At 60.4% G+C, this 114,442-nt stretch carries 103 protein-coding genes (2 of these 103 running past the window's edge); 55 read left to right on the top strand and 48 right to left on the bottom strand.

The annotated features are described in order from the left end of the window. Together lipA and ACP7EW_RS26615 are read left to right on the top strand one after the other, a co-directional pair. A protein-coding gene (gene lipA, locus ACP7EW_RS26610) for a lipoyl synthase (RefSeq protein WP_017735632.1) crosses the window boundary here: on the top strand, positions 1-349 show its 3' end. 653 nt of this gene lie to the left of the window's left edge; only the last 349 of its 1,002 coding nucleotides appear in the window; its start codon lies off the left edge, out of view; its stop codon occupies positions 347-349. Between the two features lie 155 nt (positions 350-504). Next, positions 505-1,422 (top strand): S66 peptidase family protein, encoded by a 918-nt coding sequence (locus ACP7EW_RS26615; protein ID WP_426220993.1) that lies wholly within the window; start codon positions 505-507, stop codon positions 1,420-1,422. Positions 1,423-1,547: 125 nt separating this feature from the next. Here the strand turns inward: ACP7EW_RS26615 and ACP7EW_RS26620 are convergent, their stop codons facing one another. From ACP7EW_RS26620 to leuS, 5 genes are all read right to left on the bottom strand, one after another. Next, positions 1,548-2,873 (bottom strand): lytic murein transglycosylase, encoded by a 1,326-nt coding sequence (locus ACP7EW_RS26620; protein WP_426220995.1) that lies wholly within the window; start codon positions 2,871-2,873, stop codon positions 1,548-1,550. A 61-nt stretch (positions 2,874-2,934) separates the two neighbouring features. Beyond that, entirely contained in the window at positions 2,935-3,099 is a 165-nt protein-coding gene (arfA, locus tag ACP7EW_RS26625) for an alternative ribosome rescue factor ArfA (protein ID WP_003176285.1), read from the bottom strand. 84 nt (positions 3,100-3,183) lie between these two features. Next, on the bottom strand, positions 3,184-4,221 hold the full coding sequence (gene holA / locus ACP7EW_RS26630) for a DNA polymerase III subunit delta (RefSeq protein ID WP_033896443.1): 1,038 nt from the start codon (positions 4,219-4,221) through the stop codon (positions 3,184-3,186). Positions 4,222-4,260: 39 nt separating this feature from the next. After that, positions 4,261-4,866 carry an LPS assembly lipoprotein LptE gene (gene lptE / locus ACP7EW_RS26635; protein ID WP_426220998.1) on the bottom strand — a complete coding sequence of 202 codons (606 nt, stop codon included), beginning with the start codon at positions 4,864-4,866 and terminating at the stop codon, positions 4,261-4,263. A gap of 88 nt (positions 4,867-4,954) precedes the next feature. Then, positions 4,955-7,561, bottom strand: a complete 2,607-nt coding sequence (gene leuS, locus ACP7EW_RS26640; protein WP_426220999.1) for a leucine--tRNA ligase — start codon at positions 7,559-7,561, stop codon at positions 4,955-4,957. A 261-nt stretch (positions 7,562-7,822) separates the two neighbouring features. Between leuS and ACP7EW_RS26645 the strand changes: the two genes are divergently transcribed. Together ACP7EW_RS26645 and ACP7EW_RS26650 are read left to right on the top strand one after the other, a co-directional pair. Further along, complete coding sequence (locus ACP7EW_RS26645; RefSeq protein WP_038847513.1) at positions 7,823-8,140, top strand: hypothetical protein; 318 nt, start codon at positions 7,823-7,825, stop codon at positions 8,138-8,140. 113 nt (positions 8,141-8,253) lie between these two features. Beyond that, positions 8,254-9,015: a YdcF family protein gene (locus tag ACP7EW_RS26650; protein WP_426221002.1), complete on the top strand. Its 762-nt coding sequence runs from the start codon at positions 8,254-8,256 to the stop codon at positions 9,013-9,015. 14 nt (positions 9,016-9,029) lie between these two features. Here the strand turns inward: ACP7EW_RS26650 and lnt are convergent, their stop codons facing one another. The 5 genes from lnt to miaB form a co-directional block, all read right to left on the bottom strand. Further along, the gene (gene lnt / locus ACP7EW_RS26655) at positions 9,030-10,553 is read right to left on the bottom strand and encodes an apolipoprotein N-acyltransferase (RefSeq protein ID WP_033896448.1); all 1,524 of its coding nucleotides are present in this window, start codon (positions 10,551-10,553) and stop codon (positions 9,030-9,032) included. A gap of 8 nt (positions 10,554-10,561) precedes the next feature. After that, positions 10,562-11,401, bottom strand: coding sequence for an HlyC/CorC family transporter (locus ACP7EW_RS26660; RefSeq protein ID WP_010206772.1), 840 nt, complete (start codon positions 11,399-11,401; stop codon positions 10,562-10,564). Between the two features lie 41 nt (positions 11,402-11,442). Further along, on the bottom strand, positions 11,443-11,901 hold the full coding sequence (gene ybeY, locus ACP7EW_RS26665) for an rRNA maturation RNase YbeY (protein WP_426221005.1): 459 nt from the start codon (positions 11,899-11,901) through the stop codon (positions 11,443-11,445). Beyond that, a complete protein-coding gene (locus tag ACP7EW_RS26670) occupies positions 11,894-12,898 on the bottom strand; it encodes a PhoH family protein (RefSeq protein WP_426221007.1) in 1,005 nt (334 codons plus the stop codon). Before ACP7EW_RS26670 ends, ybeY begins: the two co-directional genes overlap by 8 nt. A gap of 113 nt (positions 12,899-13,011) precedes the next feature. Then, a complete protein-coding gene (gene miaB / locus ACP7EW_RS26675; protein WP_426221009.1) occupies positions 13,012-14,340 on the bottom strand; it encodes a tRNA (N6-isopentenyl adenosine(37)-C2)-methylthiotransferase MiaB in 1,329 nt (442 codons plus the stop codon). Between the two features lie 131 nt (positions 14,341-14,471). Here miaB and ACP7EW_RS26680 point away from each other — a divergent pair, with 131 nt between their 5' ends. Then, positions 14,472-14,798, top strand: a complete 327-nt coding sequence (locus tag ACP7EW_RS26680) for a DUF1820 family protein (RefSeq protein ID WP_003194436.1) — start codon at positions 14,472-14,474, stop codon at positions 14,796-14,798. A gap of 8 nt (positions 14,799-14,806) precedes the next feature. On the opposite strand, the gene ACP7EW_RS26685 is transcribed toward ACP7EW_RS26680, so the two are convergent. The 4 genes from ACP7EW_RS26685 to ACP7EW_RS26700 form a co-directional block, all read right to left on the bottom strand. Then, complete coding sequence (locus ACP7EW_RS26685; protein ID WP_426221011.1) at positions 14,807-15,361, bottom strand: tetratricopeptide repeat protein; 555 nt, start codon at positions 15,359-15,361, stop codon at positions 14,807-14,809. 225 nt (positions 15,362-15,586) lie between these two features. Beyond that, positions 15,587-16,870 carry a glutamate-1-semialdehyde 2,1-aminomutase gene (hemL, locus tag ACP7EW_RS26690; protein WP_016973898.1) on the bottom strand — a complete coding sequence of 428 codons (1,284 nt, stop codon included), beginning with the start codon at positions 16,868-16,870 and terminating at the stop codon, positions 15,587-15,589. A 17-nt stretch (positions 16,871-16,887) separates the two neighbouring features. After that, positions 16,888-17,511 carry a thiamine phosphate synthase gene (thiE, locus tag ACP7EW_RS26695; RefSeq protein ID WP_426221013.1) on the bottom strand — a complete coding sequence of 208 codons (624 nt, stop codon included), beginning with the start codon at positions 17,509-17,511 and terminating at the stop codon, positions 16,888-16,890. Between the two features lie 18 nt (positions 17,512-17,529). Next, the gene (locus ACP7EW_RS26700) at positions 17,530-18,327 is read right to left on the bottom strand and encodes a hydroxymethylpyrimidine/phosphomethylpyrimidine kinase (RefSeq protein WP_426221015.1); all 798 of its coding nucleotides are present in this window, start codon (positions 18,325-18,327) and stop codon (positions 17,530-17,532) included. A gap of 276 nt (positions 18,328-18,603) precedes the next feature. Here ACP7EW_RS26700 and ACP7EW_RS26705 point away from each other — a divergent pair, with 276 nt between their 5' ends. The 4 genes from ACP7EW_RS26705 (at position 18,604) to ACP7EW_RS26720 (ending at position 24,955) form a co-directional block, all read left to right on the top strand. After that, positions 18,604-20,994 carry a hybrid sensor histidine kinase/response regulator gene (locus ACP7EW_RS26705; RefSeq protein ID WP_426221017.1) on the top strand — a complete coding sequence of 797 codons (2,391 nt, stop codon included), beginning with the start codon at positions 18,604-18,606 and terminating at the stop codon, positions 20,992-20,994. Positions 20,995-21,062: 68 nt separating this feature from the next. Next, positions 21,063-22,709, top strand: a complete 1,647-nt coding sequence (locus ACP7EW_RS26710; RefSeq protein ID WP_061434292.1) for an acyl-CoA dehydrogenase family protein — start codon at positions 21,063-21,065, stop codon at positions 22,707-22,709. 66 nt (positions 22,710-22,775) lie between these two features. Then, positions 22,776-24,248, top strand: coding sequence for an AMP nucleosidase (gene amn / locus ACP7EW_RS26715; RefSeq protein WP_426221020.1), 1,473 nt, complete (start codon positions 22,776-22,778; stop codon positions 24,246-24,248). 71 nt (positions 24,249-24,319) lie between these two features. Next, entirely contained in the window at positions 24,320-24,955 is a 636-nt protein-coding gene (locus ACP7EW_RS26720) for a pseudouridine synthase (protein ID WP_033896458.1), read from the top strand. On the opposite strand, the gene ACP7EW_RS26725 is transcribed toward ACP7EW_RS26720, so the two are convergent. Together ACP7EW_RS26725 and ACP7EW_RS26730 are read right to left on the bottom strand one after the other, a co-directional pair. After that, on the bottom strand, positions 24,950-25,159 hold the full coding sequence (locus tag ACP7EW_RS26725) for a DUF2788 domain-containing protein (protein WP_025999909.1): 210 nt from the start codon (positions 25,157-25,159) through the stop codon (positions 24,950-24,952). The two genes, ACP7EW_RS26720 and ACP7EW_RS26725, sit on opposite strands and share 6 nt — an antisense overlap. A 90-nt stretch (positions 25,160-25,249) precedes the next feature. Further along, entirely contained in the window at positions 25,250-25,729 is a 480-nt protein-coding gene (locus ACP7EW_RS26730; RefSeq protein ID WP_003194418.1) for an Lrp/AsnC family transcriptional regulator, read from the bottom strand. Positions 25,730-26,126: 397 nt separating this feature from the next. Here ACP7EW_RS26730 and ACP7EW_RS26735 point away from each other — a divergent pair, with 397 nt between their 5' ends. Further along, the gene (locus tag ACP7EW_RS26735; protein ID WP_426221022.1) at positions 26,127-27,203 is read left to right on the top strand and encodes a DUF6515 family protein; all 1,077 of its coding nucleotides are present in this window, start codon (positions 26,127-26,129) and stop codon (positions 27,201-27,203) included. Here the strand turns inward: ACP7EW_RS26735 and ACP7EW_RS26740 are convergent. Together ACP7EW_RS26740 and ACP7EW_RS26745 are read right to left on the bottom strand one after the other, a co-directional pair. Continuing rightward, positions 27,200-28,093: a cation diffusion facilitator family transporter gene (locus tag ACP7EW_RS26740; RefSeq protein ID WP_426221024.1), complete on the bottom strand. Its 894-nt coding sequence runs from the start codon at positions 28,091-28,093 to the stop codon at positions 27,200-27,202. The genes ACP7EW_RS26735 and ACP7EW_RS26740 overlap by 4 nt on opposite strands. Before the next feature lie 15 nt (positions 28,094-28,108). Continuing rightward, the gene (locus ACP7EW_RS26745) at positions 28,109-28,528 is read right to left on the bottom strand and encodes a hypothetical protein (RefSeq protein WP_010206751.1); all 420 of its coding nucleotides are present in this window, start codon (positions 28,526-28,528) and stop codon (positions 28,109-28,111) included. 110 nt (positions 28,529-28,638) lie between these two features. Between ACP7EW_RS26745 and hrpB the strand changes: the two genes are divergently transcribed. After that, positions 28,639-31,146, top strand: coding sequence for an ATP-dependent helicase HrpB (gene hrpB / locus ACP7EW_RS26750; protein ID WP_426221026.1), 2,508 nt, complete (start codon positions 28,639-28,641; stop codon positions 31,144-31,146). On the opposite strand, the gene ACP7EW_RS26755 is transcribed toward hrpB, so the two are convergent. Together ACP7EW_RS26755 and ACP7EW_RS26760 are read right to left on the bottom strand one after the other, a co-directional pair. Continuing rightward, positions 31,147-32,235 carry an endonuclease/exonuclease/phosphatase family protein gene (locus ACP7EW_RS26755; RefSeq protein WP_426221028.1) on the bottom strand — a complete coding sequence of 363 codons (1,089 nt, stop codon included), beginning with the start codon at positions 32,233-32,235 and terminating at the stop codon, positions 31,147-31,149. It lies immediately after the preceding gene. A 40-nt stretch (positions 32,236-32,275) separates the two neighbouring features. Beyond that, entirely contained in the window at positions 32,276-32,935 is a 660-nt protein-coding gene (locus tag ACP7EW_RS26760) for a YciC family protein (protein WP_061449402.1), read from the bottom strand. 176 nt (positions 32,936-33,111) lie between these two features. On the opposite strand from ACP7EW_RS26760, the gene ACP7EW_RS26765 reads away from it, so the two are divergent. The 3 genes from ACP7EW_RS26765 to ACP7EW_RS26775 all read left to right on the top strand — a co-directional run bounded on the left by ACP7EW_RS26765 (position 33,112) and on the right by ACP7EW_RS26775 (position 35,080). Beyond that, on the top strand, positions 33,112-33,849 hold the full coding sequence (locus ACP7EW_RS26765) for a DUF2076 domain-containing protein (protein WP_426221030.1): 738 nt from the start codon (positions 33,112-33,114) through the stop codon (positions 33,847-33,849). A gap of 117 nt (positions 33,850-33,966) precedes the next feature. Continuing rightward, entirely contained in the window at positions 33,967-34,443 is a 477-nt protein-coding gene (locus ACP7EW_RS26770) for an NYN domain-containing protein (protein WP_010206743.1), read from the top strand. Between the two features lie 25 nt (positions 34,444-34,468). Further along, positions 34,469-35,080: a 3'-5' exonuclease gene (locus tag ACP7EW_RS26775; protein WP_426221032.1), complete on the top strand. Its 612-nt coding sequence runs from the start codon at positions 34,469-34,471 to the stop codon at positions 35,078-35,080. 235 nt (positions 35,081-35,315) lie between these two features. On the opposite strand, the gene ACP7EW_RS26780 is transcribed toward ACP7EW_RS26775, so the two are convergent. Next, positions 35,316-35,615, bottom strand: a complete 300-nt coding sequence (locus tag ACP7EW_RS26780; protein WP_426221035.1) for a DUF6124 family protein — start codon at positions 35,613-35,615, stop codon at positions 35,316-35,318. Positions 35,616-35,848: 233 nt separating this feature from the next. On the opposite strand from ACP7EW_RS26780, the gene ACP7EW_RS26785 reads away from it, so the two are divergent. Then, positions 35,849-36,097, top strand: coding sequence for an acyl carrier protein (locus ACP7EW_RS26785; protein WP_426221037.1), 249 nt, complete (start codon positions 35,849-35,851; stop codon positions 36,095-36,097). Positions 36,098-36,186: 89 nt separating this feature from the next. On the opposite strand, the gene ACP7EW_RS26790 is transcribed toward ACP7EW_RS26785, so the two are convergent. Continuing rightward, a complete protein-coding gene (locus tag ACP7EW_RS26790) occupies positions 36,187-36,648 on the bottom strand; it encodes an Lrp/AsnC family transcriptional regulator (RefSeq protein WP_426221039.1) in 462 nt (153 codons plus the stop codon). Positions 36,649-36,808: 160 nt separating this feature from the next. Here ACP7EW_RS26790 and yedA point away from each other — a divergent pair, with 160 nt between their 5' ends. Further along, positions 36,809-37,705: a drug/metabolite exporter YedA gene (gene yedA, locus ACP7EW_RS26795; protein ID WP_426221041.1), complete on the top strand. Its 897-nt coding sequence runs from the start codon at positions 36,809-36,811 to the stop codon at positions 37,703-37,705. A gap of 48 nt (positions 37,706-37,753) precedes the next feature. Further along, positions 37,754-39,088, top strand: coding sequence for a DEAD/DEAH box helicase (locus ACP7EW_RS26800; RefSeq protein WP_426221043.1), 1,335 nt, complete (start codon positions 37,754-37,756; stop codon positions 39,086-39,088). 131 nt (positions 39,089-39,219) lie between these two features. Here the strand turns inward: ACP7EW_RS26800 and ACP7EW_RS26805 are convergent, their stop codons facing one another. Both ACP7EW_RS26805 and ACP7EW_RS26810 read right to left on the bottom strand, forming a co-directional pair. Then, the gene (locus ACP7EW_RS26805) at positions 39,220-40,446 is read right to left on the bottom strand and encodes a TIGR03862 family flavoprotein (RefSeq protein WP_426221045.1); all 1,227 of its coding nucleotides are present in this window, start codon (positions 40,444-40,446) and stop codon (positions 39,220-39,222) included. Positions 40,447-40,617: 171 nt separating this feature from the next. Then, positions 40,618-41,538 (bottom strand): histone deacetylase family protein, encoded by a 921-nt coding sequence (locus ACP7EW_RS26810; RefSeq protein WP_426221047.1) that lies wholly within the window; start codon positions 41,536-41,538, stop codon positions 40,618-40,620. Positions 41,539-41,613: 75 nt separating this feature from the next. Here ACP7EW_RS26810 and ACP7EW_RS26815 point away from each other — a divergent pair, with 75 nt between their 5' ends. The 3 genes from ACP7EW_RS26815 to ACP7EW_RS26825 are packed head-to-tail and all read left to right on the top strand — an operon-like array spanning position 41,614 to position 43,675. Continuing rightward, entirely contained in the window at positions 41,614-42,183 is a 570-nt protein-coding gene (locus tag ACP7EW_RS26815; RefSeq protein ID WP_061434271.1) for a GNAT family N-acetyltransferase, read from the top strand. Between the two features lie 38 nt (positions 42,184-42,221). After that, positions 42,222-43,091, top strand: coding sequence for an acyl-CoA thioesterase II (gene tesB / locus ACP7EW_RS26820; protein WP_016976734.1), 870 nt, complete (start codon positions 42,222-42,224; stop codon positions 43,089-43,091). Beyond that, positions 43,088-43,675 carry an HAD family hydrolase gene (locus ACP7EW_RS26825; RefSeq protein ID WP_426221050.1) on the top strand — a complete coding sequence of 196 codons (588 nt, stop codon included), beginning with the start codon at positions 43,088-43,090 and terminating at the stop codon, positions 43,673-43,675. Before tesB ends, ACP7EW_RS26825 begins: the two co-directional genes overlap by 4 nt. 79 nt (positions 43,676-43,754) lie before the next feature. Here the strand turns inward: ACP7EW_RS26825 and ACP7EW_RS26830 are convergent, their stop codons facing one another. The 3 genes from ACP7EW_RS26830 to ACP7EW_RS26840 form a co-directional block, all read right to left on the bottom strand. Next, complete coding sequence (locus ACP7EW_RS26830) at positions 43,755-44,732, bottom strand: alpha/beta hydrolase (protein ID WP_426221052.1); 978 nt, start codon at positions 44,730-44,732, stop codon at positions 43,755-43,757. Then, complete coding sequence (gene ypfJ, locus ACP7EW_RS26835) at positions 44,733-45,620, bottom strand: KPN_02809 family neutral zinc metallopeptidase (RefSeq protein ID WP_038847567.1); 888 nt, start codon at positions 45,618-45,620, stop codon at positions 44,733-44,735. Between the two features lie 155 nt (positions 45,621-45,775). Next, entirely contained in the window at positions 45,776-46,192 is a 417-nt protein-coding gene (locus tag ACP7EW_RS26840) for a lipoprotein (RefSeq protein ID WP_061434269.1), read from the bottom strand. Positions 46,193-46,370: 178 nt separating this feature from the next. Here ACP7EW_RS26840 and ACP7EW_RS26845 point away from each other — a divergent pair, with 178 nt between their 5' ends. Next, positions 46,371-47,249, top strand: coding sequence for a DMT family transporter (locus tag ACP7EW_RS26845; RefSeq protein WP_033897907.1), 879 nt, complete (start codon positions 46,371-46,373; stop codon positions 47,247-47,249). A gap of 2 nt (positions 47,250-47,251) precedes the next feature. Here the strand turns inward: ACP7EW_RS26845 and ACP7EW_RS26850 are convergent, their stop codons facing one another. Further along, positions 47,252-48,586: an MFS transporter gene (locus ACP7EW_RS26850; RefSeq protein WP_016976741.1), complete on the bottom strand. Its 1,335-nt coding sequence runs from the start codon at positions 48,584-48,586 to the stop codon at positions 47,252-47,254. Between the two features lie 210 nt (positions 48,587-48,796). On the opposite strand from ACP7EW_RS26850, the gene quiC reads away from it, so the two are divergent. Together quiC and ACP7EW_RS26860 are read left to right on the top strand one after the other, a co-directional pair. After that, positions 48,797-50,698, top strand: coding sequence for a 3-dehydroshikimate dehydratase QuiC (gene quiC, locus ACP7EW_RS26855; protein ID WP_426221056.1), 1,902 nt, complete (start codon positions 48,797-48,799; stop codon positions 50,696-50,698). Between the two features lie 78 nt (positions 50,699-50,776). Continuing rightward, on the top strand, positions 50,777-51,418 hold the full coding sequence (locus ACP7EW_RS26860) for a TetR/AcrR family transcriptional regulator (RefSeq protein WP_033897904.1): 642 nt from the start codon (positions 50,777-50,779) through the stop codon (positions 51,416-51,418). On the opposite strand, the gene ACP7EW_RS26865 is transcribed toward ACP7EW_RS26860, so the two are convergent. Together ACP7EW_RS26865 and aroQ are read right to left on the bottom strand one after the other, a co-directional pair. Continuing rightward, on the bottom strand, positions 51,403-52,263 hold the full coding sequence (locus tag ACP7EW_RS26865; RefSeq protein ID WP_426221057.1) for a shikimate dehydrogenase: 861 nt from the start codon (positions 52,261-52,263) through the stop codon (positions 51,403-51,405). The two genes, ACP7EW_RS26860 and ACP7EW_RS26865, sit on opposite strands and share 16 nt — an antisense overlap. After that, complete coding sequence (aroQ, locus tag ACP7EW_RS26870) at positions 52,260-52,709, bottom strand: type II 3-dehydroquinate dehydratase (protein ID WP_010206717.1); 450 nt, start codon at positions 52,707-52,709, stop codon at positions 52,260-52,262. Before aroQ ends, ACP7EW_RS26865 begins: the two co-directional genes overlap by 4 nt. A gap of 207 nt (positions 52,710-52,916) precedes the next feature. Here aroQ and ACP7EW_RS26875 point away from each other — a divergent pair, with 207 nt between their 5' ends. From ACP7EW_RS26875 to ACP7EW_RS26915, 9 genes are all read left to right on the top strand, one after another. After that, positions 52,917-53,438 (top strand): RNA polymerase sigma factor, encoded by a 522-nt coding sequence (locus ACP7EW_RS26875; RefSeq protein WP_028618031.1) that lies wholly within the window; start codon positions 52,917-52,919, stop codon positions 53,436-53,438. Positions 53,439-53,501: 63 nt separating this feature from the next. After that, complete coding sequence (locus tag ACP7EW_RS26880; RefSeq protein ID WP_177053213.1) at positions 53,502-54,500, top strand: FecR family protein; 999 nt, start codon at positions 53,502-53,504, stop codon at positions 54,498-54,500. 149 nt (positions 54,501-54,649) lie between these two features. Continuing rightward, positions 54,650-57,307, top strand: a complete 2,658-nt coding sequence (locus ACP7EW_RS26885) for a TonB-dependent hemoglobin/transferrin/lactoferrin family receptor (RefSeq protein WP_426221060.1) — start codon at positions 54,650-54,652, stop codon at positions 57,305-57,307. Positions 57,308-57,388: 81 nt separating this feature from the next. Further along, entirely contained in the window at positions 57,389-58,009 is a 621-nt protein-coding gene (locus tag ACP7EW_RS26890) for a heme acquisition protein HasA (RefSeq protein ID WP_033897897.1), read from the top strand. A gap of 161 nt (positions 58,010-58,170) precedes the next feature. Beyond that, complete coding sequence (locus ACP7EW_RS26895; protein WP_426221062.1) at positions 58,171-59,907, top strand: type I secretion system permease/ATPase; 1,737 nt, start codon at positions 58,171-58,173, stop codon at positions 59,905-59,907. Continuing rightward, positions 59,904-61,229: an HlyD family type I secretion periplasmic adaptor subunit gene (locus ACP7EW_RS26900; RefSeq protein WP_426221063.1), complete on the top strand. Its 1,326-nt coding sequence runs from the start codon at positions 59,904-59,906 to the stop codon at positions 61,227-61,229. Before ACP7EW_RS26895 ends, ACP7EW_RS26900 begins: the two co-directional genes overlap by 4 nt. Then, on the top strand, positions 61,226-62,542 hold the full coding sequence (locus ACP7EW_RS26905) for a TolC family outer membrane protein (RefSeq protein ID WP_426221064.1): 1,317 nt from the start codon (positions 61,226-61,228) through the stop codon (positions 62,540-62,542). The genes ACP7EW_RS26900 and ACP7EW_RS26905 overlap by 4 nt, the downstream gene beginning before the upstream one ends. A gap of 134 nt (positions 62,543-62,676) precedes the next feature. After that, complete coding sequence (locus ACP7EW_RS26910) at positions 62,677-63,105, top strand: DUF4160 domain-containing protein (RefSeq protein WP_426221066.1); 429 nt, start codon at positions 62,677-62,679, stop codon at positions 63,103-63,105. Further along, the gene (locus ACP7EW_RS26915; protein WP_426221067.1) at positions 63,102-63,572 is read left to right on the top strand and encodes a DUF2442 domain-containing protein; all 471 of its coding nucleotides are present in this window, start codon (positions 63,102-63,104) and stop codon (positions 63,570-63,572) included. The genes ACP7EW_RS26910 and ACP7EW_RS26915 overlap by 4 nt, the downstream gene beginning before the upstream one ends. On the opposite strand, the gene trmA is transcribed toward ACP7EW_RS26915, so the two are convergent. Both trmA and ACP7EW_RS26925 read right to left on the bottom strand, forming a co-directional pair. After that, the gene (trmA, locus tag ACP7EW_RS26920; protein WP_426221069.1) at positions 63,555-64,634 is read right to left on the bottom strand and encodes a tRNA (uridine(54)-C5)-methyltransferase TrmA; all 1,080 of its coding nucleotides are present in this window, start codon (positions 64,632-64,634) and stop codon (positions 63,555-63,557) included. The two genes, ACP7EW_RS26915 and trmA, sit on opposite strands and share 18 nt — an antisense overlap. Further along, positions 64,631-65,926 carry an NCS2 family permease gene (locus ACP7EW_RS26925; RefSeq protein WP_426221070.1) on the bottom strand — a complete coding sequence of 432 codons (1,296 nt, stop codon included), beginning with the start codon at positions 65,924-65,926 and terminating at the stop codon, positions 64,631-64,633. Before ACP7EW_RS26925 ends, trmA begins: the two co-directional genes overlap by 4 nt. Positions 65,927-66,099: 173 nt before the next feature. Here ACP7EW_RS26925 and ACP7EW_RS26930 point away from each other — a divergent pair, with 173 nt between their 5' ends. The 4 genes from ACP7EW_RS26930 (at position 66,100) to ACP7EW_RS26945 (ending at position 70,316) form a co-directional block, all read left to right on the top strand. Next, positions 66,100-66,546, top strand: a complete 447-nt coding sequence (locus tag ACP7EW_RS26930; RefSeq protein ID WP_269132080.1) for a DUF4879 domain-containing protein — start codon at positions 66,100-66,102, stop codon at positions 66,544-66,546. Between the two features lie 97 nt (positions 66,547-66,643). Further along, positions 66,644-67,150, top strand: coding sequence for a (2Fe-2S)-binding protein (locus ACP7EW_RS26935; protein WP_426221072.1), 507 nt, complete (start codon positions 66,644-66,646; stop codon positions 67,148-67,150). Continuing rightward, positions 67,147-68,136 (top strand): FAD binding domain-containing protein, encoded by a 990-nt coding sequence (locus ACP7EW_RS26940; RefSeq protein WP_426129977.1) that lies wholly within the window; start codon positions 67,147-67,149, stop codon positions 68,134-68,136. Before ACP7EW_RS26935 ends, ACP7EW_RS26940 begins: the two co-directional genes overlap by 4 nt. After that, on the top strand, positions 68,133-70,316 hold the full coding sequence (locus tag ACP7EW_RS26945) for a xanthine dehydrogenase family protein molybdopterin-binding subunit (protein WP_426221073.1): 2,184 nt from the start codon (positions 68,133-68,135) through the stop codon (positions 70,314-70,316). Before ACP7EW_RS26940 ends, ACP7EW_RS26945 begins: the two co-directional genes overlap by 4 nt. Here ACP7EW_RS26945 and ACP7EW_RS26950 read toward each other — a convergent pair. After that, entirely contained in the window at positions 70,313-71,554 is a 1,242-nt protein-coding gene (locus tag ACP7EW_RS26950; RefSeq protein WP_426221075.1) for an MFS transporter, read from the bottom strand. The genes ACP7EW_RS26945 and ACP7EW_RS26950 overlap by 4 nt on opposite strands. A 318-nt stretch (positions 71,555-71,872) precedes the next feature. Here ACP7EW_RS26950 and ACP7EW_RS26955 point away from each other — a divergent pair, with 318 nt between their 5' ends. Genes ACP7EW_RS26955 through ACP7EW_RS26965 form a run of 3 tightly spaced genes read left to right on the top strand, consistent with a single transcriptional unit; the run spans position 71,873 to position 74,501 of the window. Next, on the top strand, positions 71,873-73,312 hold the full coding sequence (locus ACP7EW_RS26955; RefSeq protein WP_426221077.1) for a cytochrome ubiquinol oxidase subunit I: 1,440 nt from the start codon (positions 71,873-71,875) through the stop codon (positions 73,310-73,312). Between the two features lies 1 nt (position 73,313). Beyond that, positions 73,314-74,321, top strand: a complete 1,008-nt coding sequence (gene cydB, locus ACP7EW_RS26960; protein WP_015885994.1) for a cytochrome d ubiquinol oxidase subunit II — start codon at positions 73,314-73,316, stop codon at positions 74,319-74,321. Positions 74,322-74,333: 12 nt separating this feature from the next. Further along, complete coding sequence (locus ACP7EW_RS26965) at positions 74,334-74,501, top strand: DUF2474 domain-containing protein (protein ID WP_010206690.1); 168 nt, start codon at positions 74,334-74,336, stop codon at positions 74,499-74,501. Between the two features lie 68 nt (positions 74,502-74,569). Here ACP7EW_RS26965 and ACP7EW_RS26970 read toward each other — a convergent pair whose 3' ends face one another. Both ACP7EW_RS26970 and ACP7EW_RS26975 read right to left on the bottom strand, forming a co-directional pair. Next, positions 74,570-75,694, bottom strand: coding sequence for a methyltransferase (locus ACP7EW_RS26970; RefSeq protein WP_426221079.1), 1,125 nt, complete (start codon positions 75,692-75,694; stop codon positions 74,570-74,572). Positions 75,695-75,853: 159 nt separating this feature from the next. After that, positions 75,854-76,564 (bottom strand): helix-turn-helix transcriptional regulator, encoded by a 711-nt coding sequence (locus ACP7EW_RS26975; protein WP_426221080.1) that lies wholly within the window; start codon positions 76,562-76,564, stop codon positions 75,854-75,856. Between the two features lie 381 nt (positions 76,565-76,945). Here ACP7EW_RS26975 and ACP7EW_RS26980 point away from each other — a divergent pair, with 381 nt between their 5' ends. Beyond that, positions 76,946-77,722: a ferredoxin--NADP reductase gene (locus ACP7EW_RS26980; RefSeq protein WP_426221082.1), complete on the top strand. Its 777-nt coding sequence runs from the start codon at positions 76,946-76,948 to the stop codon at positions 77,720-77,722. Positions 77,723-77,764: 42 nt separating this feature from the next. On the opposite strand, the gene mscL is transcribed toward ACP7EW_RS26980, so the two are convergent. Continuing rightward, positions 77,765-78,184, bottom strand: coding sequence for a large-conductance mechanosensitive channel protein MscL (gene mscL, locus ACP7EW_RS26985; protein WP_426221084.1), 420 nt, complete (start codon positions 78,182-78,184; stop codon positions 77,765-77,767). 287 nt (positions 78,185-78,471) lie between these two features. On the opposite strand from mscL, the gene katB reads away from it, so the two are divergent. Genes katB through radA form a run of 3 tightly spaced genes read left to right on the top strand, consistent with a single transcriptional unit; the run spans position 78,472 to position 82,014 of the window. Further along, the gene (katB, locus tag ACP7EW_RS26990) at positions 78,472-80,013 is read left to right on the top strand and encodes a catalase KatB (RefSeq protein ID WP_426221086.1); all 1,542 of its coding nucleotides are present in this window, start codon (positions 78,472-78,474) and stop codon (positions 80,011-80,013) included. A gap of 58 nt (positions 80,014-80,071) precedes the next feature. Next, positions 80,072-80,611 carry an ankyrin repeat domain-containing protein gene (locus ACP7EW_RS26995; protein ID WP_426221088.1) on the top strand — a complete coding sequence of 180 codons (540 nt, stop codon included), beginning with the start codon at positions 80,072-80,074 and terminating at the stop codon, positions 80,609-80,611. Between the two features lie 35 nt (positions 80,612-80,646). Further along, positions 80,647-82,014, top strand: coding sequence for a DNA repair protein RadA (gene radA / locus ACP7EW_RS27000; protein ID WP_016976768.1), 1,368 nt, complete (start codon positions 80,647-80,649; stop codon positions 82,012-82,014). Here radA and ACP7EW_RS27005 read toward each other — a convergent pair. Then, positions 82,003-82,368: a PilZ domain-containing protein gene (locus ACP7EW_RS27005; protein WP_016976769.1), complete on the bottom strand. Its 366-nt coding sequence runs from the start codon at positions 82,366-82,368 to the stop codon at positions 82,003-82,005. The genes radA and ACP7EW_RS27005 overlap by 12 nt on opposite strands. A 174-nt stretch (positions 82,369-82,542) precedes the next feature. On the opposite strand from ACP7EW_RS27005, the gene ACP7EW_RS27010 reads away from it, so the two are divergent. From ACP7EW_RS27010 to yjiA, 3 genes are all read left to right on the top strand, one after another. Next, the gene (locus tag ACP7EW_RS27010; protein ID WP_426221090.1) at positions 82,543-84,609 is read left to right on the top strand and encodes a carbon starvation CstA family protein; all 2,067 of its coding nucleotides are present in this window, start codon (positions 82,543-82,545) and stop codon (positions 84,607-84,609) included. 15 nt (positions 84,610-84,624) lie between these two features. Next, positions 84,625-84,822, top strand: a complete 198-nt coding sequence (locus ACP7EW_RS27015) for a YbdD/YjiX family protein (RefSeq protein WP_016976771.1) — start codon at positions 84,625-84,627, stop codon at positions 84,820-84,822. Between the two features lie 78 nt (positions 84,823-84,900). Then, positions 84,901-85,860 (top strand): GTPase, encoded by a 960-nt coding sequence (yjiA, locus tag ACP7EW_RS27020; protein WP_033901563.1) that lies wholly within the window; start codon positions 84,901-84,903, stop codon positions 85,858-85,860. A gap of 45 nt (positions 85,861-85,905) precedes the next feature. Here yjiA and glyA read toward each other — a convergent pair whose 3' ends face one another. The 3 genes from glyA to ACP7EW_RS27035 form a co-directional block, all read right to left on the bottom strand. After that, entirely contained in the window at positions 85,906-87,159 is a 1,254-nt protein-coding gene (gene glyA, locus ACP7EW_RS27025) for a serine hydroxymethyltransferase (RefSeq protein WP_426221092.1), read from the bottom strand. Between the two features lie 240 nt (positions 87,160-87,399). Beyond that, complete coding sequence (locus ACP7EW_RS27030; protein WP_426221095.1) at positions 87,400-91,251, bottom strand: sensor domain-containing protein; 3,852 nt, start codon at positions 91,249-91,251, stop codon at positions 87,400-87,402. A gap of 116 nt (positions 91,252-91,367) precedes the next feature. Then, positions 91,368-91,979, bottom strand: a complete 612-nt coding sequence (locus tag ACP7EW_RS27035; protein ID WP_426221097.1) for a LysE family translocator — start codon at positions 91,977-91,979, stop codon at positions 91,368-91,370. 159 nt (positions 91,980-92,138) lie between these two features. Between ACP7EW_RS27035 and ettA the strand changes: the two genes are divergently transcribed. Together ettA and gdhA are read left to right on the top strand one after the other, a co-directional pair. Further along, positions 92,139-93,803 (top strand): energy-dependent translational throttle protein EttA, encoded by a 1,665-nt coding sequence (ettA, locus tag ACP7EW_RS27040; RefSeq protein ID WP_033901566.1) that lies wholly within the window; start codon positions 92,139-92,141, stop codon positions 93,801-93,803. A 246-nt stretch (positions 93,804-94,049) separates the two neighbouring features. After that, positions 94,050-95,378, top strand: a complete 1,329-nt coding sequence (gdhA, locus tag ACP7EW_RS27045; RefSeq protein WP_426221099.1) for an NADP-specific glutamate dehydrogenase — start codon at positions 94,050-94,052, stop codon at positions 95,376-95,378. Here the strand turns inward: gdhA and ACP7EW_RS27050 are convergent. From ACP7EW_RS27050 to ACP7EW_RS27065, 4 genes are all read right to left on the bottom strand, one after another. Beyond that, complete coding sequence (locus ACP7EW_RS27050; protein WP_426221101.1) at positions 95,375-95,863, bottom strand: GreA/GreB family elongation factor; 489 nt, start codon at positions 95,861-95,863, stop codon at positions 95,375-95,377. The two genes, gdhA and ACP7EW_RS27050, sit on opposite strands and share 4 nt — an antisense overlap. Before the next feature lie 70 nt (positions 95,864-95,933). After that, on the bottom strand, positions 95,934-96,290 hold the full coding sequence (locus tag ACP7EW_RS27055; RefSeq protein ID WP_269132064.1) for a hypothetical protein: 357 nt from the start codon (positions 96,288-96,290) through the stop codon (positions 95,934-95,936). A gap of 238 nt (positions 96,291-96,528) precedes the next feature. After that, entirely contained in the window at positions 96,529-98,382 is a 1,854-nt protein-coding gene (locus ACP7EW_RS27060) for a DUF4105 domain-containing protein (protein WP_033901570.1), read from the bottom strand. 92 nt (positions 98,383-98,474) lie between these two features. Then, positions 98,475-98,963 (bottom strand): DUF3015 domain-containing protein, encoded by a 489-nt coding sequence (locus ACP7EW_RS27065; protein ID WP_015885974.1) that lies wholly within the window; start codon positions 98,961-98,963, stop codon positions 98,475-98,477. Between the two features lie 267 nt (positions 98,964-99,230). Between ACP7EW_RS27065 and ACP7EW_RS27070 the strand changes: the two genes are divergently transcribed. Together ACP7EW_RS27070 and ACP7EW_RS27075 are read left to right on the top strand one after the other, a co-directional pair. Then, entirely contained in the window at positions 99,231-101,669 is a 2,439-nt protein-coding gene (locus tag ACP7EW_RS27070; RefSeq protein WP_010206665.1) for a Lon protease family protein, read from the top strand. Positions 101,670-101,846: 177 nt separating this feature from the next. Next, positions 101,847-102,155: a hypothetical protein gene (locus ACP7EW_RS27075; protein WP_033901571.1), complete on the top strand. Its 309-nt coding sequence runs from the start codon at positions 101,847-101,849 to the stop codon at positions 102,153-102,155. 3 nt (positions 102,156-102,158) lie between these two features. Here the strand turns inward: ACP7EW_RS27075 and ACP7EW_RS27080 are convergent, their stop codons facing one another. Beyond that, positions 102,159-103,982: a hypothetical protein gene (locus tag ACP7EW_RS27080; protein WP_426221103.1), complete on the bottom strand. Its 1,824-nt coding sequence runs from the start codon at positions 103,980-103,982 to the stop codon at positions 102,159-102,161. Positions 103,983-104,148: 166 nt separating this feature from the next. Here ACP7EW_RS27080 and ACP7EW_RS27085 point away from each other — a divergent pair, with 166 nt between their 5' ends. Next, on the top strand, positions 104,149-104,637 hold the full coding sequence (locus tag ACP7EW_RS27085; protein ID WP_005791582.1) for a TIGR00645 family protein: 489 nt from the start codon (positions 104,149-104,151) through the stop codon (positions 104,635-104,637). A gap of 15 nt (positions 104,638-104,652) precedes the next feature. On the opposite strand, the gene ACP7EW_RS27090 is transcribed toward ACP7EW_RS27085, so the two are convergent. The 3 genes from ACP7EW_RS27090 to ACP7EW_RS27100 all read right to left on the bottom strand — a co-directional run bounded on the left by ACP7EW_RS27090 (position 104,653) and on the right by ACP7EW_RS27100 (position 107,600). Further along, positions 104,653-106,086 carry an ArnT family glycosyltransferase gene (locus ACP7EW_RS27090; protein ID WP_033901572.1) on the bottom strand — a complete coding sequence of 478 codons (1,434 nt, stop codon included), beginning with the start codon at positions 106,084-106,086 and terminating at the stop codon, positions 104,653-104,655. A 124-nt stretch (positions 106,087-106,210) separates the two neighbouring features. After that, a complete protein-coding gene (locus tag ACP7EW_RS27095) occupies positions 106,211-107,236 on the bottom strand; it encodes a hypothetical protein (RefSeq protein WP_426221105.1) in 1,026 nt (341 codons plus the stop codon). Between the two features lie 112 nt (positions 107,237-107,348). After that, entirely contained in the window at positions 107,349-107,600 is a 252-nt protein-coding gene (locus tag ACP7EW_RS27100; protein ID WP_426221107.1) for a DUF6124 family protein, read from the bottom strand. 958 nt (positions 107,601-108,558) lie between these two features. Here ACP7EW_RS27100 and ACP7EW_RS27105 point away from each other — a divergent pair. The 4 genes from ACP7EW_RS27105 to ACP7EW_RS27120 all read left to right on the top strand — a co-directional run. Then, the gene (locus ACP7EW_RS27105; RefSeq protein WP_426221109.1) at positions 108,559-109,380 is read left to right on the top strand and encodes a hypothetical protein; all 822 of its coding nucleotides are present in this window, start codon (positions 108,559-108,561) and stop codon (positions 109,378-109,380) included. A 256-nt stretch (positions 109,381-109,636) separates the two neighbouring features. Beyond that, positions 109,637-110,683, top strand: coding sequence for a hypothetical protein (locus ACP7EW_RS27110; RefSeq protein ID WP_426221111.1), 1,047 nt, complete (start codon positions 109,637-109,639; stop codon positions 110,681-110,683). Between the two features lie 843 nt (positions 110,684-111,526). After that, positions 111,527-113,932: a sensor histidine kinase gene (locus ACP7EW_RS27115; protein ID WP_426221113.1), complete on the top strand. Its 2,406-nt coding sequence runs from the start codon at positions 111,527-111,529 to the stop codon at positions 113,930-113,932. Positions 113,933-113,934: 2 nt separating this feature from the next. After that, a protein-coding gene (locus tag ACP7EW_RS27120; RefSeq protein WP_426221115.1) for a hypothetical protein crosses the window boundary here: on the top strand, positions 113,935-114,442 show its 5' portion. It continues 1,346 nt past the right edge of the window; 508 of the gene's 1,854 nt are visible here — the first part of the coding sequence; the start codon lies at positions 113,935-113,937; its stop codon lies off the right edge, out of view.

Below are 114,442 nucleotides of genomic sequence, written 5' to 3' on the forward strand. Positions count from 1 at the left end.
GGACTACCAGTGGTCGCTGACCCTGCTGCAGAAATTCAAGCAGATGATGCCGCACATCCCGACCAAATCCGGCCTGATGCTGGGCCTGGGCGAGACCGACGAGGAAGTCATCGAAGTCATGAAGCGCATGCGCGAGCACGACATCGACATGCTGACCCTGGGCCAGTACCTGCAACCGTCCCGCAGCCACTTGCCGGTGCAGCGTTTCGTGCACCCGGACACCTTCGCCTGGTTCGCCGAGGAAGGTTACAAGATGGGCTTCAAGAACGTGGCGTCGGGCCCGTTGGTACGCTCTTCGTACCATGCGGACGAGCAGGCCAAGCTGGTCAAGGCGAGCCTGGTTTCGTAAACCGTACCGAAATTGAACGTGCATGCGGGCTTGTGTGGGAGCGGGCTTGCTCGCGAAGGCGGTGTTTCAGTCACCTGATTAGTTGACTGACACTCTGTATTCGCGAGCAAGCCCGCTCCCACATTTGGTTCCGCGTCAGCCAAGGAGAGCTGTGGATGAGCATCGCCGTACCTGCCTTGCGATCCGAAGGCACCATCGCCCTGATCGCCCCCGCCGGCCCCGCCACCCTGGACGTGGAAAAAGCCGGCCAATGGGTGCGCGCTCGCGGTTACGACCTGCGAATCTTCCCCGGCGTCTATGAGCGCGACGGCTACCTTGCCGGCAGCGATAAAACCCGCCTCAACGACCTTCACAACGCCTTCGCCAACCCTGACATCGACGCCATTTTCTGCCTGCGCGGCGGCTACGGCACGCCACGCTTGCTCGATAGCCTGGACTTCGACCTGCTGCGAGCCAACCCCAAGCCATTCGTAGGCTACAGTGACATCACCGCGTTGCACCTGGCCATCAGCCGCTACGCCGGTTTCGTGACCTTCCACGGTCCGATGCTCAACGCCGACCTGTTGGGTGACAAGCAACAACCTACCGAGTCTTCATTGTTCAGCATGCTACGCGGTCAACTAGGTACCGGGAGCGTGCTCGCGCACCCGGCAGCCTTTCCGCTGACCACCATTGAGCCTGGCATCGCCTGTGGGCGCCTGTTGGGTGGCAACCTGTCGATGATCGCGGCGGTCATGGGCACGCCTTTTGAGATCGACGCTGAAGGCATCATTCTGCTGATCGAAGACGTCAACGAGCCGATCTACCGCATCGACCGCCTGCTGACGCACCTGCGGTTGGCCGGCAAGCTGGCGCAGGTTGCCGGCGTACTGGTGGGGGATGTGGCGGGCGTGGAGGGTGTTGCGCTGGAGAGGCTGCTCAAGCAGACCTTCGAACCGTTGCGCATTCCGGTGTTGTCCGGCTGGCGCAGTGGGCATTGCGATCCGAACCTGACGCTGCCGATGGGCGCGTTGGTGCGGTTGGATGCGGGGGAGCAGCGGTTGGTGTTGGAGCAGGATGTAGTCTTTAAATAGCTGTTGCCTGTGATGCCGCTTTCGCGAGCAAGCCCGCTCCCACATTCAACCGAGTTCCAACTTTGGAATGCAGTCAAATGTGGGAGCGGGCTTGCTCGCGAAGATGGTAGTCGCCATACGCAAATCTAACGGTTCTGCAACGACTCCAGCAACTTCACCGTCGGATACCCATCTGCCGGCCAGCCCAGCGCTTGCTGCGCCGCACGAATCGCCTTGCGCGTATTGGCGCCGATAATCCCGTCCGGGTTACCCGCGTCGTAGCCATTGGCGCTCAAGGCCGTCTGCAAGTCGATGCGCTGCGAGCGGCTCAATGGCAGCTCATCCTTCGGCCAATCGCCACGAATCACGCCACCACCACCGAAGCGTTCCGACAGCAGGCCGACCGCCAGTGCGTAGGACGACGAGTTGTTGTATTTGAGGATCGCACGGAAGTTATCCAGCACCAGGAACGCCGGGCCACGGTAACCGGCCGGCAGCAGCAGGGCGGCGGACAGTTGGCCGACATTTGGCGGCATGCTTGCACCAAAGGGCAACTGGATACCGAGTTTCATCCATTCGGCAACCGTCTTGCGTACACCACCATCGGCCAAGGCGTAATCAAAGTTCGCCGGCAGTTGTTTCACCTCGAAACCCCACGGCTGGCCTTTCTGCCAGCCGGAGCTTTGCAGGTAGTGCGCGGTGGAGGCGAGGGCGTCGGCCGGGCTGTTCCAGATATCGCGGCGACCGTCGCCATCGAAGTCCACGGCGTGGGTGTTGTAGGTGGTCGGGATAAACTGGGTCTGGCCCATGGCACCGGCCCAGGAGCCTTTCATCTGGTCGGCCTGGATGTCGCCGTGCTGGATGATCTGCAACGCGGCCAGCAATTGCGCCTGGGCGAATGCCGGGCGGCGGCCTTCGTAAGCCAGGGTCGCGAGGGAGCGGATTACCGAGTTATTGCCCTGGAACTGGCCGAAGTTGCTCTCCATGCCCCAGACCGACACCAATGCCTGGCGGTCGACGCCATAACGTTGTTCGATGCTCTGCAGGATGTCGGCGTACTTGATCAACAGCGCCTGGCCATTGCGTACGCGCAGGGGCGAGAGGGCGCCGTCGAGGTATTCCCACACTGGGCGGGAAAACTCCGGCTGGCTGCGGTCGGCGCGGATGACCGCCATGTCGGGGGTGACGTTGGCGAACGCGTTGTCGAACACCGCAGCAGTGATGCCAGCCTGCAGGGCTTGCACGCGGAAACCCGCCTGCCATTCGGCGAAGGTCTGGGTCGGTTGGATATCCAGATTGTCCACAGCCAGCGGGGCCACGACAGCGGGCGCTACCACAGGGGCGGTCTGGAGCTTGGGCAGGGGTTGAGCGTCGGCGGCGGTGGGTTTTTCCGCGCAGGCGACGAGCAGAATGAGGCTGGAGGCAGCGATCAATTGGCGAAGGTGCCAACGACGGGAAAGACTAGAGGGCATGCACAGGTCCAGGGATTACAAATCAGGTGCAGACCTTATCATGCCAGAGGGGGGCTTGCCTTCAGGCAGCCAGAAAGTAAGAAGCCTCCCAGCTATTAGACTGGAAGGCTTCGCGACGGTAGCTGCCTTTGCCCTTGCCGGCGCGTTCTTGACGGCTGCGGAACAGTGGCTGGGCGATGATGGATTTGGCCTTGTTGGGGCCATGCTTGGATGGCTTTTTACTCATGGTCGTTACTCTCGGTAGGTGGGATGAAGCGGTGCAAATCATCTGCCGATGTTGCGCCGCTGTAAAGCCCTTCGAGAGGTAGGACTATTCTGCCGGCAGTGTCAGGCGCTGGCCGGCCATTAACAGCGACAAACGGCTCAGGCTCATCCACGGCGAACCGGCCGCTTGGCCCTTGATCTGCGCGTCAATGCGCTGCGCTTCCAGCAAGAGCTGCGCCCAGCGTTGCGCCGAGTGCCTTTGCAGGGCTTTGCTCATCAGCGGTTTTCGCTTGTCCCACACCGGGGGTCGGGCCTGGCTGAAGCATTTGTCCAACGGCGTGCCCTGGCTGTATTGCAGCGCAATATTGGCCAGTACTCGCAACTCCCGGGCCAGGGCCCAGAGAATGACCGGTGGTTCCACGCCTTCGCCGCGCAGGCCTTCGAGCATGCGCAGGGCGTGGGCGGGTTCGCCATTGAGGATCGCGTCCACCAGCCCGAACACATCAAAGCGCGCGCTATCGGCCACGGCACCTTGGACGGTCTCGACGGTAATCTGCCCATCTTCGGCCATCAGCTTGAGCTTTTCGATCTCCTGGGCGGCGGCCAGCAAGTTGCCTTCGACCCGGGCGGCGATCAGCTCCACCGCGTCCTGGGTTGCCGACAGCCCCGATTGGGATAGGCGCTGGCGAATCCACTGCGGCAACTGGTTGCTGTCCACTGGCCAGATCTGGATGAACTGGGTTTGCGCCCCTTCCACCAGGGCCTTGCCCCACTTGGTTTTCTGCGCACTGCCGTCAAGCTTGGGCAGGCTGATCAACAGCACTGTGTCTTCGGCGGGGCGTGAGCAGTATTCCATCAGGGCGGCGGCGCCTTTGTCCCCAGGCTTGCCCGAAGGCAGGCGCAGTTCCAGCAGGCGCTTTTCGGCAAACAGCGACATGCTCGCGCCGGCTTGCAGCAGCGTGCCCCAGTCGAAACTGGCGTCGGCGCTGAACACCTGGCGTTCGTCGAAGCCTTGCTGGCGTGCAGCGGTGCGGATGGCGTCGGCGGCTTCCTGGCACAGCAGCGGGTCATCGCCGCTGACGATATAGACAGGCGCAAGGCCACCTTGCAGGTGTTTGGCGAGTTGGGCGGGAGCGAGTTTCATAGGCAGGGCGAACGGGGCGCTTGGGGCGCCCCGTCTGGCTTACTCGACAGGGACTTCAACAGGCGATTGCTTCGGCGTGTTGTCTTCGTACTCCTTGGCGGCTTTCAGCGCGTCGGCGTCGGCCTTGGCCTTGTTGTCAGCCTGTTGCTGCAAGGTCTCTAGTTGTTCCGGGGTAATCATCGACAGACGCAGCACCATGCGCTGTACCAGTTCGCGACGCATTTCCTTGCGTACCTGGGTGATTTCGGAGTCCGAACCCACCAGGTTGTTGCCGTCGTGGCTGACGATTTTCTGTACTTGGATGCTGTCACCCATCAAAGGCAGGTGGTCACGGCCCTGGACTTCAAAGGTGAGCTGGGTTGCCAGTTCGATATCGGACGCACGCCCGGCGCTGGCGTAGCTCAGGTTGCGCTGGGTTTCTTTTTCGTTGGCCAGGAACAGCTTGTAGGTCGCGCCGGTGTAGACGTGAACGCCGCTGTTTTCCAGGACCTGGCGCAGCTGGGTCACGGTTTCGCTGTAGGCGTCGCGGGCACTGACGTCCAGTTCCTTGATCGCGAGGTCGTTGGTGCCGGTGCCGCGCAGCTGGAAGCCGCAAGCGCTCAGCAGTACGGCAAGGCCCATCACCAGCAAATTGCGTTTGATCATTGTGTTGCTCCCCTTGAAACCATGTGGGCCTTATCGAGGCCCTGAAGGCTTTATTCGGCGCAAGGCTCTAGCCCTGCGCCCGATCCGATTAGCTAGCGACGATATTGACCAGTTTGCCAGGCACCACGATCACTTTGCGGATTGTCAGGCCCTCGGTAAAGCGCAGTACGTTTTCGTTGACGCGGGCAGCCGCCTCGACGTCTTCGCGGCTGGCGGTGGCCGGCATGTCGATCTGGCCACGCAGTTTACCGTTGACCTGGATCACCAGTTGCAGCGTGTCCTGTACCAGGGCGCTGTCATCCTGCACCGGCCAGCGTGCGTCGATGACGGCGTCGCTGTGGCCCAAACGGTTCCACAGGTCGTGGCTGATGTGCGGCGTGATCGGCGCCAGCAGCAGGGTGACCGTTTCCAGGCCTTCCTGTACCAATGCGCGATCCTGTTCGGTGGCTTGTGGCGCTTTTTCCAGCACGTTCATCAGCGTCATCACCTGGGCGATGGCGGTGTTGAACTTGTGGTTCTGGCCCACGTCCTGGCTGGCTTGCTTGATGGCCAGGTGGGTGCTGCGGCGAATCAGTTTCTGCTCGTCGCTCAAGGCGGCCACGTCCAGCTTGCCCGGCAGGCCCTGGCTGATGTGGGCATGCGCCAGGCGCCAGACGCGCTTGAGGAAACGGTGCGAACCTTCGACGCCGGAGTCGGACCATTCGGCGCTCATGTCAGGCGGCGAGGCGAACATCATGAACAGGCGGCAGGTGTCGGCGCCGAACTGGTCGATCATCGACTGCGGGTCAACGCCGTTGTTCTTCGACTTGGCCATCTTCTCGGTGCCACCGATTTCCACCGGCAGGCCGTCGGCGATCAGTTTGGCGCTAATGACCTTGGCTTTGCTGTCGCGCTCAAGCTCAACGTCAGCCGGGTTAAACCAGGTGTAGGCACCGTTGGCTTCGCGGCGATAGTAAGTCTCGGCGACCACCATGCCCTGGGTCAGCAGGTTCTTGAACGGCTCATCGGAGCTCACCAGGCCTTCGTCACGCATCAGCTTGTGGAAGAAACGCGCGTACAGCAGGTGAAGAATGGCGTGTTCGATACCGCCGATGTATTGATCCACCGGCAACCAGTGGTCGGCTGCGGATTTTTCCACCAGGCCGCCCTCGTAGTGCGGCGAGGCGTAGCGGGCGTAGTACCAGGAGGACTCGACGAAGGTGTCCATGGTGTCGGTTTCACGCTTGGCAGGCTGGCCGCATTTCGGGCAGCTGCACTCGTAGAACTCAGGCATGCGCGCCAATGGCGAACCGGCGCCGTCCGGCACCACATCTTCCGGCAGGACCACCGGCAGTTGGTCTTCCGGTACTGGCACGTCGCCACAGCTTTCGCAGTGGATGATCGGGATCGGGCAGCCCCAGTAGCGCTGGCGGCTGATGCCCCAGTCGCGCAGGCGGAACTGGGTGCGCGAGGCGCCTAGACTTTTCTTGATCAATGCCACTTCGATCGCATCGAAAGCGCCCTGGAAGTCCAGGCCGTCGAACTCGCCGGAATTGATCAGGGTGCCGTGCTCGCCGTAGGCGTCTTGCCACGGGGCCGGGTTGGTGTCGCCCGAGCTGGTGCGCACCACGGATTTGATCGGCAGGCTGTATTTGGTGGCGAATTCGAAATCGCGCTCGTCGTGAGCCGGCACTGCCATTACGGCGCCATCGCCGTAGTGCATCAGCACGTAGTTGGCGACCCACACCGGCAGCTTCTCGCCAGTCAATGGATGCTCAACGAACAGCCCGGTCGGCAGGCCTTTTTTCTCCTGGGTGGCGACGTCGGCTTCGGCCACGCTGCCGCCTTTGCATTCAGCGATGAACGCCTGCAGCTCAGGGTTGTTCTGTGCGGCCTGCGTGGCCAGCGGGTGTTCGGCGGCCACGGCGACGTAAGTCGCTCCCATTAAAGTGTCCGGACGGGTAGTGAAGACTTTGAGCGCGCCCGCTTCGCCGATCGAGTCGACGTTGTACGGGAACTGCACTTCCATGCCCTTGGATTTGCCGATCCAGTTGCGTTGCATGGTCTTGACCTGTTCAGGCCAGCCCGGCAGGTCGTCGAGGCTCGACAAGAGTTCATCCGCGTAGGCGGTGATCTTGAAGTAGTACATCGGGATTTCGCGCTTTTCGATCAGCGCGCCGGAGCGCCAGCCGCGACCGTCGATCACTTGCTCGTTGGCCAGTACGGTCTGGTCCAGCGGGTCCCAGTTCACGGTGCCGCTCTTCTTGTAGATCACGCCTTTTTCGAACAGGCGCGTGAACAGCCACTGTTCCCAGCGGTAGTAATCCGGCTTGCAGGTGGTCACTTCACGGGACCAGTCCACTGCCAGGCCCAGGCTGCGCAGCTGGCTCTTCATGTAGGCGATGTTTTCGTAGGTCCACTTGGCGGGGGCTACGTTGTTTTTCATCGCGGCGTTTTCCGCCGGCATGCCGAAGGCGTCCCAACCCATGGGTTGCAGAACGTTCTTGCCTTGCATGCGCTGGTAGCGGGAAATCACGTCGCCGATGGTGTAGTTACGCACGTGCCCCATGTGTAGCTTGCCGCTGGGGTAAGGGAACATCGATAGGCAGTAGTAAGTCTCCTTGCCTGGCTGTTCACTGACTTCAAAGGACTTTTGCTCGTCCCAGAAGGTTTGGGCGGCATTTTCTATTTCACGGGGCTGATATTGTTCGTGCATGGCTACTTTTGAACTGAATAGGGGTGGCCTAATCCTCTTCGGTGCAACGTTCAGGTTGATCGACACCAAAAAGCGGCGCGTCCGTGCCCAAACCCTGCGGGAAGTGGAGTTACAGGAAGCGCCGTAGCATACATGACCCCACTCTATCGAGGGAAACCCTGATTGCGCAGGCAGGGCCGTCTGTCGCGGCGCCAGGCGTGCCCGGCCACGAGGACTACGCTGTTTATTGGGGAGCAAGTCTTTCTTCAATGAGGTGAGGGGATGGTTGAATCGCAAAGAATCGTATCGAAACCGGATGTCTACGAAGGACTGATCGACCGCTTGGGTCGTGCATTGGATGCAGCGAGGACAGCGGGCCGATTGCGTGATGAACGGCCTGTGGAGTTGGAACTGCGCGGTCTGAGTCGCGCGGAGCTGGAACTGATCAAGGCGTATCTGGAAAGGAATGGGCGCAGTGCGCCTCCTTGGGTGGCAACCCCGCCAATCAAGGAGCCTACGCATTCAGCCAAGGTGGTGTGGCTCAAGGACTTGTCGGCCGGTCGTGGCCCGGAAAAGCTCCGGTCCGCCCGCTACAAGTAATTCATTGCCCCCTGAACGGCTTCACCACGCCGTTTCACTGTAAGCATGTCACCGTAAAGATTGTCGCTAAACCCCGTTACACCTTAGGCTTCGGGCATCTATGGAGATGCCCGATGCCTATTCGTTATTTCATCAAACAACTGCTTCTGCCGCCCGGCATTCTCTTGCTGTTGCTGGCGCTTGCTTGGTGGTTTCGCCGTAGCCGGCCGCGTTTGGCGGCGTGTTGCTTTACCCTGGGTTTTGGGGGGATGTGGTTGATCAGCCTGCCGGTCATGGTGGAGTGGGGCGCTCGGGCCCTGGAAACCGAACCGCCATTGGCCAGGGAAGACTGGTCGACCTTGGCCCAGCGCGCTGACGCCATTGTGGTACTGGGTTCCGGACGCGAGCGCGGTGACCCGGCCTGGGGCACCGACCAGCCCACCGGGATCGGCCTGGAACGCCAGCGCTACGCCGCACGACTGGCCAAGGCTTCCGGGCTGCCAGTGCTGACTACCGGCGGCCTGCATTACGGCTCGCCACCCAGCGAAGCGGAGTTGATGGCGGTGTCGATGCAGGATGATTTCGGCGTAGCGGTGCGCTGGAAGGAAGAGCGCAGCCGTACCACTTGGGAAAATGCGCAGATGAGCGCCGAGATTCTATTGCCGGAGGGCATTAAACGCGTGGTGGTGGTGACCCAGGCCTGGCACATGCCGCGTTCGGTGTGGAGCTTTGAGAAGGCAGGCTTCACCGTGGTGCCGGCCCCCGTGGGTTTCCTGGGCGTGGACAACGCTCGGCCGCTGGGTGGGTGGATGCCGGAGTTCGTCTCAGTGTGGCGCAGTGGGCAATTGATCAATGAGGCCGTGGGGCAGTTGGGTTACCGGCTGTTTTACCGATAACCCCGTCGCGAAACCTACAGGGTCTTCGACATCCGGCCCGCCAGCAGCGCCCAGCCAAACAACCCCAGGCACAGAATGATCAATGGCCACGAACGCCATTGCAGGTACGGGGTGAGGTTGTGCATCGGCACCACTTCACCGTAGAGGATGCCGCGCTCGAACTGCGGGATCTGCGCGGTAATCTGCCCGAACGGGTTGATCAAGCCGGTCACCCCATTGTTGGTGGCGCGGATCATCCAGCGCCCGGCTTCCAGTGCACGCATCTGCGCCATTTGCAGGTGCTGCAACGGGCCGATGGAGCGGCCGAACCAGGTGTCGTTGCTGATGGTCAGCAGCAGATCGCTCTGGGCTGACAGGCCGGCAGCGAACTCCGGGTAGACCACTTCGTAGCAGATGAACGGCGCGATCTGATAGCCCTTGGCCTGCAGCATTGCCTGGTCGGCAGGGCCGCGAGCGAAGTCCGACATTGGCAGATCAAAGAACGCAATCAGGCCGCGCAGCATGTCCTGCAGCGGCACGTACTCGCCAAACGGCACCAGCTTCTGCTTGAGGTAGGTGCCGTCGCCTTCGCCGACCACGGTGATGCCGTTGAAGTAGCGCTTCTGGTGATGCACTTCCTGGCGGATCGGTACGCCGGTGATCAGCGCAGTGTGCCGGTCCGCAGCGAACTTGCCCATCATGCCCAGGTAGCCTTCGACAGACTCCTTGAGCACCGGCACGGCGGTTTCCGGCCATACCAGCAGGTCGACGGGCTTGGAGCTGAAGCTCATGTCGCGATACAACGCGAGCTGTGCGTTGAGCTGCTCCGGATCCCACTTCATGCTTTGTTCGACGTTGCCCTGGAGGGCGGCCACGGTCAGTGGCGCACCGGACGGGCTGGTCCAGGCGTGATGCTTGAGCGCCAGGCCGATGGCCCAGGGCGCGACCAGCAGCACCAGGCCTGCGCCGATAAAGGCGTTGCGCTTGCCGGCCAGCAGGCGCGGCAGGTTGCACAGCAGCGCCGCCGTGAGTGCCAGGGCAAAGGAAATCAGCCACATGCCGCCCACGGGGGCCAAGCCCGTCAGCGGGCCGTCAAGCTGACTGTAACCGGAGTACAGCCACGGGAATCCCGTCAGGAACCAGCCGCGAAACGCTTCCTGGCCCACCCACAACGCGGCAAACGTCAGCGCATCCGCCAACGGCGCCTCATTGCGCCGCAACCAGCGCGCCCACAGCCAGGCGGGCAGGGCGAAGAACCAGGCGATGGCGGCGGTAAACAGCAGCATCAGGAAACCCGCCAGCAGCACCGAAGCACCGCCGAAGTGGTGGATGCTGTAGTAGATCCAACTGGTGCCGGCGCCGAACAGGCCGAATCCGAAACACCAGCCGCGACCCAATGCCTGGCGCGGGCTCAGGTCCCGCAGCCCGACATAGAACAGGCCGACCGCGACCAGCGCAAACGGCCACAGGTCGAACGGCGCCAGCGCCAGGGTGGTGATGGCGCCGGCCACCACGGCCAGCAAATTACCGGGCCAGCCGGGGCGGGTTAGGCGCTGCATGTCATTCCTTAGCGGGCAATAGGTGTCAGGCGAATCAAGTGAATCCGGCGGCTGTCGGCATTCAGGATGCGGAAGCGATACGCGCCGATCTCGGTGGTCTCGTTACGTTTTGGCAGATGCCCGAACGCACTCATCACCAGGCCGCCCACGGTATCGAACTCGTCATCGGAGAATTCGCTGTCGAAGAACTCATTGAAGTTCTCGATCGGCGTCAGCGCCTTGATCAGGAAGTCACCGCTGGGCAGTGGCTTGATGTAGCTGTCTTCTTCGACGTCGTGTTCGTCTTCGATGTCGCCGACGATCTGTTCCAGCACGTCTTCAATCGTCACCAGGCCGGCCACGCCGCCGTATTCGTCGATCACGATGGCCATGTGATTGTGGTTGGCGCGGAATTCACGCAGCAACACGTTCAGGCGCTTGGACTCGGGCACGAAGGTGGCCGGACGCAGCAGGTCCTTGATGTTGAAGCTGTCGCCGTTCTCCTTGAGGATCAACGGCAGCAGGTCCTTGGCCAGCAGGACGCCCATGACGTCGTCATGGCTTTCACCGATCACCGGGTAGCGCGAGTGCGCCGAGTCGATCACGGCCGGGAGGAATTCCCGTGGGGTCTGGGTCGCCTTGATGCTGATCATCTGCGAGCGCGGGACCATGATGTCGCGTACTTGCAGGTCAGCCACCTGAATGGCGCCTTCGACGATGGCCAGCGCTTCGCTGTCCAGCAACTTGTTCTGATGGGCCTCGCGCAGCAGCTCAAGCAGCTCCTGGCGGTTTTTCGGCTCGTGGGCAAAAGCCTGGGTCAGTTTACCCAGCCATGACTTCTGCCCGTTGCTCGATCGGTCTTCGCTCATAGCGATTACTCTGAATCCTTTATTGTTACAGTTGAGTGTTTTTAAACTTCGTCGTCGGCATACGGGTCCGGATGACCCAATTCTGCTAGCAACGTTTGTTCCAGTGTTTCCATTTCCTCGGCTTCGTCATCGTCTATATGGTCGTAACCCAAGAGATGCAAGCAGCCGTGGATGACTAGATGGGCCCAATGGGCCTCAAGTTCCTTGCCTTGTTCCTTCGCCTCGCGCTCCACCACGGCGACACAGATGACCAGATCGCCCAGCAGCGGGATATCCAGCAGCTCATCCGGTACGTCGGCGGGAAAGGACAGCACGTTGGTCGCGTAGTCCTTCTGGCGCCAGGTGTGATTCAGTTCGCGGCCCTCGCGCTCGTCCACCAGACGAATGGTCAGCTCCGAGTCGGCGGTGCGCTGGCGCAGGGCCAGGGCGCACCATTGGCGGAACTGGGCTTCACTGGGGGCGGGCGCATCGGTGGCCAGCTGCAGGTCAAGCTCAAGCATCGCGGCGAATGTCCTTGGACAGCCCGTCATCGCGGTGTTCAAAGCGCTCGTAGGCTTCGACAATGCGCTGCACCAGCGGGTGACGCACCACGTCCTTGGGCGAGAAATGCGTGAAACTGATGCCCGGCACGTCCTTGAGCACTTCAATCACGTGGCTCAAGCCCGACTTGGTGCCTTTGGGCAGGTCAACCTGGGTAATGTCGCCGGTGATAATGGCCGTGGAGCCGAACCCGATGCGGGTCAGGAACATCTTCATTTGCTCGACCGTCGTGTTCTGGCTTTCGTCGAGGATGATGAAACTGTTGCTCAAGGTGCGGCCGCGCATGTAGGCCAGCGGGGCGATCTCGATCACCTGGCGCTCGATCAGCTTGGCCACGTATTCAAAGCCGAGCATCTCGTACAGCGCGTCGTAGAGCGGGCGCAGGTACGGGTCGATCTTCTGGGCCAGGTCGCCAGGCAGGAAGCCGAGCTTTTCGCCAGCCTCGACCGCTGGGCGCACCAGCAGGATGCGGCGCACTTGCTCGCGTTCCAACGCGTCGACCGCGCAGGCCACGGCCAGGTAGGTCTTGCCGGTACCGGCGGGGCCGATGCCGAAATTGATGTCGTTACCGAGGATCGCCTTGACGTACTTCTGCTGATTCAAGCCTTTTGGGCGAATCATGCCTTTCTTGGTACGCAGGGCCACGCTGGCTTCAGCGACTGGGTTGTTGGCCAAGTCTTCCACAGCCGATTCCTGCAAATACAGGTGCACGATTTCTGGTGACAGCTCGCTACCCTTGGTTTCGCGGTAGAGACGGCGCAGCAGGTTTTCTGCAGATTGGGTGCGTTGGGCTTCACCAATGAGCTCGAACTGATTGCCGCGGTTGCGGATCTCGATGCCCAGGCGTTGTTCGATCAAGCGCAGGTGCTCGTCGAACTGTCCGCACAGGTTGGCGAAACGGAGAGCCTCAAAGGGCTCGAGAATAAAACGATGGGGTTCTGCTATGGGTGCGTTCAAGGTCGCTTTTAGCCGCCCTTTGGCTGTTGAGGTGAAATAGAGAATAACGCCAGCCGGCTGTGTGCGAAAGCACTTAAACGGCACATGTTGGCTGGCGATAATTCAAAGAGTGATTACGGGATCAACGACCCGCGCAGCGAATGGGGCTGTGCCGCGTCGATGTGCACATCGGCAAACTGGCCGATCAGGGTCGGATTATCGCAACGGAAGTTAACGATTCGGTTGTTCTCGGTACGGCCTTGCAGTTCGCCCGGGTCTTTTTTCGAGTAGTCGGTGACCAGGATGCGCTGGGTGGAACCGACCATTTGTCGGCTGATCTCGAAACCCTGCTGGTTCAAGCGGTGTTGCAGCGCGTTGAGGCGCTCTTTTTTCAGCGCTTCCGGGGTTTCATCCGCCAAGTCGGCCGCCGGCGTGCCGGGGCGCTGGCTGTAGACGAACGAGTAGGAGAAGTCGAAGCCGACGTCTTCGATGAGCTTCATGGTCTGCTGGAAGTCTTTCTCGGTTTCACCGGGGAAACCGACGATAAAGTCCGAGCTGATGCAGATACCCGGCACCGCCGCGCGCAATTTGCGCAGTTTGGATTTGTATTCCAGGGCCGTGTGGTTGCGCTTCATCGCCGCGAGGATGCGATCCGAGCCCGATTGCACCGGCAGGTGCAGGTGCTTGACCAGTTCCGGCACTTCGGCGTGGGCCTGGATCAGCCTGTCGGAGAATTCCAGGGGGTGCGAGGTGGTGTAGCGGATGCGCTCGATACCGTCCACGGCGGCGACCACGCGGATCAATTCCGCCAGGTCGGCCAGGCGGCCGTCGTGGGTCTGGCCGCGATAGCCGTTGACGTTCTGGCCCAGCAGGGTCACTTCGCGCACGCCGTTCTCAGCCAGGTGGATGATTTCCGACAGCACGTCGTCAAACGGCCGGCTGACTTCTTCGCCACGAGTGTAGGGCACCACGCAGAAGGTGCAGTACTTGCTGCAACCTTCCATCACCGACACGTAGGCGCTCGGCCCGTCGATGCGCGGCTCGGGCAAATGGTCGAATTTTTCTATTTCAGGGAATGACACGTCGACCTGTGGCAGCTTGGTAAAGCGCGCCGTGTCGATCATTTCCGGCAGGCGGTGCAGGGTCTGCGGGCCGAAGACCACGTCGACATAGGGCGCGCGGTCGCGGATCGCGGCGCCTTCCTGGCTGGCCACACAACCGCCGACGGCGATCACCATGTCCGGGTTAGCCAGTTTCAATTCGCGCCAGCGGCCCAGCTGGGAGTACACACGGTCCTGGGCCCGCTCGCGGATCGAGCAGGTATTAAGCAGGATCACGTCGGCATCTTCGGCGCGGGCGGTGACTTCCAGGGCCTGGTGTTCACCCAGCAGATCGACCATGCGCGAGCTGTCGTACTCGTTCATCTGGCAACCGTGGGTTTCGATGTAAAGCTTCTTGGCCATGGGAATCGTCAACTGGTGGTAAAGAACCGCGCATTATAGGGGGCATGCCCATTGGTTCCTAGCGTTGTGCATCGGGTGCCATGCTATAGTTCGCGCCCTCTTTTATATCCCCGATGTGTTATTCACCCACCATGACCAAACGTGAAGCTCCAATCTACAAGGTGATTTTCCTCAACCAGGGCCAGGTGTTCGAAATGTACGCCAAGCAGATCTATCAGAGCGATCTGTGGGGTTTCCTGGAGGTGGAAGAGTTCGTCTTTGGCGAGCGCACCCAGTTGGTCGTCGATCCGGGCGAAGAGAAGCTCAAGGCGCAATTCGAAGGCGTGGTGCGCAGCTTTGTGCCGATGCATTCGATTGTGCGCATCGATGAGGTCGAGCGTTTGGGCACGCCGAAGATCAGCGAAGCGCGTGGCACCAGCAATGTGATGCCATTCCCGATGCCGATGCCAGAGAAGTAAAGGCGCTGTCAGGGCAGGGGTGAGAAGGGCGAACGCCCGTCGGCACTCTGCAGTTCCTGAAGGTAATTTCGGAAGATCTGCCCCAGCACCTGGGTCGCCACTTCCAACTCATCGCGCTGCATGTGCTCGGCGACTTCGTCGGCGGTGTCCAGCGCGTCTTCGGCGCCGTTGACCGCGGCCATTTTCAGCACGATATACGCCTGGACGTTGTTGGCCGGCACGCCTTCGCCTTTGAAGAACATGGTGCCCAGCTTGAATTGAGCTTCGGCGTGGCCCTGCAGCGAGGCTTTCTCGAAGTAGCTCAAGGCCTTGTTGAGGTCGCGGGCGGGGTTTTTGCTGTCGTGGAAGTACTCGCCCAACTCGTATTGCGCCTGCGCATCCCCGCCCTCGGCCTGTTTCTGGCACGCGCTCAGGGCTTCGGCCTGGCTGTCTGGCTGGGTATTGAGGGTGCAACGACCCATCGCTGGGATTAACAACGAGTTGCCGCCTGCTTGTGCATGTGCCAGCAGCGGCTGAAGGAGCAACAGGCAGCCCAGAACCAGGGTGCGGCCGGTGCGTTTCATGGGAATCGACTTACCTCTGACGGGGCGCGCGGACCCTCGGGGGATCCAATAAGCGCGCATTATGAAATAAGCAGGCCTCTGCTTACAAAGTCTTTACTCGTTTTTCTGCTGCTTGGGCAAGTTATCTGCCGGATTGCAGGTGATTTCTCTAAAAAACGCGGAAATCTCTGTAAGCAAAGTAGCAAATCAGACACCGTTTGCGCGGTGCCTGATTTGTACGACCCGTTATTTCAATGCGGCAAACGCGCGTTCGGCGGCATCGAGGGTCAGTTTCAGCTCGGCTTCGCCGTGGGCGATCGAGGTGAAGCCGGCTTCGAAAGCGCTTGGCGCCAGGTACACACCGCCTTCCAACATCAGGTGGAAGAAGCGCTTGAACAGATCGGCGTCACTGCCCATCACGTCATCAAAAGTGACGATATCGTCGGCGCCGCTGAAATACAGGCCGAACATCCCGCCCGCCTGGGTGGTGACAAACGGGATACCGGCTGCATCGGCACGCTGTTGCAGGCCGTCGAGCAGGCGCGTGGTGTAGTCGGTCAGCTCGGCGTGGAAGCCCGGGCGGCTGATCAGGCGCAGGGTGGTCAGGCCGGCGGCCATGGCCAACGGGTTACCCGACAAGGTACCCGCCTGGTACACCGGGCCCAGTGGCGCGATGTGCTGCATGATTTCGCGCTTGCCGCCGAAGCAGCCCACCGGCATGCCACCGCCGATGATCTTGCCGAAGGTGCTCAGGTCCGGCGTGACGCCGTAGTGAGCCTGGGCGCCGCCGAGGGCAACGCGGAAACCGGTCATCACTTCGTCGAAAATCAACACCACGCCGTGCTTGTCGCACTGCTCGCGCAGGCCTTCGAGGAAGCCTGGCGCCGGGGGCACGCAATTCATGTTGCCGGCCACCGGCTCGACGATGATGCACGCCACGTCCTGGCCCACTTCATTGAGCATTTGCTCGACGGCGGCGATGTCGTTGAAGGGCAGGGTCAGAGTGTGTTTGGCGAACGCCGCCGGCACACCGGCGGAGCTTGGCACGCCTTGGGTCAGCAGGCCGGAACCGGCTTTCACCAGCAAGCTGTCGGAGTGGCCGTGGTAGCAGCCTTCGAACTTGATGATGCTGTCGCGGCCGGTGAAACCACGGGCCAGGCGGATCGCGCTCATGGTGGCTTCGGTGCCGGAGCTGACCATGCGCACCATTTCCATCGACGGCACGATCGAGCAGACCAGATCGGCCATTTCGGTTTCCATGGCGGTCGGCGCGCCGTAGGACAGGCCGTGTTCCAGTTGCTTGCGCACTGCGTCCAGCACGTCCGGATGGCTGTGGCCGAGGATCATCGGGCCCCAGGAGCCGACGTAATCCACATAGCGCTTGTCATCTTCGTCAGTGACGTAGGCGCCTTCGGCATGCTTGAAGAACAGCGGCGTGCCGCCCACGCTCTTGAACGCACGCACGGGGGAGTTCACACCGCCGGGGATGTGTTTCTGGGCATTGGCAAACAGCGTTTCGGAACGGGACATGATCGGGCTCTCTTGAATCAAATCTGAAAAAGGGCGTTGAACGCACGTGCGCGGCGCGTGACTTCCTGGGTGCTGTCGGCGCCAAACAGGCCATGCACCACCGCCAGCAGGTCGGCGCCGTGGGCCACCAAGGGCTGGGCGTTCTCCAGGGTGATGCCGCCAATCACGCAGATCGGCAGCTGCAAACGTGTACGGGCCTGAGCCAGCATCTCTGTGGTGGCGGCCGGTGCGCCGGGCTTGGTGGTGGAATTGAAGAAGCGGCCGAAGGCGACATAACTGGCGCCTTCCTTGGCGGCCTGCTCGGCCAGTTCGATCTGGCTGTGGCAGGTGGAACCGATGATGGCTTTGGAGCCAAGCAGGGCACGGGCCGGGGTCAGCGGGCCGTCGGTCTGGCCCAGGTGCACACCGACGCCGAGGCGCGCGGCCAGTTCGGCGTCGTCGTTGATGATCAGCTGGGTCTTGTAGCGCGAGCACAGCTCCCGCAGTTTTTCTGCTTCACGCAGGCGCCGGGCTTCGTCGCTGCTTTTGTCGCGGTATTGCAGCAGGGTCACGCCACCGTCCAACGCGGCTTCGACGTAGGCGAGGAATTTACCGGCCAACAGTTGGCTGTCGGTAATGGCGTAAAGGCCACGTAATTTCATCGGGCAGGCCCCTTGATCTTAAGAGCAGAAATCCAGCGGCAACCGGCGCGGTACGAACTGGCCATGGCCGAGTTGTTCGGCGTCACGCAGGGTGCGCCAAGTGTAGTTGAGGGCCGATTGAACGGCGCTCACCAAGCCTTCGCCCTGGGCAATCCGACCGGACAACGCACTGGCCAACGTACAGCCCGAGCCGTGATAGCTGCCGGGCAGGCGCTGGCAGGTAAAGGTCTGGCGTGTGCCGTCGCGGCTGTAGAGGCGGTTGTGCACTTCGTGCTCGTCGCCATGGCCGCCGGTGATCAGCAGGTGCTTGATGTACGGCAACAGTTTCTCGGCGCATTCGTCCGCCGTGCCTTCAGGCAGCTCCGCGAGGATGCGCGCTTCCGGCAGGTTGGGCGTGGCGATCAACGACAGCGGGAAAAGCCGCTCGCGCATTGCATAACCGACTTCGTCCTTGCCCAGGCTGCCACCGCCGCCGGCGCGCAGTACCGGGTCGCACACCACTGGCAGGTGCGGATGCGCTTGCAACAGTTCGACGACGGTGTCGACCATCGCGGTGGAGCCGAGCATGCCCAGCTTGACCGCCGCCACTTCGGAATCGCCGAGCACGGCATTGGCCTGGGCCAGTACCCACTCGCGGTCGAGCACGCGGAAATCGCTGACATTGACGGTGTTTTGCACGGTCAAGGCGGTGACGGCCGCAGCGGCATGGCAACCCTGGGCGAGCAGGGCTTCGATATCTGCCTGCAAGCCGGCGCCACCACTGGGGTCATGGCCGGAGAGACAGAGGACAACGGGACGAGAGCTGTAGATATTCATGGTGCGCGAGCTTACCACCAAACGCTTTTGCCGGGGCCGTCTGGCGATGGTTGAATTTTGCCGCAGTAGCGACGCTTTTTTGGCGGTTTTACGGTCGGTGAAAATAGCCGAAAGCCGCGTTCTAGAGCCTTTCAAAAAATTATTTCAATGGTGTCTAGTGGCCTTTAGCAGCTATGCTAGAGTGGATCCAAACGACTAACTGTATTGCCGGTGTACGTCTTCTCAAAAGGAATGGGGGGCTTTTTGACATAACCGGACAGGCCACGCTGGGGCTCTATGCGCTATTTGCTGATTTTATTGTTGTGCGGGCTGCCGCTGCTCGCCAACGCCATCGAGTTCAACCAGGACACGCGAAGCCTGCCGTTGGGCCGAGCCATGCAAGTGCTCGAAGACCCGACCGATGCCCTCACCATCGCGGATGTCAGTGCGCCGTCCGCCACCGCGCAGTTCAAACCCCACGATAAAGACACCCTGAATGCCGGTTACTCGCGCTCGGTGTTCTGGCTCAAGGTCAATCTGCAGTACCTGCCCACGAATCCCGAAGCGCAGCGCACCTGGTTGCTGGAGCTAGCGTACCCGCCGCTCGACCATCTGGACCTGTACCTGCCCGACAGCTCTGGCAGTTATCGCCTGGCCGGGCGTACCGGGGATGCGCTGCCGTTTTCCGCCCGTGAGATCCGCCAGAACAACTACCTGTTCAAGGTCGACTTCACGCCGGGCGAGGCAAAAACCCTGTACCTGCGCCTGCAAAGCGAAGGCTCGATCCAGGCGCCGTTGACGCTGTGGTCCAGCACCGCTTACCTGGAGCAACAGCCGCTGCGCCTGTATGTACTGGGCCTGATCTATGGCGTGTTGCTGGGGATGTTGGTCTACAACCTGTTCATCTACCTCAGCGTGCGCGACACCAGCTACCTCTATTACATCTTTTATATCGCCTCGTTTGGCATGTATCAGCTGTCGGTCAACGGTGCGGCGGTGGAGTATTTCTGGCCGAACAATCCCTGGTGGGCTAATGCCGCGACGCCGTTCCTGATCGGCGCGGCGGCGTTGTTCGGCAGCCTGTTTGCGCGCAGCTTTTTGCACACGGCCCAGCACAGTCGTTGGATCAACCGCCTGTTGCTGGCACTGGTGGCCTGCGGCGGTGTGGTGATGCTGCTGTCGTTGATGACCAGCTACGCCCTGGCGCTGCGCCTGGCCACCGGTTTGGCCCTGGTGTTTACCGTGACTATTTTTGTCGCCGCCATCAAGGCCTGGTATTGCGGCCAGCGGGTGGCGCGGTATTTCATCATCGCCTGGTCGGCGTTCTTGCTGGGTGGGGTAGTGAATACGCTGATGGTGCTGGGTTATCTGCCTAACGTATTCCTGACCATGTACGCCAGCCAGATCGGCTCGGCGATTGAAGTGGCGCTGCTGTCCCTGGCCCTGGCCGACCGCATCAATTCCATGCGCGAGCAACAGGCGCAGATCCTGTTCGATGCCAGTCAGAAGCTTGAAGTGCTCAACCAGCAATTGGCGCGCAGCAACCGTCTCAAGGATGAGTTCCTCGCCACCCTGACCCACGAACTGCGCACGCCCATGAACGGCGTGATCGGCTCCCTCGAACTGATGCAGACCGTGCCTCTGGACGCGGATCTGGCGCAATACCATCAAACCGCCACCGGTTCGGCGCGGGACATGATGCGCATGGTCAACGGCATCCTCACCCTCACCGAACTGCAGGCCGGCCGCTTGAGCGCGCAACCCCAGGTATTCAGCCTGCGCGGTACGCTCGACACCTTACGCCAGCAGTTCACCGCCAGCGCCCAAAGCAAAGGCCTGGCGTTCTCCATCGATGTGGCGGACGAGTTGCCGGACCGCGTACTGGGCGACGTCGACAAACTGCTGCAGTGCCTGGATTGCTTGCTGGACAACGCTTTCAAGTTCACCCACGAAGGCGCGGTGCGTCTGCGCGTGGTCGGCGTGCCCCAGAGTGACGGTGGCTTGCGCTTGAGCTTTATCGTGACCGATACCGGTATCGGCTTTGCCTTCCTTGACGAGGCGACCCTGTATCAGCGGTTCTTCCAACTGGATGGTTCCATGACCCGCGAGTACGGCGGCCTGGGTATCGGCCTGGCAATCTGCCGGCAACTGATCGAGCTGCTGGGCGGGCGTCTGACCCATCATTCCGAGCCGCGCAAAGGCAGTCGTTTCCAGCTGGAAGTGGAGGTCAGCCCGCTAGCACCTGAATCCAAGCCTGCGCCGGATAAGCAGCGCGCACCTCAGGAGTGCTCGGTGCTGCTGGTGGACGACAACAGCGTCGGCCAACTGGTGGTGCGCGGCATGTTGCTCAAGCTCGGATACCGGGTGAAAACCGTGGACACCGGCCCGAACGCGTTGGCCGCCTTGCAAGCAGGAGATTTCGATGCGGTATTGTTGGATATTCCTGAAGGTGGTTTCTCGTTGTGCTGTCAGATCCGTGCTCTGCCTGGCTGCGGTGAGCTGCCGGTGATCGCTTTGAGTACGTCGCTGAATGTGTCAGAGCGCGAGCACTGTCATGGTATCGGCCTCTCTGAGCGCCTGGCCAAGCCTGTGCGTTTCGAGGCTTTGCAGGCGGTGTTGGCGCGTCGGTTGTTGTGTCCGGTAGAGGGCGAAAGCGCCGGACATTCGGCGGGTATGCCACTTTTTTAAGCCGTATGACGGTGCTTAACTGAAATTCAGGCCTCAACTGAACGTGGCCTTTTTCCAGGAGGCCCGTCATGAACCTGCATCAGTTTGCCGAAACCCACGACGTCACCAACCAGCCACCGTCCCTGGACGGCACCAACCTGTACCGCATCGATTTACCCCTGCAAGACTGGTCGCGCCGCTTTGGCGCGGGTTGGGCAGAGGCGCGTATCGATGCCTACGGTGCGCTGGCGGGTGGGCCGTTGATGGAGGCCGGGTTCCTGGCGAATCAGAACAAACCGGTGTTCAGCAGCCATGACCGTTATGGTCATCGCATCGACCTGGTGGAGTTTCACCCGGCTTACCACGAACTGATGCGCACCGCCGTCGAACATGGCTTGCCGTCGCTGCCTTGGGCGCATCCGCAGTCCGGCGCCCATGTGGCCCGCGCCGCCATGACCTACCTGCACAGCCAGGCTGAAGCTGGCACCGGTTGCCCGCTGACCATGACCTTCGCCTGTGTCCCGGCCCTGCGCTTGCAACCGGACCTGGCCAAGACCTGGCTGCCGAAAATCCTCAATACCCACTACGACCCGCGCAATGTCGGCATCGCCCACAAGGCGGGCGCCACCATCGGCATGGCCATGACCGAGAAGCAGGGCGGCACCGACGTGCGCGCCAACACCACTCGCGCCTACCCGGTGGGCGTCGGCGGTCCGGGCCAGGCGTATGAACTGGTGGGCCACAAGTGGTTCTGCTCGGCCCCGATGTGCGATGCCTTCCTGACCCTGGCGCAAACTGACAAGGGGCTGACCTGCTTCCTGCTGCCCCGGCACCGCCCGGATGACACGCGCAACGAGTTCTACATCCAGCGCCTGAAAAATAAACTCGGCAACTGCTCCAATGCCTCCAGCGAAGTGGAGTTCCGTGGCGCCCTGGCTTGGATGATCGGTGAAGAAGGGCGTGGCGTGCCGACCATCATCGAGATGGTTGCCATGACCCGCTTCGATTGCATGGTCGGTTCCAGTGCATTGATGCGCCAGGCGCTGACCCAGGCCAGCCATCATTGTGCCCACCGTTCGGTGGGAGGCCGGGTACTCAGTGAGCAGCCCTTGATGCAAAACGTGCTGGCGGACCTGGCGCTGGAAAGCGAATCCGCGCTGGCCCTGAGCATGCGCATGGGCCGCGCATTGGATCATTTGGGCGATGAGCAGGAAGCCAAGTTCGCCAGGCTGGTGACGGCGGTGGGCAAGTATTGGATCTGCAAACGCGCCCCGGCCATGATCAATGAAGCCGCCGAGTGCATGGGCGGTGCCGGGTACGTCGAGGACAGCATCTTGCCGCGCCTGTACCGTGAGGCGCCGGTGAATTCGACGTGGGAAGGTTCCGGCAATGTGCAATGCCTGGACGTGCTGCGCGCCTTGTCGAAAGAGCCGGGCGTGCTGGAAGCGCTGTTTGTCGAGCTGGGGGATGGGCATGGCGACAAGCTACTGGCGCGGCATATCGAGCAATTGAAGTCAGCCTTTATGGACACCCAGGACATCCAATACCGTGCGCGCCAGCTTACGGAAGACATTGCGGTGGCGTTGCAGGCCAAGCTGTTGCTGGAAGCCGGTAATGCCGCGGTCAGCGATGGGTTTATCGCCAGTCGCTTGGGCGAGTCGTCCGGTCGGGTGTATGGCACGTTGCCGCGAGGTGTGGATGTAGCGGCGATTGTCGCCAGGTCCACACCTTGTTGATTGCATTCAAAGTTTGCGTCTGACGGGGATACAGGCAAGATAAAGGCCTGCACGTCAGAACACAGGATGCTTACCGTGACCGAAGCTTTTGTTGTCGTTCAAACCGCCGAAGAAGCCGTGGATCGGCTGGCGGCCCTGCATGAGCGCGCCACGGGCGCGCTCAATCAAGCCCTCAAGCAATATCTGAAGGACCGCGTCGAACCCGACGCCAAGCAACGTGCGCTGTTTCGCTACCCGGAACTGCGCCTGACCTACCACTGCCACGGCGAAGTCCCACAGACCACTCGCGCATATGCCAAGGTTCAGTTGCCGGGAACCTACAGCGTCACCGTCACCCATCCTGCGGCGTTCCGTAAATACCTGCTGGAGCAACTGGTGCCGCTGATGCACGACTTCACCGTGACGGTGGAAGTGGGCGTCAGCCAGCAGAACATCCCGTACCCGTACGTGGTGGAGCAGGGCGATGAGCTGGCCGGCTCCGGCGTGACCGCGGCGACCCTGGCCCGGGTGTTCCCGAGCACCGACCTGTCGGCCGCCACCGATGGCATTGCCGATGGCCTGTACGACTGGGAAAACACTGACCCACTGCCCCTTGCGCTGTTCGATGCGGCGCGCGTGGACTTTTCCCTGCGTCGCCTGGTGCACTACACCGGCAGCGACTGGCGCCATGTGCAGCCGTGGATCCTGCTGACCAACTACCACCGTTATGTCGACCAGTTCATCCTGCATGGCCTGGAGCAACTGCGCAGCGACCCGCGTTTTATCCGCATGGTGTTGCCGGGCAACGTGGTGATCGACAAGAGCATGGACCACGGCGAGGCCTCCGCCATTGCTGCCGGGGTGGTTTGGCATCGCTACCAGATGCCGGCCTATCACTTGCAAGCCACTGACGGCCACGGCGTGACGTTGGTCAACATTGGCGTCGGCCCGTCCAACGCGAAGAACATCACCGATCACCTAGCCGTGCTGCGTCCGCATTGCTGGCTGATGATTGGTCACTGCGGCGGGCTGCGCCAATCCCAGACCATCGGCGACTATGTGCTGGCTCACGCCTACATGCGCCGCGACGGGATTCTCGACCGTGTAGTGCCGCCGAACATCCCGATCCCGGCCCTGGCCGAAGTGCAGATGGCCTTGCAGCAAGCAGCAGCCAACGTGACCGGCGAAAAAGGCGAAGAACTGAAAAAACGCCTGCGCACCGGCACCGTGCTGACCTACGACGACCGCAACTGGGAACTGCGTTGGGCCCAGGAACGGCCGCTGATCAACCTGTCCCGCGCCGTGGCCGTGGACATGGAAAGCGGCACCATCGCCGCCCAGGGTTATCGCTTGCGGGTGCCGTACGGTACGTTGCTGTGTGTTTCGGACAAGCCGCTGCACAGCGAGATCAAGCTGCCGGGTTCGGCCAACGCCTTCTATGAGCGCGCGGTGAGCCAGCACTTGAAGATCGGCATCGAAGCGGTGGATTTGTTGCGCACCGAACTCAATTCGCTGCACTCGCGCAAACTGCGCAGCTTCGACGAGCCGCCGTTCCGCTAAGCGGTTGGGATGGTCATTTAACGGTCAGGCCACTAGCATTGTCGGTCCTGACTGTTAGATGTACCGAAGCCATGTCCCGTCCCACCCGTCCCGATTCGCGCCGCCCTGGCGTGAAACCTCCGTATTCCGCCGCGCGGCGTGTCGCCAAGGCGCCACCGGCCGAGCCGAAATTGATCCTGTTCAATAAACCCTTTGACGTGCTGACCCAGTTCAGCGACGAAGGCGGACGCGCGACGCTCAAAGATTTCATCGACATTCCCGGCATCTACCCGGCGGGCCGTCTGGACCGTGACAGCGAAGGCTTGTTGCTGCTGACCAACGATGGTCAGTTGCAGGCACGGATTGCCGACCCCAAGCACAAGCTGGCGAAAACCTACTGGGTGCAGGTGGAAGGCGAACCGACCGAAGAGCAACTGCAACGCCTGCGCGATGGCGTCGAGCTGAATGATGGCAAAACCTTACCGGCCGAAGCACGGCAGTTGGATGAGCCCGAGTTATGGCCACGCAACCCGCCGGTGCGCTTTCGCAAAAACATACCGACATACTGGCTTGAATTGGTGATTCGCGAGGGGCGTAACCGTCAGGTACGGCGCATGACCGCTGCCGTGGGGTTGCCGACCTTGCGCCTGGTGCGGGTGCGCATTGGCGAGTGGACGATCGACGGCCTGGATCAAGGCCAGTGGAAGGAAGTACCGGCGCGCTTATAAGGCGCCGGACTCGATCAGGCCAATCACCACGCTCTTGATGATGAACGCGGCCACGCCCAGGCCCAACACGAAGAACAGGATAAACGAGCCAAAACGCCCGGCCTTGGACTTCTTCGCCAGGTCCCAGACGATAAAGCCCATGAAAATGATCAGGATGGTGACCAGGCCGGTCATCATCCATTCTTCAAAGAGGGCGGGGTCGATGTTATTCACGGGGTCTTTTCCGACGGAGTAAGCGGCGAGTATAAGGCAGCGTCACAGGGCGGGAATTGACCTGCGTCGGTCAGTCGCACCTCAAGTACGCAGGTGCGTCAGCGGCAACTCTGTGCTGTTGAGCACCTGGTTCAGCACAAAGCTGGAGCGCACGCTGGTCACGCCTTCAATGCGGGTCAGGTGTCCCAGCAGCAGTTTCTGGTAGTGGTCCATGTCCGGCACCACTACTTTCAGCTGATAGTCCGCATCCATCCCGGTGACCAAACTGCATTCCAGCACCTGGGGCAGGGTGCGGATCGCCGCTTCGAAATTCTCGAAACGTTCGGGCGTGTGGCGGTCCATGCCGATCAATACATAGGCGGTCAGGCTCAGGCCGAGCATCTTGCGGTCGAGCAAGGCGACCTGGCGGGCGATGTAACCGTCGTCCTCCAACTGCTTGACCCGGCGCGAGCACGGCGACGGCGACAAGCCGATGCGTTCGGCCAGCTCCTGGTTGGAGATCCGCGCATCACGTTGCAATTCCGCCAAAATACTCAGGTCGTATCGGTCAAGCTTGCTCATTGGGTTGGCCTTTGTCGTAACTATTGCGGTGAATTATCCATGAAGGGTTAAAAATTGCGCAAGCACTGTTTATTGACGCAATCTTCGCAATCATTTGCCGGGCGCTGGCGGGTATCTTTATCAACAGAATCACCGCCTGGACAACAGTCCAAAGCAGCCCGCCCAATCAGGCCCGCTGCGGCCGCCACCCCAGCAGGGTTGAGCCGGCCTCCAGGCTGCACACTGTCCACAAGACGGCGTGAGGTGAGCCAACGTCAAAAGCGTTGAGCCAGGACGAAGTTCTCAAGGGGTGGCCGACGGGTCACCCCTTTTCTTTTGCCTGCTGATAACCTGTCCGAGAACCGGGCCTGGCTTTTCCAGTCTCATGGACAGGCCCTAATCCGCAGTGAGGAATAGCATGAAGCGCATCTGGCGTTTGGCAGGTGTAGGTTTGCTGATGGTCACCGTTGGCGCCCAGGCCGTGGCCGACGAACGGGACAACGGGCCGCGCGGTGAGGGCGGTGGTCAGCATGAAAGAGGGCCGGAGGGCGGACGGCCAGGGGGCGGTAATGAACAGCCGCGTCCGCAGAACAATCAGCCACGGCCGGAAAACAACCAGCCACGCCCGCAGAATCAGCATTTTGATCGCGCAGGCCAGAACGGTGGTGGCCAATGGCAAGGGCGTCCGCAAGGCAATGAGCAGGGGCGGCCAGTGCAGCAGCCACAACCCCAGCCTTCAAATAACTTGCCGATCCAAAGCCGTCCGGACACCGTGCGCCAGACCCAGGAACCACGCCAGGGCTATTACCGCGACATCCCTCGACGCAATGACGGCAACCAGCACTGGGAAGCCGGCGGCCCAGGCTCACGTCCCGGTAACAATGGCGTTGGGTACAACAATGGCAATGGTCATCCCGGCGACAACCGCTGGCCCGGTCGCCCCGACGGCCATGGCAACGGCTGGGGCCCAGGCCCGCAACATCGCCCAGGCTACGTGATCGACCGCTTCCCCGACCGCAATTACCGCGTGCCTTACCGTGGCCAGGATTACTTCTACTCCGGCGGCTATTGGTATCGCCCGCAAGGCCCGCGCTATGTGGTGGTGACGCCGCCCTATGGCATCCGTGTGCATTACTTGCCGGACTACGCGCGTGAAGTGTGGATCGGCAGCGCGCTGTTCTTCCTCGCGGCGGGTTCCTACTACACCTACGAAAGCAGTTCCCAGCAGTACGTGGTGGTGCAACCGCCGGCCGCCGTACCGGCACCGCAGCCCGCGCCGCAAGGCAATGGCTATGACGTGGTGGCGTACCCCGCCAACGGCCAGTCACCGGCCCAGGTGCAGCAGGACGGGTATGACTGTTATCGCTGGGCCGTGCAGCAAAGTGGCTTCGACCCGCAGCAAGTCACCTACGCCCCCGATCCGGCGGTGGTGCAAACCTACCGCCAGGCCCAAGGCAACTGCCTGAGCAGTCGTGGTTATCAGGTGCAGTACTAGGTTTTATTGCCGGTGACCACTTCCCGCGGGTCGGCGTGCACCAGCACTTCGGCACGCGGGTAAGCCTTGTGAATCGCATCGGCGGCCTGGTCGCTGATACCGTGGGCCACTGACAGCGTCAATTCCCCCGGCAACTCCAGGTGCAATTGCACAAACCAGTGGCTGCCGGAAATCCGCGTGCGCAAATCATGCGCGCCCAAGACGCCCGGTACGCCACGGGCCAGTTCCAGCATGTGCTGGCTGACGTCCGGTGGCAGTTCTTCATCCATCAATACCGCAAAGCTTTCACGGGCGATCTGGATGGCGCTCCACAAGATGTAGGCGGCAATGCCCAGTCCGAACCAGGCATCGACCTGATGGTAGCCAAACCCTGCCATCACCAGCGCTACCAAGATGCTGCCGTTGAGCATCAGGTCGGAGCGGTAGTGCAATGAGTCCGCGCGCACGGCATTGGAGCCGGTTTCGCGGATCACCCGGTGTTGCAGCATCAGCAACGCCACGGTCAGCACCAGGGAAAACACGATCACGCCAATGCTCAACCACGGCGCACCCACCGGTTCCGGGTGTTGCAGACGCTGATAGGCCTGGAACGCGATCAACACCGCACTGCCACCGATAAACAGCGCCTGGGCCATGCCCGACAGCGACTCCGCCTTGCCGTGCCCATAACGGTGATCGTCATCGGCCGGGCGCAGGGCGTAATGCACTGCCAGCAAGTTCAGCAGCGAGGTCACGCCGTCCAGCAGCGAGTCGGTCAACCCGGCGAGCATGCTCACCGAGCCGCTGAGCCACCAGGCGATGGCCTTGGTGATGATCAGCGCACAAGCCACGCCCACCGAGGCGCGGGTGGCCAGGCGCAGGAGCCTGGCGTGTTCGGGACTGCTGGTCATAGGCGGCTCGAATCCTTAAGCGGCGGGTTGCAGGCCCAGGCTGGCGAGCTGTTGCACGCTGCCCTTGAACTGGATCATGCGCGGGTCGTCCAGCGGCAGGCTGCGGCCGGTTTCCTTCTGGATGATGCTTTGCAGCTTGGCGTTGTCGACCTTGCCGTCGGCGCCAATGGCTTCGTGGAGTTTCTGCGGATCGACCTGGGCGGTCTTGCCCGGTTCGAAGTAGATAGCGCCGGTGGCGAAGTCCACGCCGAACGCGATCAGGCCAGGGATCACATAGAAAAGCAGGCCCACGGCGTCGAGCACGGCAATGGTCGGGTCGATCTTGCCGTCGATCTGGCCACGGCGGTCCGGATAGAAGATCGAACCGCAGGCCGTCAATTGGCTCAGCAGGGTGACGGCGAGGACACCGCCAATGACACGGGAAGCGATACGCATGGAGACTCTCCTGAACACGGTTGATACGGGACTATATAGCAACGGCCTTGAGACCATCGTCGGCACTCGGCAGTTCGCCGTTATACTCGCCGCTCTGCTTTGGAGCCAGTATGAATTCGTTGCCGATTGATGAAGTTTTACCTGCACTGCGTGACGCCTTGGCGAATCGCCATGCAGCCGTGCTCGAAGCGCCCCCCGGCGCCGGTAAAACCACCCGGGTGCCCTTGGCGTTGTTGAACGAGCCCTGGTTGGCCGGGCAGACCATCCTGATGCTTGAACCCCGCCGTCTCGCAGCCCGTGCGGCGGCCGAACGCCTGGCCAGTGAGTTGGGCGAAAAGGTCGGTGAAACCGTCGGCTATCGTATCCGTCTGGACAGCAAAGTCGGCCCCAATACACGCATCGAAGTGGTCACCGAAGGCATCCTCACGCGCCGCCTGCAGGATGACCCGGCGCTGGATGGCGTGGGTTTGGTGATCTTCGACGAGTTCCACGAACGCAGCCTCGACGCCGACCTGGCGCTGGCCCTGAGCCTCAACGGCCGCGAACTCTTTCGCGACGATCAACCGCTGAAAATCCTGCTGATGTCCGCCACCCTTGAAGGCGAGCGCCTGGCCAGTCTGCTGGACGACGCGCCGATCCTGCGCAGCGAAGGCCGCATGTTCCCGGTGCAGATGCGCTGGGGGCGCCCCTATCAACCCGGTGAGTTCATCGAACCGCGTGTGGTGCAGACTATTCTCGAAGCCCTGCATGACGAAGCCGGCAGCGTGTTGGTGTTCCTGCCGGGGCAGGCGGAGATTCGTCGGGTCAACCAGCAACTGGCCGACGCCCTCGGTGAGCGCACCGATGTGCTGTTGTGCCCACTGCATGGCGAACTGGACCTCAACGCCCAACGCGCCGCCATCGACCCGGCCCCGGCCGACAAACGCAAAGTGGTGCTGGCGACCAACATTGCCGAGACCAGCCTGACCATCAACGGCGTGCGCGTGGTGATCGACGCCGGGTTGGCGCGGGTGCCGCGTTTCGACCCCGGCAGCGGCATGACCCGCCTCGACACTCAACGCATCTCCCGCGCCAGCGCCACCCAGCGCGCCGGCCGGGCAGGGCGCCTGGAGCCGGGCGTGTGTTATCGCCTGTGGTCCGAAGACCAGCACGAAGGCCTGGCCGCTTATGGCAGTGCGGAAATCCTCGCCGCCGACCTGGCCGGCCTGGTCTTGCAACTGGCGCGCTGGGGCGTCACGCCCAATCAACTGGTGTGGCTGGATGTGCCTCCGATCGCCGCGTACGGCCAGGCCCAGGATTTGCTGGTGCGCCTCGGCGCCTTGAATGAAGACAAACTCAGCGCCCATGGGCAGAAGATGGCCGAGCTGCCGGCCCATCCGCGTATCGCCCACCTGCTGCTGCGCGGGCAGGATCTTGGGTTGGCCGCGACGGCCTGCGACGTGGCCGCCTTGCTGGGAGAGCGCGATATCTTGCGCGGTGGCGGTGCGGATTTGCACAGTCGGTTGGCGCTGTTGTCCGGCGAAGAACGCGCACGCGGCACCCAAGGCGGCGTGCAGCGGGCCAAGCAACTGGCGCGACAATATCGTGGTTATTTAAGAGGCCAGGCCACTCAAGCCGTTGCCGACCCCGACCACCCGCGCTGGCTCGGCGCCTTGCTGGCGCTGGCCTACCCGGATCGCGTCGCCCAGCAGCGTCGCCCTGGCGGTGCTGAATATCGCCTGGCCAACGGCCGCGCGGCGCTGTTCGCCGAAGCCGACAGCCTGATGAAACAAGCCTGGCTGGTCATCGCTGACCTGGGCAGCCGCCAGGGCCAGCGTGAAGAGCGCATCTACCTGGCGGCGGATTTTGATCCGGCGCTGTTCGACACGGTGCTGGCCGAGCAAGTGCGCAACGTCGACCAACTCGATTGGGACGAACGCGAAGGCGTCCTGCGCGCCGAACGCCAACGCAAAGTCGGTGAACTGGTGCTCAGCCGCGAACCGCTCACCGGCCTCGACGAGTCCGCACGCAGCCAGGCGCTGGTCAACCTGGTCCGCCGCAAAGGCCTGGAACTGCTGCCGTGGACGCCGGAACTGCGCCAATGGCAGGCCCGCGTCATGTTGCTGCGCCAGCTCGACGCCGGCAAAACCAGCGAATGGCCCGACCTCAGTGACAAGGCGCTACTCGCCAGCCTCGAACACTGGCTGATGCCCTACCTGGGCAAAGTCTCGCGCCTGAGCCATTTCGCCAACCTGGACATCTCAAGCTTCCTGCACAACCTGCTGCCCTGGCCGCTGCCCCAACGTTTGGACGAACTGGCGCCGCAGCATGTGAAAGTGCCGTCGGGTTCGTCGGTGCGTTTGGACTACAGCGAACAGCCGCCGATCCTGGCGGTGCGCTTGCAGGAACTGTTCGGGCTGGCCGACACCCCGCGCATTGCTGGCGGCCGCCAGGTGGTGAAGCTGCATTTGCTGTCCCCGGCGCGGCGGCCGGTGCAGGTCACGCAGGATCTGGCGAACTTCTGGCGCAGTACTTATGCCGAGGTGAAGAAGGATTTGAAGGGGCGGTACCCCAAGCACTATTGGCCGGATGATCCATTGGTGGCCGAGGCGACGGCGCGGATCAAACCGCGCAAGTGACTATTGCGCGGCCGGTAGCAGGAACCGCGCAATCACCGGCAAATGGTTGGAAATACGCAACGTGTCCTCCTGCCGAACCTTGGCTTCCACCCGCTTGATCCTTGGGCTGTAGAACAGATAATCCAGCGTGCGATCCGGCCCGTCCACGCTCGGGTCGTTGGGGAAGTGCGTCAGCCATTGCTCACGGTCAATCCCGCTGGATTGGCTGTTGCTCGGGATCATCGGGTATTTGTCCCACAGCAGATGCAGCTCGCTGTCCGGCGAATACTGCCCGCGCTTGGTGGCGTCCAGGCGTAGGAATTGCCCCAAGGGCAGCAGATTGAAATCCCCGCCGATCAACCAGGGCGTGCCACGGCCTTCGAATTTATCCAGCAGTTTTACGGTGGCCTTGACCTGTTCCAGCACCGCGCTGCGGCCAGGGGCATCGCCGTCCAGGCGGGTGTTGATCACTGCGAGTTGGCCTCCATCGCTCAAGGGCAGGTAAGTCAGGAGCAAAGCCGGCTTCGGTTGGAATTGGCGGCTGAGGATATTGGCCTCGGGCGTCGGCAGTTGCAGGCGTTCGGCGTGTTCGATCTGGTAGCGGCTGAGGGTCGCCAGTTTGCGGCCGACACTGCCGAAGATGTGCAGGTCTGGCACGAAGTCGGCTTTCCAGTCGAAGGCCTGGGCGCTGCACGGGTAGAGGTCGACCAGGCGCTCCTGCAAAAGGGCCAGTTGGTCCTGATAGTGGGAAGGCTTGGCGTTTTCGTCGAGTTCCTGCAGCAGGAGGATGTCGGGTTGTTCATCGCGAATCACCCGCGCCACTTCGTCGAGGCTGGCGGCCATGTCTTCCACGGTGGGGCGGTCGTCGGGGCCGCTGCCGTCGGCGGTGTCGTACCAGAACACGTAGTTCTTGCCGGCCAGGTATTGCACGTTCCAGGTCATGACCTTGAGCGCCTGCCCCGGCAACAGCGTGGGCGCGCGGGGTGCGACGCAGCTCACCGGCAGGGTTTCCTTCGCCTCGGGGCGCCAGGTCATGCTGTAGATCAGGGCGGTGAGCAGGCCTGCGGTGATCAGCAGGCCCAGCAAGGTGATGCGCAATAAACGGGTCATCGGCTCGGCTTATAGCGTTTCAGAGGTGGCACGGAGCATATCACCGCGCGTCGGCATCGCCACCGATCAGCATGAATAAACGGAACAGCACCACGCTGGTAAACAACTGCAGGAAGCTGTGGGCGCTGTCCAGAAACAGCCCCAGCAGCGGCGCGGGCGTTGGATAGGCCGCGACGCTGGCGCCTTTGAGCAACCACAGCGGCGTCATCACGCACAGCAGGCACACCAGGATCAGCCAGAAATGCCCACGGCTCAGGCGGAAGCTTTCCTTCATTGCCTCCAACGCTGGCATGCCGCGCAGCACCAGCAAGTACTCGGCAAACGCCAGCACCACCATCAGCCACAGCCCCGGCAGGAAATACAGCGACAGCCCCAGCAGAATCAGCAGCGTGCTCATGGCCGTCAGCAGAGCGAAGCGCGGCCATAGGGTGAGGGCCATGGCCCACACATCTTTAGTGCTCGGCGACTCGCCACGGGTGCGAGCATCCAGAAACAGGATCAGCGCGCCGGTGTACAGCGGGTACACCAGCAACCCCACCACCACGCTATAGCCGGGAAACGCATCCGGGCCGACGACGTGGTTGAGCACCTGTTGCAACAGGGCTTCGAAAATCACCAACGGCAGACACAGCTGGACGATGGCGCCCAGGTTGCGTTGGGTGAAACGGAAGGAGTCGCGCAGCACGTCTAACGGATTCATCAAGTTCATCGCAGGCCTGAAAGCAAGGGCGACACTTTAACCGATCATCACCGGAGGTAAGCAAACGTAAACCTTGAGTAAAGACCATTGAAACAACTCGTAACACCCCCATAACTAGGACGGCGCCTGATTAAAGGCGAGACCACGATTTCTACCGGCAATCTAACGAGGTCGCCATGAACAGCGAAGAGCAAACCCTGATCGATGGACTGTTTTCACGGTTGCAACAAGCCGAAACGGACTCAGCCCCCCGCGACGCCCAGGCCGAAGCGCGGATCAAGGAGCACATGACGCGCCAACCGGCGGCCGGGTATTACATGACCCAGTCGATTTTGGTGCAGGAACATGCGCTCAAGAGCCTCGACGCGCAGAACAAGCAGCAGGCGCAACAGATCCAGCAATTGCAGGACGAGCTGCAGCGGGCTAAATCCGCGCAGCCTGCTCCGGCGAGCAGCGGTGGTTTCCTGTCGAGCATCTTTGGCGGTGGCGGTTCCCGTGATCAGCAGCCGGCTCAAAGTGCACCGCCGTCTTCCGGTGGCGGCTGGCGCGAACCGGCGCGGCCTGGGTTCAGCCAGCCTGCACCGCAGCAAAATTATCAACAACCTGCTCCGGCCGCTCCGGTGGGCAGCGGCTTTCTCGGCGGCGCGATGAAAACTGCGGCCGGCGTAGCCGGTGGTGTGTTGCTGGCCGAAGGCATCAGCAGCCTGTTCAACCACAGCTCGCAACAGCCGCAAGTCGTGGAAGAAATCATCCGCGAAGAGCCAGCGCCTGCCAGTGACAACGGCAACTGGGGCAACGACGACCAGAAGTACGCCGGCAATGACAGCTGGGGCAGCAACAACTCGGACAGCTTTGCCGACAGCGATTATTCCGACGACTCTTCTTCCTTCGGCGACGACGATTCCTTCGTCTGACCCACCCAGACCGGGGCGACTCGTCGCCCCGGTCTGATTTTTCCCGGAAACCTTCTCGCGGCTGGCATACTGGCACCCTTTCCGGGCCCTGGCGCCTGGCTGTCATGAGGAAGTGCGGTGAAGAAAATTGCAGTGTTCGCCGATGTGCAAAACCTCTATTACACCGTCCGCCAGGCCTATGGTTGCCACTTCAACTACGCCGCGCTGTGGGCTGACATCAGCTCGCGCGGGCAGATCGTCGAGGCGTACGCGTATGCCATCGACCGTGGCGACAGCAAGCAGCAGCAATTCCAGCAGATCCTGCGCAACCTGGGCTTTACGGTAAAACTCAAGCCCTACATCCAGCGCAGCGACGGCTCGGCCAAGGGCGACTGGGACGTGGGCATCACCCTCGACATCATGGACGCCGCCGACCACGTCGACGAAATCGTGCTGGCCTCCGGCGACGGTGATTTCGACATGCTGCTCGACCGGGTTATCCACAAGCATGGCGTCGAAGCCGTGGCTTATGGTGTACCAGGGCTGACGGCCAATTCATTGATACGCGCCGCCAGCCGTTATGTGCCGATCGAAGGCGCGTTGTTGCTCAAATAAATGCCAAGACGGAGTTGGAACAGGTTTGGAACGTATAGCGGTCATCGACTTTGAAACCACCGGCATCACCCCGAGCAGCCAGTGCCGGGCCACGGAAATCGCGGTGGTCATCCTTGAGCGTGGCCAGATCGTGGACCGCTACCAGAGCCTGATGAAAACCGGCGTGCATGTGCCCGCGTTCATCGAACAACTCACCGGTATCAGCAACGCCATGCTGCGCAGCGCGCCGCCGGCGGAGCGGGTGATGAATGAGGTCAATGAGTTCGTCGGCGTCACACCGTTGCTGGCGCACAACGCCGCGTTCGACCAGAAGTTCTGGGATTATGAACTGGGGCTGATTCGTCGGACGCGCCTGCAGAAGTTCGCCTGTTCGCTGCTGCTGGCGCGTCGCCTCATGCCATCGGCGCCGAATCACAAACTCGGCACCCTGAATGCGTTTGCCCAGTTGCCCCACACCGGCAAGGCCCACCGGGCGATGGCGGATGCGGAGATGGCCGCCAACCTCACGGCCCATTTGGCCCAAGAGCTGCGTGGTACGCATGGCTTGCGTGAACTGTCCCATGATCTGCTGTGCACCTTGCAGAAAGTGCCGGCGGCGAAGATCAATGAGCACCTGAAGAAGCATCGCGGGTTCTAGAACCCCGTAAACAGAACAGCTGTGCCGAGCGGGCTTTCTGTGGCAAATGGGCTTTTTTGTGGCGAGCGGGCTTGCCCCGCGTTGGGCTGCGAAGCGGCCCCAATAAGGGCGCCGCGTTTTTTTAGTTGGAACAGAGTATCGGGTTTTGGGGCTGCTACGCAGCCCAACGCGGGGCAAGCCCGCTCGCCACAGAAAGCCCATGTGCCACAACAAGCCTGCCTGCCACAGAGTTAGGCTATCGCGGCTGCACACACTCCAACGCCCGATCCACCACCCCCTTCGCCATCCCCACCAGATGCATCACCGCCCGCTGCTGCGCGCTCAGCACCTCAGCCGACTCCTGCGCCGTCTCCACCGCGCAATGCAGCAAGTCAGCCGCATGGGCGAGCGCGTCTTCGAAGCTCAGGTTGTCGTTCAGAATGAAATTGGGTGCATCCGGGGCGCAGGCTTTGAGGTAGTAGTCGATGGCTCGGCGATTGAGCAGGGCGTCTTCGCTGAGGAAGTTTGCGTTCGATGTGGAAGTTGCTTTGATCATGTTCAGAACTCCAGAGTATTTGACTCGCTCCTTCCGTCAATTTCGGCTTGCACTTCCGGTCATCGAGGGGCCGATGACGTGGGGCAGATTAGTGGTGCAGTCTTTGCGGAGCAAGGGGTTGAAGCTCGCTCGGAAACTTCCCGCAAGTGAAAGGGAGCGGTCTTGCTGGCCATCTAGAACAGCCCTCTGGTATCTGTTCCGATATCGGGGGAGAAGAAAAGAGAGTTAGCCAAATGAGAGCCGAGATCAGCGAAAAGGTAATCCAACTGTTCGTCGACATCATTGGCTTCATCGACCGAAGCCAGGTGACGGAAGAAACAGACTTCATCCATGACTTTAAGATCATTGATGACGACTTGACCTGCTTCGTCATGCAGATCAAATGGCAGTTCAGCCTGCAGGCCACTCAGGCTGACTGGGATCACATCACCACGATCAAGCAGATTGTCGATTTGATTGTTGAGCGCTCAAACCTGCTCTGATGCAACTGGCGTCAGAGCAGGCAAGCCACCTCCCTCCATTGGAATGCACTTTAACTGTGGGAGCCGGGCTTGCCCGCGATGGCGGTGGGTCAGCCACCACTCTTCCCAATCCCCTCCAACTGCCCCAACGGCACCCGCCGCTCTATCGCGCTCGACAAAATAATCGAAGTCTTGCTGAACCCGAACTTCGCCACCCGGTTGATCAAGCTCTCCAGCTCCGGCATCGACCCCACGGCCGCCTGCATGATCACGCACGGATCACCGGTCACCCGATGGCACTCCGTCAGCTCCGGAATTTCCGCCAACGCGTCATACACCTTCTGGCTGCCATGATTGGTCAACCGCAGCTCAATCACGCACTGAATCGGCAAGCCCACTTTGGACAGGTCCACCTTGGCCTGATACCCGGTGATCACGCCGCTGGCCTCCAGCTTGGCCACGCGCTCGGCCACGGCGGGGGCGGAGAGGTTTACTGTGCGGGCCAGTTGCGCGTAGGACGCGCGGCCGTCTTCGAGCAGGGCGCTGAGGAGCATGCGGTCGTATTTGTCCATGATAAGGCTCCGGTTGCGGGTGACTTTCGAAAGCACGGTTTATAGCCTTCACAACCATGCTTTGAAAAGTGTATTGGCGTTTTAAACAGGTTTTGTAACTTATGTTTAACGACCTGCCTTTTTAGAATAAGCCTCCCATCTCCTGCCATAGAGCCGCCCAATGCCTGGCCCACGTCGTTTCCCCTTACCGTTGATCGCCGCCTTTTTTGCGCTGTATGTGATCTGGGGTTCCACCTATCTGGTGATTCGCATCGGCGTGGAGTACTGGCCGCCGTTGCTGCTGGCGGGGATTCGGTTTTGCACGGCGGGGGCGTTGATGTATGGCTTCCTGCGCTGGCGCGGGGTGCCGGCGCCGACGTGGCCGCAGTGGAAGGCGGCCGGGATGATCGGTCTTTTGCTGCTCACCGTGGGCAACGGCGGCGTCAGCGTGGCGGAACACATGGGCGTGTCGTCCGGCGTGGCGGCGTTGGCCGTGGCGACGGTGCCGTTGTTCACCTTGTTGTGTGGGTATTTCTGGGGCGCGCGCAACACTCGCTTGGAGTGGGCGGGGGTGATCCTGGGGATCATCGGCATCGCCATGCTCAATATGGGCAGCACGTTGCAGTCGAGCCCGATGGGCGCTGTGCTGCTGTTGGTGGCGGCGGCCTCCTGGGCGTTCGGTTCGGTGTGGAGCCGGCAATTGCCACTGCCCCAAGGCGCCATGGCGAGTGCTGCGGAAATGCTGGTGGCGGGCGTTGCGCTATTGATCGTCAGCGCGCTGTCCGGTGAGCGCCTGCAGGCCGTGCCGCCGCTGGAAGGCTGGCTGGCCCTGGCCTACCTGACGGTTTTCGGTTCGATCATCGCCTTCAACGCTTATATGTACCTGCTCAAGCATGTGCGCCCGGCGGCGGCGACCAGCTATGCCTATGTGAACCCGGCAGTGGCGGTGTTGCTGGGGATTGTGTTCGTGGGGGAGACCATTGGCCTGGAAGAAGCGTTGGCCATGCTGGTGATTATCAGCGCCGTCCTGCTGATCAGCCTGCCCCAGTGGCGCAAGCCGAAGCCGGAAATAAGGTAAACTGCGGCGCATTACGCCCTCGCGCTGAATTTTTCCTACGGTAACTACATGACTTTCGCCTCCCTTGGCCTGATCGAACCCTTGCTGCGCGCCCTTGAGACGCTTGGCTACCAGACCCCGACGCCGGTGCAGGCGCAAGCCATTCCGGCGGTGCTGGCCGGTCGCGACCTGATGGCTGCGGCCCAGACCGGCACCGGCAAGACCGCCGGTTTCGCCGTGCCGTTGTTGCAACTGCTGACGATGGAAGGGCCGAAAGTCGCCGCCAATTCGGCACGCGCGCTGATCCTGTGCCCGACCCGCGAGTTGGCCGAGCAGGTGCACGCCAGCGTCGCCGAGTACGCGCAAAACCTGCCGCTGACCACTTACGCGGTGTACGGCGGCGTGAGCATCAACCCGCAGATGATGAAGCTGCGCAAAGGCGTCGACATCCTGGTCGCCACGCCGGGCCGCCTGATCGACCTGTTCCGCCAGAACGCGCTGAAACTCAACCAGCTGCAAACCCTGGTGCTGGACGAAGCCGACCGCATGCTCGACCTGGGTTTCTCCGAAGAGCTGGCGAACATCTACCGCATGCTGCCGAAAAAGCGTCAGACCCTGCTGTTCTCCGCGACCTTCTCCGATGAGATCCGCACGCTGGCCGGGCAGATGCTCAACGACCCGCTGAGCATCGAAGTCAGCCCGCGCAACGTCGCTGCCAACACGGTCAAGCAGTGGATTGTGCCGGTGGACAAGAAGCGCAAGCCGGAGCTGTTTGTGCACCTGATGCGCAAAGGCCGCTGGAAGCAGGTGCTGGTGTTCGCCAAGACCCGCAATGGCGTGGATGCGCTGGTGGATAAGTTGCAGGGCCTGGGCATCAATGCCGACGGCATCCATGGCGACAAGCCGCAAGCCACGCGCCAGCGTGCGCTGGATCGTTTCAAGTCGAGTGACGTGCAGATCCTGGTGGCCACCGACGTGGCGGCCCGTGGCCTGGATATCGAAGACTTGCCGCTGGTGGTCAACTTCGACCTGCCGATTGTGGCCGAGGACTACATCCACCGTATCGGCCGTACCGGGCGTGCGGGCAACACCGGTGAGGCGATTTCCCTGGTGTGTGCCGATGAAGTGAACATGCTGTCAGCCATCGAGATGCTGACGCGTCAGACCTTGGCCCGCCACATGGAGCAGGACTTCGAACCGGAACACCGCGTGCCGGACACCGATGCCAGCGGGCAGGTGGTGAAGAAGCCAAAGAAACCGAAAAAGCCTAAAACCTCGGGCGGTGGCGGTAAGCGCAACCTTGGTAAGTGGGTGGACAGCGGGGAAGTGGCGCCGTCGGAGCCGTCGATCAAACCGGTGCGCAAGGTGCCGGTGTTCAATACCGGGCCGCGTAAGAAGAAGTGATGTTGCGGGGCTGCTGATGGCCTCTTCGCAGGCAAGCCAGCTCCCACATTTGACCGAGTTCCAACATGGGAATGCAGTCAAATGTGGGAGCGGGCTTGCCCGCGAAGGCGGCTCTGAATTCACCGCAGATCTCAGCGATTAAGCCACTCCAACATTCCCCTCCCAGCCGCTCTGCCGCTGGCAAAGCACCCCGTCAGCAAATACCCGCCCGTCGGCGCTTCCCAGTCCAGCATCTCTCCCGCACAAAACACCCCCGGCAATTGCTTGAGCATCAAGCGCTCATCCAACGCCTCGAACGGCACGCCGCCCGCTGTGCTGATGGCTTCATCCATCGGCCGGGTCTTCACCAGGGTCAACGGCAGCGCCTTGATATCCACTGCCAGTTGCGCCGGCTCATTGAAGTGGTCAGCCGGCGCCAACTCGCGCAGCAGTGCGGCTTTGACGCCATCCAACCCCAACTGACTGTGCAGATGTTTGCTCATCGAGCGTGAGCCACGCGGTTTCGCCAAGGCGGCCTGAACCTTGTCCAGCGGCTTGCTCGGCAACAGGTCGATGTGCACGGTGGCCGAGCCGTCGCGGTTGATCGTTTCGCGGATCGGCGCCGACAACGCGTAGATCAGGCTGCCTTCAATCCCGCTGGCGGTGATAACGCATTCGCCGAGGCGTGGCTTGTCGTCACCCAAACCAATGGCGACGTTTTTCAACGGCGCGCCAGCAAATTTGCTGACCATCAACTCGCTCCAGGCCGACACCTCGAAACCGCAGTTGCTCGGCTGTAGCGGGACGTAAGGCACGCCGCGATCCTCCAACAACTTAAGCCAGGCACCGTCAGACCCCAATCGCGACCAACTGCCGCCGCCAAGGGCCAGCAGCACGGCGTCGCTGTGGACAGTTTTTTCGCCGTCGGGGCTGTGGATAAGTAAGTCGCCCTTGACAGTCCAGCCCAGCCAACGATGACGGGTGTGGATAACCACGCCTTGGTCGCGCAGACGCTTGAGCCAGGCGCGCAACAGGGGCGCGGCTTTCATGTCGGTAGGAAACACGCGGCCGGAGGTGCCGACAAACGTCTCGATCCCCAAGCCATGTATCCATTCGCACAACGCGTCGGCCCCAAAGCTACGCAGCACGGGCGCCATGTGCGGCGCGCGTTCGGCGTAGCGCGACAGAAACGCCGGGTACGGCTCGGAATGGGTGATGTTCATGCCGCCTACGCCGGCCAGCAGGAACTTGCGCCCCACTGAAGGCATGCCGTCGTACAGGTCCACCCGCACGCCGGCCTGGCTCAAGACTTCGGCGGCCATCAGCCCGGCAGGGCCGCCGCCGATAATGGAGACATGTTGAGGTCTGGTCTGGGGCATGGCGAGGACTACGGTCGGATAAACAGGCCGAGCATTCTACCCGACACAGGCGCAAACACCTGATCAAAAAACGTACAGCTTTCTACAGGCTATGTAGGCATTGGCTCTCAGGCCCTTACGCTCAAGTTATCCACAGGTGGTTCCACAGGGATTGTGGGTAACGCTCACACTTCAATGACAGCCTGATGACGTCCATACCCGTTGCGCGCTGTGGTGCAGGATGCCGTGGCGGCGGGCGAGGGCCGGGCGGTCCTTGCTGTAGCCGCCACCGATCACGCCCATTACCGGGATGTCGCGGCCCAGGCAGTGGCGCATCACGCTTTCATCGCGGGCGGCGACGCCCTGGTCTGTCAGCTTGAGGTAGCCGAGGGCGTCGTCCTTGTGCACATCGACGCCAGCGTCGTACAGCACCAGGTCGGGTTGGTAGAGCGGCAGCAAGTAGTTGAGCGCATCGTCCACCACCTTGAGGTAGTCGGCGTCGTCCATGCCCATGGGCAGCGGAATGTCCCAGTCGCTCTGGGCTTTGCGCGCGGGGAAGTTCTTTTCGCAGTGCAGCGATACGGTGATGGCGTCCGGTGTGTCGTGGAGGATGCGCGCGGTGCCGTCGCCCTGGTGCACGTCACAATCGAAGATCAGCACACGGCTGACCCGGCCGCTGGCCAGCAGGTAATGGCTGATCACCGCCAAGTCATTGAAGATGCAGAAGCCCGCCGGGTAATCGTAGTGGGCGTGGTGCGTGCCGCCGGCCAGGTGGCAGGCCAAGCCGTGGTCCAGCGCCTGCTCCGCCGCCAGAATCGAACCGCCGACCGCACGCACGGTGCGTCGGGCCAGGGCTTCGTTCCAGGGCAGGCCGAGGCGACGCTGGTCTTCCCGGGATAATTCGCCGCCCATGTAGCGCTCGATATACCCAGCGTCATGGGCCAGGGCCAGAATCTCCGGTGGGCACAGTTGTGGGCGCAGCAGTTGGCGGTCCTCGGTCAGGCCGCTGTCTACCAGGTGGTCGCGCAACAGGCGGAACTTGTCCATGGGGAACCGGTGGTCCGCCGGGAACTCGGGGCTGTAGTCATCGTGGTAGATCAATGGCAAAGGCATGGGATTTTCTGACGGGAACCTGCGACGCATCTTACCCCCGTTGTACACTCACGCACATGGCAAGGGAGGGGACCCATGGAGCCGATACTGGAATTGGAAAGCGCACGCCTGGTGCTGCGCCAATGGCGCGACAGCGACCTGGCGGAGTTTGCGCGCATGTGCGCCGACCCACAGGTGATGCGCTATTTCCCGGCCAAGCTGAGCCACCTGGAAAGCGCCGCGCTGATCGGCCGCATTCGTGGGCACTTTGCTGAATATGGCTTTGGCCTGTGGGCGTTGCAGCGCAAGGACACCGGTGAATTCATCGGCCTCACCGGGTTGCTGAATGTCAGTTTCGAGGCTGATTTTACCCCGGCGGTGGAAATCGGCTGGCGCCTGGCCCGTGAACACTGGGGGCTGGGCTATGCCAGCGAGGCTGCCTGGACCGCATTGCGCTGTGGGTTTGATCGTTTGAACCTGGACGAGATTGTCGCCTTCACCACGGAAGCCAATCTGCCCTCACAAAAAGTCATGCAGGCCATCGGTATGCATTACGATCCCCAGGCAGATTTTGAACACCCCAAGGTCGCAGCCGATGACCCGCTGCGCCCTCATGTTTTGTACCGCATCACCCGCGCCCAATGGTTGGACACGCTGCACGGATAAGCAGCCCGGAATGCCCCATAGATTGTAGGAGTTGCTCTATGAGCCAAGTATTGGAAGATCTGGTGGACCTGCTGACCCTGGAGCCGATCGAGGAAAACCTCTTTCGCGGCCGCAGCCAGGACCTGGGTTTTCGCCAACTGTTCGGTGGCCAGGTGCTCGGCCAGTCGCTGTCGGCCGCCAGCCAGACCGTAGAAGAAGCGCGGCACGTGCATTCCCTGCACGGTTACTTCCTGCGTCCCGGCGATGCGAAGTTGCCGGTGGTGTATTCAGTGGACCGTGTGCGCGATGGCGGCAGTTTCAGCACGCGCCGTGTGACCGCGATCCAGAAGGGCCATCCGATCTTCACCTGCACCACCTCGTTCCAGTACGACGAACAAGGCTTCGACCACCAGACCACCATGCCTGTGGTAGTGGGCCCGGAAAACCTGCCGTCGGAGCTGGAGCTGACCCAGCAACGCGCGCACCTGATCCCCGAGCACATGCGTGACAAGCTGCTGTGCCCCAAGCCGATCGAAGTGCGCCCGGTCACCGAAAAAGACCCGTTCAACCCGCAGCCGTCCGACCCGGTCAAGTATGTGTGGTTCCGTGCAGACGGCGCCCTGGCCGACTCGCCGGCGCTGCATAAATACCTGCTGGCCTACGCCTCGGACTTCGGCCTGCTGACCACCTCTTTGCTGCCCCATGGCAAGACGGTCTGGCAGAAAGACATGCAAGTCGCCAGCCTCGACCACGCGCTGTGGTTCCACGCCGACCTGCGTGCCGATGACTGGTTGCTGTACGCCATGGACAGCCCATGGGCCGGCAATTCCCGCGGTTTCTCCCGTGGCAGTGTGTACAACCGCGCCGGGCAATTGGTGGCCTCGGTGACCCAGGAAGGCCTGATCCGCCATCGCAAGGATTGGGCATGAGCCTGTCGGAGGTAAAACACTGGGTGTTCGACATGGACGGCACCCTCACGGTGGCCGTGCATGACTTCGCGGCCATTCGCGTGGCCCTGGAGATTCCGCCCGAGGACGACATCCTCACGCACCTGGCGGCGTTGCCGGAGGATGTCGCGGCGGCCAAGCATGCCTGGTTGCTGGAGCATGAGCGGGCGTTGGCGCAGGGTTCGGTCGCGGCTGAAGGTGCGGTTGAATTGGTGCGGGAATTGGCCGGACGTGGTTACCGCCTGGGCATCCTGACCCGCAATGCGCGCGAGCTGGCGCACGTCACCCTGGAGGCGATCGGCCTGGCGGACTGCTTTGCCATCGAGGACGTGCTGGGGCGTGATGATGCGCACCCCAAGCCTGATCCGGATGGCTTGCTGAAACTGGCGGCCGCTTGGGACGTGGCGCCGAGCGAGATGGTGATGGTGGGGGATTATCGATTTGACCTGGACTGCGGTCGGGCGGCGGGGGCGCGGACGGTGTTGGTGAATTTGCCGGAGAATCCGTGGCCGGAGCTTGCCGATTGGCATGCCGAGGATTGCTCGGTGTTGCGCCGGATGATTTAGATCGGTCTCTGAAGACCCAATGTGGGAGCGAGCAAGTCGAATCGTCGCACCGCCGCTCCCACAGTTTTATCCGGTTCCGTCAGTTATTTGGAAACAGTACCTTCTGGCCTTCCGGCGACGTAAACATCCCATCCCCGTTATGCCCCACCCCCGGTACCTCCACCAACTGATGCCCCAACTGCGGATGCCGCTGCTTGAGGTAGTCAAAATAGTTGTGTCCGCGAATCAGGCGATACGCGCCCTGGGTTTCGGCCTCACAGCCTTTGTCCAGCGCGTGATGGTTTGGGTCGATGTCCTGTTGGCCCAGCAGGTAGGTAATGTCGCGTGACACATACGCCTGTTCAAGCTGTTCGGCGCTCTGGCCTTGGGCGTAGGCCGGCAGGTTTTGCAGGCCGTACTTCCAGTCGTTGAAGCCTGGGCAACTGGCCGCGTCGAACTTCACCGGACGCTGCGGCGTGAAGTAGGCGTAGGAGGACGGGTTGGCCACCACATAACGCAGGCGGATGCCTTCGGTTTGCAGTTTCGGATGGTCGTGGCTGGTGAGGGCAAACCGCTGTACCACCTGGCCACCCCCGGAATGCCCGGCCACCACGATTTCTTTCAACGCAGGGAACAGTTTGCGGTTGCCCAGGTGCTTGATGATCTGGTCGAGGGCGCCGTAGGAGCTGATTTGGCCTGGGCCGGTGGACGGCTCACCGGCCATCCAGCCGTTGTCGGTCCAACGCAGTAGCTGATTGTCCAGATGCTCGTGCCGCGCATCCGACTCAATGAGAAACCTTGGCGCGATCACCAACGTGTTGGCCGCTTGCCCGGCATTCTCGGCCGCTTTCTCGCCGCTTTCCAGATAGGCCTGCGCATCGCGCAGGCGCCCATGCACGATGATCAGTGCACGGGTGACGTCAGGTAGTGGCTGGCGCCAATCCTGGCTCAACCCCAGGCTCAGATCCCCGGCCTTCAGGGGGAAACGATCGAGATTGGCCTCGTTGACGTTGTGGCCGGCGGCCAAGGCGGAACCGGTGACCAGCAAACCCAGCAGCCATCCCAATCGTTTATTCATCTAAAGACTCTTGGCGGTAAAAGTGTCGCATTGAGTGATCTGGCCCTGGGCAAAGCCGGTCTTGAACCAGCGAACCCGCTGTGCCGAGGTGCCGTGGGTAAACGAGTCCGGCACGACGCGCCCTTGACCCTGTTGCTGCAAACGGTCATCGCCAATGGCGTTGGCCGCATTCAGTGCTTCTTCAATATCGCCCGGCTCCAGCCAGTTCAGACGCTTTTGCGCACGGTTGGCCCACACCCCGGCAAAGCAGTCAGCTTGCAGTTCCTGACGGACCAGCAGGCCGCCGTCGCCCTGCATCTGCCGGCCTTGCTGGCGCGCCGCCTGGATCTTCGACGAGATACCCAGCAGCGTCTGCACGTGGTGCCCGACCTCGTGGGCAATCACGTACGCCTGGGCAAAGTCGCCAGCAGCCTGGAAGCGCTGTGACATTTCCCGGAAGAAGTCCAGGTCCAGGTACACCTGCTGGTCCGCCGGGCAATAAAACGGGCCGCTGGCCGAGGTGGCCCCCCCGCAGGCGGAATTCACCCGGCCACGGAACAAGATCAGTTTCGGGTTCTTGTACGCCAAGCCGTTTTCCTGGAATACCTGGGCCCAGGTGTCTTCGGTATCGCCCAGCACTGCGCGCACGAAATCCGCTTGCTCATCATTGGCCGGCGGCGCTTGCCGCGATTGCGTGCTCACCGACGGCGCCTGTTCCATCTGGCCGGTCAACTGGCCGAGGATCTGCAACGGGTCCTGGCCGGTCAGCCAACCGATGCCGACGATCAGCACAATGGCCGTCAGGCTCAGGCCCTTGCCGCCACCAAAGCGCATGCCACCACCGCCACCGCCACTGTCATCGCGGGCATCCACCACGTTGTCGCTGCGTCGGCCTTTTTTCCATAGCATGGGGCAATCCTCTCGATGAACTGTGGAACAGTGTTGTTGGTGCGTAGGAATGGCGCCAGCCCGGCTGTCCGACAGGTACGAGAGCTGCGTAGTATCGCCGCTCTCGACCCTTGCCGGCAGGGGCGCCAGATGAAACTTGTGTCAGCAAAACCGGGTCAGTCGCGGCAGTAACCTTCGCCGGTATCCACCACCAGGCAATCCTTTTTATCTGCCAGCCATTTCAAACCGGTGGCTTCACCGTTGCCGGCGCTCAGCTGCTGTGGGCCGTCGGGGCGTGTAAAGGCGATGCCGTCTTCGTTCGCCTCGCCTTTGAAGGTGCCGACGGCGTCATCATCCAGGCTGTATTTCATGGTCAGCAGGTAGTGACCACGGCCGATGCTGTCGTCCTTGGCGAGGGTGAGGTAGAGGCCTTCGACGCCGATCCATTTGCCGACCCATTTGTCGGTGGGCGGGGTTTCTGGCACTAGGGTGGCTTGTACGGAAGCCGGCGCGGGTTTAGGCGCTTCCTTGTTTTCCTGGTTGCAGGCGGTGAGCAGGGCAAGGGCAGAAAGAGCAAAGAGGATTTTTTTCATAGCAGCAAGGCCTTGGTTAAAAAGTGTGCAACTGGGCGGTCAACGTGCAGGGTTGGACTCGAAACCGGTGATTTAGTGCGCTGTTCGCACGGTGTTTGGTTATGCTCTTGGAGCAGGCTCCGACCCGGCTGCTAGATTACCGGGTTGAGCTCGACCGCGCGCCACACACGAGAATCCGATGACCGTCAGTACCCCTTTATCCGGCGTCAACCATCCCTTCAAGGGCATTTTGCTGATTGTTTTGGCGACGTTTCTGTTTTCCAGTCACGACGCCTTGTCCAAATACCTCGCGGGGTTCTACCCGATCGTGATGGTGGTGTGGGCGCGTTACCTGGTGCACACCTTGTTGATGGCCGGGATTTTCCTGCCGCAATCGGGCCTGCGGGTATTGCGCAGCAAGCGACCGGGGATGCAGGTGGTGCGGGCGTTGTGCCTGTTGGGCACCAGCCTGTTTTTTACCGCGGCGCTGCATTACATCCCGCTGGCGGAAGCCACGGCGGTGAACTTCCTGGCGCCGATCCTGGTGACGGCGCTCTCGGTGCCGCTGCTGGGTGAGCACGTGACCCGTGGCCAATGGCTGGCGGTGATCTGCGGGTTTGTCGGCGTGCTGATCATCATCCACCCCGGCGGCGAATTGTTCACCCCGGCGGTGTTGCTGCCGCTGTGTTCGGCGTTGTTCTTCTGCTTCTACCAACTGCTCACGCGCATCCTCAGCCAATACGACACGCCCACCACCAGCAACTTCTTTGCCGGCCTGTGCAATACCTTGGTGATGAGTGCGATGGTGCCGTTCTTCTGGCAGGTCCCGACGCTGTGGCATGGCGCATTGATGCTGGCCCTGGGCACTTGCGGGATGACCGCGCACTTGATGCTGACCCAGGCGTTCCGCTTTGCGGCGCCGGCCTTGCTGGCGCCGTTCGGCTATTGCCAGATCGTGTTTGCGGGGTTGTTGGGCTGGCTGGTGTTCAGCCATACCCCCGATGTGACCACAGTGGTCGGCATCGGGGTGATCTGCATGAGCGGGCTGGCCGCTGCCTGGCAGCAGCGGCGTAGGTAGAGTTAGACGTCTACGGTAGGAATCTTGCGCGGCGCCATGAAGTACATCCAGGTCAGCGCAATGAAGTACATCGCCGGGATCAGGGTGAACAACACGGTGTAGTTGTTGTTGGTCACGGTCAGGATGTGGCCGACGATCTGGGTCATGAACATGCCGCCGATGGCCGCGCACATGCCGCCGAAACCGAACACCGTGCTCATCATGTGCTTGGGCGTGTAGTCCATCACCAGGCTCCAGATGTTCGCGGTCCAGGCCTGGTGCGCGCCGATGGCCAGGGAGATGGCAAACACCGCGACCCACAGCTGGCTGGAGCCGGCCGCCATGATCACGCCGACGATGCAGCAGGCGAACAGCAGCATCGACAGCAACCGCGCCTTGATCGAGTTCATGCCACGACCGATCAGGAACGACGACAGAATCCCCCCACCCACGCTGCCGAAATCCGCCGTCAGGTAGATGATGATCAGCGGAATGCCCATCTGAGTTACGTTGATGCCCAGGTTGTATTGCTGGTTCAGGAACGGCGGCAGCCAATACAGGTAGAACCAGAACACCGGCGCGGTGAGCGCATAGGCGATGGCGAAGGCCCAGGTGCCGCGCATGCGCAGGATGCGGCTGAACGGTACGCCCGGTTGTTCCGGTTCGACTTGCTGCTGCACGTAGTCCAATTCGGATTGTTTAACCGTCGGATGATCTTCGGGGTTGTAGTACTTCAAGCCCCAGAACACCAGCCAGATCGCGCCAAGCGAGGCCATGCACAGGAACGCCGCCTGCCAGCCCCACACGTGCAGGATCAACGGCAGCAGCATCGGCGTCATCATCGCGCCGACGTTGGTGCCGGCGTTGAAGATACCGGTGGCCACCGCACGCTCGCCGGCGGGGAACCACAACCGCGTGGTTTTGACGCAGGCCGGGTAGTTGGCGGCTTCGGTCAGCCCGAGGATAAAGCGGCACACCATAAAGCCGACCGCCGAGGTCGCAAGGCCATGGGCGCCGGTGGCCAGGCTCCACAACAGCACGGCGCAGAAAAACACGCGTTTCACGCCCACTCGGTCGATCAAGCGACCCTGCAGCACAAAACCGATGGCGTAGCCGACCTGGAACCAGAAGTTGATGTTGGCGTAGTCCATCGCCGTCCAGCTCATCTCTTTGGCGAGGATCGGTTGCATGACGCCCAGCGCGGCGCGGTCGATGTAGTTGAGGGTGGTGGCGAAAAACACCAGGGCCAACATGCCCCAGCGCGTTTTGCCCACGGCGAGGGCGCCGCGGATCTTGTCGCCGATGCCGGCGTGCGGGGTGCCGTGGCGCGCGGCCAGGGCGGAGTTTTGCAGAGGCATGAGGTCGTACCCGTTTTTTGAAATTTTTATGGTGTGTTCTGGGTCTGTTACGTCATCGATGGTGCGCAGTGGCTAAAAAATCGTCAATTCGCCAAAGGGGCATAGTGTTCGATAATCGCACCAAAAACTAACTGGTTCGTACATTTTAATTGCTGCGGGTAGGCTAGGGGCGAATAATTTGCCACAAACAACAATTGCCGGGAGTCGCCCATGCAACGTTCCATTGCCACTGTTTCCTTGAGCGGCACCCTGCCGGAAAAGCTCGAAGCCATTGCCGCCGCCGGGTTTGATGGGGTCGAGATCTTTGAGAACGACTTGTTGTATTACGACGGCAGCCCCCGCGAAGTTAGGCAGATGTGCGCCGACCTCGGCATTGCCATCACCCTGTTCCAGCCGTTTCGTGACTTTGAAGGCTGCCGCCGCGACCGTCTGGCGCGCAACCTGGAACGTGCCGAGCGCAAATTCGATTTGATGCAGGAACTGGGCACCGACCTGGTGTTGGTGTGCAGTAACGCCTCGGCCGATTGCGTGGGTGATGAGCGCATTTTGCTGGATGACCTGAGCCTGCTCGCCGAACACGCTGGCCGCCGTGGCCTGCGCATCGGCTACGAAGCGCTGGCCTGGGGCAAGCATGTGAACACTTGGCAACAGGTGTGGAACCTGGTGCGCCAGGTCGATCACCCCAGCCTCGGCGTATTGCTCGACAGCTTCCACACCCTTTCCCTCAAAGGCGACCCGAGTGGGATTGCCGAGATTCCCGGCGACAAGATCTTCTTCGTGCAAATGGCCGACGCGCCGATCTTGGCCATGGACGTGCTGGAGTGGAGCCGGCATTTCCGCTGCTTCCCCGGCCAAGGCGAATTCGATCTGGCAGGGTTCCTCGCGCCGATCATCAAGAGCGGTTACACCGGACCGTTGTCCCTTGAGATTTTCAACGATGGCTTCCGCGCCGCGCCGACCCGCGCGAATGCGGCGGATGGCCTGCGCTCCTTGCTATACCTGGAAGAGAAAACCCGCGAGCGCCTGAAGCAGGAAGTCCCTGCACAGCCTGTCGAGATTCTGTTCGATACCCCGGCCGCCAGCGAGTACGACGGCATCGAGTTCCTGGAATTCGCCGTGGATGAAAGCCTCGGCGCCAAGCTGACTCACTGGCTGGAACGCTTGGGGTTCGTCAAGGCCGGGCAGCACCGTTCCAAGAGCGTGAGCCTGTTGCGCCAGGGTGATATCAACCTGATCCTCAATTGCGAACCCTATTCCTTTGCCCATAACTTCTTCGAAGCTCATGGACCGTCGTTGTGCGCCACGGCGATCCGGGTCAAGGACAGCGCCAAGGCCCTGGAACGCGCGGTGGCCTACAAAGGCCAGCCCTATCGCGGCCTGGTCGGGCCAAACGAGCTGGAGTTGGCGGCGGTACGTGCGCCGGATGGCAGCCTGATTTACCTGGTGGACCAGAGTGAAGGCGGCCTCTACGACACCGACTTCAACCTGCAACCTGCCGCGTCATCCAGCGGTGGCTTGCTGCGCATCGACCACATGGCGATGGCCTTGCCTGCCGACAGCCTCGACAGTTGGGTGCTGTTCTACAAGAGCCTGCTGGATTTCGAAGCCGACGACGAAGTGGTGCTGCCGGACCCTTACGGTCTGGTAAAAAGCCGCGCGCTGCGCAGCCGTTGCAGTTCGATCCGCCTGCCGCTGAACATCTCCGAGAACCGCAACACGGCGATTTCCCACGCGCTGTCGAGCTATCGCGGCTCGGGCGTGCATCACATTGCCTTCGACTGCGCGGATATTTTCGCCGAGGTGCGCCGCGCCAAAGAGGCGGGTGTGCCGCTGCTGGATATCCCGCTCAACTACTACGACGACCTGGCGGCGCGGTTCGATTTCGATGACGAGTTCCTCAGCGAGTTGGCGTACTACAACGTGCTGTACGACCGCGACGCCCAGGGCGGTGAGTTGTTTCATGTGTACACCGAGCCGTTCGAAGGGCGGTTTTTCTTCGAGATCATCCAGCGCAAGAACGGTTATGCCGGCTACGGCGCGGCCAATGTGGCGGTGCGCCTGGCGGCGATGGCCAAATCGCGCAGCGGTGCGGTGCGTCAGGCGCGTTTATAACGGTGGGTCAGGTGCTTTCTTTCAGGCCGCATCGCGGCCCATAATCACGGCCTGCATAACACTGGCCGTGAGCGCACCATGACCACCGAGGCACCTCGCAAGAGTCGTAAGAACAATCCGGAAAAGACCCGCGAAAACATACTCCAGGAAGCCATCGTCGAGTTTGTTCAGCAGGGCCTTTCCGGCGCTCGCGTGGACGCGATCGCCGAGCGTATCCACACGTCCAAGCGCATGATCTATTACTACTTTGGCAGCAAGGAGCAGTTGTACGTCGAGGTGCTGGAGAAGCTCTACGGCGACATCCGCAACACCGAAACCCGTATGAATCTCACGGCGCTGGAGCCGCGCGAGGCGATCCGGCGGCTGGTGGAATTCACCTTTGATCACCATGACCAGAACGTGGACTTCGTGCGCATCGTCAGCATCGAAAATATCCACAATGCCGAGTACGTGAAGCGCACCGACACCATCAAGGCGATGAACAGCAAGATCCTTGAAGGGCTGGGCGAAACCTTGCGCCGGGGGGCCGAGTTGGGTTTGTTCCGGGAAGGGCTGGAGCCGTTGGACGTGCACCTGCTGATCAACTCGTTCAGCTTTTACCGGGTGTCCAACCGCCATACCTTCAGTGAGATTTTTCAGATCGACCTGTCGGATGAGGCGGTTAAACAGCGGCATCGGGACATGATTTGTGATTCGGTGATGCGTTACTTGCAGGCTTGATCCGTCATGCTATGGAAATGCGCCAGCATGCGCTGCGCATCCGGCACTTCCCCACTGAACAGCTCAAACGCCTTCACCGCCTGAAACACCGCCATGTTGCCGCCATCCAAGGTGCGGCAACCCAAGGCGCGGGCGTCGCGCAGCAGTTGGGTTTCCAGCGGGAAATACACGATCTCCGCCACCCACAATTCAGCGCGTAGCCAGGTGGCCGGAACCGGTGTGCCCGGCAGCTTGGCCATGCCCATCGGTGTGGTGTTGACCAAGCCATCGGCCTCGGCCAGGGCATTTTCCAGTTGGCTGCCCACTTGGGCCCGACCGGCGCCGAAACGCTGTGCAAGGTTATCCACCAGGTCGCGGGCGCGGCTGGCGTCCACATCGAAAATACTCAACTGCTCCACACCTTCCGCCAGCAGCGCATGGGCCACCGCTGCGCCCGCACCCCCGGCACCCATCTGCACCACGCGTTGGCGTGCTACATCCTTCAGGTTGCGTCGAAAGCCTTCGGCGAACCCCAGGCAATCGGTGTTGTGGCCGATGCGCTTGCCGTTCTTGAACACCACGGTGTTGACCGCGCCAATGCCGCGGGCCTCGTCGGACAGTTCATCGAGCAGCGGTAGGATCGCCTGCTTGCACGGGTAGGTGATGTTCAGCCCGGTGAAGTGCATCAACTCGGCGGCGTCGAGCAAGTCGGGCAGGGCGTTGGTGTCCAGGTGCAGGGGCTCAAGGTCGATCAGGCGATACAGGTAGCGCAGGCCCTGGGCATCGCCTTCCTGTTCGTGCAGGGCGGGCGTGCGGGAAGCCTGGATGCCAGCGCCAATCAGGCCGGCGAGGATGCGCGGTTTCATCGGGCCGACCCTTTGAGCAACTGGCTGAAATGTTCCAGGGCCAGGTGATAGCCGTGGCTGCCGAAACCTGCGAGGACAGCCTTGGCAATCGGCGACACAAACGAGTGATGCCGGAACGCTTCGCGGGCATGCACGTTGGACAGGTGTACTTCGATCACCGGCACTTCACTGGCCACCAGCGCGTCGCGAATCGCCACGGAGGTATGGGTCCAGGCCGCCGGGTTGATCACGATGCCGGCGCAACGGGCGCGGGCGCCGTGGATCCAGTCGAGCAGTTCGCCTTCGTGGTTGGTCTGGCGGAATTCGATTTTCAGCCCGAGTTGTTCGGCGCTACGGCCACACAGGGCGGCAACATCGGCCAGGGTTTCATGACCGTAAGTGGCGGGCTCGCGGGTGCCGAGCAGGTTGAGATTGGGGCCGTTGAGCACCAGCACGATAGGCGGCATTGGGAGTATCTCCACAGTTCTTGTTAGTTGTGCAGATAAAATGTACTGGTTAGTTAATTTGGTCAATTGATGGCGGCGGATGTGTTCGATTATCGAACTGTTAATCCGGCGATTCGCACAAGCGGATCAGATTAGATATCAATTGAAAATCATTCTCGACAACGCTTAATATGCCCGCCTGTTTCCTTTACATTCCAGGGAGTCGGTTTGTCGGACGTGGATCTCAAAGGCCTGTTTCTCAAGCATGCCGATACCCTTCGCGGGTATCTGGCGCGCAAGGTACGGGACCCGCAATTGGCCGCAGACCTGGTGCAGGAGAGTTTCCTGCGCCTGGCCGAAAAGCCCGCCGGCGAGCGCATCGACAACTCCCAGGGCTATCTCTATCGAACGGCGAGCAATCTGCTGATCGACCATATTCGCCAGGAAGCGCGGCGCAAGACAGACTCCGTGCCCCATGAGGCGCTGGCCGAGATTGAAGATGAAGTGGCCGGGTTGGAGGCTCAGGCAATGGCGCAGCAACAGCGACAGGCATTGAAGCAGGCACTGGCGGAGTTGCCGGAGCGCACCCAGCAGATTTTCCGTCTCAACCGTATCGAAGGCATGACCCACGCCCAGGTCGCCCGGCACCTGGACATCTCCGACAGCTCCGTACAAAAGCACCTGGCCAAGGCGTTGGCCTACGTAATGCAGCGCTTGCAGGACGGCGAAGTGGCACCATCCGACGAATGAGTTACCGAAATGCGCCGCCTCAGACGTCACAGCGTTACATAACGAAAAATTCGAGATTCACACGTGAATAGCCAGGGTCCGCAACAGCACAGCATTACCGAGGCGGCCGCCGAGTGGGCGGTGCGCCTGCACGCCGGTGCCCTGACCGAACAGGAGCAGGCCGAGCTGCAGCATTGGATCGCCTGCGACAGCCGCCATGAAGCGGCCTTGCGTTTTGCCGAACAGACCTGGGCGGCGTTGGGCGATGTGTACAAGGACGAGCCCGTGCACCGCCAGCGCCCGTCAGCGGCAACGATGCCCGTGCGCCGCTCCAGGCGGCGAAGCCCATGGCAACGCGCGGCCGCCGTCGCATTGGTCGTGATTGTGGCCGGTGTTGGCTGGGTGCGCGGGCCGGACGTGTTGCTGCGCGTGCAAGCCGATTACATCACCGCGAAAGGCGAGGTGCGCACCGTGCACCTGGCCGACGGCAGCAAGGTCGAGCTGGATTCCGCCAGTGCCATCCGCCTGGACTACGACGGTGTGCAACGTCGCATCAGCCTGCTCCAGGGCTCGGCGATTTTTGACGTGGCACCGATGGTCGGTGAGGAAACCCGGCCGTTTGTGGTGCAAAGCGCCGGCGGCCAGACCCGTGCGCTGGGCACGCGGTTTGTGGTGGAGCGTGAAGACGACAGTCAGGCGTGGGTTGGCGTGCTGGAACACAGTGTCGAGGTGTCCCTGAACGCGACGCCGAAAAAGGGTCCGTCCGACAGGGTGGTCCAGGAAGGCTTGGCCGTACGCTACAGCCCTCAGCAAGGCATCGTGCCCTTGGACCAACTCGATGTTGCGCGCGCCACCAGCTGGCGGCGCGGTGTGTTGATCTTTGATCGCCAGCCGTTGGCCACTGTCATCGAACAACTCAACCGCTACCGTCCCGGGCGCGTGGTGTTGACCGACTCGGCCCTCGGTGAGCGTGAAGTCAGCGGCGTGTTCCGCCTCGACATGCTCGACACCGCCCTTGCCACGCTGACCCAGGAACTCCAGGTGCAACGCCTGGACCTGGCAGGCCTCAGCCTGATCTATTGATGACCCGGTGGGGGCCTGCTCCCACCGCCTGAAATCCCCCCTCCTGAAAAACTTTCAAAAAATCTTACTGACTTCCTGCGCGTCGCACGTCTTTCTAGGTGAGAAGCATTCGCATAAACAAAAAACGCTCAGCGCAGGGAACAATAGAAATGTCAGCACTCATCAAGGGGCGTATCACCGTTAGCCGGTTAGCCCTGGCCGTCCATTTGGGCCTGTTCGCCGTCGCGGCCCCGGTGTACGCCGCGCAACCTCAGGTGAAGGCTGCACAGCCAGCCGTGCTGATGATCGATATCCCTGCGCAATCCCTGGGCAGTGCGGTGCTGGCGTTTGCCGACCAGGCCGGCCTGCAAGTGCTGTTCGACAGCCAGCGTCTGGAAGGCTTGCAGAGTACGGCGGTGAAAGGGCAGTACAGCGTGCAGGAAGGCTTGGCGCGGTTGCTGGGCAACGCCCCGGTGGAGTACCGCTTCAACGGCGAGCGTCAGGTCACCCTGACCCGCGTTGAGCAGAGCGGCGCCGCTTTGGCGCTGGGCACCACCACGATCACCGGCCTGCACCCCAACGATTGGGTGTACTCGTCGCCCCGCTCGGTGAGTGTGGTCGGGCGCGAGCAACTGGATCGCAACCCGCCCCGGCATGCCGCTGAAATGTTGGAGGAGGCGCCGGGCGTCTACTCGGCGGTCAGCCAGCAAGACCCCGGTTTGTCGGTGAATATTCGCGGCATCCAGGACTACGGCCGGGTCAACATGTCGGTGGACGGCATGCGTCAGAATTATCAACAAAGTGGCCACCAGCAACGCAATGGCACGCTGTATGTCGACCCGGAGTTGCTGTCTGAAGTGGTGATCGAGAAGGGGGCCACTTCCACGATGGGTGGGGCGGGAGTGATCGGCGGGGTCGCCAACTTTCGCACCGTGGAAGCGGCCGACCTGCTCAAGGACGGCAAGGAAATCGGCGGGCGTATCCGCTTGACCACAGGTTTGGGCGGGCGCAGCAACGGCACGCACTTCATCGGCAGCTCGGCGTTTGCGGTGGGCACCGACGTGTGGGACATGTTGGTGGCGGCCAGTGAGCGTCACCTCGGTGACTACAAACCCGGCACCAAGGGCAGCATTGGCGAGCTGCGCACCGGCAGTTCCTTCCTGCCGGCCAGTGAAGACCGGATCAAGAACTCCACTGTGGAATACACCGGCTCGGTGATGCGTTCGCGACTGCTCAAGCTAGGCCTCAACCTGCCGGTGGATCAGCGCCTTCAACTGAGCTACCTGACCACCGAAGTCGGCTATGACGACGTCAACATGATGACTGCCGAAAAAGCCCAGCTCTGGGAGAAACTCGGCAGCAGTGACGTCACGGCGCAGAACTTCGCGCTGGACTACAGCTACACGCCGGACAACCCGCTGATCGATTTCAAGGCCAAGCTTTATTACGTCGATACCCGCAACGATCAGTCCACGCTGACCCGTGGCAGCAGCAAGGGCTACGAGGTCACCTACCAGACCAACACCTATGGTTTCCAGGCACAGAACATTTCGACCTTTGCCTTGAGCGAACTGTCCGTGATCAAGGCCAACTATGGCCTGGAATTTTTCTACGACAAAGTCCGTCCGGACTCCAACCAGATGGTGGCCGCCGACTCGGCCGTCACGGCCTCGGCGGCGGAAAGCATCACGCCCAGGGGCGACCGGGCGATGGGCAGCCTGTTCACTCGCCTGGACTACGACTACGACAACTGGCTGAACCTCAACGCCGGGTTGCGCTACGACCGCTATCGGCTGCGGGGCGAAACCGGGTTGAACACCCGTACGTTCATCATTGGCACCACCCGGCAAGTGGGCTTGCCCATGACCTATGACGTGGATCGGGAAGAGGGGCATTTCTCGCCGACCTTTGGCCTGTCGATCAAGCCGGGCGTGGATTGGCTTCAACTCTTCGCCACGTACGGCAAGGGCTGGCGCCCGCCGGCAGTCACCGAAACGTTGGTGAGTGGCCGGCCACATGGCGGGGGCTCGGAGTCGATTTTCCCCAACCCCTACTTGAAGCCTGAGACGTCCACGTCCTGGGAGGTTGGCTTCAATGTGTTGAAGGAGGACCTGCTGTTCTCCGAAGACCGCGTAGGCATGAAAGTGTCCTACTTCAACACCCGCGTGGATGACTTTTCCTATATGGCCCTGGGCGTGCAGCCGCCGGGTTATGGCATCGCCAATATCGGTAATGCGGCGTACGTGAACAACCTGGAGACCACGCGTTTTCGCGGCTTGGAATACCAGCTGGATTACGACGCCGGGTTCGCCTACGGCCAGTTCAATTACACGCGCATGCTCGGTAGCAATAAGTTCTGCAGCAAGACCGCGTGGCTGGGCGGTGTGACCAAGATCCAGAAAGGGCCCGGCAGCCGGGCGCCAGTCACTGCGATGGTGCCCGACGACGTGGCCAATGCGGGGCAAAGCTGCAGCGCGATCCTGGGCTCCTCCGAGCACATGCCGATGGACCGCGGCACCGCGACGCTGGGCGCGCGCTTCCTTGAACGCAAGTTGGATGTGGGCGTTCGCGCCCGCTATAGCGGCGGTTACTACGTCAAAGGCGGCGTCGGCGTGACCACTTCGCAAACCGGTGTGTACCCGGCCGACTGGAAGCCCTACACCGTCTATGACCTCTACAGCAGCTACCGCGCCACCGACCAGTTGACCTTGCGCCTGGCCATGGAAAACGTCACCGACCGCGCCTATCTGGTGCCGCTGGGCGACGTGTTGGCCTTCACCCTGGGGCGTGGGCGCACGTTGCAGGGCACCGTTGAATATCAGTTCTAACCGATTTTGCCCAGTGACGGGCAAAACCACAGCAGGCAGTGGCTTGCTGTGGAGATACCACCCCATGACTTGGAGTTTTGCATGAGCATTTCTATTTCATACAGCACGACCTACGCCACTAACACCGTTGCCGAGTACCTGAGCGACTGGTCGGCTTACTTTGGTGACCTGAACCACCGTGAAGGGTCGGTCAAGGAGGGTTCGAACACCGGTGGTTTCAATCCTGGCCCGTTCGATGGCACCCAATACGGTGTGTCGAGCACTGAAAGCAACGCGGCTGTGGTGGCTAACGGTGACCTGCATTACACCTTGTTCAACCCGCCGTCGCACACCTTGTGGGGTTCGATCGACTCCCTGAACCTGGGCACCATCCTGACCGGCGGCGGGGCCGGCGGTAGCTACAGCCTCGCCGAGCAGGAAGTCAGCTTCGCCAACCTGGGCCTGTCGAGCTTGCAGTCCGAAGGCCGTGATGGCCAGGTGCACAAAATCGTGTACGGCCTGATGAGCGGCGACAGCTCGGCACTGGCTTCGGCGATCGACTCCCTGCTCAAGGACATCGACCCAAGCCTGTCGATCAACTCGACGTTCGACCAACTGGCGGCTGCCGGTGTGGCCCATGTGGACTCGGCTTCCGTCGCTGCGTCCGACGTTGCCCTGGTGGGCGTGCAAGACGTGCCTCAGGACTTCGCCCTGGCCGCTTAAGCAAAAAAGCGAATGGAAGATCGCTCTCCCATTCGCCGTTTTACACACCGCTGTCGCCAAGCCTTCTAACTCTTCAGCGACGGCGGTGCCGAATTCTGCGCAGCGTCGCTTTGCCTGTCAACGCGGCGGCGCTGCCCGCTCAACCCCATGAGAATCCCCAGATGCGCCACGTCGGCAACGAAACCCTGGCCGCCCTCACGGCCTATAAAAGTGGCTTCTTCAACATCGGCCTGTTCTCGGCGGTGATCAACCTGCTGATGCTCGCCCCGGCGCTGTACATGTTGCAGGTGTACGACCGGGTGCTGGCCTCGGGCAATCAGATGACCCTGTTGATGCTGACGCTGATGATCCTCGGACTGTTCGGCCTGATGGGCGCGTTGGAATGGGTGCGCAGCCAGGTGGTGATCCGCCTCGGTACGCAGATGGACATGCGCTTGAACCAGCGCGTGTACGACGCCGCGTTTGAAGCGCAGCTCAAGGGCGGCACCCAGGCGGCGGGCCAGGCGCTGCATGACCTGACCACGCTGCGTCAGTTCGCCACCGGCCAGGCGTTGTTCGCGTTCTTTGATGCGCCGTGGTTTCCGGTGTACCTGCTGGTGATTTTCCTGTTCCATCCCTGGCTCGGTCTGTTGGCGCTGGTCGGCGCGCTGCTATTGATCGTGCTGGCGTGGGTCAACCATCACGTCAGCCAGGCGCCGATGGCCCTGGCCAGCCAACTGTCCATCAGCGCCAGCCAGCAGGCCACGGCCAACCTGCGCAATGCCGACACCATCGAAGCCATGGGCATGCTCGCCACCTTGCGTGCGCGCTGGTTCGGCCAGCATCAGGCGTTTTTGGCGCAGCAGAACCTGGCCAGTGAAAAGACCGCGACCGTTACCGCCTGGTCCAAGGGTGTGCGCCTGGCGCTGCAATCCCTGGTGCTGGGCCTGGGCGCCTTGCTGGCGGTACAGGGTGATATCACGCCGGGCATGATGATTGCCGGCTCGATCCTGATGGGTCGCGTGCTGAGCCCCATCGACCAATTGATCGGCGTGTGGAAACAGTGGGGTTCGGCGCGCCTGGCCTTTGATCGGTTATCGCAGATGCTGGAGGCCAATCCCGCGCGTCCGCAGCGCATGGCGCTGCCGGTGCCCAAAGGCCAGCTAAGCGTCGAACAGATCAGCGCCTGTGCCCCCGGCAGCCGTCGACCCGCGTTGGCCAATCTGGGTTTCAATCTGGCAACTGGGGAAGTCCTGGGCGTGATCGGGCCGTCGGGCTGCGGCAAATCCACCCTCGCTCGGATACTGGTGGGCGCCTGGGCGCCCCTGGCCGGCAAGGTGCGGCTGGATGGCGCCGACTTGGCCTTGTGGGACAAACAGCAGTTGGGCCCGCACATCGGTTACCTGCCGCAAGACATCCAGCTGTTCGCTGGCAGCATCGCGGAAAACATCGCGCGGTTTGCTGAGGTCGACGCGGATAAAGTCCTCGCGGCTGCGCAGATGGCCGGCGTGCATGATCTGATCCTGCAACTGCCCCAAGGCTACGACACGCAATTGGGAGAAGGCGGTGCTGGGCTTTCCGGTGGCCAGAAGCAACGCGTTGCACTGGCCCGTGCGCTATACGGCCTGCCTGCGCTGATCGTGCTGGATGAGCCCAACGCCAACCTGGATGAAGTGGGCGAGCAGGCTTTGCTCCAGGCGATCGCCCAGCTCAAGCAACAGCGCCGCACCGTGATCCTGATCACCCACAAACCCAACGTGCTGACGCTGACCGACCAGTTGCTGATCCTCAAGGAAGGTCAGCTGCAGGCCTTCGGGCCGACGGCGCGTGTGTTGGAGGCACGGCAGAAACCGGCAGCGCCCAAACCGGTATCGACCATGAGCATGAGCTACCGCCTCGGTGAAGGAAAACAGGCATGAACCCGAGCAAACCTGTATTGATCAGCGACGCGCCCAATAATGTGCTGGCGCTGGATGACAAAAAGTACTCGCGTTTGGGCTGGCTGTTGGTACTCGGCGGTTTTGCCGGCTTCCTCGGCTGGGCGGCGTTGGCGCCACTCGACAAGGGCGTGGCAGTGCCGGGCAAGGTCATGGTCTCGGGCCATCGCAAGACCGTGCAGCACCCGGCCGGGGGCATTGTCGAGCGCATCGACGTGCGCGACGGTGACGTGGTGAGCGCCGGTCAAGTGTTGTTGCGCTTGAAGGAAACCCCGTTGCGCGGGCAGATGCAGTCCCTGCGCAGCCAGTACTTGGCGTCGCTGGCCAGCGAGGCGCGCTTGAGTGCTGAAAGTGAAGGGTTGGCGGCGATCACCTTCAACCCTGAATTGCTTAACGATCCGGAGGCGGCGGGCACCTTGAGCCTGCAACGGCAGTTGTTCAATAGCCGCGCCCAGGCCTTGGCCACCGAGCAACAAGGCCTGCGTGAAACCATCGCCGGGGCCGAGGCGCAACTGCGCGGTACGCGGGATTCGCAGGCGAGCAAAGTCCAGCAGCGAGCGGCGCTGAATGAGCAGTTGCAGGGCCTGCGCGAGTTGGCGCGTGAGGGTTATATCCCACGCAACCGCCTGCTCGACAGCGAACGACTGTACTCACAGATCGACGGCGCCATCGCCGAGGACTACGGCCGTATCGGCCAACTGCAACGCCAGGTGATGGAACTGCGCCTGCGCATCCGCCAGCTCGGCGAAGACTTCCAGAAAGACCTGCGCGGCCAGTTGGCCGAGACCCGCACCCGCAGCGACGACCTGCGCAATCGCCTGGCGTCGGCCGAGTTCGAATTGGCCAACAGCCAGGTTCGTGCGCCCGCAAGCGGCGTGGTGGTGGGGTTGGACGTGTACACCGAAGGCGGCGTGATCAAGCCCGGCCAGGCGCTGATGGACATCGTGCCCCAGGGCGAGCCCTTGCTGGTGGAGGCGCGGGTGCCGGTGCAAATGGTCGACAAGGTGCACCCCGGCCTGCCGGTGGAACTGATGTTCTCGGCCTTTAACCAGTCCACCACCCCCCGGGTGGCCGGCGAGGTGACGTTGGTCTCGGCGGACCGCCAGGTCGATGAACGCACCGACGAGCCCTATTACACGCTGCGCGCCCAGGTCAGTGCGGCCGGTATGCAGCAATTGGACGGTGTGCAGATCCGCCCAGGCATGCCGGTGGAAACCTTCGTCAAGACCGGCGAGCGCTCAATGCTCAACTACCTGTTCAAACCCCTGATGGATCGCACCCATATGGCCTTGGTGGAAGAATGAAGGCGCTGTTGTTTACCCTGTGTTTCGGTTGTTCCTCGGTGGCCCACGCCCTGGGTTTGCTGGATGCCTATGACTTGGCCCTGCGCAATGATCCGACGTTTCAGGCTGCCATCCAGGAGCGTGAAGGCGGTGAAGAAAACCGCGCGATCGGCCGTGCGGCGTTGTTGCCGAATTTGTCGTGGAGCTATAACAACTCGCGCAACGAGTCCGAAGTAACGGCGGGTGATGTCAAAAGCGACCGTGATTACCGCAGCTATGCGTCGACCCTGACCTTGCAGCAGCCGCTGCTGGATTACGAAGCCTATGCGCGTTTTCGCCAGGGCACCGCTCAGGCATTGATGGCCGACGAGCGCTTTCGCGGCAAGAGCCAGGAACTGGCGGTGCGGGTACTCAATGCCTACAGCCAGGCGTTGTTGGCCCAGGAACGCATTGAGCTGAGTCGTGCACAGAAGCGCGCGTATACCGAGCGCTTGCAACTCAATGATCGCCTTCTAAAAGGCGGTGAAGGCACACGCACCGATGTGCTGGAAACCCAGGCGCGTTTGAGCCTGGCCCAGGCCGAAGAAATTGAATCGCAAGACGCGCAGGACAGCGCCTTGCGCGAGCTGGAAGCCATTGTCGGCCAACCGCTGCAAATCGAAGAACTGGCGCCGCTGACGCGCCAATTTGAGATTCCGCCCCTGGAGCCCAATCGTTTCGAAACCTGGCGCGAGATGGCCATGGCCAACAACCCGGAGCTCAAATCCCAGCACCATGCCCTGGACGTGGCCTCCTATGAAGTGGAGCGCAAACGCGCGGGACACCTGCCAAAGGTCAGCCTGTACGCCACCAGCCGTCAGACCAACTCCGACTCGGAAAGCAGCTACAACCAGAAGTACGACACCAACACCGTCGGCATCCAGGTCAGCCTGCCGCTGTTTGCCGGTGGTGGTGTGTCGGCGTCCACCCGCCAGGCGGCGAACCAGCTGTCCCAAGCCCAATACGAGTTGGACGCGCAAACCTCGGCCACCCTGGTGGAGTTGCGCAAACAGTTCAACCTCAACACCAGTGGCGCGGCGAAAGTGCGTGCCTATGAGATGGCCGTCAGCTCCGCCACTGCCTTGGTTGCCGCGACGAAAAAGAGTGTGGCCGGTGGTGAGCGGGTCAACCTCGACGTGCTCGACGCCGAACAACAACTCTTCACCGCCCGCCGTGATTTGGCGAATGCGCGACATGCGTATCTGCTGGCGAGGATTCAGCTGAAGTATTACGCGGGGTTGCTGAGCGAACGGGACTTGCGGGCTTTGGCGGAGTATTTCCAGCCCTCGGCATGAGTGGTTACAACCCGGCATTCGCCGGGTTTTTTGTGCTTACTAATCTGTGAATCAGCTTTGGGAAATGGAGCCGGTTGTCGGGTGACAAGGGAAAATTGTTACTTGGCGGAAAATAACCTAACGGATGGGTTACGATGCGAGTAGGCACTTACAAAGGCTATGTGATTTCGGTGTTTATCAGGGATGAGCATTGCCCGCCCCATGTGCATGTGCGGGGGCACGAATGGGATGCGCGTTTTCGATTCAGCTTTCTGCATGGGGAGGTGGAGTTGTGGGACGTAGAGCCTGAGCGGTGGCAGCCACCCATGGCGGTTTTGAAAGAGATACGCGGGGCGATCATGCAGCGCCATTACCTTGCGCGGGCACGCAGGATCTGGTGGGAGTACCTGCAAACGGTCTGCCTGGAGAATCATTCCTGGGATTGGGAGGCTCGCGAAGTGTTGCCTGGGCTGATCATTCAGCCGGGTGTTTATGTGATCGCGCGTGCCCGGCACGATGTCGTGGGGCAGAAAACCATTTTGAATCTGGTCAGAGCGCCGGGTTTCGTGGAGATTGAACTATGAAGCAAATCGTAAAAGCCAAAGCTGTACCCTATAAACCGCTCACTGAGGCCGACGTCGAAAAGGCGATAGCCCGAGGGCGCAAGACACGGCATCTTTATGCCCGCGCCAGCTCTGTGCGTTATGAAGACAACTGCATTTCCATCGGCTTCAGCGACGGCAGTCGCGTAGTACTGCCGGTGGCTGGTCTGCCCGAGTTCGCGGGGTTTTCCCTGGAGGACTTTGCGCAACTGGAAGTCGGCTTTGGCGGCAAGGCGCTGTGCTGTGAGGCCCGGGACCTGGACGTTTCAGTCACGGGCCTGATCGCCACCAGCAAACCGCTGATGGACCTGGCCACCAGCCTGGTGGCCTCGCGCAACGGCCGCAAAAGCAGCGCCGCCAAAGCCGCCGCCGCCCGTGCCAATGGCAAGAAGGGCGGGCGGCCGCGCAAGAAGGAACCGGAAGACGTTGAGTTACCGCCGGGTCAATAACACCCCGGACTCCATATGGTGGGTCCACGGGAACTGGTCAAACATCGCACACTGGGTGATCTTGTGCGTGTCATGCAGTTGCGCAATGTTCGCCGCCAAGGTCTCCGGGTTGCAGGAGATGTACAGGATGTTATCGAAGCGCCGGGTCAATTCGCAGGTGTCCGGGTCCATGCCGGCGCGCGGCGGGTCGACGAAGACGCTGCCGAATTCATAGCTTTTCAGGTCGATGCCGTGCAGGCGACGGAACGGACGCACTTCGTTCAGCGCTTCAGTGAGTTCTTCGGCTGACAGGCGCACCAGGGTGACGTTGTCCACCGCGTTTTCATCGAGGTTGCTCAGGGCTGCATTCACCGAGGTCTTGCTGATTTCGGTAGCCAGGACTTTGCGAACACGCGTAGCCAGGGGCAGGGTGAAGTTGCCGTTGCCGCAATACAGCTCCAGCAGATCATCCGGGCGATCACCCAGGGCTTCATAAGCCCAGTTGAGCATCTTCTGGTTCACCGTGCCGTTGGGTTGGGTGAAGGCGCCTTCGGGTTGGCGATAGCTGAAGGTGCGGCCGCCGACGTCGAGTTTTTCCACCACGTAGTCGTGGCCGATTACATCGCGCTTGCCCTTGGAGCGGCCGATGATGCTGACATTCAAGTCAGCCGCCAGTTGGTTAGCGGCGGTGTGCCAATGCTCGTCCAGCGGGCGGTGATAGCACAGGGTGATCATCGCGTCGCCGGCCAGGGTGGTGAGGAACTCCACTTGGAACAGCTTGTGGCTCAGGGCGGCGCTGGCTTGCCAGGCGGCCTTGAGTTGCGGCATCAACTGGTTGATACGCAGGCTGGCGATGGGAAATTCTTCGATCAGGATCGGCGTGCGCTTGTCGTCCTGGGAGAACATCGCGTAGTGGCGCTCACCGCCCTCGCGCCACAGGCGGAACTCCGCGCGCAGGCGGAAGTGCTGCAGCGGCGAGTCGAAGACCTGCGGCTCTGGCGCGTCGAACGGGGCCAGCAGGTCACGCAAACGCGTGACCTTGTCTTGCAGTTGAGCGGTGTAGCTTGCGGCGTCAAAAGTCATGCGTTGAACCAGCCCAGCTTGATCACAAACAGAATCGACAGAATCACCAGTGCCGGGTTCAGCTCACGGTAGCGGCCCGAAAGCAGCTTGATGGCGGTCCAGGCGATGAAACCGAAGGCGATGCCGTTGGCGATGGAATAGGTGAAAGGCATCGCCAGGGCGGTGATCACCACCGGCGCTGCAACAGTGATGTCGTCCCAGTCGATTTCGGCCAGGCCCTGGGTCATCAACACCGCCACGAACAGCAGTGCCGGCGCAGTGGCGAAGGCCGGTACGCTGGCGGCCAGCGGCGAGAAGAACAGGGCCAGCAGGAACAGGATCGCGACCACGATGGCGGTCAAGCCGGTGCGGCCACCGGCGCTCACGCCCGCAGCCGATTCAATGTAGCTGGTGGTGGTCGAAGTCCCCAGCAGCGAGCCGGCCATGGCGGCGGTACTGTCGGCGATCAGCGCACGGCCCATTTTCGGCATGTGACCGTCCTTGCCCATCAGGCCGGCACGCTTGGCCACGCCGATCAGGGTGCCGGAGTTGTCGAACAGGTCAACGAACAGGAAGGCGAAGATCACGCTGACCAGGCCGATGTCCAGCGCGCCCTTGATATCCAGCTGCAGAAAGGTCGGTGCCAGGGAAGGCGGCATCGAGACAACGCCGCCGAAGGGGGTGACGCCCAGCAGGATCGAGACGATGGTCACCGCCAGGATGCCGATCAGTACGGCACCGCGCACCGCCAGGGCTTCCAGGGCGACGATCAGGATAAAGCCAAACGTAGCCAGGATCGGCGCGGGCTTTTTCAGGTCGCCCAGGCCCACCAGGGTGTTGGGGTTGCCGACCACGATGCCGGCGTTGTGCAGGGCGATCAACGCCAGGAACAGGCCGATACCGGCGGCAATCGCCGAACGCAGCGGCAGTGGGATGGCGTTGATGATCCATTCACGAATACGGAAGATCGACAGCAGGAAAAACAGCACCGCCGAGATAAACACCGCACCCAGCGCCACCTGCCAGGTGTGGCCCATGTGCAGGACCACGGTGTAGGTAAAGAAGGCGTTGAGGCCCATGCCCGGCGCGAGGGCGATCGGGTAGTTGGCGATCAGGCCCATTACGGTCGAACCAATGGCGGCCGCCAGGCAGGTCGCGACGAACACCGCGCCCTTGTCCATGCCGGTCTCGCCTAGGATGCTCGGGTTCACGAACAGAATGTAGGCCATGGCCAGGAATGTCGTGATACCCGCGAGGATCTCGGTGCGCACGTTGGTGTTGTGTGCGTTGAGTTGAAACAGCTTTTCCAGCATGCCTGCTCCCTGTGACGCTCTGTGGCGTCGTGATTTGTTGACCTCTAAGTCAAAGCACAAACTGCGCCAAGCGCCTGTGGTTTCAGAGAGGATCGGAAAAAGCGGCGCATCATACCAGCAGCCGAGGCCTTGAGGCATACTGCGCCGACGTTTAAACCAAGGTCATTTGCAGCATGAAAAACGCCAACCCGTGGAGTCTAGCCCTGATCCCCTGTATCAGCCTGTTGCTCGGCGCAGCACCGGCCTGGGGCGCGGCTGCACCGCCGTTGAGCGAAGTGCGGGTGTTCCAGGTCGAGTCGGCAGCGTGTAAGGAAAGCATCCCCGAGCGCGCGCAGAGCACACAGATGTGTACGCACCGTGGGCCTACCAAGGTTTCCGTCATGGAGGTGGGCCTGGGTAACAACCCCATGGGTCGCTTCGATGGCGCCGAATTGAATGGGCAACGCACGGCGGTTTGTCAGGTCGGCAACATCAGCGAAGTGTGCAACGGCGTGGGCACACTGATGGGCTACATCTATGTGTTTGACCTGAATGTCGAGGCCCAAGGCTGGTTCCAGTACAGCAATTCCTCGATCAACCCGCCGCAAAACACCCTGACCACGCAGCTCAATATCCGCTGATCAATCAGCTTGAACGCTCAATACCCTGGGAAGTCGTACCCCTTAAGACGGCGACTTCCCTGAACGCCGCGGACGTACACCAACCCGTGAGGTGTTTATGAGCGCGACCCCCAATGGCGCGACGGCCCAGCCGTTCGTCAGCCACTCGATACGCCTGCGCCTCAACGGCCAGGACCGCCAACTTGATGTGTTGCCCTGGACCACGCTGCTTGACCTGTTGCGCGAACAGCTCGACCTGGTCGGCAGCAAAAAAGGCTGCGACCACGGCCAATGCGGCGCCTGCACGGTGCTGCGCGACGGCAAGCGCATCAATGCCTGCCTGACCCTGGCGGTGATGTGCGACGGTGCCGAGCTGACCACCATCGAAGGCCTTGCCGACGGCGACCAACTGCACCCGATGCAGCAAGCCTTCATCACACACGACGCCTTCCAATGCGGTTACTGCACACCTGGCCAGATTTGTTCGGCGGTTGGCCTGGCCAATGAAGGCCGTGCGCACGATACCGCCCAGATCCAAGAGCTGATGAGCGGCAACCTGTGTCGCTGCGGCGCCTACAGCAATATCCGCGATGCCATTGAAGACGTCGTGGGAGGTGAGCGATGAATCCCTTCCACTACAGCAAGCCGGCCGATGTGCAGGAAGCGGTGCACCTGAGCAGCGCCGCCTCGCGGTTTATCGCGGGTGGCACCAACCTGCTGGACCTGATGAAAGAAAACATCAGCCGCCCGGAGCATCTCATCGACATCACGGGACTGCCGTTAAATGAGGTTCAGGCAACCGCCGAGGGCGGACTGCTGATCGGCGCCCTGGTGAGCAACGCCGACCTGGCCTGGCACCCGCTGATCGAACAGCGTTACCCGCTGCTGTCCCAGGCCATCCTCGCTGGCGCCTCGCCGCAGCTGCGCAATATGGCCAGTACCGGCGGCAATCTGTTGCAGCGCACCCGTTGTTACTACTTTTATGACGCCACTGTGCCGTGCAATAAGCGCGAGCCCGGCAGCGGCTGCCCGGCACGCACGGGGTTGAATCGCATTCATGCCATCCTCGGCGCCAGTGAACAGTGCGTCGCGACTCATCCTTCCGACATGTGCGTGGCGCTGGCAGCGCTGGACGCGCGAGTGCATGTGGAAGGTCGTGCAGGCGCTCGTGTTATCGAGTTTGCCGACTTCCACCGTCTGCCCGGCGATGCGCCGCAGCGTGACAACCAATTGGCTGACGATGAGCTGATCACCGCCATCGAACTGCCCGCCGACAACCTGGCGAGCCACAGCAACTACCTGAAAATCCGCGACCGCGCCTCCTACGCGTTCGCCTTGGTGTCCGTTGCTGCTGCCCTTGAATTGGACGGCGAGCGCATCGTCGACGCGCGCCTGGCCCTGGGTGGCGTGGCCCATAAACCCTGGCGTGATCGTGCCGTGGAAGCGGCGCTCATTGGCCAGCTCGTCAGCCGCGAAACCTTCAGCCACGCCGCCGACGCGCTGCTGCAAGACGCCGAACCCCTGGAACACAACGGCTTCAAGATCAAGCTGGCACGCCGGGGGATTATTCGTGCCCTGAGTGATGCGGCCGTCGCAGGAGAACGCCCATGACCGCTATCGGCAAACCCTTGGACCGGGTTGACGGTCTGCTCAAGGTCACAGGTAAAGCGCGTTATGCCGGTGAGTTTCCCGAGGACGGCCTGCTGCATGGCAGCGTGGTGTCCAGTACCGTCGCCAAAGGCCGTGTGTTGCACATCGATGCTTCCAAGGCACTGGCCCTGCCGGGCGTGGTGGCGGTGATCCATCACCTCAATCGCCCCAAAATTGCCAGCTATGATGACGCTTTCCAGGACGCCGACGCCGCCGACGGCTCGCCGTTTCGTCCGCTCTACAACGATCGCGTGCTGTACAGCGGCCAGCCACTGGCCCTGGTGATCGCCGACAACCTTGAACTGGCGCGGCATGCCGGTTCACTGGTGGACATCGAGTACGAAACCGAAGCCTTCGAAACCGACTTGGTGGCCCTGCAGGATCAGGCCCACGCCTCGCCGCAAACCCCGCCCGAACCGCGTGGCAACTTCCAGGCCGAATGGACCGCTGCCGCCGTCAGCCTGGATGTGCACTACAGCACGCCCATCGAACACCACAACCCGATGGAGCCCCACGCCAGCACGGTGCTGTATCAGCCGGACGGCACCCTGCATATCCATGACAAGACCCAGGGCCCGCAGAACTGCCAGGCCTACGTGCAAAAAGTCTTCGGCCTGGATAAAAGCCAGGTGCGCATCTTCGCCGCGTTTGTTGGCGGCGCGTTTGGTTCCGGCCTGCGCCCGCAGTACCAATTGCCGCTGGCCGTGATGGCCTCGTTGGCGCTCAAGCGTTCGGTGCGGGTCACGCTGACGCGCCAGCAGATGTTCACGTTTGGCTATCGCCCGCGCACCTTGCAGCGCCTGCAACTCGGCGCCGCCGCCAACGGGCGCTTGCTGGCATTGGGGCACACCGCCATTGGCCAGACGTCGCGTTTCGAAGACTTCAGCGAACACGTCGTGGAATGGAGCGGCATGCTCTACCACTGCGACAACGTGCAGCTTACTTATAAGTTGGTGCCCTTGGACGTGTTCACGCCGCTGGACATGCGTGCGCCCGGCGCAGCCCTCGGCGTGATCGGCCTGGAGTGCGCCATGGATGAACTGGCCTGCGCACTGGGTATGGACCCGGTACAACTGCGGCTGATCAACTACGCCGAACGCAACCAGAACGAAGACAAGCCCTGGTCGAGCAAAGCCCTGCGCGAGTGTTACCGCGAAGGCGCCGAGCGTTTTGGCTGGAGCCAGCGCAACCCGGAACCGCGCAGCATGCGCGACGGCCGCCAGTTGATCGGCTGGGGCATGGCCGGCGGCGTGTGGGAAGCCATGCAGATGAAGGCCAGCGCCAAGGCGCGCATCGATGCGCAAGGCAAGCTGACCGTCAGCAGCGCCACCACCGATATCGGCACCGGGACTTACACGGTGATGACCCAGATCGCGGCCCAGGCCAGTGGTGTGGCGGTCGAAGACGTGGCATTTCTGCTGGGTGATTCATCATTGCCCACCGCGCCGTTGCAGGGCGGTTCATTCACCGTGTCCTCCGTCGGCACTGCCGTGCAGCAAGCCTGCGAGGCGTTGAATGCCAAACTGCTGACCATCGCACGGCAGACTTACCCGGTGTTCAAGGACGCCGAAACCGTGCGCTTCGAAGAGGGCCAATTGCATACCGGCGACGTGAGTGTGTCGCTGGCACAGTTGGTCAAGGACAGCGGCGAAGGCGCCTTGGAAGTGCAGGTCGACAGTGAGCCCGACAAAAAGCGTGAGGGCTACAGCACGGCCACCCACTCAGCTGTCTTCGTCGAAGTGCAGGTGGATGAAGACCTGGGCACCATCAAGGTCCGCCGGGTGGTCAGCGCGATTGCCGCCGGGCGAGTGGTCAACCCGAAGATGGCCCGCAGCCAGATCCTCGGCGGGGTGGTGTGGGGCATCGGCATGGCATTGCATGAAGAAACCCAGATCGACCATCAGTGGGGGCGCTACATGAACCATAGCCTCGCGGAGTACCACATTCCGGTTAACGCCGATATTGGCGACATTGATGTGGTGTTTGTCGAAGAACACGACGAGATCGTCAACGCCCTGGGGTCCAAGGGCGTCGGTGAGATTGGTATCGTCGGGGTCGCAGCGGCGGTGGCCAATGCGATTTATCACGCCACCGGCAAGCGGGTGCGGGAGTTTCCCATCACCCTCGACAAGGTGCTCTAGACCTTCGCTTGTTCTTCCACGGGCACATGCATGCGGTCACGGTTGGCCAGGGTCGGGAACAGCTTGATCCAGACCCCGGTCACCACCAGCGTACCGATCCCGCCCATGACCACGGCGGGCACGGTGCCGAACCAGTGGGCGGTAATCCCGGATTCGAACTCGCCCAACTGGTTGGACGCGCCGATAAACAGGCCGTTGACCGCACTGACCCGCCCGCGCATTTCATCCGGCGTCTCCAACTGCACGAAGGACGCGCGGATCACCATGCTGATCATGTCCGCCGCGCCCAGCACCACCAGCACCGCCAGTGAGAACCAGAACGAAGTCGACAGGCCGAAGGCGATGGTCGCCACGCCGAACACGCCGACGGCGGTGAACATCACACGGCCCACATGGCGGTCCACCGAAAACCGCGCCAGCCACAGCGACATCAACAACGCGCCCACCGCCGGGGCCGAACGCAGCAGGCCCAGGCCCCAGGCGCCGGTCAACAGGATGTCTTTGGCAAACACCGGCAGCAACGCGGTGGCGCCGCCCAGCAGCACGGCGAACAGGTCAAGGGAGATGGCGCCGAGGATGTCCGGGCGGCTGCGGATGAAGCGGATGCCGGCGAGCAGGGAGTCCAGGGTCGCTTTGCCTTTGTTGAGTGGCGTCTGGCGGGCGGGCAAATTCAGGGTCAGCACGCAGGCGATAAGGTACAGCACCACCGTGGGGCCATAGACCCACACGCTGCCAAACGCGTAGAGCAATCCGCCGAGGGCCGGGGCGACGATGGTTGCCAGTTGCTGGGCCGACTGCGACGAGGCCACCGCTCGCGGGAATAAAAGGCTGGGGACGATGCTGGGCAGCATCGCCTGGGTGGTCGGCATTTCAAACGAACGCGCGGCACCGAGCAGGAAGGCGAGGATGAAGATCATCTCGCGGGTCACATTGCCGGTCAGCCCGCCGATGGCCAGGCTTAGGGCGATCAACGCCTGCACAGTCTGGCAGATGGCGGCGACCTTGCGCCGTTCATAGCGGTCGGCCACATGCCCGGTGTGCAGCATGAACAATACACGCGGCACGAATTCCACCAGGCCGACCAGGCCCAGGTCCAGCACATTGCCGGTCAGTTGGTAGAGGTTCCAACCGATGGCCACGGTAAGCATCTGAAAGCCGCTGGCGGTGAAGATGCGCGCCAGCCAGAACGCGATGAAAGGGCGGTGGTGACGCAACAGCAACGCGGGTTCACTAGGCATCGGGGGTTCAGGTCAGGGGCGGAGGGAACGCCGAGATTATCATCAAGTTGTAACAGATAGTTGCAAGAACTGATCTGAGGCAGTCTGTCACGCGGCAAAAGACCACGCCGTCCTACATCGAAAATGGGACTACTCTTTCAGCAATGCTTGATCCAGATCAATGTCCGCCCGGACATCGGCCTGGCGGCCTCAGGGCCAGATTCCCTACGCAGTGGGTTAAAAAAAGAAACGAATTCAAATTCGCCAGACTCCATATCCGTGGGGGCAGTGGGTGCAGGCTCCCGCCAGCAGCCGGTATTACCTGACAGAGGAAGACTTATGTTCGGTTTGGAGGCGCTAGATCTCGCCCGAATTCAATTTGCATTCACCATCTCTTTCCACATCCTGTTCCCGGCGATCACCATCGGCCTGGCCAGTTACCTCGCGGTGCTGGAAGGTTTGTGGCTCAAGACGCACAACGACACCTACCGTGACCTCTACCATTTCTGGTCGAAGATCTTTGCCGTCAACTTCGGCATGGGCGTGGTCTCCGGGTTGGTCATGGCCTACCAGTTCGGCACCAACTGGAGCCGCTTCTCGGACTTCGCCGGCGCCGTCACCGGGCCGCTTCTGACGTACGAAGTGCTCACGGCTTTCTTCCTTGAGGCCGGTTTCCTGGGCGTGATGCTGTTCGGCTGGAACAAGGTGGGGCGCAACCTGCACTTCTTCTCCACCGTGATGGTGGCTGTGGGCACCTTGATTTCCACGTTCTGGATCCTCTCGTCCAACAGCTGGATGCAGACGCCCCAGGGTTTTGAAATCATTGATGGCCGCGTGATCCCGACCGATTGGTTCGCCGTGGTCTTCAACCCCTCGTTCCCTTATCGCCTGGCGCACATGGCCACGGCGGCGTTCGTAGCGACTGCGTTCTTCGTCGGCTCCTCGGCGGCCTGGCACTTGCTGCGCGGCAAGGACAACCCGGCGATCCGCAAAATGCTCTCTATGGCGATGTGGATGGCGCTGATCGTCGCGCCTATCCAGGCGGTGATCGGTGACTTCCACGGCCTGAATACCTTGAAGCACCAACCGGCGAAAATCGCCGCAATTGAAGGCCACTGGGAAAACATCGGCAACGAACCGACGCCGTTGATCCTGTTCGGCTGGCCAGACATGAAAGAGGAAAGGACCAAGTACGCCGTCGAGATCCCGTACCTGGGCAGCCTGATCCTCACCCACTCCCTGGACAAACAGGTGCCGGCGCTCAAGGAGTTCCCGCCTGAGGACCGCCCCAACTCCACCATCGTGTTCTGGTCGTTCCGGGTCATGGTCGGCCTCGGTTTCCTGATGATCTTCACCGGCCTGTTCAGCCTCTGGCTACGCCGGGGCGACAAGATGTACACGTCCAAACCGTTCCTCTACCTGGCATTGTGGATGGGCCCGTCCGGCTTGGTCGCGATTCTTGCCGGCTGGTTCACCACCGAGATCGGCCGTCAGCCGTGGGTGGTCTACGGCTTGATGCGCACGGCGGATGCGTCTTCCGGGCATAGCCTGGCGCAGATGACCATCACCCTGGTGCTGTTCGTGGTGGTGTACTTCGCGCTGTTTGGTGCGGGTCTTGGCTACATGATGCGTTTGGTGCGCAAAGGCCCTGTGGCCCATGACGTGACCGAACCTACCCACGGTGGCCCTGGCCAGAAACGCACGCCGGCTCGTCCGTTGTCCGCTGCCGATGATGGCACCGACAACGAACACGACGACATCCAGCACAAGGGGAATTGAGATGGGTATTGATCTTCCGCTGATCTGGGCCGTGATCATCATCTTCGGCATCATGATGTACGTGGTCATGGACGGCTTCGACCTGGGTATCGGCATCCTGTTTCCGTTTATCCCCGGCAAGACCGACCGTGACGTGATGATGAACACCGTGGCCCCGGTCTGGGACGGCAACGAAACCTGGCTGGTACTGGGCGGCGCGGCGTTGTTTGGCGCATTCCCGCTGGCCTATTCGGTGGTGTTGTCGGCGCTGTACCTGCCGCTGATCCTGATGCTGATCGGGCTGATCTTCCGTGGCGTGGCGTTCGAGTTCCGCTTCAAGGCCAAGGACCACAAGCGTCACCTGTGGGACAAGGCGTTTATCGGCGGCTCGTTGGCAGCGACGTTCTTCCAGGGCGTGGCACTGGGGGCATTTATCGACGGCATTCCGGTGGTGAATCGCCAGTTTGCCGGGGGTTCACTGGACTGGGCCACGCCGTTCACGATGTTCTGCGGTGTGGCGTTGATCGTGGCCTATGCGCTGCTCGGCTGCACCTGGCTGATCATGAAGACCGAAGGCCCGTTGCAGGAAAAGATGCACAACCTGGCGCGGCCATTGGCCTTTGTGGTGCTGGCGGTGATCGGCATCGTGAGCATCTGGACGCCATTGACGCACCCGGAAATCGCCTCGCGGTGGTTCACCCTGCCGAACCTGTTCTGGTTCCTGCCGGTGCCGATCCTGGTATTGGTGACGATGTACGGGCTGATCCGCGCGGTGGCACGTAATGCGCACTACACGCCGTTCCTGCTGACGCTGGTGCTGATTTTCCTGGGCTACAGTGGTTTGGGCATCAGCCTGTGGCCGAACATCATCCCGCCGTCCGTGTCGATCTGGGACGCCGCCGCGCCGCCACAAAGCCAGGGCTTCATGCTGGTCGGCACCCTGTTCATCATCCCGTTCATCCTGGGCTACACCTTCTGGAGCTACTACGTGTTCCGCGGCAAGGTCACCCACGAAGACGGTTATCACTAGGAGGGTCGTTCCATGTCCGGCAAACCTTCGTTGCACGAGATCGAGCAGGCCGAGAAGCAGCCGTTATGGCGGCGTCTGGGGTGGCTGGCGATGATCTGGACCGGCAGTGTGCTGGCCCTGTTCGTCGTGGCCAGCCTGATGCGCATGTTCATGAATGCGGCAGGCCTGACCACCCACTGACATCCCATCCCGTTGCCTTGCTGTACGGTTTTTTGGCCCTGCCTCTCTTCGGAGTGGCGGGGCTTTTTTTATTTGCGCGCTTTGAGGATCACGAATTTAGGCGTGGTGGCGACTTGCTCGACACCCCGGAACAAACGCGCCAGCTTAGTGTGATATCCCAAGTGGCGATTGCCGACAATATAAAGGGCGCCGCCGACCACCAGCGCTTCCCGTGCCTGTTGGAACATGCGCCAGGCGAGGAAGTCACCGACCACCTGTTGTTGATGGAAGGGCGGGTTGCACAGCACCACGTCCAGCGAACCCGGCTCCTGGCCAGCCAGGCCATCGGCGGCACGCACGATGACGTCGCGATCACCGAGGGTGGCTTGCCAGTTTTCGGCCGCCGATTGCACGGCCATATAGGATTCGTCCACCAGGGTGTAATGTGCTTCGGGGTTTTGCAGGGCACTGGCAATCGCCAAGACACCATTGCCACAGCCCAGGTCCGCGACACGGGCGTTGCCCAGGTTTTTCGGCAGGTGGGGCAGGAACGCACGGGTGCCGATGTCCAGGCTTTCGCGGCAGAACACGTTGGCGTGGTTCAGCAGTTCGATCGCCGGCGTGTCCAGGGTGTAGCGGGTGGGGTAGGGCGAAATGGCTGCGGGGCGGTCTTCAACAGTGGCGATCAGCAGTCGTGCTTTTTTCACTGCGAGCGACGCCTGCATCGGTCCGATATAGCGTTCCAGCAACTCGCCTGCCGCCCGTGGCAGATGCTTGATCATTGCCCCGGCGATGACTTGGGCTCCTGGCGCGAGTTGGCCTTGCAGGCGGATGAGTTGTTCTTCCAGCAGCGCTAGGGTTTTAGGCACGCGGATCAACACACAGTCGAAAGGGCCTGCCGGAACCTGGCTGGCGGGGATGAATGCCACTGCATCAAACGCCTTGCCGTTACGTACCAGGTTCTTCTCCAGGCCCTGGGCAGCCAGGAACGAGTCACCGCTGGACGTGACCTGCACCTGTCCCTCAAGGCTGGCGGCCAGAGCGCCGAAGCTGTCATTGAGCACCAGCACGCGGGTTGCCTTCGTCGGTTTCTGTTCCGCCAGATGATTGAGCAAGTATTCGTCTGCGGCATCGAAGGCTTGCAGCGGATCGTTATGTTGCTCTGGCTGGCGGATCAGATCGAGCTGGGCGAAGGGGCTTTCGAGCAGGGGCATGGCGGGGGAGGCTCTGGGTAAACGATGGGTGCCCGGCAGTCAGGGGCCGAACAGTCTGAGTGAACTGCGGGCAGCGCCCTGGGGGCTGCTCAACACTCAGAATTGGCCGTAAATGTTACGGTTTTTTCAGAATGATTACATGCGGTGTTTCTTGGGCGGCTAAATAAAACCTTGTTCCGAGGCAACGAGCACGGCAGCTATCTTGTTGTTGACGCCCAATTTTCTAAGGCAACTGCAGACATGAAAACCTACCGTACGTTCGGATAAACAAAGGATGGCGGCGATGTCCGCCGCGGTTTTGCCCTTGCCTGACCACATGAGGATTTCCGTTTCCCGCGGGGTCAGTTTGCTGGCAGGGTTAGTCGTGGGTTGGCCAGCATACTTGTGTGCCAGAACCGCATGCATGGCATGACAGAGCCATAACATCAGGCCGGCTTTTTCATACAGTTCTTCCGGGCTGACTTCGCGCTTGCCACGGCTCAGGGTCAACATACTGAACACCCCTCGGAAATCATGGACAGTGATAGTCAACGCCATGTGTACACCTAAGGTTTGAGCCAACGACCAAAGGCTTGGTACGTCTTTAAATGTTTCCTCCTTCCAGACGATGGGTAATACGCTCCCCATGCATTGCTTAACAACGGGGTCAACATTGAAGAAACTCGCCTGGTCATACAGGGTTTTCCATTCATTTGGGTAGTTGGTGAATTCAATCGGCTTGGCTTGGTTTTTAGGTAGGTTGGAGCTCATCTTGAAGGAGCAGTAGTGGAAGCCGAGCTCATACGTTTTATTGATCACCATTTCAAAAACGCTGTTGACCTCGTCCTCGCCTTCCAGTTTGGGGAGCCGTGTATTGCGCCAGTTAATCATTGGTAACTCTCCATGGGCTTCTTTGTGTCTTGGGGTACGTCCTACAGCCCCAACGCTGCACGGAAATGAGTGTAGGATATGGGCTACATTTCCAGCGGAAAATTTCGCTCTTACACACAGGTATTTAATAATATTTCTGCGGCCGTTTAGTGGGGGTTACAAGCGCGCAATTGGAAACTCGCCGATTATTAGTGGCTTGAAGGCCCTGTAACGATCAACTAACAGCGTATATAGGGAGCTGCTTGAAAAGCTAATAGCGAATTGATTAGGGGTGCAGCTAAATGGCCATCACTGCTTGCGTGCACCATGCCACTACCATCCGTAGGTGTTTCCGCACGCGACTTTGAGGGACACTAAGGCACCTGTTGAACGGAGCCCCCCATGACGGCCAGCGCTGAAAAATTTACCCGCCAGACCTTGCTCGACGTGCAATCGCTGACCCCCAGCCTGTTTACCCTGCGCACCACCCGCGATCCGGGGTTTCGTTTTACGGCAGGGCAGTTCGTACGCCTGGGGGTGAACAAGGCGGATGGCAGTACTGTGTGGCGCGCCTATTCCCTGGTGTCCTCACCGTTTGATGAGCACTTGGATTTTTTCTCGATAGTGGTTCCCGGCGGAGAGTTCACCAGTGAGCTGAGCCGCCTGAGAGTGGGCGATACCTTAATGGTAGAGCGCCAGGCCACGGGCTTCCTGACCCTGAACCGTTTCGTCGATGGCCGCGATTTGTGGATGCTGGGCACCGGCACGGGCGTGGCTCCATTTTTGTCGATCCTGCAGGACTTCGAGGTCTGGGAGAAATTCGAAAAGATCATCCTGGTGTACAGCGCGCGGGAAGCCCAAGAGCTCGCCTACCAGGCGTTGATCAAGGAATTGGGCGAGCGTGAATACCTGGCCGAGTACGCGCATAAACTCACCTACATTCCCATCGTCACTCGAGAACGGTGCACGGGCGCGTTGAATGGACGCATCACGACATTGATCGAAAATGGCGAGCTGGAAAGAGCAGCCGGCGTCGAATTGACCCCGGAACATTCCCGCGTGCTGATTTGCGGCAACCCGCAGATGGTCGATGACACACGCCAGTTGCTCAAACGGCGTGATATGAACCTGAGCTTGAGCCGTAGGCCCGGCCAGGTGGCGGTGGAAAACTACTGGTAATAAAAAAGGCGCCTTAAGCAGGCGCCTTTTTCAAGCCGGTATTTACTGAAGCGGCTTGTCGTTCTGTGCCTTGAGCAGATCGCGGATCTCACCCAGCAACAGTTCTTCCTTGGTCAGCGTCGGCGGAAGGCTTGGCGCCACGGCCTCTTCACGTTTCAGGCGGTTGATCGCCTTCACGCCCATGAAGATCGCGAACGCAATGATCACAAAGTCGATGACGCTCTGGATGAACTTGCCGTAGGCCAGTACCACCGCCGGCGCCTCACCTTGTGCAGCCTTGAGCGTTATCGCCAAATCGCCAAAGTCCACCCCCCCGATCAGCAGGCCGAGCGGCGGCATCACCACGTCGCCTACAAACGAGGAAACAATTTTGCCGAAGGCGGCGCCGATGATAATACCGACGGCCATGTCGACCACATTACCTTTGACCGCGAAGGCCTTGAACTCACTGATCACGCCCATAGGTTATTCCTTGTTACAGATGAGAAGGGTGGGACTCAGTGTAAGTCAGTCGTAGCGGGCTTGCCCGACACAACCGTTAACACTGTTAGTTTTTATCGACACATTAAAACGCAAATAGTTTGCAAAGTGCCATCAATCGCGCGCGAAATACTCGCAAAATCAGTGGCTTACTACATTATTTTATTAATCGGGTTGGTACGGCTTTTCTATTTATCTTCTGACTCTCGGGTCACTAGCCTCTGGCAAGCACAACTGAATGTGCATTAAAAAAACCAGAGGAAACCTCGATGAAGATCCCTATGAGCCGCGGGCCTGTTTCAGCGCGATACGCGCTGGTACTGGCGACCGCCAGCCTGCTTTCCCTGTCCGTACACGCCGCCGACCTGACCCGCGATAACGGTGCTGCGGTGGGTGACAACCAGAACTCGCAGACCGCCGGCGCCAATGGCCCAGTGTTGCTGCAAGACGTGCAGTTGATCCAGAAGCTGCAGCGCTTCGACCGCGAGCGCATCCCCGAGCGCGTGGTACACGCCCGTGGCACCGGCGCCCACGGTACGTTCACCGTCACCGATAACCTCAGCGACCTGACCAAGGCCAAGGTGTTCGCGGCCGGCGAAGCCACCCCCGTGTTCGTGCGCTTCTCCGCCGTGGTCCACGGCAATCACTCCCCGGAAACCTTGCGCGACCCACGTGGTTTCGCCACCAAGTTCTACACCGCTGACGGCAACTGGGACCTGGTAGGCAATAACTTCCCGACGTTCTTTATCCGCGACGCCATCAAGTTCCCGGACATGGTCCACGCCTTCAAACCAGACCCGCGCACCAACCTGGATGACGATTCCCGTCGCTTCGACTTCTTCTCCCATGTGCCTGAGTCCACCCGCACGTTGACCGAGCTGTACTCCGACTCCGGCACCCCGGCCAGCTATCGGGAAATGGACGGCAACGGCGTGCACGCCTACAAGCTGATCAACGCCAAGGGCGAAGTGCACTACGTCAAGTTCCACTGGAAGAGCCTGCAAGGCATCAAGAACCTCGATCCCAAGCAGGTCACCGAAGTGCAGGGGCGCGACTACAGCCACATGACCAACGACCTGGTCACCCACATCAACAAGGGCGATTTCCCCAAGTGGGACCTGTACGTGCAGGTGCTCAAGCCTGAGGACCTGGCCAAGTTCGACTTCGATCCATTGGATGCGACCAAGATCTGGCCGAATGTGCCTGAGCGCAAAGTCGGGCAGATGGTGCTGAACCGCAACCCCGCCAACGTGTTCCAGGAAACCGAGCAAGTCGCCATGGCCCCGGCCAACCTGGTGCCGGGCATCGAGCCGTCTGAGGATCGCCTGCTGCAAGGCCGCGTGTTCTCCTATGCCGATACCCAGATGTACCGCCTGGGCGCCAACGCCCTGCAATTGCCAATCAACGCCCCACGGGTGACCGTCAACAACGGTAACCAGGACGGCGCGATGAACTTCGGCAAGACCACCACCGGCGTGAACTACCAGCCAAGCCGTCTGCTGCCACGGGACGAGCCGCAAGCCGCGCGCTACAGCCAGTCAGCCCTTTCGGGCAGCACCCAGCAGGCGAAGATCCAGCGCGAGCAGAACTTCAAGCAGGCCGGTGATCTGTACCGCTCCTTCACGAAGAAAGAGCGCCAGGACTTGATCGAGAACTTTGGTGGCTCGCTGGCGACCACCGATGACGAGAGCAAACACATCATCCTGTCGTTCCTGTACAAGGCCGACCCGGAATATGGCACTGGCGTGGCCAAGGTTGCCAAGGGTGACCTGGCGCGCGTGAAGGCGCTGGCGGACAAACTGACTGACTGATCCGTTGGTTCTGGTCGGCGCCCTTGATCAGGCGTCGACCTTTGGCAGGAGAACACCCATGCGAGTTTCTATCGGATTGCTGATGGCCATGCTGGCCTTTGTCGCCCATGCCGAGTCTCCCGACCCGGTTGCGCTCAAGGCCCAGTTGCAGGACTACTATTTCGACGCCGCCCGCCGAGGCGACCTCGACATGCTCGACACCTTTATCGACTCCGGCTACAGCCTCAACACCCAGGACGACAAGGGCTACACCGCGTTGATCCTCGCCGCCTATCACGGCCAGGGCCCGTTCGTTGAGCGCTTGCTCAGCGCGGGCGCCGACGCCTGTGTGCAGGACAAACGTGGCAACACCGCGCTGATGGGCGCGATCTTCAAAGGCGAGTTGAAAATTGCCCAGCGCCTGCTGGCGACCGACTGCAACCCCGATCAACGCAACGGCGCCGGGCAGACGGCGGCCATGTACGCCGGGCTGTTCAAGCGCGTCGAGTTGCTGGATGGATTGAAGGCCAAGGGCGCCGACCTCAACGCCGAAGACCCGATCGGCAACAGCGCTTCACGATTGGCCAGCGGTGAAATCCGGACCCCGGCGTCGCGCTGAGCTATCATCGCGGTTTTTCGGTTGGAGGTTCTCAAATGGCAAAGGCCAAGCGCATGTACGGCTGCACGGAGTGCGGCGCGACCTTTCCCAAGTGGGCCGGCCAGTGCACCGAGTGCGGTGCGTGGAACACCCTGACTGAAACCATGATCGAGAGCGGTGGCGCCGCAGCTCCCACCGGCCGTGCCGGCTGGACCGGGCAACAGGCGCAGATCAAGACGCTGGCCGAAGTCAGCGTCGAAGAGATCCCGCGTTTCTCCACGGCCTCCGGTGAATTGGACCGGGTGCTGGGCGGCGGCCTGGTGGACGGTTCGGTGGTGCTGATCGGCGGCGACCCAGGCATCGGAAAATCGACGATCCTGCTGCAAACCCTGTGCAGCATCGCCAGCCGCATGCCGGCGCTGTATGTCACCGGCGAGGAATCCCAACAACAAGTGGCGATGCGCGCCCGTCGCCTGGGGCTGCCCCAGGATCAACTGCGGGTGATGACCGAGACCTGCATCGAAAGCATCATCGCCACGGCGCGTATCGAAAAGCCCAAGGTCATGGTGATCGACTCGATCCAGACCATTTTCACTGAGCAATTGCAGTCAGCGCCGGGCGGCGTGTCCCAGGTGCGTGAAAGTGCGGCGCTGCTGGTGCGCTATGCCAAGCAGAGTGGCACAGCGATCTTCCTGGTCGGTCATGTGACCAAAGAGGGCGCACTGGCCGGGCCACGGGTGTTGGAGCACATGGTCGACACCGTGTTGTATTTCGAAGGTGAATCCGATGGCCGTCTGCGTTTGCTGCGGGCGGTGAAGAACCGTTTCGGCGCGGTCAACGAACTGGGCGTGTTCGCCATGACGGACCGGGGGCTTAAAGAAGTCTCCAACCCTTCAGCGATTTTTCTCACTCGCGCCCAGGAAGAAGTCCCCGGCAGCGTGGTGATGGCAACGTGGGAAGGCACTCGCCCGATGCTGGTGGAAGTGCAGGCGTTGGTGGATGACAGCCATCTGGCCAACCCGCGCCGCGTGACGTTGGGCCTGGATCAGAACCGCCTGGCGATGTTGCTCGCCGTATTGCACCGTCACGGCGGCATCCCGACCCATGACCAGGACGTGTTCCTCAACGTGGTCGGCGGGGTCAAGGTGCTGGAGACCGCATCCGACCTGGCGTTGATGGCGGCAGTCATGTCCAGCCTGCGTAACCGACCGTTGCCCCATGACTTGCTGGTGTTCGGTGAGGTGGGCCTGTCGGGCGAGGTGCGTCCGGTGCCCAGCGGCCAGGAACGCTTGAAGGAAGCTGCCAAGCACGGCTTCAAACGCGCAATTGTGCCCAAAGGCAATGCGCCGAAGGAGTCGCCGCCGGGGATAAAGATCATTGGCGTGACGCGGTTGGAACAGGCATTGGATGCACTATTCGAGTAGGGCGCCCAGCTCGCGCTCCAACTCTTGCTGATCACCCAGGTTCAACTCGATCAGTCGTCGCAAATGGCTGATCGAGTCCAGGTCGATGTGCTGGCACACAAACCCAAGCTGCCCATGATCGTCATGGGCCAGCTTTACCTGCATCTTTATATGCGCCCGTGGGTCCAGCCGGATGTCCACGTCAAATAGCCGCTTGCCATTACCCCGCCAGTCGTCAGGGCGCTCCACCAGCAAGCCCCGCAGCGATAAATCCAGCAGTTGCACCGGCCAATTCCAGCTGTCCTGGGCAATGGTCGTCTTGGCATCAAAGGCGATGCGACGGAAACGGCGGCGATCAGACGGTTGCTCGGTCATGGTGAAACCCTCTGGAGATAAGGGGATTGTAGCCCTGCGCCATCATTGGTCCGGTATTTCTGCTTTTTTTGTGCGCAGGAGGCTCTAGACCAACGTAGGGGGGTGGCCTTTGAGGCCAACAGCGCTAAACTCGGGATGGCTGTCCTTTCTGTCCACCCTGGCTGGAATATAAAAATGAAAAATAATAATAGCCTGCTACGCCACCTACCCTGGCTGGTGCTGGCAATCGTAGGAGCGTGCGCCCTAGGCGTAGTGGCTTTGCGCCGCGGCGAGGCGATCAACGCCTTGTGGATTGTGGTCGCTGCTGTGGCCATCTACCTGGTTGCGTACCGTTACTACAGTCTGTTCATCGCTAACAACGTGATGCAACTCGATCCACGGCGGGCCACCCCCGCAGTGCTCAATAATGACGGTCTGGACTATGTGCCGACCAACAAACACATCCTGTTCGGTCACCACTTTGCGGCGATTGCCGGTGCAGGCCCGTTGGTCGGTCCGGTGCTGGCGGCGCAAATGGGCTACCTGCCCGGCACGCTCTGGCTGATTGCTGGCGTGGTGCTGGCCGGTGCGGTGCAGGACTTCATGGTCCTGTTCCTGTCCACCCGTCGCAACGGCCGTTCCCTGGGGGACATGGTTCGCGAAGAGATGGGCCGTATCCCTGGGACCATCGCGCTGTTCGGCTGCTTCCTGATCATGATCATCATCCTCGCTGTGCTGGCGCTGATCGTGGTCAAGGCCTTGGCCGAGAGCCCATGGGGCATCTTCACGGTGATGGCGACCATCCCGATCGCGATGTTCATGGGCATCTACATGCGCTACATCCGCCCGGGCCGCATCGGCGAAATCTCGATCATCGGCGTGCTGTTGCTGCTGGGTTCGATCTGGCTGGGCGGGCAGATTGCCGCTGACCCTGTCTGGGCCAAGGCCTTCACCTTCACCGGCATTCAAATTACCTGGATGCTGATCGGCTATGGTTTCGTCGCCGCAGTGCTGCCGGTGTGGCTGATCCTGGCGCCGCGTGACTACCTCTCCACCTTCCTGAAAATCGGCACCATCATCGCCCTGGCGATCGGCATTCTGGTCACCATGCCCGACCTGAAAATGCCGGCCCTGACCCAATTCATCGACGGCACCGGCCCGGTGTGGAAGGGTGGCCTGTTCCCGTTCCTGTTCATCACCATTGCCTGTGGCGCGGTCTCGGGTTTCCACGCGCTGATCTCCTCGGGCACCACGCCCAAGTTGCTGGATAACGAAACCAACGCCCGCTACATCGGTTACGGCGGTATGTTGATGGAATCGTTCGTCGCCATCATGGCAATGGTTGCCGCTTCGGTGATCGAGCCTGGCGTGTACTTCGCCATGAACAGCCCGGCTGCCGTGGTGGGCAGTGATGTAGTGACTGTGGCGCAAACTGTCAGCAGCTGGGGCTTTGCCATTACCCCGGAAGCACTGACGGCGGTCGCCCATGACATCGGTGAAACCACCGTCCTGGCGCGTGCCGGCGGTGCACCGACCCTGGCGGTGGGTATCGCGCAGATCCTGCACAGTGTGCTGCCGGGTGAAAACACCATGGCGTTCTGGTACCACTTTGCGATCCTGTTCGAAGCGTTGTTCATCCTGACGGCCGTGGACGCGGGCACCCGTGCCGGTCGCTTCATGCTGCAAGATCTGTTGGGCTCCTTCGTACCGGCGCTGAAACGCACCGAGTCCTGGACCGCCAACCTGATCGCGACCGCCGGTTGCGTGGCGATGTGGGGTTACCTGCTGTACCAAGGCGTGATCGACCCACTGGGCGGCATCAACACCTTGTGGCCACTGTTCGGTATCTCCAACCAGATGCTGGCAGGTATCGCGCTGATGCTGGCCACCGTTGTGCTGATCAAAATGAAACGCCAGCGCTACATCTGGGTGACCATGCTGCCGGCTGTCTGGCTGCTGATCTGCACCACCACCGCGGGCTTCATCAAGCTGTTCGACGCCAACCCGGCGATCGGCTTCCTGTCGCTGGCCAAGAAGTACAGTGATGCATTGGCCAATGGTCAGATCCTCGCCCCGGCGAAGAACATCGACCAGATGCAGCACGTGATCTGGAACGCCTACACCAACGCAACGCTGACGGCGCTGTTCCTGTTCGTGGTGTTCAGTATCCTGTTCTATGCGCTCAAGGTCGGCGTCGCCGCCTGGGGCAACAAAGAACGTACGGATAAAGAAGCCCCGTTCCAGGCTGTTCCGGACGCGTGATCGAGGATTGCAACCATGTTCAATGACATCAATCGCCTCGGTAAATACCTCGGTCAGGCCGCGCGCCTGATGGTCGGCATGCCCGACTACGATACGTACGTCGAGCATATGCAAACCAAACACCCGGACAAGCCGGTGATGGACTACAAGGCGTTCTTCCGGGAACGCCAGGAAGCCCGTTACGGCGGCAAGGGTGGGCCCAAGTGCTGTTGACCTGCTAGGCAGGCCCCTGTGGGAGCCCATACCAATGGGCTCCCATTTTTATTTCTGTTTATTGAAGGAGAACTGCTTTTGTCCTCTCCCATTCCGGTCACCGTCCTCAGCGGCTTCCTCGGCGCCGGCAAGACCACCTTGCTGCGCCACCTGCTCAAGGCCGAGCACGGCCTGAAGATCGCCGTGATCGAAAACGAATTCAGCGACGCCGGTATCGACACCCAGCTATTGGGCGCCGAGCCAGTGCAAGTCATGACCCTGTCCAACGGCTGCGTGTGCTGCACCATCCACACCGACCTGACCAAAGCCCTGTACCTGCTGCTGGAGCGCCTGGACAGCGGCGAAATCGCCTTCGACCGCCTGGTGATCGAATGCACCGGCCTGGCCGACCCGGCACCGGTGGCGCAGACCTTCTTTATCGATGAGGAACTGCGCGAGCGCTATATCCTCGACGGCATCATCACCCTGGTGGACGCCGCCCACGCCGAGCACCACCTGACCCAGACCATCGCCCAGGCCCAGATCGGCTTTGCCGACCGCCTGCTGGTGAGCAAACGCGATCTGGTGGATGACGCGACCTTTGACGCGCTCAGCGAGCGCCTCACCCGCATCAACCGCCGCGCGCCGATTCGGGTGGTGGACCATGGCAACATCGACCTGGCTGAACTGCTCGATGTGCGTGGCTTCAACCTTAACGCTGGCATGAGCCTGCGCCCGGTGCGCGCTGCGCCGTCCATCGACCGTATCTCCAGCCTGGTGTTGCGCACCGACCAGCCGCTGGATATCGACCGTTTGAGCGAGTTCATGAACGAACTGCTCGAAGACCACGGCAAGCAACTGTTGCGCTACAAGGGCGTGCTGAACATTGCCGGTGAAGACCGGCGCATGGTGTTCCAGGGCGTGCTCAAGCTCTACGGCTTTGATTGGGACACCGAGTGGGAAGAGGGCGAGGCGCGGGAGAGTGTGATTGTGTTCATTGCCGATGAACTGCCGGAAGACAAGATTCGCGAAGGTTTCCAGCGCGTCTATCAGGCATAAAAAAGCCCGGCTCTAGAGCCGGGCTTCTTATTCAAGCAACTGCAATCAAGCGCCGTACACCGGCAGCTTCTTACAGATGGCCTTGACCTTCTCACGCACCGCGTCGATCACGGTTTCGTTGTTCAGGTCAGCCAGGATGTCGCAGATCCAGCCAGCCAGTTCCTTGCACTCTGCTTCCTTGAAGCCACGCGTGGTCACAGCCGGAGTACCGAAGCGCAGGCCGGAGGTGACGAACGGCGAACGTGGGTCGTTCGGCACGGAGTTCTTGTTCACGGTGATGAAGGCTTTGCCCAGGGCTGCGTCAGCATCTTTACCGGAAATGTCCTGCTTGATCAGCGACAGCAGGAACAGGTGGTTTTCAGTACCGCCGGAGACGACGTCGAAGCCACGCTCGATGAACACGCTCGCCATGGTCTGGGCGTTCTTGACCACTTGTTGCTGGTAGGTCTTGAACTCAGGCTGCAGGGCTTCCTTGAAGCAGATCGCTTTGGCGGCGATCACGTGCTCCAGCGGGCCGCCTTGGGCGCCTGGGAAGACAGCGGAGTTCAGCTTCTTCTCGATGTCGGCGTTGGCGCGAGCCAGGATCAGGCCGCCACGTGGACCGCGCAGGGTCTTGTGGGTCGTGGTGGTCACGACGTCAGCGTAAGGCACCGGGTTCGGGTAGACGCCAGCGGCGACCAGACCGGCCACGTGGGCCATGTCGACGAACAGGTACGCGCCCACTTTGTCAGCGATTGCGCGGAAACGTGGGAAGTCCAGGATCTGCGAGTAGGCAGAGAAACCGGCCACGATCATTTTTGGCTTGTGCTCGACCGCCAGGCGCTCGACTTCGTCGTAGTCGATCAGGCCGTTGGCATCGATACCGTATTGAACGGCGTTGTACAGCTTGCCGGAGGAGGAAACGCTGGCGCCGTGGGTCAGGTGACCGCCGTGGGCCAGGCTCATGCCCAGGATAGTGTCGCCGCCTTGCAGCAGGGCCAGGTACACGGCGCTGTTGGCTTGGGAACCGGCGTGCGGCTGGACGTTGGCGTAGTCGGCGCCGAACAGTTCTTTGGCGCGGTCGATAGCCAGCTGTTCAACCACATCGACGTACTCGCAACCACCGTAGTAGCGCTTGCCTGGGTAACCTTCGGCGTACTTGTTGGTCAAGACCGAACCTTGAGCCTCCATCACCGCTGGGCTGGTGTAGTTTTCCGAAGCGATCAGCTCAATGTGCTCTTCCTGGCGCACGGCTTCTTGCTCCATGGCGGCGAAGAGATCGGCGTCGTACTTGGCAATAGTCAAATCACGGCTGAACATGGCGGTCCTCAAGGATCGGGGGCAGAAAAGGAGGGCATTCTAACCCAATGGGTTTTAGATGGCATATGAAAGGACATCATGTCGCGGATAAGCGGGGCTCATCTGGGGATAAGCGGTGGCTGTGAGGGCCTCTTCGCGAGCAAGCTCGCTCCCACATTCGACCGCATTTCAAAGATGGAACTCGGTCAAGTGTGGGAGCGGGCTTGCTCGCGAAGAGGCCAGCAGCTTCACCACAAGGTCTCAATCGAACATGAACAGCGCATCATTGCTGAACTGCGCCTCGAACCGATTCGCCGGCATCGGCCGCCCGAACAGGTAACCCTGTACTTCATCGCAGCCATGCTCACGCAGGAAGTCCAGCTGCTCATGGGTTTCCACGCCCTCGGCGATCACCGCCAGGTTCAGGCTGTGGGCCATGGCGATAATGGCGCGGGCGATCTGTGCGTCTTGCTCGCCTGATGGCAGGCCATCGACGAAAGTGCGGTCGATCTTCAACACGTCGATGGGGAATTGCTTGAGGTAGTTGAGCGACGAATAGCCCGTGCCAAAGTCGTCAACCGCAATGCTCAAGCCCAGGTTTTTCAGGCTGTCGAGGATCTGCATCGCCTCGTTGACTTCACGCATCAGGATACTTTCGGTCAGCTCCAGCTCCAGGCACGCCGGCGGCAGGCCGGTGTCCTTGAGGATGGTGGCGATGCGGGTGCCCAACTGGCCGTCGGAGAACTGCCGCGCCGAGATGTTCACCGAGACTTTCGGCACGCGCACCTTGTTCTGGTGCCAGGTCTTGAGCTGTCGGCAGGCTTCGCTGATCACCCAGTCGCCCACGTCCACCACCAGGCCCAATTCCTCCAGCACCGGGATGAAATCCCCCGGCGGCACCAGGCCACGACGCGGGTGGCGCCAGCGCAGCAGGGCTTCGGCGCCGGTCAGGCGTTTACCGTCGCCGCTGAACTGCGGTTGGTAATAAAGCACGAATTCGTTCTGGTCCAGGGCGTGGCGCAGGTCGCTTTCCAGCTCCAGGCGCTCCAGGGCGCTGGCGTTCATGTCGGCCTGGTAGAACTGGAAGTTGTTCTTGCCGCGTTCCTTGGCGTGATACATCGCGGTGTCGGCGTTTTTCATCAACTGGCTCAGCTCGTTGCCGTCCTGAGGGCTCAGGGCGATACCGATACTGGCGGTGACAAAAAACTCGCGGCCCTCCAGTACAAAGGGCTTCACCAGGCTGGCGAGGATCTGCTCGGCCACATGAATGGCACGGTTCAGCGCCATTTCGCGGCTGATCCGCGGCTGCAGGAGCAGGGTGAACTCGTCGCCGCCCATGCGCGCCACGGTGTCGTCTTCGGCCACGCAACCCAGCAGGCGCGTGGCCATTTCCTTGAGCATGCGGTCGCCAGCGGCGTGGCCCAGGGAGTCGTTGATCGGTTTGAAGCGGTCGAGGTCGAGGAACATCAGCACCACCCACGACTTCTGCCGTTCGGCCGACTGCAACGCGGTGTGCAGGCGATCCTGGAACAGCGTGCGGTTGGGCAGGTGGGTGAGGGCGTCGTAGTAGGCCAGGCGGTGGATGCGCTGCTCGCTGGCCTTGCGCTCGCTGATGTCACTGAAGAAACACACATAGCTGGCCAGGTCGCCTTCATCGTCGAACACGGCGGTAATGCCCACCCACGCCGGGTAATGCTCGCCGTTGCGGCGCTTGAGCCACACTTCGCCTTCCCAGGTGCTGTGCTGGTGCAGTTGCTTGAGCACGTAGCGCAGATGGGCTTCCTGCTGTTCGTCGACGGTGAGCATGTTCGGCAACTGGTCGAGTACATCGCTGACCGCATAGCCGCTGACCCGGCTGAACGCCTCGTTGGCCTGCACAATATAGCCGGCGGGGTCGGTAATCAGGATCGCCGAGGTCGAGTGTTCGAATACCGTGGCCGCCATGCGCAGGTCTTTCTCGGCGCGGCGTTGCTGGCTGATGTCGCGGCCCACGCCAAGGATGCCCTCGAAGGCGCCGTGTTCGTCCCACACCAGCACCAGTCGCAGCTCGATCGGCACTTTGCGACCATCTGCGCGCAAGCAGTCGAACAGGAACAGTTGGGTCTGGATCTCATCACGCAGCCGGTTCAGCGCCTCAGGATCGCCCAGCGAGCGGCTGACCTGTTCCACCAAGCTGTAAATGCCGGTCAGTTGCTGCGGGTTGGCGATGATCGACTGCCAGCCGTTCTTGAACACCCAGTCCACGTCATAACCGAGCACGGCGTTGACCGAAGGGCTGATGTAGTTGAGCGCCAACTGGCTGTCGGTGGAGCAGATCACGTCGCTGATGCTTTCGGCCAGCATGCGGTAGCGCTGTTCGCTGTCACGCAGGGATTCGCTGGCCTCGATCTGGTCGGTGATGTCCTTGGCCACGCCGATGATGCGGGTGATCTGCGCCGTCTTGTCGCGAGCCAGGGCCTGCTCGCGGATATCAAATCGCCGCCATTGGTTATTGCGGTGACGGAAACGCAGCTGGCATTGCAATTGGGTGGTGTAGCCGATCTGGCGCTGCTGCTGGCGCAGGTCGTGGTAATGCTCGGCGTCTTCGGGGTGCAGCAGGATTTCCCAGAAGTACTCGCCCATTTGCTGCAGTTCGGCCTTGTTGTAGCCGAGGGTGTGGCCCAGGTGATGGTTGCTGAAAATCATGCGCTGGCTGATCACATCCTGCACATACAGGTGGTCGGGGACGGTGCGGACCACGTCGGACCAGAAGCTCTCGCGCTCCACCAGTGACAGCTCGATCAACTTGCGGCTGGTGATATCGCTGATGCTGAGGATCACTGCCTTGAAATCGTCCTGCTGCTCCGGCAGGCGCATCACCAGCCACAGGTACTGCTCGTTGCCGGCCACGTCCTTGAGCTGGATTTCCAGTTCCAACTGGTTCTGCTGGGTCAGTACCGCCTCAAGAATCTGGTAGCCGATGGACGTGGCATTGCGCGGGCAATCATCGATCAGGCGCTCCCAGGCTTCTTCACAGGAACCCACGTTCAGCAGGCGCACCGCTACCTGGTTGACCTCGGTGATGCGCAGTTCCTTGAGCAGTTGCTGGCGCTCGTTAGGGTTGTCCTGCAGCCAGGCGTGCAGTTGCTCGCGGGTCTCCAGCCGGGTCTTGTCGAAGAAGGCATTCAGGCCCGACAGGTCGAGCACGCACAAGGCCACGCCGGTGCCTTCGAAAATGTCCTGGTAGCGCCGGCGGCCTTCATGCACCTGACGCTGGCGGCGACGCATGTTCAACAGCACGATCACCGGGATCAATGAAAACGCCAGGCCCAGCAGGCATTTGCCGATGAAGGCCGGCAGCAGTTGTTCCAGCACCGCCGTGCGGTCGAACAGCCCGCGCAGTTGCCAGTCGCTCTTGCTCAGGGGCGTGACCAGTACGCTTTTATTCAGCTCGTCCGGGGTGAGCGCAGACGCCCACTGCGCTGGCATGCCGCTGTCTCGGCTGACAACCCGGTGGTTGACGCGATTCTCGATGACCCACAGCGGGCGCTGGCCCTGGCCGTCTTGGCGGGTGAGATTGCTCAGGTAGTTGGGGGCCAGGCGCAGCGCCCAATACATCCGCGAGCCGCCGCTGGGTTGGTGCAGCAACAGATAGATAATCGTGCCGTCGTTGCTGTTGCTCAGGTAATAGGATTGGGCGTGGCTGCGTTGCACCAGTTCTGCCAGCCAGGCGGCGTCCTGGCTGTCGGTGGCGCTGTCACTGACCATCGCGCCGCTGGGGGCGAGCAGGGCGATGCTGCGCAGCTCCGGCAGCGAACGTTGCAAGGTGCGCATCAGGGCCTGTTGCTGTTCGCTGTCACGCGGTGGCTCGACCATCGGCAGCAAGTTCAGGGCGATTTTTGCGCTGAGGGCCATGTTCAGGCTGATCTGTTCAGCCAGGTCAGCGCTGTAGTCGATGGTGTATTGCTGTTGATTCTTCTGGTTTTGCTGGAGCTGGTCGAGCAACTGCCAGAACAATAACGCGAGCAGCATGAGGACGAGCGTCGCCAATGCGCCTTTGAGGGTGCCGTGCAGAGGCGCTCCCGGCGCTATATGAGCGGCGCGCAGGGGAGTTGGCGGCGTGACTTTGGACAAGCTGTGATCCTGCGGTTTGGCTGGACTGGCGCGCGACGTGCACTATAAGCCGGACGCCCGGAGGGCGGCTAGCATGCCTTGACTTGTGGCAAAGTGCCAGCCCCGCCTGGCGGGCACTAAAGAGCGCCGCTGGTATGGATCAGGCTGTCCGCCAGCCGCGTCAGGATCGCCAGCGTGAACAGGCTGATAACCACAGAAGCCGTGCGGTTGATGGTGTGCGGCGTCAACCACGCGTATCCGCCGCGTTTGATGCGTGCCCCCAGCAGCACCCAGGCACAGCCCACCGGTATCACCACGGCGGTGAACTGCGCGACGAAATGCACGTACAGGTTTAAGTCTGCGAACGTCTGCATCGGGACGATAAACGACACGATCAGTAATCCTTTGGGGTTGATCAGCGTGAGCAAAAAGAAATTCAGCGTGGAGACCCGTGCCTCGGGCTCGGTGTGGAGTGTTTCGTCGGGATGGCACCACAGCAGGTAGCAAGTCCTGATCAAGTAGCAGACCGAGGCGAACTGCATGAGCTTCAGGCCCCAGGGCGCGTTGTCGCCGATATGGCCGAGCAGGTAGCCCCAGAAGGAGATCTGCGTCAGGTAGGCCAGGCATTCCAGCAGGCTCAGCGGCCAGGCGCGCCGGAATCCTACGAGTAACCCCGAGCGCAGCAGCAGCGTGTTGGTGGGCCCCGGCATTAATAGCAGTAGCCCGAGTGCGGATAGGACGCCAAGCATGAAGGGTGTCTCCTGGAACCCCTGAGGGTTTTGGCCGGCTAATCTAACAGATAGGCTTCGATACGCTCGGTCACTTAGGTTAACCTTGAGGATTCGCAACACTATGTACAGCGCCATGACGCTACGTAGGCCTGTTCTTACTTTTATGAGGTCCACATTTTGGCTCAATACGTCTTCACCATGCATCGGCTGGGCAAAGTTGTCCCTCCGAAGCGGGAAATCCTGAAAAACATTTCGCTGTCCTTCTTCCCTGGCGCCAAGATCGGCGTGCTCGGCCTCAACGGTTCGGGTAAATCCACCTTGTTGAAAATCATGGCTGGCGTCGACACCGAGTTCGAAGGCGAAGCCCGCCCGATGCCTGACCTGAACATCGGCTACCTGCCGCAAGAGCCGATCCTGGACCCGACCAAGACCGTGCGTGAAGTGGTGGAAGAAGCCGTCAGCGTGATCAAGAACGCCCAGGCGCGCCTGGACGAGGTCTACGCGGCGTACGCTGAAGAAGATGCCGACTTCGACAAACTGGCCGCCGAACAGGCCAAGCTCGAAGCCATCCTGCAAGCCAGCGATGGTCACAACCTGGAGCGCCAGCTGGAAGTCGCCGCCGATGCACTGCGCCTGCCGGCGTGGGACGCCAAGGTCGAACACCTGTCCGGTGGTGAGAAACGTCGTGTGGCCCTGTGCCGCCTGCTGCTGTCGGCCCCCGACATGCTGCTGCTCGACGAACCTACCAACCACTTGGACGCCGATTCCGTCGCCTGGCTGGAACACTTCCTACACGATTTCCCAGGCACCGTGGTCGCGATCACGCACGACCGGTACTTCCTGGACAACGTGGCCGGCTGGATCCTCGAGCTCGACCGTGGCGCCGGTATCCCTTACGAGGGCAACTACTCCGGTTGGCTGGAAGCCAAGTCCGACCGTCTGGCCGCCGAATCCAAGCAGCAATCGGCCCATGAAAAGGCCATGAAGGAAGAACTGGAGTGGGTGCGCAAAGGCGCCAAGGCCCGCCAGTCCAAATCCAAGGCCCGTCTGCAACGCTTTGAAGAAATGCAATCCCAGGAATTCCAGAAGCGTTCGGAAACCAACGAGATCTACATCCCGGCCGGTCCGCGCCTGGGTGACAAGGTCATCGAGTTCAAGAACGTTTCCAAAGGCTATGGCGACCGCGTGCTGATCGACAACCTGTCGTTCTCCATGCCAAAAGGCGCGATCGTCGGCGTTATTGGTGGTAACGGTGCGGGTAAATCCACGCTGTTCCGCATGCTGATGGGCAAGGAAACCCCGGATTCGGGCACCATCGAAGTCGGCGAAACCGTGCAGCTTGCCTGTGTGGACCAGAGCCGTGAAGACCTGGATGGCAGCAAGACCGTGTTCCAGCAGATTTCCGACGGTTCCGACCAGATCCGCATCGGCAACTATGAAATCCCGTCGCGTACCTACGTCGGCCGTTTCAACTTCAAGGGCGGCGACCAGCAGAAGTTTGTCAAGGACCTGTCCGGTGGTGAGCGCGGTCGCTTGCACCTGGCCCTGACCCTGAAAGAGGGCGGCAACGTCCTGCTGCTCGACGAACCGTCCAACGACCTTGACGTTGAAACCCTGCGCTCCCTGGAAGAAGCCCTGCTGGACTTCCCGGGCGCCGCCATTGTGATCTCTCACGATCGGTGGTTCCTTGACCGCGTCGCGACCCACATCCTGGCGTACGAAGACGACTCGCAAGCGGTGTTCTTCGAAGGTAACTACACCGAGTACGAAGCGGACCGTAAAAAGCGCTTGGGCGACGCTGCTGCCCAGCCGCACCGTGTGCGTCACAAAAAACTGGCCTGATTCGGGTTGGTGGTTTGACAGAGCGGAGCCTTCGGGCTCCGTTTTTTTTGCCTGGGATTTGATGGTGCGCGCGGTTCGGGCTTGCTCCCTGAAAAGGTGCATAAAAGCCCCTGAAACTGGATACAGTTATATAAAATGCACCATTTAAATTCACAAAGGCGACATTTTGCCCTGTCGCAGTGCGGAATGAATTGATAAAGTCCGGCTCAATCTCCGTTAACAACTAAAAATTTGCCGAGACTTTTCATGATCGAATCCTTCCTCGCCCGCCTCAAGAAACGCGACCCCGACCAGCCGGAATTCCACCAGGCCGTAGAAGAAGTCCTACGCAGCCTGTGGCCGTTTCTGGAAGCCAACCCCCACTACCTGACCTCGGGCATATTGGAGCGCATCTGCGAGCCGGAGCGCGCGATTACCTTCCGGGTGTCGTGGGTGGATGATCATGGCAAGGTCCAGGTCAATCGCGGCTTCCGCATCCAGATGAACAGTGCCATCGGCCCCTACAAAGGCGGCCTGCGCTTCCACCCGTCGGTGAACCTGGGCGTGCTGAAATTCCTCGCCTTTGAGCAGACCTTCAAGAATTCCCTGACCTCGCTGCCCATGGGCGGCGGCAAAGGCGGCTCGGACTTCGACCCCAAGGGCAAGAGCGATGCTGAAGTCATGCGTTTCTGCCAGTCCTTCATGAGCGAGCTGTATCGCCACATCGGCGCGGACGTGGACGTGCCGGCCGGCGATATTGGCGTGGGCGCCCGTGAGATCGGCTTCCTGTTCGGCCAGTACAAGCGTCTGAGCAACCAGTTCACCTCCGTGCTGACCGGCAAGGGCATGACCTACGGCGGCAGCCTGATCCGCCCGGAAGCCACGGGTTTCGGCTGCGTGTACTTCGCTGAAGAGATGCTCAAGCGCAACAACCAGCGGGTGGAAGGCAAGCGTGTAGCGGTGTCCGGCTCCGGCAACGTGGCGCAATACGCGGCGCGCAAGGTCATGGACCTGGGCGGCAAGGTGATTTCCCTGTCCGACTCCGAAGGCACTCTGTACGCCGAAAGCGGTTTGACCGAAGAGCAATGGTCGGCCCTGCTGGAGCTGAAAAACGTCCAGCGCGGCCGCATCAGCGAACTGGCCGAGCGTTTCGGCCTGGAATTCCGCAAAGGCCAGACGCCATGGGAACTGGCTTGCGACATCGCCTTGCCTTGCGCGACCCAGAACGAACTCGATGCCGACGCCGCCCGCGCTTTGCTGCGCAATGGCTGCATCTGCGTGGCCGAAGGCGCCAACATGCCGACCACGCTCGAGGCTGTGGATATCTTTATCGAGGCGGGCACCCTGTTCGCGCCGGGTAAAGCTTCTAACGCTGGCGGCGTGGCCGTGAGTGGCCTGGAAATGTCGCAAAACGCCATGCGCCTGCTGTGGACCGCCGGTGAAGTGGACAGCAAGCTGCACAACATCATGCAATCGATCCACCATGCCTGCGTGCATTACGGCGAAGAAAACGGCCGAGTCAACTACGTGAAAGGCGCGAACATCGCCGGCTTCGTCAAAGTCGCCGACGCGATGCTGGCCCAAGGCATCGTCTAAGCCTCGGGTTCGATCCGCAGCACTTCGATCAACTGATCGCCGACGGGGCGCTGCCACAGCACCTCGTCACCCACCTGGGCGCCCAGTAAGGCGCGGCCCAGGGGCGAACCCCAGTTGATCAAGTCTGCGCCCGCATCAGCCTGGTCTTCACCGACTAACTGGATGCGTTGTTGTTCGTCCTGCTCATTGGCGAAGGTCACCCAACTGCCGATCTGCACCTTGTCGGTGGAGGTGGCCGGCGCGACCACCTGGGCGCTTTGCACCCGCTGGTTGAAGTAGCGCAAATCCCGCTCAAGGTCGGCCTGGCGCTGTTTATCGCCCTTGGCGGATTCAACGCTGTGCTCGTGCTGCAACCGTGCAACCTTGGCCTGCAATTGCGCTAACCCTTGTGCAGTCAGGCGATTGGGCTGCTCGCTCACCTGACGTTCCACCGGCTGATCAGCCTGGGCGGCGGCGTTGTCCTCGTTTACAAAAGCTCGGCTCATGACGTTCTCCCTCTCTGGAGTTTGGGCCATGGTCGCCGCGCTTTAGTTTCGCTGGATGTCTGGAAACGACCTATTGCGAACGATAGGCCCTGGCGGCGTCGCGGTTTTTCTCCTGTTGCCAGGCGCGCTCGCGGTCATCCCAGTGGTTGTCCTTGTAGTCACGCAACTCTTCGTTCTCGCGCATGGCCTTGCACTGACGGAAACCGTCCTCCCAGCCTTCGGCGTATTCACGGTCCTTCAGATAACGCGGCACATTCTTGCGAAACTCCCCGCTGATCACCCCAGCGGCCTGGCGACCGCTGCTGCAACCATCATCAAAACCATCGGCAAACGCCGGTGGGTAACCTTTGGCCAGCAAATCCTGGTGAGTGGATTGGCAACCGGCCAACCACGCTACTGCACACAGCATTACCGCATACCGCCACATGGCGTACTCCCTGGCCGTTTCACGGCTGATAGGGAAGAGTCTAGAAGGGGAATTGTCGGGGAGGTGTGAAAGGGAGGTGAGAAAGGTGTTGGGCTGCGGTGAGTGTCTGAATAGACGCGCGCCAAGTGTGGGAGGGGGCTTGCCCCCGATGGCAGTGTGTCAGTTAGTACATCTGATTCTGACACTCCGCTATCGGGGGCAAGCCCCCTCCCACATTTTGATCTCGGCCAGGCTTTAGTCAGTAGTGATACCACTTCACCTCAAGCATCACTTCATTCACCGGCGTCGACAAGTGGCTGTACTCACGCTGTGCGCTCAGGCGCAGCCCCAGGTTGCGCGATAATTCCCACTGCTGGTTCAGGCTGATGCTACGGCGCACTTCGCCATTGGTGAAGAAATCACCCTTGGCTTCCAGGCTCAGGTTACCCAACGGGTTTTTCCACAGTACGCCGGTATTGAACCCGGCCGCGGGGGAGATGGCTTCGTTGAAGTCGTTGTTGTGCTCCACGCGCACGGTGCCGAGGGCGAAGCCGAGCATGTCGTCGCGCAGTTGCCAGGTGCCGCCGGCGCCGCCGTTGACGTGGGCGACCAGGGTTTCGTCGTCGTGTTTGCCCGGTACGCGTTCCAGGCCGCCGGTGACTTGCCATGACCATGGCTGCAACAAGGCGTTGCGTGGGGTCAGGGAGCGGATGGTGGCCAGGTCCAGTTGCTGCAGTTGCCAGTGGTTGCCTTCGTACTGGCGCAGTTTCATCTGCAGGATTTCGATCTGCGCGCCCAGGGGGAAGCCTTCGGCGTTGTCGTTGAGGTCGTGGTAGGCCATGCGCAGGCCGTATTCACCGAAGGCCTTGTCGCCACGGGTGCCGATGCCGGCTTGCCAGGTGCGTGATTCATGGCCGTTTTCCGGCAGGCCGGGCGGGGTGATCTTGAGGTCGGGCGCCGGGTTCTGGTTAATTGCGCGCAGCAGTTCGAAGCTGCGCTGGGAGCGGGCGGTGTCGCGCTCCAGGCCATTGGCGCGGTAGCGGCCAAGGCGGTAGGCGGCGTCGATGATCAGTGCCTGGCGATCTTTAGCGATGGCCTTGAAGGCGGGGTCCTGCAATTGCTTCTGATCGTCGCTGACCTTCAATACCCATTGCTGTTCGTCGCTGTCCAGCGGCTTGGCGCGCTCCAGCAACTCGCGTTCACGGGAAGGACGGTAGTCGATCTTCTCTACCAGACCTGCGTCTTTCACGGCCTTTACGGTGTCGGTCGGGATGGCGGTCAGCGGGAACTGTTCGGTCAAGCGCAGGCCGGGACGCGCCACTTGCAGCAGTTCCAGCAGGCGATAGGAGCAGTTTTCGTCAAAGAAGAAGTAGTCGAACTGGATCTGCTTGAGCTCCCACACGTGCTCGACCATGCGCTCGGTCTCGACTTGCGTGAGGTTGAGGCGGTATTCCCACAGGTCGCGGTTCTCAAGGCTGCGGTACTCCGACAGCTTCTCTTGGTAAGGCACCAGGGCGAACAGGCCGGGATAACCGCCCATCAGGCCTTTCCAGGCGTAAAGAATGCTGTTGTCGGAGCCTTCGATGTAGGCGCCGAAGTTGATCGCGTAGCTGAGCAGGGCAGTGTTGTTGCTTTGCACGTCGGCCTGGTCGATGCGTAGCAGCGTGTGGCCGAACATCGACGACGGGCTGTTGAGGTAGGCCGCCGGGAAGATCATCACCGCGCTATGGGGGGCGACGTCCTTGAACCATTGCTTGAATTCTGTGCAGTCCACGGCAGGCAGGTCAGTGAGGTGCAACTGATCCTTGAGCCAGCGGGTCCGTGCGGGGTAAACGCACTGGGCGTGTTTTTCACCCAGGCTGGCTGGCGCGTAGAGCGCATCAACGGTGGCCTTGAGCTCGGCGTCCGGGTGGTGGGCGCCATCGGGCGCGAGGAAGAATTTCTTGTCGCTGACATAACTGCGCCAGCCACTGATCTTGCCGGCTTCGTAATGGCCCAGGGAAAGCCAGAACGGATCATTGGCCAATTGCTGCAAACGTTGATCATCAAGGTGCGGGGCCGCGTACAGCGGGGCGCAGGCGAAGAGTGCCATCCAGGCAAAGCGTTTGAGCATAGGGGCAACTTAAGTCGGATATAAAAGAGACCCAAAGGGAGGCGGGTCCAAAAAATAGTGCCCGCGCCTGGGTAGGCGCGGGCGGGTCGAGCTTAAGCCTGGGTTGCGTATTTCGCCAGACGGGCATCGCTTTTCAGTACGGCAATGGTGTTGTTGTGCACGTCGTCAGCGGTCACGTCAGCTTTGCTGAAGATCTGCTGGAAGTGCTCGTGGGTCACGGCCGCGAAGTGCTCGCGATCTTCCGGTGCCACACCCAGTACCACGGCGTAGGTGGTCAGCGCTTCGCCGTTACCCTTGGCCATGTCTTCGGACAGCTCGTTCATCATGCCATTCATGGCAATCCAGGACTTGCCGCCGTAGGTCAGGGCGCTGTTGGTGCTGCAACCGTTGGTGCCCGAGGTCATGCCGAAGGTGGCGTTACCCGAGGTACCGTTGGTGGTGGAAGCCAGGAAGTGAGCTGGCGTGCCGCGCTGGCCTTCGAACAACATGTTGCCCCAACCGCAGTTCGGGCCACCTGGTGCTTCTGCCATTGCATTGAGGGAGACGACGGTGAAGAGAGTACCGAGAAGGATCCGTTTCATAGCTTTGTTCTCTTTGTGTGCAAACCAATGGACAAGGGTTCAGGCGCGTCGCAGCGCCCTAGGGGCCAGTTATTAGTCCAACCCGCGCAGTTTGGAGTTTAGGCACGTTCCAAGGGTTCCGTGCATTTTTATAAAACAATCAGCGTTGTCGCGATTTTTTTGTAGGACGCATCCCCTGTCTATGCTTTCCCGAAAGCGCGCCTTGCCATGGTGCGTAACCGGGAGCCAGAATGCCGTTATCTGCCCCGCCTGATGTAAGGAAGCCCGATGCCTGATCCTGTTGCTGCCAGCTTGCGTCTAGCGCCCGAAGCGCTGACTCGCCCTTTCTCCGCTGAACAGTTCAGCTTCTCGACCACCAATGATTTGGAGCCCTTTCGCGGTGTGCTTGGCCAGGAACGTGCGGTTGAAGCCTTGCAGTTCGGTGTGGCCATGCCACGCCCCGGTTACAACGTGTTTGTCATGGGCGAGCCGGGTACCGGCCGCTTTTCGTTCGTCAAACGCTACCTGAAAGCCGAAGGCAAGCGCCTGCAGACCCCGGCGGATTGGGTCTATGTGAATAATTTCGATGAGCCTCGCGAACCACGCGCCCTGGAATTACCGGGCGGCGCTGCGGCGGCGTTCATCAACGACATCAACGGTTTGGTCGACAACCTCGTCGCCACCTTTCCGGCGGTCTTCGAACACCCGACGTATCAACAGCGCAAAAGCGCCATCGACCGTGCCTTCAACCAGCGCTACGACAAGGCACTGGACGTGATCGAACGCCTGGCTCTGGAAAAGGACGTGGCGCTCTACCGTGACAGCACCAACATCGCCTTCACGCCGATGCTCGACGGCAAGGCGCTGGACGAGGCTGAGTTCTCGCAGTTGCCAGAAGCCGACCGCGAGCGTTTCCACACGGACATTTCCGAGCTGGAAGAGCGCCTCAACGAAGAACTGGCCAGCCTGCCGCAGTGGAAGCGCGAGTCGAACAACCAACTGCGTCAGTTCAACGAAGAAACCATCACCCTGGCCCTGCAGCCGTTGCTTGCACCGCTGTCGGAAAAGTACGCAGAAAACGCCGCCGTCTGCGGTTACCTGCAAGCCATGCAGGTGTACCTGCTCAAGACCGTGGTCGAGCAATTGGTGGACGACGCCAAGACCGACGCCCAGGCGCGCAAGCTGCTGGAAGAACAATATTGCCCAAGCCTGGTGGTGGGCCATCCGGTCAACGGCGGCGCCCCGGTGGTGTTTGAACCGCACCCGACCTACGACAACCTGTTCGGCCGCATCGAATACAGCACCGACCAGGGTGCGCTCTACACCACTTATCGCCAGTTGCGTCCGGGCGCGCTGCACCGTGCCAACGGCGGCTTCCTGATCCTGGAAGCCGAAAAAATGCTCAGCGAGCCGTTTGTGTGGGACGCGCTCAAGCGTTCCTTGCAGTCGCGCAAACTGAAGATGGAATCACCGCTGGGCGAACTGGGCCGCCTGGCCACCGTGACCCTCAACCCGCAGATGATCCCGTTGCAGGTCAAGGTGATCATCATCGGTTCGCGTCAGCTGTACTACGCGTTGCAGGACGCCGATCCGGATTTTCAGGAGATGTTCCGCGTACTGGTGGACTTCGACGAAGACATCCCGATGGTCGACGAAAGCCTGGAGCAGTTCGCGCAGTTGCTCAAAACCCGCACCTCGGAAGAAGGCATGGCGCCGCTGACGTCGGATGCGGTGGCGCGGTTGGCCACTTACAGCGCGAGGCTGGCAGAGCACCAAGGGCGTTTGTCGGCGCGCATTGGTGATTTGTTCCAGCTGGTCAGCGAGGCGGATTTCATTCGCCACCTGGCGGGCGACGAGATGACCGATGCCGGCCATATCGAGCGCGCCCTCAAGGCCAAGGCGACGCGCACTGGGCGCGTGTCGGCGCGGATTCTCGACGACATGCTCGCCGGGGTCATCCTCATCGACACAGCCGGTGCGGCGGTGGGCAAGTGCAACGGATTGACGGTGCTGGAAGTCGGTGACTCGGCCTTCGGCGTACCGGCGCGGATTTCCGCCACGGTGTATCCGGGCGGCAGCGGTATTGTCGACATCGAGCGTGAGGTCAACCTCGGCCAGCCGATCCACTCCAAGGGCGTGATGATCCTCACGGGTTACCTGGGCAGCCGCTATGCCCAGGAATTCCCGCTGGCGATCTCGGCGAGTATCGCGCTGGAGCAATCCTACGGCTATGTGGACGGCGACAGTGCGTCCCTGGGCGAGGCGTGCACCTTGATCTCGGCGTTGTCGAAGACGCCGCTCAAGCAGTGCTTTGCTATCACCGGCTCGATCAACCAGTTTGGTGAAGTGCAGGCGGTGGGCGGGGTCAACGAGAAGATCGAAGGTTTCTTCCGCCTGTGTGAAGCGCGCGGTTTGACCGGCGAGCAGGGGGCGATCATTCCCCAAGCCAACGTTGCCACGCTGATGCTCGATGAGAAGGTGCTGCAGGCCGTGCGCGCTGGGCAGTTTCATATCTATGCGGTGCGCCAGGCCGACGAGGCGCTGAGCCTGCTGGTGGGCGAGGATGCGGGTGAGCCGGATGCCGAGGGGCAATTCCCGGAAGGCACGGTGAACGCGCGCGTGGTCGAGCGGTTGCGCGCGATTGCCGAGATGATCAGTGAGGAAGACCTCAAGGAAGCGGAGAAGGAGTTGGCACAGCAGGCGCTGGCCGAAGCCAAGCCGACCTGATGGCTAAATCGTCATTAAATTGACTTGGGTTGGGGGCCAACGGCCGTTGGTCTCTACAACCTTGGTTTGTCGCGGTTTTCTTCTATTCTGTGCTCAAGGGATATCCACAGGAGTCGCTGGATAGAAACAGCCTCGCCCAGGCGCAGGTTGAACACCGATCTACCGAGGGTCGCCGCCATGCCGCGCAACCTTTGCCTTACCCGCCAGTGCTTCGGCCTGGTCACCCGTATCGAATGTTCCATTCGCCCTCTCGCGGGGGATAACGGGATGTGGACGTTGTTGTTTGCCGCTGGAATGACCGGTGAACAGCCTTCCACCATCAAGTCCCAAGGCCCGTTTCCAGGGCCCTTCGTGGCGGAAAATATGCTGGAGTCCATCGTCGACAGCCTGACGCAGCACGGCTACGAGACGGCGGCTGACCCGCAGATCTGGTGCCTGCACATGCAGGCCCATCTGCGAGCGCTGAACGGTAACACCCAGCACTGACCGCTATTTGCTCTCGGGCTTGTCCAGCTTGACCTCAAAGCCGTATTGCACGGTGCTCAGGTCGGTGCGCTGGTAGCTTTCCAGGGTGGTCGGCTGGCCGTAGAAGTAATGCACGTCAAACATCGCCGTACCGTATTCCTCGGCGCGGTGGCTGACGCCGAGGATTTCCTTGAGGTAATTGCCGCTGGCGTCCTTGGCGTAGAAGCGCCAGCTGTCGGCAGGGAAGGCCTTCTGGTCGACGATCAGCGCGTTGTCTTTGAGTTCGAGCCCTTTGGGCAGCTTGCTTGCATCAATCTCGTTCTTATCGATGGTCGCCAGGAACAGCGGAATCGAGCCCACCACAAAGGCCGGATTTTCAGGGAACAGGTTCAGGTCATAGGTCAGGGTGCCACGCGCCGGGTTCAGTTCGAAGGCCTCGGTAGGCAGCTCAATCGGCTCGCCACGCTCGCCTTTTTCGTCGGCGGTGAAGAAGGTCACCGGTGATTCACTGCTGTTTCGCTCGCTGCCCACCAGGTCGTCATTGAAGGTGAACGGGTGGTCGAACACGATGTGCGCCGCGCTGGCGTCTTCGACCGACTGGCTGATGGTCACGCTGTTTTTCAGCTGGTCTTCGGTCATGCTCGCGTCTTTGAGCCAACTGGCGGCGCTGTCGTCATACACGGTGACCGGCATCGGCAGGGCCTGTACGGTTTTCTGCAGGCTGTTCTTGTCGAAGCGCAACACCGGTAGGTCGAGGTCTTTGCGGGTGCGCGTGGCAGTGGAGAAATCCAGCACGTTGACTTGCAGGTTGTCGATCACGCCATTGAAGTACACCTTGGCGTAATGGCTGCTCTGCTTGCGTTCGAAGGCTTTCTGCTCGTCGGTCAGCTGTTTCTCGAATGCTTCCGACCAGGCCTTCTGCTTTTGCATCTCGGCCAGTTGTTTCTCGTAGAACGCGACTTGGGCGCTGCTTTCGTTGATCGAACCCGAGCGCGTGAGAAATTGCCCGGTGGTGTCCCGCGCCTGCACCAGCAACGGATTCGGCGATTCGTCGCCCACTTCCGGCGCCAGTGGCTGGCTGTTGGTCAGCTCGATCTCGGCGTAGTTTTTTTCCAGCAAGACCAGGTTGAGGGTGATGTTGCCTTCGGTGCGCTTGTGGCCCACGTCCTTTTTCGACAAGTCAAAGGTCAGCACCTTGCCCGGCGCGACCACTTCTACCGTGCCCTTTAGGCTGACAGGTTGTGGCTGGCTCTTGTTTTCCGTCTCGATGCCCTCGATGAACGGGTAGGTCACCGTCAGGTCATCGGGGTTGGTCAGGTTCGAGCTGCTGGGGCTCAGTTGGATGCCCGGATCGGTTTCCGACCATTCCGGCTGGAAAGGGATGACCTTGTTGTTGCTCAGGGTCACCGACTGCCATTCCAGTCCGTGGGGGAACGGGAACTGGTCGGGGACGTTGAAGTTGAAGGGGAAAACCGGCTGCAGGTCGGTCAGATAGTCGGAGTGGGAAGTCTTGCGCAGCACGAACAGGCCATTGATGTAGGTGTCCACCAGCGCCTGGGGTGTGGGGTAGTGCTTGAGCAGGGCCAGGGTGTCCTCGCCGTATTCGGCCTCGATGGGCTTGGTGGCGAGTTTGACCCGCGCCCGCTCCAGCAACAGCAGCGAACCGCCCAGGTCAGCGACGGCGTCGCGCAGCTTGGGGTCCTGGATGCTGTCGAGGGATTGTTCGAACTTGGCGGTTTTCTCTTCGAGGGTGGTTTGCTTCTGCTCGTCGCTGGGGGAGCAGCCGCCAGCCAGCAGCAATGCCGCGCACAGGCCGATACAGGCCAAGGGGGATCGCACATCCATCATCTGAGTTTTTCCTGTCCGACGTCATCGAGCCGAGTTGTTATTGGGCTCGACACTAGCAGAAAAATTCTCTTACAGATGCCGCACAGGTCAGTTTTCTCGCGGTTACAGCTGTCTTGTGGTGGCTGGTATACTCGCCGCCATTTCTAGCCTAGCTGTGTGAGATCCCATGGAACGCTTCATCGAAAATACTATGTACGCCTCACGCTGGCTGCTGGCGCCTATTTATCTCGGGCTGTCCTTGGGCTTGTTGATCCTGGCGCTGAAGTTCTTCCAGGAAATCATTCACGTCATTCCCAATATCTTCACGATGCTGGAAGCTGAAGTGATCCTGTTGCTGTTGTCGTTGATCGACATGGCACTGGTCGGCGGCTTGTTGGTGATGGTGATGATCTCCGGCTACGAGAACTTCGTCTCGCAGCTGGATATCGATGAGAACAAAGAAAAACTCAACTGGCTGGGCACCATGGACTCTTCGTCGTTGAAGATGAAAGTGGCGGCCTCCATCGTGGCGATTTCGTCCATCCACTTGCTGCGCATCTTCATGGACGCCAAGAACGTCGATCCGCAGCACCTGATGTGGTACGTGATCATCCACATGACCTTCGTGGTGTCGGCGTTTGCCATGGGTTACCTGGACAAGCTCACCAAGCACTGATGCCCCGCGCCAGCCTTACTGCTCGACGAAGTAGTAAGGCTGGCGATTGATCGACATCTGCTTGATCACCTTCACCGGGGTGGTCAGGTCGTTGGTATGGTCCAGCAACGCAATGTTGCCGGGCTTGGCACCGAGATAGCGGTGCAACTCGGCTTCGGTTTGCAGGATCGGCAAATAGGCCTGCAGATAGAACACGCTGGCCCCGGCGATGCGCTCGTTGGGCTGGAACAACACCACTTCCTTACCTTCGTCTCTGAATGCCTGGGCCTGGCTGATCACCGGTACGAACGACTGGCGTACATCGGCTTTGGGCGCGAACCAGAAGGCGGCGATCAAGTAGCAACCCACGGCCAGGGTAAACACCCCGCCCACCACGGTTCTGTGATGTTTATGCAGCGCGGGTTTGTGGGTTTTCAGCCAGTCCAGCAGCACCCGCGCATATTCTGCGGCCAGGACGGCGGCGGCGGGGGTGAGTGCCATCAGGTAAACGGTGCGTTTACTCGACGCCAGGGTCAGCAGGGTGAACTGCGCCACCAGCCAGACGCTGAAGAACAGATGGTAGCGATTGCGCACCAGGCTTTTTCGGAAGTGCCACAGGCCCAGATACACCAGGATATTCCACGGCAGGAACGCCTCGGGCAGCTTGGCGATGTAGTAGTAGAACGGCTCGTAATGCCCGGCCTCGACAAACGAGCCGCTGAAACGACCGACGCTGTTGGTCAGCAACACTTCGGCCACCGCCTGCATACCACCGCGCTGGAACAGGAACCCCAGCCAGATCACCAGCGGTATCAGCGCCAGCAAGGTAAACAGCGCGGGCTTGAGCCAGTCACCAATCTGCAGGCGTTTGTCCATCAGGCTGGTGCTGGCCAGGTACACAAAAATCACAATGCCCGGCATGGCCAGGCCCAGTACGCCTTTGCTGAGGGTGGCGATCACCATCCCGGCGGTAAACAGTGCCCATGCGCCGGTGCTGGAGCCTTGGCGATCGGGCCGCACGGCCTGGTAGAACGCCAGCAGCGCAGTGGTCACGCCGAGGGTGAGCAGCGAATCCTCCCCGACGCCGCGCGCATTGCTCCAATAGCTGGCCATGGTCGCCAGAATCAACGCGGCGCTGAACGCCAGCGTCTGCGGTCGCCCGAACCGGCGCAGCATGGTGTAAAGCAGCATCACGCTGAACAATCCAGCAAACGCCGAAGCCAGGCGCACCGCCCAGGTGCTGCCGCCGAACAGGCGAATAGCCCCAGCGTCGATCCACAGGCTCAAAGGCGGTTTTTCCAGGAACGGCTCACGAAACAACTGAGGCACTACCCAGTTATTGTCCAGGTGCATGGCCATGGCGATCCCGGCGACCCGGGCTTCGGTGGAGCCTTGCAGCTCATGGTTGCCCAGGGCAAAGAAGAACAACAGACCAGCAAGCAGGAGCAGCAGGGGAGCAGGACGCGTCATGGAGTGTGGCTACCAGGGCAGGAGGACCGTCCGGGGGAACGGTCATTGCAATGGGCTAGTATCCGTGGGCGTTTCTGAATATTTCGTGAACGAGTGTTGGATTTTTGTAAGGCTGAATGCTTCCTTAGGGTGCTTTCAAGCTGGGCACAGCAGCTTTGCCTTGGGCCGTCAGCACCGGTTCCAATTGCTCCCACGTGAAACTCAGTTCGTTGTCACAGCCATCGCCTTGGGCGGGTGTGGAGAGTTGCAGGCCCTGGGTGTTGAAGCTCAAGTCGAAGGTGGAGTAACTGGTCACGGCCGGGCACCCTTCGTCGACGGTGGTTTGTTTGGCCAGCCAGGCGCTGAAGGTGGCGGGCAGTTTGACCTGGCCGGAATAGGGGCTGTCCCATTGCTCATGGCCGCCCAGCCAGGTCCAGGGGTCGACCTTTTCACCGGTTTGCAGGTTCCAACTGTGCAGGCCCCAACTGATCCCCCCGCGCCCGTAACCCGCTGACCAGCGATAGAAACGCACGGTGATCCAGTGCGATGACCAGTAGAACGGTTCCACCGTGATCTCGCTGGTGCTGGTGCTGCCGCTTTGGTCCAGTGAGTTACGCCGCTCTCTATAAAAATCGGTCTGGCCATCCGGATTGATGGCCATGCGCGCGAGATCCCGGTTGATCTTATCGATGGCTTCCCCGTCGCCTTCGAGTTTCAGGATGACCTGCCCGCCTTGGGTCTTCACCTGATAGGCGTGCTCGGCGAAGGTGTTCTTCTCGACCTTCACCGCAGGCGGCGTGGCCTCAAGCGGGTTGTTGTAGGTGTCGCTGGCACAACTGTCCGTGTCCGCGCGTTTGAGCATCAGCGCCAGGCTTTTGCCGCCAATGGCTTTGCTCCAGCTGCCGGTCAACGTGTCGCCTTGCGGGTCGTCCAACTGCCAGAAACCGGTTTGCCCTTCTTCCACCCAGGGCTCGCTGGCGTTGGCTTGGGTGAGTTGAATGGGCGTGAGAATGCGTTGGTAGTAGTAACTGCCATTGGCGCCGTGGGCACCGTTGAAACAGACGGTGATCGCGGATTTGCCCAAGGTGCCCGTCCAGACACCGGCCAGGTCGGCGGCGGTGGCAAGCAGAGGCGTGCAGGCGAGGGCGAGAGCGGCGAGTGGCTTGAACACGGGTATCGGACTTCCGGATGTCTGATAGAGGAGAGCAGGGTAATCGCAAGTGTGGCGGGATTCCAGACGCCTAACAAAAGGCCGAGTCGCTGAACGCGTCTCGGCCTTTTTGTTACTGGAATGTTTGTGTGTCTTGGGTGAGGACCAGCACGCGCTCGACCAGCAGTTCGCCCAGCACGACCAGTTGCTGGGTGGCCAGCAGCTTGTGACGGTGTGCGCCCTCGAGTTCGAAAGCCAGGTCGGTGGTCATGGCGTTGAGTGAGGCGAGGGTTTCGCTGGCTTGGATCAGCAGCGTTTCGGGGGAGATGTCTGGGGCGAGGGTGAAGAGGGTTGCGGAGGGTGGATTGGGGGTGATCTTTTTCATAATGAAGCTCCCACACTGTTTAAGGAGCTACCACCCCCTGCTGTCAAACAGGAATGGGTGGCAGCTGTACGCGGGTTGACAGACCGGAAGTGTAGGAACCCGGCGCACCCGAAGATGCCCCACGCACAGCCGCCATGAACGAGGCGGAGTGCGTCAAGCATGCCGTCTTATCAAGGGGTGTAAAAGGTTACACTTTTCGGCCTGTCAAAGCCGGTCGCTGATGAGCAACGACTGGGGGAAGTTAGCGTTGTGGCGGGGGTTGCGCCAGTTCATCAAGGGCGCGGTAGCTTGAAGGAAAATTCTGAAGGTCTGTTCTGTCTGGCTTTCCAAACCCTAGAAACAACAAAACCCGCACTAGGCGGGTTCTGTTGATGCTTCGAATTGGTGGGGCCGGGGTAATTTGAACCTGGCTTTTATCTTATTGATTTTTATAGTTAATATATTTTTTGTTTTTTAGTTGGAATACCAATTGGAGTACCGACTGGTCCCAATACCTAACATCACGATATTTGGCTCTTATAGCCTGACCTCGCTTGAGGGGGCTCGCTCGGACCCGCAGGCAAGCCTGCTCCATATTTTTCGACCACTGGGCATACGAGTGGTCGCATCTACACACGAATTCGAACGCCCCCCTCTCCGCTTGTAAGGCGCTACCAAACGCCAGAGTTTGTGAAGTCTAAACCGCAAGTGGCCGCAGGTTTTGAAGACCACGTAGGCCCATTATGAGGGGGACCGCCATGTTGGGAGAGGCAATGATGGGCGGCTTGCGGCTGATAGATATCTATATGTAGCAACCGGTTGAAGGATTCAATTCTGCATGAACGCAGTCATCGGTTGAGACGTACAGACGTGCACCTCTCTGCGCACTCAATTGCGCAGAGAGGTGCTACAGCATTATTATAGATTCCTGATGGTGGCTCCAGGCCATCAAACATCAATAGCAGGGATGTGTTCGTAAATGTTTCATCAACGATTGCTACAACGCTACATGCTAGGCGAAAGGGCTCTTCAAGTTCTCAACGACGACGGTCTCTACTTCAGAAGAGTCGACGGTTACCCAGAAGACCCAACGGAAGGCGATCGTGAGTACTTCGGTAGTAAAGAGGAGTTGATTCTCGAGTCTTTGAACAGCAGATTCTCCGACGACACCCGCATGACACCTGAAGAAGCAAAACAGCTCTGTCAGGATACGATGCATAGGGATAAGCAAAGCGTCTTCATCCAAAGTTGGTTTTGGCACAAACAGATGTCCCGGTTTATGTGGGAGAGCTACGGGAAATTTTCTGATAATCCAAATTGTGCACTTTTTATCGTCGACCTCTTCAAAATCGGAAACTATCTAGACCGTGTATTGCCCGTCGGCTATCGGTTCGAGACTGTTAAGTACGTTCAGGACAAACAAAGACAGCGAGAAGCATTTTTCACCAAGCACATTGAGTTTGAACCTGAGCGCGAATACCGAATATCAATCAACGCGGGTGAACTAATTTCATTTAATAAAAAAATACTTCCTGGTTTTGAATGGCCGCCCAGACATATGGAAGTGTATTGCGAGGACGATCTAGCCGAGAACTACCGTAACAGAGGTGTGGCTAACGAAGATCTTTTTAAGTATGTAGACGAGTTCGGCTTCATATTGAAGACGCCTCTGATCGAACTGTTGGAAGCTGTGTACATCCCTACCAGTGCAAGCGCCGAATTTTGCAACCAGCTGAACGATCTATTAGCATCAAAGGGATATGCCTTCAAGTGTCAAAGAGTCGAGTTACCATCAGAGTGAATTCATATGACCGAAGGCAGCCGAGTTTTAGCGCAACTGCTGCAGTTTTTTGCTCTGGCATAAAACTGTAGCCATTTTTTCGGGCCGCGAAGCAATGTTATGTCAGCTATGACGGGCTGATGCCTGCCTGTAGTGAGCACCCACTGTCTAACCAGTGTAGACCGTAATCGAGTTTTACGAGCTACATGCTGTTTCCTAACTGCAAAATGTGAATACGATTTTTGCATTCAGACCTCCTTCTAGGATGCTAGCCCCCATGAAAATATCGTCGTACGACATAATGCCGATCAATGATGCTGATACATTTGAAGATTTTTGCTGTGATCTTTGGAAGGCAACGTGGCAGTCTCCCACGACCCAAAAGCACGGACGAAAGGGGCAGGCGCAACTAGGCGTAGACGTTTTCGGCATCCCAAGCGGGAGCCAAAACTACCAGGGAGTTCAGTGTAAGTGTAGATCTAACTTTTTGGGTTCAAGACTGACCGAAGAAGATATTGCTCATGAAATAAATGAGGCGAAGAAGTTTAAGCCACAGCTTGAGCATTTAATTATCGCGACGACTTCGCACAGTGACATAAATCTTCAAGCTTTTGCTAGAGCAGCAACCCAAAAAAATATTGAACAGGGGTTGTTTAGCGTTACGGTCCTGGGTTGGCGTGAACTCCTTCTCATTCTCGACGAGCATGACGCCGTTGCAAAAAAATATTTTCCGAATATGTTCCGTACAGACTCGCTTAGCAAAATGCAAGAGGCTCTACTTGTAGAAGAAAACCCTACACGTCTAGAGGTGAAAGATCTTCGGCTAGAGTTGTTCTTGGGTGATACTGAACCTTATCTCACACTGGAGGTAGAAAATACTAGCAAGCTAACTGCGAAAGAAATAGAGCTTTCTGTCCTTATACCGAAAAAAGAAGGGCAAACCCAGTCTGAGATAATTAAATTCACCCCAAGCAAATGCATAGACATTAGCTCAATTCCGAACTACTCAATATCTGCTGGCAGCACGCAACTAATCCCTTTTGCCCCAGAATCAGAAGCACACAAAGTCCTTAGCAGAGAGCTCAATACATATCGTCTGGTCGGTATCGGATTGTCCCCTAATATACCGGACGGCTTGACTCGACAGATTCGCGAACGAGACCACTCTATTTTTTTTCCAGTACTATCCGTGGAGTCCATAGGTTTCGGGATTTCGCTCACGTGGTCGAGTGTTTTAGAGCAAAAGATGAAAACGACTTTTGGTGCATTTCTTTACCTTTGGAATGAGGCTGACGATATGCGCTATGCACAAGACGCGATTTGAATTTTGCTGATCTGAATCTGTACAAAACGGAGCAGAAAGACAAATTTTCTCCGTACAGAAAATCGCCTTCTGGGGATTATTTGGGCTGGAGAAAGTAGCGGGTTGGAAGTGTAATACCAGTCGCTTGGCACTGGCCGAGGCTCTCAGTTCGATTGGAACGGCGATGGCTTGCTGATTGCTGGCCTGCGCCTACGTCTCTTGGATGAAAGCTGCGAGCCTGTCGCAAACGCTGGTTAGTCACGTACCCAGCTTAGAACGCAAGATGTAACTCCACAGATCCTCGTTTGGGTATCAGGTGACGTCATGTCGTGGCATTTACGCCAGTCTCTTACATGCGGAATTCGAACAATGGCTCATCGGAATGCCAGCTGCGACTCAGGGTCGAAGCAATAACTCTCCAACCGCAAAAAGGAAAACAAGCGACAACATCGAGAATTTGGCATCAATGCGTCAGCCGACCCAGCAACGCTTTTGACATCTTGATAAACCAGACCCGTTCTGCCGAAAAGCAGTGGTTGATTGCAATGACAACTATTTCATGCTAGCACGTCTCGCATAAGCAGGCACTGCACCGCGATTTCGTAGGTGAATATCCATCTCATCGCTTAGGACCATGATTAGCTTCCCGGCCTATGGTACGGATGAGAAAGGCTTAGGCGCCAAACTAGGGGGCATTGAGATCATGGCATCACCATGACATCATCTACAGGTGCTAATCTGGAGAGGGTTTTCACAATGCCTCTATGGCGATTGCCCGGTTTCAAGGCTACTGAGTCAAAGATTGCTATAATTTTTCCGACTTAACACTGTGCCTATCAACATCTATTCAAGGATTTGAATCAAGTGGCAATTTTTTCGGTAGCTGCTAGGACATTAGTGCATCTTGGTGCAGAGCTGATCACCTCTGACGAGGTAGCTATCAATGAGCTCATCAAGAATGCTTTTGACGCAGAGTCGCCTAGAGTAAAAATTGATATTCACATTCCTGTACCTCATTCAATAATTGATGAGAGCATCAGGAAGATCAATCAAAGTAAAGACGCAACCGCGTTAGAAATAATAATCGCAGCTATAAAAAAAGATATTGCTGGCGAGATTACAGACATTAGCAATACCTCGAGAATTCAAGGGCTACTAGCAAAGTTAGACCCTCATTCCTCAAAAGAACACGTAAAAAGCGTACTTGAATCGCTCAATTACATTTCAATTGAAGATACAGGCTGCGGAATGGATGCGAAGACACTTGAATCTGTATTTCTCGCAATCGGCACACCATCCAAATTGACAACCAACAACTCCAAAGACCTTAGCCGCAAAATTCTTGGTAATAAAGGAATCGGCCGTCTGGCGATGATGCGTCTTGGGGATAACGCAAATGTGACGTCCTGGAGTAATGATGGCCAAGCCCACGAGATACAATTTGACTGGAGATTGTTTGACGACCCAACCAAAGAAATAAATGATATAACTCTTGATATAAAACCAACAACATGCCCTCGCCAAACCCCATCGGGAACAGTAATTACGATCTCGGCCTTGAAGAGCCATTGGACGGACGAAAAAGTTCGAAATAAGTTGGTTGGTGATTTCCTGCGCCGCCTGCAAAACCCGTTTGTCAAACCCGAGGATCAAAGTGAAGAACAAGATAAAAAGCAACAGAGCGACACGAGCGAAAAGAAAAAGCCATTAGGATTCCCTATCGACGTCCATATAAATGGCGGTGCTCGTATCCCCATCGAAGGAATGAAAAAAATATTAACGGATCTCGTTCAGGCTGACATGGAACTTCAGTTTGATCCAGGCGGATTAGACGAGGCTAGCGGAGGTATACTACGAACTGATCTAATTGATTACCAACGCGGTAATGAGCCCGAAGTAACAATAAGAACGGTCGAAGAGCTCACGCATGCATTGACTACCACCATTGATGCGCTAAAAAAAATCGGACCTATCCGCGCGACGATTCGATGGTTCAATCGCGACCGCCTTCGCCAGCAAGCGACGTTGCATGGTAATTGGAAAGCAGCGAAAGCAGAGCTCGACATATGGAGCGGCGGAATCGCAATTTATCGCGATGGTTTTCGCGTAGGATTTTCAGGGCAGTCTACAGGCGAGGATTGGTTGGGATTGGATAGCTCAGCGCTAAAACGCGGGGGATTTGCTGTCAACCGCATTCAAACAGTAGGCGCATTAGAAATTTCTAGAGCGGAAAACCCTGGTTTAGTCGATCGCTCAAACCGTGAAGGTCTGATTGAATCCCCTGAGGCCAACCTTGTCCGAGAAATGCTGACGAAATTCGCGATCGATGAGCTTCGGCGATACATTGGGCACGAAGGCCAAGAGGAGAAAAAAGCGAAACTTGATGACATTGTGGAAAGCGCCCCAGCCACGATAAGAGCAAGGGTCCTACAAGCCGAGCAAGGCTTGACTGACATTCGCTCAAAAGTTTCGGTAGAGGTACAGGGTTCGGTTCAATCCATTGCAGACCACCTCCACTTCATAAAAAATGAAGTCACACGCTTTGAAGAAGCAAGTAAATTAGCTGGAGAACGTCGAGAAGACATACTTGAATTGGCCGGAGTCGGCACAGTCATGTCAGGCGTGCTACATGAACTAACCAGAACAACTGGCCATACGCGACAATTGATGCAGAAACTTTCTAAAGATGAATCACCTCAGACTAAAGCACTTCTCAGCAAATTAGACGCAGAAATCAAAGCTATCAACACTCGGCTACGCCAGCTAGATCCGCTTACTCCGTCTGGCAGACACCGAAAAGAACTTTTTGACCTGGCTGCCTTACTAAATACCATAGTTGAAGGTTATGCGGCTCGCTTTGAACGCCACGAAGTAAGCTGCAAACTGTTTATCTCTAATGAGGCAGAGCTTCGACCAGTTAAAGTTAACATGGTTCGTGGCTTTGTGAGCCTGGCAATTGAAAACCTTATTACAAACTCCATTTACTGGGTACAACAAGGAGCTAAACCTGGCAGGACCGAACGGTGTATTTCAATAGAACTTGATCCCGAATCTCGAACGTTGACTCTAAGGGATAATGGTCCGGGGATTTCACCAGCTGATAAAAATAGAATCTTCACGGCCGGTTTTTCGCTTCGGCCGCGCGGCCAAGGTCTGGGCCTTTTCATCGCAGCCGAGGTTGCGACTTATCACGAAGCAAAGCTCGTATTGGATTCAGCGGACGATGATGGCCGCTTTCGAGGCTTTGTACTTGAGCTTCCCAAGGAATAGGTATGGATCTCAAAAAATCTCTGCTTGACGCGAAAGTTATTAAAGTTGCGATTGTTGATGATGACTTGTCTGAAGATATTTGTACCGCAGACCTTCTCTCCATCGACGGCGATATTGCAGCACTGCTTGGGGATCCTCACGATCCCGACTACGAAGCCTATATCGGGGTTTTAACCAAGCACGGCTTTAACATAGAAACAATTCATGACCTTGCCACACCGCTTTCCGATAAGTCTATACGCGAGGAAGCTCCAGCTCGGTTAAGGGACGCTGTTCATCAAGTGCTTGAATTCCGCTATGGCAATGCAGCACCTGTAAGGCGCACGCAAGGCCTGCTGTTAGGTGCAGGGGTACTTGAGGAAAATATTGACTACTACTCTTCTCCATCTATCCCAGCTGATAAATTTTACGACCTCATAATCGTTGATTATTACTTGGTTCAAAATTCCAACCAGCAAACACTTCCATTTATAGACTCAGTAATTACGGCACACAAGGACTGCGAAAATC

It is taken from the genome of Pseudomonas sp. DWRC2-2 (genome assembly GCF_049897885.1).
In the GTDB taxonomy this organism is placed as follows: domain Bacteria; phylum Pseudomonadota; class Gammaproteobacteria; order Pseudomonadales; family Pseudomonadaceae; genus Aquipseudomonas; species Aquipseudomonas azotoformans_A.

Coding starts and splice junctions, on each gene's coding strand:
- ACP7EW_RS26925 (WP_426221070.1), bottom strand. CDS start 65,926: ATGCTGGAAAAGCTGTTTCAACTCAACGCACACAACACCAACGTGCGC.
- ACP7EW_RS26810 (WP_426221047.1), bottom strand. CDS start 41,538: ATGCCTTTGCCATTGATCTACCACGATGACTACAGCCCCGAGTTCCCG.
- ACP7EW_RS27110 (WP_426221111.1), top strand. CDS start 109,637: ATGAAAATATCGTCGTACGACATAATGCCGATCAATGATGCTGATACA.
- ACP7EW_RS27105 (WP_426221109.1), top strand. CDS start 108,559: ATGTTTCATCAACGATTGCTACAACGCTACATGCTAGGCGAAAGGGCT.
- gdhA (WP_426221099.1), top strand. CDS start 94,050: ATGATCGAATCCTTCCTCGCCCGCCTCAAGAAACGCGACCCCGACCAG.
- ACP7EW_RS26885 (WP_426221060.1), top strand. CDS start 54,650: ATGTCAGCACTCATCAAGGGGCGTATCACCGTTAGCCGGTTAGCCCTG.
- radA (WP_016976768.1), top strand. CDS start 80,647: ATGGCAAAGGCCAAGCGCATGTACGGCTGCACGGAGTGCGGCGCGACC.
- ACP7EW_RS26745 (WP_010206751.1), bottom strand. CDS start 28,528: ATGCGTATCGCTTCCCGTGTCATTGGCGGTGTCCTCGCCGTCACCCTG.
- ACP7EW_RS27100 (WP_426221107.1), bottom strand. CDS start 107,600: ATGAAAAAGATCACCCCCAATCCACCCTCCGCAACCCTCTTCACCCTC.
- holA (WP_033896443.1), bottom strand. CDS start 4,221: ATGAAACTCGCTCCCGCCCAACTCGCCAAACACCTGCAAGGTGGCCTT.
- ACP7EW_RS27085 (WP_005791582.1), top strand. CDS start 104,149: ATGGAACGCTTCATCGAAAATACTATGTACGCCTCACGCTGGCTGCTG.
- ACP7EW_RS26700 (WP_426221015.1), bottom strand. CDS start 18,327: ATGAATATCTACAGCTCTCGTCCCGTTGTCCTCTGTCTCTCCGGCCAT.
- ACP7EW_RS27065 (WP_015885974.1), bottom strand. CDS start 98,963: ATGAAACGGATCCTTCTCGGTACTCTCTTCACCGTCGTCTCCCTCAAT.
- ACP7EW_RS26940 (WP_426129977.1), top strand. CDS start 67,147: ATGAATCCCTTCCACTACAGCAAGCCGGCCGATGTGCAGGAAGCGGTG.
- ACP7EW_RS26955 (WP_426221077.1), top strand. CDS start 71,873: ATGTTCGGTTTGGAGGCGCTAGATCTCGCCCGAATTCAATTTGCATTC.
- ACP7EW_RS27060 (WP_033901570.1), bottom strand. CDS start 98,382: ATGCTCAAACGCTTTGCCTGGATGGCACTCTTCGCCTGCGCCCCGCTG.
- thiE (WP_426221013.1), bottom strand. CDS start 17,511: ATGAAATTACGTGGCCTTTACGCCATTACCGACAGCCAACTGTTGGCC.
- ACP7EW_RS26650 (WP_426221002.1), top strand. CDS start 8,254: ATGCCTATTCGTTATTTCATCAAACAACTGCTTCTGCCGCCCGGCATT.
- amn (WP_426221020.1), top strand. CDS start 22,776: ATGCTTACCGTGACCGAAGCTTTTGTTGTCGTTCAAACCGCCGAAGAA.
- tesB (WP_016976734.1), top strand. CDS start 42,222: ATGAGCCAAGTATTGGAAGATCTGGTGGACCTGCTGACCCTGGAGCCG.
- ACP7EW_RS26705 (WP_426221017.1), top strand. CDS start 18,604: ATGCGCTATTTGCTGATTTTATTGTTGTGCGGGCTGCCGCTGCTCGCC.
- aroQ (WP_010206717.1), bottom strand. CDS start 52,709: ATGCCGCCTATCGTGCTGGTGCTCAACGGCCCCAATCTCAACCTGCTC.
- ACP7EW_RS26930 (WP_269132080.1), top strand. CDS start 66,100: ATGAAAAACGCCAACCCGTGGAGTCTAGCCCTGATCCCCTGTATCAGC.
- trmA (WP_426221069.1), bottom strand. CDS start 64,634: ATGACTTTTGACGCCGCAAGCTACACCGCTCAACTGCAAGACAAGGTC.
- arfA (WP_003176285.1), bottom strand. CDS start 3,099: ATGAGTAAAAAGCCATCCAAGCATGGCCCCAACAAGGCCAAATCCATC.
- ACP7EW_RS26910 (WP_426221066.1), top strand. CDS start 62,677: ATGCGAGTAGGCACTTACAAAGGCTATGTGATTTCGGTGTTTATCAGG.
- ACP7EW_RS26825 (WP_426221050.1), top strand. CDS start 43,088: ATGAGCCTGTCGGAGGTAAAACACTGGGTGTTCGACATGGACGGCACC.
- ACP7EW_RS26720 (WP_033896458.1), top strand. CDS start 24,320: ATGTCCCGTCCCACCCGTCCCGATTCGCGCCGCCCTGGCGTGAAACCT.
- ACP7EW_RS26845 (WP_033897907.1), top strand. CDS start 46,371: ATGACCGTCAGTACCCCTTTATCCGGCGTCAACCATCCCTTCAAGGGC.
- ACP7EW_RS26850 (WP_016976741.1), bottom strand. CDS start 48,586: ATGCCTCTGCAAAACTCCGCCCTGGCCGCGCGCCACGGCACCCCGCAC.
- ACP7EW_RS26785 (WP_426221037.1), top strand. CDS start 35,849: ATGAGAGCCGAGATCAGCGAAAAGGTAATCCAACTGTTCGTCGACATC.
- ACP7EW_RS26905 (WP_426221064.1), top strand. CDS start 61,226: ATGAAGGCGCTGTTGTTTACCCTGTGTTTCGGTTGTTCCTCGGTGGCC.
- ACP7EW_RS26805 (WP_426221045.1), bottom strand. CDS start 40,446: ATGCCCCAGACCAGACCTCAACATGTCTCCATTATCGGCGGCGGCCCT.
- ACP7EW_RS26710 (WP_061434292.1), top strand. CDS start 21,063: ATGAACCTGCATCAGTTTGCCGAAACCCACGACGTCACCAACCAGCCA.
- yedA (WP_426221041.1), top strand. CDS start 36,809: ATGCCTGGCCCACGTCGTTTCCCCTTACCGTTGATCGCCGCCTTTTTT.
- ACP7EW_RS26615 (WP_426220993.1), top strand. CDS start 505: ATGAGCATCGCCGTACCTGCCTTGCGATCCGAAGGCACCATCGCCCTG.
- ACP7EW_RS26620 (WP_426220995.1), bottom strand. CDS start 2,873: ATGCCCTCTAGTCTTTCCCGTCGTTGGCACCTTCGCCAATTGATCGCT.
- ybeY (WP_426221005.1), bottom strand. CDS start 11,901: ATGCTTGAGCTTGACCTGCAGCTGGCCACCGATGCGCCCGCCCCCAGT.
- lnt (WP_033896448.1), bottom strand. CDS start 10,553: ATGCAGCGCCTAACCCGCCCCGGCTGGCCCGGTAATTTGCTGGCCGTG.
- ACP7EW_RS26970 (WP_426221079.1), bottom strand. CDS start 75,694: ATGCCCCTGCTCGAAAGCCCCTTCGCCCAGCTCGATCTGATCCGCCAG.
- ACP7EW_RS26945 (WP_426221073.1), top strand. CDS start 68,133: ATGACCGCTATCGGCAAACCCTTGGACCGGGTTGACGGTCTGCTCAAG.
- ACP7EW_RS27050 (WP_426221101.1), bottom strand. CDS start 95,863: ATGAGCCGAGCTTTTGTAAACGAGGACAACGCCGCCGCCCAGGCTGAT.
- quiC (WP_426221056.1), top strand. CDS start 48,797: ATGCAACGTTCCATTGCCACTGTTTCCTTGAGCGGCACCCTGCCGGAA.
- hrpB (WP_426221026.1), top strand. CDS start 28,639: ATGAATTCGTTGCCGATTGATGAAGTTTTACCTGCACTGCGTGACGCC.
- ACP7EW_RS26830 (WP_426221052.1), bottom strand. CDS start 44,732: ATGAATAAACGATTGGGATGGCTGCTGGGTTTGCTGGTCACCGGTTCC.
- ACP7EW_RS27075 (WP_033901571.1), top strand. CDS start 101,847: ATGCCGCGCAACCTTTGCCTTACCCGCCAGTGCTTCGGCCTGGTCACC.
- ACP7EW_RS26685 (WP_426221011.1), bottom strand. CDS start 15,361: ATGAAACGCACCGGCCGCACCCTGGTTCTGGGCTGCCTGTTGCTCCTT.
- ACP7EW_RS27005 (WP_016976769.1), bottom strand. CDS start 82,368: ATGACCGAGCAACCGTCTGATCGCCGCCGTTTCCGTCGCATCGCCTTT.
- ACP7EW_RS26735 (WP_426221022.1), top strand. CDS start 26,127: ATGAAGCGCATCTGGCGTTTGGCAGGTGTAGGTTTGCTGATGGTCACC.
- ACP7EW_RS26780 (WP_426221035.1), bottom strand. CDS start 35,615: ATGATCAAAGCAACTTCCACATCGAACGCAAACTTCCTCAGCGAAGAC.
- katB (WP_426221086.1), top strand. CDS start 78,472: ATGAAGATCCCTATGAGCCGCGGGCCTGTTTCAGCGCGATACGCGCTG.
- ACP7EW_RS27070 (WP_010206665.1), top strand. CDS start 99,231: ATGCCTGATCCTGTTGCTGCCAGCTTGCGTCTAGCGCCCGAAGCGCTG.
- ACP7EW_RS27035 (WP_426221097.1), bottom strand. CDS start 91,979: ATGCTTGGCGTCCTATCCGCACTCGGGCTACTGCTATTAATGCCGGGG.
- ACP7EW_RS27080 (WP_426221103.1), bottom strand. CDS start 103,982: ATGATGGATGTGCGATCCCCCTTGGCCTGTATCGGCCTGTGCGCGGCA.
- ACP7EW_RS26765 (WP_426221030.1), top strand. CDS start 33,112: ATGAACAGCGAAGAGCAAACCCTGATCGATGGACTGTTTTCACGGTTG.
- miaB (WP_426221009.1), bottom strand. CDS start 14,340: ATGGCCAAGAAGCTTTACATCGAAACCCACGGTTGCCAGATGAACGAG.
- ACP7EW_RS26975 (WP_426221080.1), bottom strand. CDS start 76,564: ATGATTAACTGGCGCAATACACGGCTCCCCAAACTGGAAGGCGAGGAC.
- ACP7EW_RS26755 (WP_426221028.1), bottom strand. CDS start 32,235: ATGACCCGTTTATTGCGCATCACCTTGCTGGGCCTGCTGATCACCGCA.
- ACP7EW_RS26660 (WP_010206772.1), bottom strand. CDS start 11,401: ATGAGCGAAGACCGATCGAGCAACGGGCAGAAGTCATGGCTGGGTAAA.
- leuS (WP_426220999.1), bottom strand. CDS start 7,561: ATGCACGAACAATATCAGCCCCGTGAAATAGAAAATGCCGCCCAAACC.
- ACP7EW_RS27010 (WP_426221090.1), top strand. CDS start 82,543: ATGAAAAATAATAATAGCCTGCTACGCCACCTACCCTGGCTGGTGCTG.
- ACP7EW_RS26730 (WP_003194418.1), bottom strand. CDS start 25,729: ATGAGCAAGCTTGACCGATACGACCTGAGTATTTTGGCGGAATTGCAA.
- ACP7EW_RS26860 (WP_033897904.1), top strand. CDS start 50,777: ATGACCACCGAGGCACCTCGCAAGAGTCGTAAGAACAATCCGGAAAAG.
- ypfJ (WP_038847567.1), bottom strand. CDS start 45,620: ATGCTATGGAAAAAAGGCCGACGCAGCGACAACGTGGTGGATGCCCGC.
- mscL (WP_426221084.1), bottom strand. CDS start 78,184: ATGGGCGTGATCAGTGAGTTCAAGGCCTTCGCGGTCAAAGGTAATGTG.
- ACP7EW_RS26740 (WP_426221024.1), bottom strand. CDS start 28,093: ATGACCAGCAGTCCCGAACACGCCAGGCTCCTGCGCCTGGCCACCCGC.
- cydB (WP_015885994.1), top strand. CDS start 73,314: ATGGGTATTGATCTTCCGCTGATCTGGGCCGTGATCATCATCTTCGGC.
- ACP7EW_RS26680 (WP_003194436.1), top strand. CDS start 14,472: ATGACCAAACGTGAAGCTCCAATCTACAAGGTGATTTTCCTCAACCAG.
- ACP7EW_RS26900 (WP_426221063.1), top strand. CDS start 59,904: ATGAACCCGAGCAAACCTGTATTGATCAGCGACGCGCCCAATAATGTG.
- ACP7EW_RS26760 (WP_061449402.1), bottom strand. CDS start 32,935: ATGAATCCGTTAGACGTGCTGCGCGACTCCTTCCGTTTCACCCAACGC.
- ACP7EW_RS26950 (WP_426221075.1), bottom strand. CDS start 71,554: ATGCCTAGTGAACCCGCGTTGCTGTTGCGTCACCACCGCCCTTTCATC.
- ACP7EW_RS26935 (WP_426221072.1), top strand. CDS start 66,644: ATGAGCGCGACCCCCAATGGCGCGACGGCCCAGCCGTTCGTCAGCCAC.
- ACP7EW_RS26815 (WP_061434271.1), top strand. CDS start 41,614: ATGGAGCCGATACTGGAATTGGAAAGCGCACGCCTGGTGCTGCGCCAA.
- lptE (WP_426220998.1), bottom strand. CDS start 4,866: ATGATCAAACGCAATTTGCTGGTGATGGGCCTTGCCGTACTGCTGAGC.
- ACP7EW_RS27055 (WP_269132064.1), bottom strand. CDS start 96,290: ATGTGGCGGTATGCGGTAATGCTGTGTGCAGTAGCGTGGTTGGCCGGT.
- ACP7EW_RS26865 (WP_426221057.1), bottom strand. CDS start 52,263: ATGAAACCGCGCATCCTCGCCGGCCTGATTGGCGCTGGCATCCAGGCT.
- ACP7EW_RS26790 (WP_426221039.1), bottom strand. CDS start 36,648: ATGGACAAATACGACCGCATGCTCCTCAGCGCCCTGCTCGAAGACGGC.
- ACP7EW_RS26965 (WP_010206690.1), top strand. CDS start 74,334: ATGTCCGGCAAACCTTCGTTGCACGAGATCGAGCAGGCCGAGAAGCAG.
- hemL (WP_016973898.1), bottom strand. CDS start 16,870: ATGTCCCGTTCCGAAACGCTGTTTGCCAATGCCCAGAAACACATCCCC.
- ACP7EW_RS26645 (WP_038847513.1), top strand. CDS start 7,823: ATGGTTGAATCGCAAAGAATCGTATCGAAACCGGATGTCTACGAAGGA.
- ACP7EW_RS26890 (WP_033897897.1), top strand. CDS start 57,389: ATGAGCATTTCTATTTCATACAGCACGACCTACGCCACTAACACCGTT.
- ACP7EW_RS26980 (WP_426221082.1), top strand. CDS start 76,946: ATGACGGCCAGCGCTGAAAAATTTACCCGCCAGACCTTGCTCGACGTG.
- ACP7EW_RS27015 (WP_016976771.1), top strand. CDS start 84,625: ATGTTCAATGACATCAATCGCCTCGGTAAATACCTCGGTCAGGCCGCG.
- ACP7EW_RS26800 (WP_426221043.1), top strand. CDS start 37,754: ATGACTTTCGCCTCCCTTGGCCTGATCGAACCCTTGCTGCGCGCCCTT.
- ACP7EW_RS26895 (WP_426221062.1), top strand. CDS start 58,171: ATGCGCCACGTCGGCAACGAAACCCTGGCCGCCCTCACGGCCTATAAA.
- glyA (WP_426221092.1), bottom strand. CDS start 87,159: ATGTTCAGCCGTGATTTGACTATTGCCAAGTACGACGCCGATCTCTTC.
- ACP7EW_RS27090 (WP_033901572.1), bottom strand. CDS start 106,086: ATGACGCGTCCTGCTCCCCTGCTGCTCCTGCTTGCTGGTCTGTTGTTC.
- ACP7EW_RS26915 (WP_426221067.1), top strand. CDS start 63,102: ATGAAGCAAATCGTAAAAGCCAAAGCTGTACCCTATAAACCGCTCACT.
- ACP7EW_RS26995 (WP_426221088.1), top strand. CDS start 80,072: ATGCGAGTTTCTATCGGATTGCTGATGGCCATGCTGGCCTTTGTCGCC.
- ACP7EW_RS26840 (WP_061434269.1), bottom strand. CDS start 46,192: ATGAAAAAAATCCTCTTTGCTCTTTCTGCCCTTGCCCTGCTCACCGCC.